The sequence below is a fragment of the Paenibacillus brevis genome (genome assembly GCF_018919145.1).
Lineage (GTDB): Bacteria > Bacillota > Bacilli > Paenibacillales > Paenibacillaceae > Fontibacillus > Fontibacillus brevis.
Map to the genome: position 1 here is coordinate 230,686 of NZ_JAHLQJ010000002.1, position 115,343 is coordinate 346,028.

General features: G+C 50.7%; 86 protein-coding genes and 1 riboswitch (1 of these 87 running past the window's edge). Of the genes, 73 read left to right on the forward strand and 13 right to left on the reverse strand.

The annotated features are described in order from the left end of the window. Window positions 1–44: 44 nt before the first annotated feature. The 14 genes from KQJ23_RS03225 (at window position 45) to KQJ23_RS03290 (ending at window position 19,981) form a co-directional block, all read left to right on the forward strand. A complete protein-coding gene (locus KQJ23_RS03225) occupies window positions 45–1,886 on the forward strand; it encodes an FAD-dependent oxidoreductase (protein ID WP_216477237.1) in 1,842 nt (613 codons plus the stop codon). 1,500 nt (window positions 1,887–3,386) lie between these two features. Continuing rightward, a complete protein-coding gene (locus tag KQJ23_RS03230; protein ID WP_216477364.1) occupies window positions 3,387–4,763 on the forward strand; it encodes an FAD-dependent oxidoreductase in 1,377 nt (458 codons plus the stop codon). Next, window positions 4,753–5,694: a carbohydrate ABC transporter permease gene (locus KQJ23_RS03235; protein WP_430522273.1), complete on the forward strand. Its 942-nt coding sequence runs from the start codon at window positions 4,753–4,755 to the stop codon at window positions 5,692–5,694. Before KQJ23_RS03230 ends, KQJ23_RS03235 begins: the two co-directional genes overlap by 11 nt. A gap of 48 nt (window positions 5,695–5,742) precedes the next feature. Then, entirely contained in the window at window positions 5,743–6,579 is an 837-nt protein-coding gene (locus KQJ23_RS03240; protein WP_216477238.1) for a carbohydrate ABC transporter permease, read from the forward strand. Between the two features lie 395 nt (window positions 6,580–6,974). Continuing rightward, window positions 6,975–8,324 (forward strand): ABC transporter substrate-binding protein, encoded by a 1,350-nt coding sequence (locus tag KQJ23_RS03245; protein WP_216477239.1) that lies wholly within the window; start codon window positions 6,975–6,977, stop codon window positions 8,322–8,324. Between the two features lie 84 nt (window positions 8,325–8,408). Then, window positions 8,409–10,160, forward strand: coding sequence for a sensor histidine kinase (locus KQJ23_RS03250; protein ID WP_216477240.1), 1,752 nt, complete (start codon window positions 8,409–8,411; stop codon window positions 10,158–10,160). Next, entirely contained in the window at window positions 10,135–11,742 is a 1,608-nt protein-coding gene (locus KQJ23_RS03255) for a response regulator transcription factor (protein WP_216477241.1), read from the forward strand. Before KQJ23_RS03250 ends, KQJ23_RS03255 begins: the two co-directional genes overlap by 26 nt. A gap of 55 nt (window positions 11,743–11,797) precedes the next feature. Continuing rightward, window positions 11,798–13,894, forward strand: coding sequence for a 3-keto-disaccharide hydrolase (locus KQJ23_RS03260; RefSeq protein WP_216477242.1), 2,097 nt, complete (start codon window positions 11,798–11,800; stop codon window positions 13,892–13,894). A 78-nt stretch (window positions 13,895–13,972) separates the two neighbouring features. Further along, complete coding sequence (locus KQJ23_RS03265; protein WP_216477243.1) at window positions 13,973–14,758, forward strand: hypothetical protein; 786 nt, start codon at window positions 13,973–13,975, stop codon at window positions 14,756–14,758. A 207-nt stretch (window positions 14,759–14,965) separates the two neighbouring features. After that, on the forward strand, window positions 14,966–15,820 hold the full coding sequence (locus KQJ23_RS03270; protein WP_216477244.1) for an ABC transporter ATP-binding protein: 855 nt from the start codon (window positions 14,966–14,968) through the stop codon (window positions 15,818–15,820). A 42-nt stretch (window positions 15,821–15,862) separates the two neighbouring features. Continuing rightward, the gene (locus tag KQJ23_RS03275; protein ID WP_216477245.1) at window positions 15,863–16,660 is read left to right on the forward strand and encodes a (2Fe-2S)-binding protein; all 798 of its coding nucleotides are present in this window, start codon (window positions 15,863–15,865) and stop codon (window positions 16,658–16,660) included. An 86-nt stretch (window positions 16,661–16,746) separates the two neighbouring features. Then, window positions 16,747–17,409, forward strand: coding sequence for a GDSL-type esterase/lipase family protein (locus KQJ23_RS03280; protein WP_216477246.1), 663 nt, complete (start codon window positions 16,747–16,749; stop codon window positions 17,407–17,409). Between the two features lie 223 nt (window positions 17,410–17,632). Beyond that, window positions 17,633–19,000, forward strand: a complete 1,368-nt coding sequence (locus KQJ23_RS03285) for an FAD-dependent oxidoreductase (protein ID WP_216477247.1) — start codon at window positions 17,633–17,635, stop codon at window positions 18,998–19,000. A 156-nt stretch (window positions 19,001–19,156) separates the two neighbouring features. After that, window positions 19,157–19,981 carry a formate/nitrite transporter family protein gene (locus KQJ23_RS03290; protein WP_216477248.1) on the forward strand — a complete coding sequence of 275 codons (825 nt, stop codon included), beginning with the start codon at window positions 19,157–19,159 and terminating at the stop codon, window positions 19,979–19,981. 97 nt (window positions 19,982–20,078) lie between these two features. Here KQJ23_RS03290 and KQJ23_RS03295 read toward each other — a convergent pair whose 3' ends face one another. Together KQJ23_RS03295 and KQJ23_RS03300 are read right to left on the reverse strand one after the other, a co-directional pair. Then, complete coding sequence (locus KQJ23_RS03295) at window positions 20,079–21,215, reverse strand: family 8 glycosyl hydrolase (protein WP_216477249.1); 1,137 nt, start codon at window positions 21,213–21,215, stop codon at window positions 20,079–20,081. Between the two features lie 114 nt (window positions 21,216–21,329). Beyond that, window positions 21,330–23,192, reverse strand: coding sequence for a sialate O-acetylesterase (locus KQJ23_RS03300; protein WP_216477250.1), 1,863 nt, complete (start codon window positions 23,190–23,192; stop codon window positions 21,330–21,332). A gap of 274 nt (window positions 23,193–23,466) precedes the next feature. Between KQJ23_RS03300 and KQJ23_RS03305 the strand changes: the two genes are divergently transcribed. The 8 genes from KQJ23_RS03305 (at window position 23,467) to KQJ23_RS03340 (ending at window position 36,029) form a co-directional block, all read left to right on the forward strand. Continuing rightward, a complete protein-coding gene (locus tag KQJ23_RS03305; protein WP_216477251.1) occupies window positions 23,467–25,011 on the forward strand; it encodes a response regulator transcription factor in 1,545 nt (514 codons plus the stop codon). A gap of 120 nt (window positions 25,012–25,131) precedes the next feature. Continuing rightward, window positions 25,132–26,943: a sensor histidine kinase gene (locus tag KQJ23_RS03310; RefSeq protein ID WP_216477252.1), complete on the forward strand. Its 1,812-nt coding sequence runs from the start codon at window positions 25,132–25,134 to the stop codon at window positions 26,941–26,943. Next, window positions 26,943–28,487, forward strand: coding sequence for a response regulator (locus tag KQJ23_RS03315; RefSeq protein ID WP_249529469.1), 1,545 nt, complete (start codon window positions 26,943–26,945; stop codon window positions 28,485–28,487). The genes KQJ23_RS03310 and KQJ23_RS03315 overlap by 1 nt, the downstream gene beginning before the upstream one ends. Before the next feature lie 123 nt (window positions 28,488–28,610). Continuing rightward, window positions 28,611–30,305, forward strand: coding sequence for a type 2 periplasmic-binding domain-containing protein (locus KQJ23_RS03320; RefSeq protein ID WP_216477254.1), 1,695 nt, complete (start codon window positions 28,611–28,613; stop codon window positions 30,303–30,305). An 84-nt stretch (window positions 30,306–30,389) separates the two neighbouring features. Beyond that, on the forward strand, window positions 30,390–31,349 hold the full coding sequence (locus KQJ23_RS03325) for an ABC transporter permease (RefSeq protein WP_216477255.1): 960 nt from the start codon (window positions 30,390–30,392) through the stop codon (window positions 31,347–31,349). A gap of 2 nt (window positions 31,350–31,351) precedes the next feature. Beyond that, window positions 31,352–32,311: a carbohydrate ABC transporter permease gene (locus KQJ23_RS03330; RefSeq protein WP_216477256.1), complete on the forward strand. Its 960-nt coding sequence runs from the start codon at window positions 31,352–31,354 to the stop codon at window positions 32,309–32,311. Window positions 32,312–32,314: 3 nt separating this feature from the next. Continuing rightward, window positions 32,315–33,871: a glycoside hydrolase family 43 protein gene (locus KQJ23_RS03335; protein ID WP_216477257.1), complete on the forward strand. Its 1,557-nt coding sequence runs from the start codon at window positions 32,315–32,317 to the stop codon at window positions 33,869–33,871. Window positions 33,872–33,956: 85 nt separating this feature from the next. Further along, window positions 33,957–36,029 carry an alpha-glucuronidase family glycosyl hydrolase gene (locus KQJ23_RS03340; protein WP_249529470.1) on the forward strand — a complete coding sequence of 691 codons (2,073 nt, stop codon included), beginning with the start codon at window positions 33,957–33,959 and terminating at the stop codon, window positions 36,027–36,029. Between the two features lie 103 nt (window positions 36,030–36,132). Here the strand turns inward: KQJ23_RS03340 and KQJ23_RS03345 are convergent, their stop codons facing one another. Then, complete coding sequence (locus KQJ23_RS03345; RefSeq protein WP_216477258.1) at window positions 36,133–37,641, reverse strand: extracellular solute-binding protein; 1,509 nt, start codon at window positions 37,639–37,641, stop codon at window positions 36,133–36,135. 162 nt (window positions 37,642–37,803) lie between these two features. Beyond that, on the reverse strand, window positions 37,804–40,065 hold the full coding sequence (locus KQJ23_RS03350) for an AraC family transcriptional regulator (RefSeq protein ID WP_216477259.1): 2,262 nt from the start codon (window positions 40,063–40,065) through the stop codon (window positions 37,804–37,806). 370 nt (window positions 40,066–40,435) lie between these two features. Between KQJ23_RS03350 and KQJ23_RS03355 the strand changes: the two genes are divergently transcribed. The 10 genes from KQJ23_RS03355 to KQJ23_RS03400 all read left to right on the forward strand — a co-directional run bounded on the left by KQJ23_RS03355 (window position 40,436) and on the right by KQJ23_RS03400 (window position 54,954). Beyond that, the gene (locus tag KQJ23_RS03355; RefSeq protein WP_044481115.1) at window positions 40,436–41,365 is read left to right on the forward strand and encodes an ABC transporter permease; all 930 of its coding nucleotides are present in this window, start codon (window positions 40,436–40,438) and stop codon (window positions 41,363–41,365) included. A gap of 27 nt (window positions 41,366–41,392) precedes the next feature. Then, window positions 41,393–42,268, forward strand: a complete 876-nt coding sequence (locus KQJ23_RS03360) for a carbohydrate ABC transporter permease (RefSeq protein ID WP_216477260.1) — start codon at window positions 41,393–41,395, stop codon at window positions 42,266–42,268. 101 nt (window positions 42,269–42,369) lie between these two features. Continuing rightward, window positions 42,370–43,734 carry an alpha-L-fucosidase gene (locus KQJ23_RS03365; RefSeq protein WP_216477261.1) on the forward strand — a complete coding sequence of 455 codons (1,365 nt, stop codon included), beginning with the start codon at window positions 42,370–42,372 and terminating at the stop codon, window positions 43,732–43,734. 35 nt (window positions 43,735–43,769) lie between these two features. Beyond that, entirely contained in the window at window positions 43,770–44,240 is a 471-nt protein-coding gene (locus tag KQJ23_RS03370) for a RidA family protein (RefSeq protein ID WP_216477262.1), read from the forward strand. Next, window positions 44,237–45,436: a M20 family metallopeptidase gene (locus KQJ23_RS03375; protein ID WP_249529471.1), complete on the forward strand. Its 1,200-nt coding sequence runs from the start codon at window positions 44,237–44,239 to the stop codon at window positions 45,434–45,436. The genes KQJ23_RS03370 and KQJ23_RS03375 overlap by 4 nt, the downstream gene beginning before the upstream one ends. Before the next feature lie 43 nt (window positions 45,437–45,479). Then, window positions 45,480–48,599 carry a beta-galactosidase gene (locus tag KQJ23_RS03380; RefSeq protein WP_216477263.1) on the forward strand — a complete coding sequence of 1,040 codons (3,120 nt, stop codon included), beginning with the start codon at window positions 45,480–45,482 and terminating at the stop codon, window positions 48,597–48,599. Window positions 48,600–48,623: 24 nt separating this feature from the next. Beyond that, window positions 48,624–50,918 (forward strand): glycoside hydrolase family 3 N-terminal domain-containing protein, encoded by a 2,295-nt coding sequence (locus KQJ23_RS03385; RefSeq protein WP_216477264.1) that lies wholly within the window; start codon window positions 48,624–48,626, stop codon window positions 50,916–50,918. 304 nt (window positions 50,919–51,222) lie between these two features. Next, complete coding sequence (locus tag KQJ23_RS03390; RefSeq protein WP_216477265.1) at window positions 51,223–52,440, forward strand: MFS transporter; 1,218 nt, start codon at window positions 51,223–51,225, stop codon at window positions 52,438–52,440. An 82-nt stretch (window positions 52,441–52,522) separates the two neighbouring features. After that, a complete protein-coding gene (locus KQJ23_RS03395) occupies window positions 52,523–53,017 on the forward strand; it encodes a GNAT family N-acetyltransferase (protein WP_216477266.1) in 495 nt (164 codons plus the stop codon). Between the two features lie 263 nt (window positions 53,018–53,280). Continuing rightward, window positions 53,281–54,954 (forward strand): glutamine--tRNA ligase/YqeY domain fusion protein, encoded by a 1,674-nt coding sequence (locus tag KQJ23_RS03400; protein ID WP_430522274.1) that lies wholly within the window; start codon window positions 53,281–53,283, stop codon window positions 54,952–54,954. Between the two features lie 61 nt (window positions 54,955–55,015). Here the strand turns inward: KQJ23_RS03400 and KQJ23_RS03405 are convergent, their stop codons facing one another. Then, window positions 55,016–56,266 (reverse strand): MFS transporter, encoded by a 1,251-nt coding sequence (locus tag KQJ23_RS03405; RefSeq protein WP_346779337.1) that lies wholly within the window; start codon window positions 56,264–56,266, stop codon window positions 55,016–55,018. A 494-nt stretch (window positions 56,267–56,760) separates the two neighbouring features. On the opposite strand from KQJ23_RS03405, the gene KQJ23_RS03410 reads away from it, so the two are divergent. After that, a complete protein-coding gene (locus KQJ23_RS03410; RefSeq protein ID WP_216477267.1) occupies window positions 56,761–57,450 on the forward strand; it encodes a TorD/DmsD family molecular chaperone in 690 nt (229 codons plus the stop codon). Window positions 57,451–57,692: 242 nt separating this feature from the next. On the opposite strand, the gene KQJ23_RS03415 is transcribed toward KQJ23_RS03410, so the two are convergent. Both KQJ23_RS03415 and KQJ23_RS03420 read right to left on the reverse strand, forming a co-directional pair. Next, window positions 57,693–60,914 carry an efflux RND transporter permease subunit gene (locus tag KQJ23_RS03415; protein WP_216477268.1) on the reverse strand — a complete coding sequence of 1,074 codons (3,222 nt, stop codon included), beginning with the start codon at window positions 60,912–60,914 and terminating at the stop codon, window positions 57,693–57,695. A 76-nt stretch (window positions 60,915–60,990) separates the two neighbouring features. Then, window positions 60,991–61,899 (reverse strand): TetR/AcrR family transcriptional regulator, encoded by a 909-nt coding sequence (locus KQJ23_RS03420; protein WP_216477269.1) that lies wholly within the window; start codon window positions 61,897–61,899, stop codon window positions 60,991–60,993. 162 nt (window positions 61,900–62,061) lie between these two features. Between KQJ23_RS03420 and cls the strand changes: the two genes are divergently transcribed. The 6 genes from cls to KQJ23_RS03450 all read left to right on the forward strand — a co-directional run bounded on the left by cls (window position 62,062) and on the right by KQJ23_RS03450 (window position 67,439). Beyond that, window positions 62,062–63,570 carry a cardiolipin synthase gene (cls, locus tag KQJ23_RS03425; RefSeq protein WP_216477270.1) on the forward strand — a complete coding sequence of 503 codons (1,509 nt, stop codon included), beginning with the start codon at window positions 62,062–62,064 and terminating at the stop codon, window positions 63,568–63,570. A gap of 35 nt (window positions 63,571–63,605) precedes the next feature. Next, the gene (gene fni / locus KQJ23_RS03430) at window positions 63,606–64,637 is read left to right on the forward strand and encodes a type 2 isopentenyl-diphosphate Delta-isomerase (protein WP_216477271.1); all 1,032 of its coding nucleotides are present in this window, start codon (window positions 63,606–63,608) and stop codon (window positions 64,635–64,637) included. 163 nt (window positions 64,638–64,800) lie between these two features. After that, window positions 64,801–65,283, forward strand: coding sequence for a GNAT family N-acetyltransferase (locus KQJ23_RS03435; protein ID WP_249529472.1), 483 nt, complete (start codon window positions 64,801–64,803; stop codon window positions 65,281–65,283). Window positions 65,284–65,369: 86 nt separating this feature from the next. Beyond that, a complete protein-coding gene (ychF, locus tag KQJ23_RS03440; protein WP_216477272.1) occupies window positions 65,370–66,470 on the forward strand; it encodes a redox-regulated ATPase YchF in 1,101 nt (366 codons plus the stop codon). Between the two features lie 202 nt (window positions 66,471–66,672). Next, window positions 66,673–67,005 (forward strand): TM2 domain-containing protein, encoded by a 333-nt coding sequence (locus KQJ23_RS03445; protein ID WP_430522275.1) that lies wholly within the window; start codon window positions 66,673–66,675, stop codon window positions 67,003–67,005. Next, window positions 67,005–67,439: an NINE protein gene (locus KQJ23_RS03450; RefSeq protein ID WP_216477273.1), complete on the forward strand. Its 435-nt coding sequence runs from the start codon at window positions 67,005–67,007 to the stop codon at window positions 67,437–67,439. The genes KQJ23_RS03445 and KQJ23_RS03450 overlap by 1 nt, the downstream gene beginning before the upstream one ends. Window positions 67,440–67,489: 50 nt before the next feature. Here KQJ23_RS03450 and KQJ23_RS03455 read toward each other — a convergent pair whose 3' ends face one another. The 6 genes from KQJ23_RS03455 to KQJ23_RS03480 form a co-directional block, all read right to left on the reverse strand. After that, window positions 67,490–68,767, reverse strand: coding sequence for an MFS transporter (locus KQJ23_RS03455; protein WP_216477274.1), 1,278 nt, complete (start codon window positions 68,765–68,767; stop codon window positions 67,490–67,492). A 97-nt stretch (window positions 68,768–68,864) separates the two neighbouring features. Beyond that, window positions 68,865–69,515, reverse strand: a complete 651-nt coding sequence (locus KQJ23_RS03460) for an isochorismatase family protein (protein WP_346779338.1) — start codon at window positions 69,513–69,515, stop codon at window positions 68,865–68,867. 220 nt (window positions 69,516–69,735) lie between these two features. Then, the gene (locus KQJ23_RS03465) at window positions 69,736–70,797 is read right to left on the reverse strand and encodes an ABC transporter substrate-binding protein (protein WP_216477276.1); all 1,062 of its coding nucleotides are present in this window, start codon (window positions 70,795–70,797) and stop codon (window positions 69,736–69,738) included. 39 nt (window positions 70,798–70,836) lie between these two features. Continuing rightward, window positions 70,837–71,703, reverse strand: coding sequence for an ABC transporter permease (locus KQJ23_RS03470; protein WP_216477277.1), 867 nt, complete (start codon window positions 71,701–71,703; stop codon window positions 70,837–70,839). A gap of 27 nt (window positions 71,704–71,730) precedes the next feature. After that, on the reverse strand, window positions 71,731–72,528 hold the full coding sequence (locus tag KQJ23_RS03475; protein WP_216477278.1) for an ABC transporter ATP-binding protein: 798 nt from the start codon (window positions 72,526–72,528) through the stop codon (window positions 71,731–71,733). Window positions 72,529–72,646: 118 nt separating this feature from the next. Beyond that, window positions 72,647–73,567, reverse strand: a complete 921-nt coding sequence (locus KQJ23_RS03480) for a LysR family transcriptional regulator (RefSeq protein ID WP_216477279.1) — start codon at window positions 73,565–73,567, stop codon at window positions 72,647–72,649. Between the two features lie 266 nt (window positions 73,568–73,833). Here KQJ23_RS03480 and prfA point away from each other — a divergent pair, with 266 nt between their 5' ends. The 34 genes from prfA to KQJ23_RS03650 form a co-directional block, all read left to right on the forward strand. Then, window positions 73,834–74,901, forward strand: coding sequence for a peptide chain release factor 1 (prfA, locus tag KQJ23_RS03485; RefSeq protein WP_216477280.1), 1,068 nt, complete (start codon window positions 73,834–73,836; stop codon window positions 74,899–74,901). Between the two features lie 9 nt (window positions 74,902–74,910). Further along, a complete protein-coding gene (gene prmC / locus KQJ23_RS03490) occupies window positions 74,911–75,825 on the forward strand; it encodes a peptide chain release factor N(5)-glutamine methyltransferase (RefSeq protein WP_216477281.1) in 915 nt (304 codons plus the stop codon). A 206-nt stretch (window positions 75,826–76,031) separates the two neighbouring features. Next, window positions 76,032–77,228, forward strand: a complete 1,197-nt coding sequence (locus KQJ23_RS03495; RefSeq protein WP_216477282.1) for an FtsW/RodA/SpoVE family cell cycle protein — start codon at window positions 76,032–76,034, stop codon at window positions 77,226–77,228. A 151-nt stretch (window positions 77,229–77,379) separates the two neighbouring features. Next, window positions 77,380–78,036: a stage II sporulation protein R gene (gene spoIIR / locus KQJ23_RS03500; protein ID WP_249529473.1), complete on the forward strand. Its 657-nt coding sequence runs from the start codon at window positions 77,380–77,382 to the stop codon at window positions 78,034–78,036. Between the two features lie 324 nt (window positions 78,037–78,360). Beyond that, window positions 78,361–79,527, forward strand: coding sequence for an L-threonylcarbamoyladenylate synthase (locus KQJ23_RS03505; protein ID WP_216477284.1), 1,167 nt, complete (start codon window positions 78,361–78,363; stop codon window positions 79,525–79,527). 25 nt (window positions 79,528–79,552) lie between these two features. Further along, complete coding sequence (locus tag KQJ23_RS03510; RefSeq protein ID WP_216477285.1) at window positions 79,553–80,398, forward strand: DUF72 domain-containing protein; 846 nt, start codon at window positions 79,553–79,555, stop codon at window positions 80,396–80,398. A gap of 36 nt (window positions 80,399–80,434) precedes the next feature. Beyond that, the gene (locus KQJ23_RS03515) at window positions 80,435–82,483 is read left to right on the forward strand and encodes a Na+/H+ antiporter (protein ID WP_216477286.1); all 2,049 of its coding nucleotides are present in this window, start codon (window positions 80,435–80,437) and stop codon (window positions 82,481–82,483) included. A gap of 97 nt (window positions 82,484–82,580) precedes the next feature. Further along, entirely contained in the window at window positions 82,581–83,141 is a 561-nt protein-coding gene (locus tag KQJ23_RS03520; RefSeq protein ID WP_044481071.1) for a manganese efflux pump MntP, read from the forward strand. Window positions 83,142–83,174: 33 nt separating this feature from the next. Then, on the forward strand, window positions 83,175–83,639 hold the full coding sequence (locus tag KQJ23_RS03525; protein WP_216477287.1) for a low molecular weight protein arginine phosphatase: 465 nt from the start codon (window positions 83,175–83,177) through the stop codon (window positions 83,637–83,639). 61 nt (window positions 83,640–83,700) lie between these two features. Next, a riboswitch (ZMP/ZTP riboswitch) is annotated at window positions 83,701–83,783 on the forward strand. Between the two features lie 105 nt (window positions 83,784–83,888). Next, a complete protein-coding gene (locus KQJ23_RS03530; RefSeq protein ID WP_212937721.1) occupies window positions 83,889–84,491 on the forward strand; it encodes a TIGR01440 family protein in 603 nt (200 codons plus the stop codon). A 29-nt stretch (window positions 84,492–84,520) separates the two neighbouring features. Beyond that, window positions 84,521–85,768 carry a serine hydroxymethyltransferase gene (locus KQJ23_RS03535; RefSeq protein ID WP_216477288.1) on the forward strand — a complete coding sequence of 416 codons (1,248 nt, stop codon included), beginning with the start codon at window positions 84,521–84,523 and terminating at the stop codon, window positions 85,766–85,768. Between the two features lie 268 nt (window positions 85,769–86,036). Next, entirely contained in the window at window positions 86,037–86,987 is a 951-nt protein-coding gene (locus KQJ23_RS03540) for a carbohydrate ABC transporter permease (protein ID WP_216477289.1), read from the forward strand. A 2-nt stretch (window positions 86,988–86,989) separates the two neighbouring features. Next, a complete protein-coding gene (locus KQJ23_RS03545; RefSeq protein WP_216477290.1) occupies window positions 86,990–87,802 on the forward strand; it encodes a carbohydrate ABC transporter permease in 813 nt (270 codons plus the stop codon). A gap of 29 nt (window positions 87,803–87,831) precedes the next feature. Further along, entirely contained in the window at window positions 87,832–90,192 is a 2,361-nt protein-coding gene (locus KQJ23_RS03550) for a glycoside hydrolase family 65 protein (protein ID WP_216477291.1), read from the forward strand. After that, window positions 90,185–90,865, forward strand: coding sequence for a beta-phosphoglucomutase (gene pgmB, locus KQJ23_RS03555; RefSeq protein WP_216477292.1), 681 nt, complete (start codon window positions 90,185–90,187; stop codon window positions 90,863–90,865). Before KQJ23_RS03550 ends, pgmB begins: the two co-directional genes overlap by 8 nt. 138 nt (window positions 90,866–91,003) lie before the next feature. After that, window positions 91,004–92,818: a sensor histidine kinase gene (locus KQJ23_RS03560; RefSeq protein WP_216477293.1), complete on the forward strand. Its 1,815-nt coding sequence runs from the start codon at window positions 91,004–91,006 to the stop codon at window positions 92,816–92,818. After that, window positions 92,796–94,394 (forward strand): response regulator, encoded by a 1,599-nt coding sequence (locus KQJ23_RS03565; protein WP_216477294.1) that lies wholly within the window; start codon window positions 92,796–92,798, stop codon window positions 94,392–94,394. The genes KQJ23_RS03560 and KQJ23_RS03565 overlap by 23 nt, the downstream gene beginning before the upstream one ends. A 156-nt stretch (window positions 94,395–94,550) precedes the next feature. Continuing rightward, window positions 94,551–95,783, forward strand: coding sequence for an ABC transporter substrate-binding protein (locus KQJ23_RS03570; RefSeq protein ID WP_249529493.1), 1,233 nt, complete (start codon window positions 94,551–94,553; stop codon window positions 95,781–95,783). Between the two features lie 73 nt (window positions 95,784–95,856). Then, complete coding sequence (locus tag KQJ23_RS03575) at window positions 95,857–101,010, forward strand: S-layer homology domain-containing protein (RefSeq protein ID WP_216477296.1); 5,154 nt, start codon at window positions 95,857–95,859, stop codon at window positions 101,008–101,010. A gap of 268 nt (window positions 101,011–101,278) precedes the next feature. Next, window positions 101,279–101,908 carry a uracil phosphoribosyltransferase gene (gene upp / locus KQJ23_RS03580; protein WP_216477297.1) on the forward strand — a complete coding sequence of 210 codons (630 nt, stop codon included), beginning with the start codon at window positions 101,279–101,281 and terminating at the stop codon, window positions 101,906–101,908. A 34-nt stretch (window positions 101,909–101,942) separates the two neighbouring features. Then, window positions 101,943–103,097 carry a non-hydrolyzing UDP-N-acetylglucosamine 2-epimerase gene (gene wecB / locus KQJ23_RS03585; RefSeq protein ID WP_283571147.1) on the forward strand — a complete coding sequence of 385 codons (1,155 nt, stop codon included), beginning with the start codon at window positions 101,943–101,945 and terminating at the stop codon, window positions 103,095–103,097. A gap of 379 nt (window positions 103,098–103,476) precedes the next feature. Next, entirely contained in the window at window positions 103,477–103,854 is a 378-nt protein-coding gene (locus tag KQJ23_RS03590; protein ID WP_216477299.1) for an ATP synthase subunit I, read from the forward strand. A gap of 34 nt (window positions 103,855–103,888) precedes the next feature. Further along, the gene (atpB, locus tag KQJ23_RS03595; RefSeq protein ID WP_216477300.1) at window positions 103,889–104,659 is read left to right on the forward strand and encodes a F0F1 ATP synthase subunit A; all 771 of its coding nucleotides are present in this window, start codon (window positions 103,889–103,891) and stop codon (window positions 104,657–104,659) included. A 92-nt stretch (window positions 104,660–104,751) separates the two neighbouring features. Then, window positions 104,752–104,964: a F0F1 ATP synthase subunit C gene (gene atpE / locus KQJ23_RS03600; protein WP_044481062.1), complete on the forward strand. Its 213-nt coding sequence runs from the start codon at window positions 104,752–104,754 to the stop codon at window positions 104,962–104,964. 146 nt (window positions 104,965–105,110) lie between these two features. Further along, window positions 105,111–105,602 carry a F0F1 ATP synthase subunit B gene (gene atpF, locus KQJ23_RS03605; protein ID WP_216477301.1) on the forward strand — a complete coding sequence of 164 codons (492 nt, stop codon included), beginning with the start codon at window positions 105,111–105,113 and terminating at the stop codon, window positions 105,600–105,602. After that, window positions 105,599–106,147, forward strand: coding sequence for a F0F1 ATP synthase subunit delta (locus KQJ23_RS03610; RefSeq protein WP_216477302.1), 549 nt, complete (start codon window positions 105,599–105,601; stop codon window positions 106,145–106,147). Before atpF ends, KQJ23_RS03610 begins: the two co-directional genes overlap by 4 nt. A gap of 15 nt (window positions 106,148–106,162) precedes the next feature. After that, window positions 106,163–107,677 (forward strand): F0F1 ATP synthase subunit alpha, encoded by a 1,515-nt coding sequence (gene atpA, locus KQJ23_RS03615; RefSeq protein ID WP_216477303.1) that lies wholly within the window; start codon window positions 106,163–106,165, stop codon window positions 107,675–107,677. 160 nt (window positions 107,678–107,837) lie between these two features. Next, a complete protein-coding gene (atpG, locus tag KQJ23_RS03620; protein ID WP_216477304.1) occupies window positions 107,838–108,698 on the forward strand; it encodes an ATP synthase F1 subunit gamma in 861 nt (286 codons plus the stop codon). Window positions 108,699–108,796: 98 nt separating this feature from the next. Next, on the forward strand, window positions 108,797–110,197 hold the full coding sequence (atpD, locus tag KQJ23_RS03625; RefSeq protein WP_212937705.1) for a F0F1 ATP synthase subunit beta: 1,401 nt from the start codon (window positions 108,797–108,799) through the stop codon (window positions 110,195–110,197). 49 nt (window positions 110,198–110,246) lie between these two features. Continuing rightward, on the forward strand, window positions 110,247–110,657 hold the full coding sequence (locus KQJ23_RS03630) for a F0F1 ATP synthase subunit epsilon (protein ID WP_216477305.1): 411 nt from the start codon (window positions 110,247–110,249) through the stop codon (window positions 110,655–110,657). Window positions 110,658–111,035: 378 nt separating this feature from the next. After that, window positions 111,036–111,287, forward strand: coding sequence for a DUF1146 family protein (locus tag KQJ23_RS03635; RefSeq protein ID WP_212937703.1), 252 nt, complete (start codon window positions 111,036–111,038; stop codon window positions 111,285–111,287). Window positions 111,288–111,544: 257 nt separating this feature from the next. Further along, complete coding sequence (gene murA / locus KQJ23_RS03640; RefSeq protein WP_216477306.1) at window positions 111,545–112,891, forward strand: UDP-N-acetylglucosamine 1-carboxyvinyltransferase; 1,347 nt, start codon at window positions 111,545–111,547, stop codon at window positions 112,889–112,891. 345 nt (window positions 112,892–113,236) lie between these two features. Then, window positions 113,237–114,694 (forward strand): stage II sporulation protein D, encoded by a 1,458-nt coding sequence (spoIID, locus tag KQJ23_RS03645; protein ID WP_249529475.1) that lies wholly within the window; start codon window positions 113,237–113,239, stop codon window positions 114,692–114,694. Between the two features lie 106 nt (window positions 114,695–114,800). Beyond that, window positions 114,801–115,343 carry the 5' portion of a M23 family metallopeptidase gene (locus KQJ23_RS03650; RefSeq protein WP_216477307.1) on the forward strand. 219 nt of this gene lie beyond the right edge of the window, so only the first 543 of its 762 coding nucleotides appear in the window; its start codon is at window positions 114,801–114,803; its stop codon lies off the right edge, out of view.

Below are 115,343 nucleotides of genomic sequence, written 5' to 3' on the forward strand. Positions count from 1 at the left end.
GCATTTTGTGCCTAGATCCGATTGCAGACAGGGGGTATTTTCTTTTGAAGACGGATAAAAAGAGCCTGGTTACACTGGAAAGCGATATTTTAGTGGCCGGGGGAGGCGTCTCGGGGGTAATGGCTGCCCTTGCGGCTGCCCGGAATGGAGCGAAGGTTATTCTGTGCCAGGATCGGCCTGTGCTTGGGGGCAACGCTTCTTCGGAGATACGGATGCACATTGTCGGTGCAGCCAACTCCAAACGGGGAAAAGAGCTCGAGACGGAGGCGCGGGAAGGCGGCATTCTGGAAGAGATTCTGCTGGAGAATGCCGTCCGCAATCCCCAGCGGAGTGCATCGATGTTCGATTTAATCCTTTACGAGAAATGCCGGGCCGAGCCGAATTTGACGCTGCTGCTGAATACTGCGGTTATTGAAGCGGAAACGGAGAACGGACATATCGTCTCTGTTCTGGCGGTTAGAGAGAGCACGGAGCACCGGTTCCGCATCATGGCGCAAGTGTATATGGACTGCACCGGCGACGGCCGGCTTGGCAAGGAAGCGGGCGCATTATATAAATCCGGGCGCGAGGCGGCCGGCGAGTATGGCGAGACACTTGCGAACGAACATGCGGATCCGTACCGGCAAGGCTCTTCGCTTTTATTTACCACCCGGGATATGGGGCGGCCGATGAGCTTTACGCCGCCCTCCTGGGCGCGCAAATTTACGGAAGAGGATTTGAAATTCCGTAGCCACTCCACCTGGGAGTATGGCTACTGGTGGGTCGAGTTCGGCGGGATGCTGGACACGATAGCCGATAATGAGGAGATCCGCGACGAACTGCTGGGGATTATGCTGGGCGTCTGGGATCATATCAAAAATAGCGGCCATCATCCCGAGTCGGAGAACTGGGCGTTAGATTGGTTCGGGTTTGTCCCGGGGAAAAGAGAGTCGCGCCGCTTTATCGGAAAATATCTGCTGACCCAGCGCGATCTGGAGCAGGCGACACATTTCGAAGACGTAATTGCGTATGGAGGATGGCCGATGGATACGCATCCGCCCCAGGGCATCGATGCCACCGAACTGAATCCGGCGCATCAGCCATTCAGCCGGTACGTGTACGGCATCCCGCTCAGGGCGCTGGTCAGCGTCAATGTCGATAACTTGATATTCGCCGGACGCAACATATCGGCAACGCATATCGCCTTCTCCAGCACGAGGGTGATGGGAACCTGCGCGGCCATGGGACAAGGCGCAGGCACGGCGGCTGCGCTCGCCGTTCAGGCCGGCTTGAAGCTGGAGGACGCCCTTCAAGATAAAGAGTTTATCCGGCAGGTGCAGCATCAGCTGTTAAAGCAGGATGCCTATTTGCCGGGGATCATACCGGCTAAGGACAATTTGGCGCTACGTGCGATTGTCAGCGCCTCTTCAGAACAGCCGGAAGGACCAGCAGTTGATGTAACCGATGGCCATACCCGGTCGATGTACGGAGCAGGCGGGGCCAGACCGGAGCTAACCATCCCCGGAACGCACCGTTGGATGTCGCAGCCGGGCGATCCCGCCCCCTGGATCGAGCTGGAGTGGACAACGCCGGTACCGATTGGTGATATCACGCTCGTATTTGACACGGGCATGCATCGCAGACTGACGCTGACCCATTCGAACGAAGTGTTGAGAATGATGGAATGGGGTCCCCAGCCAGAGACAGTGAAGGACTTTACGGTAACGGCCTATTTCCGTGATCCTGAAGAAGCGCCGCCCCGTCAGATCCTTTCCATCCGGGATAACTACCAACGTCAAATCGCCTGCCGGGTGAAGCTGGAGCATGTGGTGAAGCTGCGCGTGGACATCGAAGCCACCAACGGGCTGGACCATGCCCGAATATTTGAAATCCGCTGTTACGAATAAAAGTTGCGCCCTAAACACATTCCGTCGTCTGAGTACGGACTTGTCGGGCTATGAGATGACGGTAAATGAGCTGTCAGGCCGCTAGGTGGTCAAGCCGGAGTTGCTACAAACTCCCTGTGGAGCGAATCAAGGGCGCATTTGCAGGAAAGTGTGCAATAGCAGGAAGACAGTTAAACATTAGAGGGCGGATTAAGGGGCAACGTGTGAAGGGTTGCTACGATCGCTGTTGTTCGCGGATTTCCATGATTGGATTAGGTTCTAACAAAGGAGAAATCCGCTCACAAAGGCGACCGCTGACGCTCTATGCTTCCGAGGGAGCTTTCTTGCAGAAAGCTTTTACCTTCACACTTATGCCCTGGCTACTTCGCCTTTGCAGTTTAACTGTAATGCGATTTGCACATGGCTGAGCCATAAGCAGAATTGCAATGAGCTTGCCGCCTGCGGCATCATGCAATGAGGGGTATCACTCGCGCTAGAGTTGCGCCCCGACCTCATGTTGCTTCGGCCTTGCACCGAAACTTTTCCTGTCCTGCCAGTACTTAAGTTTTTCTCCAAACTTTACTTGTCCACTGGCATTCTAGGTCTTGCTCCGAACTTCAATCGCCCTACAAGACGATATGAGCACCTCATTCTTCTGCTCATGCTCATCCGGTCGCGATTTAATGAAATTACTTCCCTTAAAATCTTCATTCGACGCACGAACCCACATTTAGTGAAAAAACTTACCTTAGATCGCCAGTAACTAGCCAAACCCGTGTTTTAGTCAACTTTAAGTACAAAAATTTCACTATATCCGCATTTCTAGCATTTCCAATGAATTTAAGCTAACTTTTTTCACTGCATGCGTAAGATCCTATTTTCATGCGATCGACCGATCATCGTCATGCTGCGAAACACTGCGCCCTGGGAGCCGCGCTCGGTGCGAGGTGTACGGCATGCGTACTTGGTCGGTATATTCAGAATCTACTGGAATAACTCCTGGGGCGTGACCAGAATGAGGTTGGTCAAATAGTTGAGTGATTCAAGTGCTTTGCCACTGCATGTGAAAGGACCGTGTGAGAGCTGCTATCATGCATTCGGCACCTATAAAGCCGAACCAAAGCTCCTGCGTATAAGGGCATAAGTGTGAAGGGTGCTGAAGAAGCGGAGCGTTCGCCTTTGTGAGCGGATTTCTCCCTTATCATGGCTTAGTAAATCAAGAAATCCTCGAACAACAGCGATCGTAAGCACCGTTCACACGTTGCCCCAGCACGCAGAATCATTAATCGGTTTATAGTATTCCGTACTCATCTTGCAGCAGATTGCGCCGAATGGGGTCCCGGTGATGACCTGTGGGACACCCTCTGTTTTTGGCTTCATCGGACCGGACAGGTCAAAATATTGCACATGAACGAGTCGGAAGGCTATACCGTAATCCCGGAGGCCGCTTGCTACAATAAACCAATAGAAGATAGCAGGCAGACCTTCAAGGCTCGTCTGCCGGGAAAGAGAGGGCTCACCATGAACAGTTATACATTGAAGAGCAAGGCAATACCGTTGAATACGGATTATGATGTCATCGTTGTAGGCGGCGGCCCGGCGGGTTGTACCGCAGCGGCTGCAGCAGCCCGGGAAGGCGTGCGCACGTTATTGATCGAAGCTACCGGAAGTCTTGGCGGAATGGGAACCTCGGGTCTGGTTCCGGCCTGGTGCCCGTTCTCCGATAAACAGAAATTGATCTACCGCGGCCTTGCCGCCAAGGTATTCGAGACGCTGAAAGCGCAAATGCCGCATGTGCAGGCAGATGCGATGGACTGGGTTCCGATCGAGCCGGAGAAGCTGAAGCGGGTCTATGATGACCTGGTGACGGAAGCCGGAGCCAGCGTGCTGTTCCTGACGTCGCTTGCCGATGTGGAGCGCGATGAGGACGGGAATGTAACGGCGATTATAGTGCTGAACAAGGGCGGACTTCAGGCGTTTCGCGCCAAGGTATATGTGGACTGCACCGGGGACGGAGACGTTGCCGCATGGGCCGGGGCGGAATATCAGAAAGGGGATGCGGTTACCGGGGAGCTGCAGCCTGCTACGCATTGCTTTATTCTCGGCAATGTCGATGATTATGCGTATTTGACCGGACCGAACCTTCACGGCGATAACCCCAACAGTCCGATCCATGAAGTGTTCCAATCAGGCAATTATCCGGGAATCCCGGATACGCATATATGCAACAACTTGGTGGCCCCGCGTTCGGTTGGCTTCAATGCCGGCCATCTGTGGGACGTCGATAATACCGATACCTTCACTGTCTCGAATGCGATGATCGAGGGGCGCAAGATGGCGGCAGCGTACCGCGATATGCTGGCGGACGTTCAGCCGACCGCGTTCGGCAATGCCTTCGTGATGAGCACGGGTACGTTGATCGGCACCCGCGAATCGCGGCGGATCATCGGCGACTATATTCTGACAGCGGAAGATTATATGGAGCGCAAAAGCTTCGAGGATGAGATTTGCCGTAACAGCTATTTCCTGGATATCCATGGAACCAAGGAGGAGCAGCAGAGCGGTACAGGCTCCAGCCTCACGATCACACTGTACGGTCCGGGCGAATCGCACGGCATTCCATATCGCTGTCTGACCCCGCGGGGCTTGCGCAATGTGCTGGTGGCAGGTCGCAGCATTTCATGCGACCGCAGGGTGCACGGAAGCGTTCGGGTCATGCCGGTGTGCCTGGCGATGGGCGAGGCGGCTGGACTGGCAGCGGCGCTGGCTGCAAGCCAGGCGGAGCATGACGTCCATGCCGTGGACGTTGCCCATTTGCGCCAACGGCTGCAGGAGGAAGGCGCCTACTTGCCGGATATCGGCGCAGACGCCGTGGAGGTGAACACCGGTGAGCAGTGAGCAAACCGTTGTGCAGAAGAGAATGACGACACCGAAGAGAACGTACTGGACGCGTAAAAAAAGGGAGCAGTGGGCCGGGTGGCTTTTTATTGCGCCCGAGGTCATCGGTATGATTTTTCTATCCGTGTTCCCGCTGCTGTTCAGCCTCTTCCTGAGCTTCACGGAGTGGAATCTGGTCGGCGGGCTGTCGGCGATCCATTTTACCGGTCTGGACAACTTCATCAATCTGTTTAAGGACAATCACTTTATTCTGGCGCTGAAAAATAATGTGCTGTTTACAGCCGGTACGGTGCCGCTGACCATGGTGCTTGCCATCATTCTGTCGGCGATGATCCATAAGAAGCTGTACGGCAAGGCCTTTTTCAAGGTAGCGTTCTTTATCCCTTATATTTGCTCGACGGTAGCGATCGCTGCTGTGTGGCAGGCGTTGTATCATCCGTCCAAAGGACCGCTCAACCAGCTGTTGATGCAACTGAGCATTTCCGATCCTCCGCGTTGGCTGGTCGATACCAGCTACTCGCTGATTGCGATTATGATCATTTATATTTGGCAGATTCTCGGCTACCAAATGATTATCTTCCTCGCGGGCATGACGAATATTCCGGAAGAGCTGTATGAAGCGGCGACGATCGACGGAGCCACAGGCATCCAGCAGTTCCGGCGCATCACCGTGCCGCTGCTGGGCCCGACGACCTTTTTCCTGGCGATTACGAGTACGATTTCGTCCTTCAAAGTGTTTGACATGATCAAGTTCCTGACGAATGGCGGTCCGAACTACTCCAGTACGGTTATTGTGTATCAGATCTATGAAGAAGGGTTCGAGCGCTTTAAGATGGGGTACGCTTCGGCTATGTCGTGGGTGCTGTTCCTCATCATCATGCTGGTAACATCGATTACCTGGATTACACAAAGCCGGAAAGTTCATTATTAGAGGTTTTCGACTCCCGTTTTATAGTCTTAAGTGAAAGGAACCCATGCGATGTCACTCAAAAAAATAAAGACAAGTAATCTGATTCTGACCGTGCTCTTCGCCGTGCTCTCCGCCTTTTTCCTGCTGCCGCTCATCTGGATGCTGTCTGCGGCCGCAAAGACGGAACGGGATGTGTGGACGTTTCCGATTCAATGGATCCCGAAGGACTGGAATCTGGTCAGCAATTTTAAAGCAGTATGGATGGGCGACGTCTCCTTCGGCCTGTTCTATATGAACTCGATCAAGATCGCGGTGATCTCGACGCTGGCTACAGTAATCATCTCATCGATGGCCGGCTATGCCCTGTCCAAGCTGGAGTTCAAGGGCCGTGCCGCCGTGTTCAGCCTGATGCTGGCGTTCATGATGATTCCCGAGCAGGCCACGCTCGTCCCGCGCTATATTATGATTAAAGAGCTCGGCTTGTACGATTCGCACGCCGCCCTGATTCTAATGGGGATGTTCTCCAGTTATTTTGCCTTCCTGCTGCGGCAGTTCATGGCAAGCATTCATAACGATTTGCTGGAAGCAGCCGAGCTGGACGGCGCCGGATTTTTCCGCATCTTCTGGAGCGTGATGGTACCGCTTAGCCGGCCGATTCTGGCGACGGTAGGGATTATCAAATTCATCTGGACCTGGAATGATTACCAGGGTCCGCTGATCATGCTGAATACGACGAAGCTGTATACGATCCCGCTCGGCATGCAGTTCTTCCAGGAAGAGTTCGGTACGCGCATTTCAGTCATGATGATGGCTTCCGTTGCAGCGATCATTCCGCTGCTGGTGCTGTTCCTGGCACTGCAGAAGCAAGTCATTGAAGGGATTGCCATTGGAGGGGTCAAGGGTTGATTTGGCCTTGGCCGGTACTGCAAGGGATCGGCCAAGGTCAAAAATGTCTACGTGCATACCGCAATTCTGTACACGGTATAGGTGAAGATGAGATAGTATAATGTGCCTGCAGCAACTATTAGAAGAGGTTGTTTAAAAAGTCGACTTTTGATCACGAGGTAATTCGAGAAGCGGATTCGACATCGAATCTTGAATTCAGCCGGGCCAAGCCTATGCTTCCGAAGTATGTTTCCTGCGGAAACATTTCAGTTGCTCACGTAGGTTCGCCTACGCTCCGCTACTCAGTCCCTAGCTTCATCCAACTCAAGCGTTTTGTAAAAACGCACATCGAAAGCATAAGCTTCGGTGCTGAAAACCTGACTTTTTGAACACACACTTAAAAGGGGGAATTGATTTTGAAGAAAACATCATTATTGCTGACCTGTCTGTTCTTGATCCTCTCTATCACCGCATGTGGAAGCAATAGCGGCGGCAACGACAATAAGTCTGCAACGAACGCGCCTGCAGCCAATGAGAAGAAGGAGCAGCCTGCAGGGAAGGAGAAGATCAAATTCTACACCTTCAAGGCGAGTAAACCGGAGGAGCCGATCTATCAAGCGGTTCAAGCATACAATGAGTCTCAGGACAAGGTAGAAGTAGAGTATGTCTCCCTTGTGCAGAATAGCGACAGCACGGATTTCATGAAGAAGCTGGACATTCTTATCGGGAGCGGCGAAGTGGTCGACGTCTTTATGACCGGCAACGAAGAAGAACTGCTCGAACGTGCTTCGCGCGGAGTTGTGGAACCGCTTAACTCGTTCTTCGAGCAGGAAAATGTAAAGCCGGAAGATGAGTACAACAAAGTCGTCAAGCTGGACAGCAACATCTACGGATTGCTGACAAGCTCAACGCAATGGTTCACCGTATTCAACCGCGATCATCTGGAGAAGGCGGGTCTGGAGCTCCCGGAGATGGGGTGGACATGGGATGACTTCCGCGAATATGCGAAAAAGCTGACGATGGATGGACACTATGGAACCTACTTCCATACCTGGGGGGAATACGCCAATATAATCGCTTATACCGAACGTCCGAATCCGCAGCTCGATGCCAACCTGAATCCGATCTTCGATGATCCGTCCTTCAAGTATTTCTTCGAGCTCCGCCGGGTGATGGAGCAGGAAGACAAGAGCGTAGAACCGTATGCGGACGTGCTTGCCTCCAACTACCATGTACTGCAGCAGTTTTTTGCCGGAAATGCAAGCATGCTGGCCGTACCGAGCTATGCGGTAAGAGCCGGCCTGAATCTGGAGAAATTCCCGCATGACTTCCAAATGGTGTATGCGCCGGTACCGCGTTCCGTAGATTCGAACGATATCGGCATGACCAATATCTCCGGAGCCGGCGTGGCGATCGGAGCGAAATCCGAGCATAAGCAAGCTGCCTATGACTTCATTAGATGGGTGACCAAAGAGGCCTCCAAGTATTCTAAGGATATCCCTTCCTACAAGGGTGCCGACGGCGAAGCGCTGATCAAGGAATTTTTCAAAGATAATACGGATCTGATCGACACGGAATCGTTAGCCAACACCCTCTTTGACTCGCGCAACAAAATGCCTGACAGCTTCAGCGTGCCCTACGGCTCTGAACTGAAAACCATCGTGGAGAACGGAATGTCAAGCTATATGCTGGATAACCGCAGCTTCGATGAAGTGAAGGCAATGATGACCGAAGAAGTGAAGAAAGTCGTCGACGCTAACAAGTAGAAGATAATGTCAGGTAACAGCGGCGGTAAAGGGATTATAATGAAAATATAATTACGGATACTTCAGGACAAGGATGATTTCGTCATGGAATGGCTAAGAAGATTTTCTTTCCATCGCAAACTGCAAGTCTCATTCCTGATTCTTATTCTGTTTCCTTTTATCGCCGTAACCTTCTGGTCATACTCTTCCGTGAAGCAAAATGTGAGCGATAAACTGGTGCGCTCCAATGAGGAGACGCTTACGGTTATTGCGAATCAGATCGGGAAGACGATCGACAGCATCTCCTTTGCTTCCGTCTATTTCTCTCAAACCTACAACCCGGATATTCTGGAAAGCTTTCGGCATCTGAAGGATGCTGAGAGCTTTACAAATTTTGCGTCGTATGATTATTACTCCAGGCTAAAGTCCATGGCCGATATTTTGTCGGTGCAGTCGGCGGATGCCAACCTGAAAATGATGATCGTCAACAAACAGAACCGGATTATTATGGGAGACGGCTCTGTTCCGGTGTTTTCGGAGCTTTCGGAGCGGTTCCTGCGGGAGAGCGGCAAGCTTGACGAGAACGAAACAACGACGCTGCAATGGTTCCCCTCCGGCGAAGCCCACTCGGACCCAGACTACTATTATGCCGCACGTATCATTATCGACCCGCGCAATCATGAGAAGGTAGCAACACTGTTCATCGGAATTCCAAAATCTTATTTTCACAGTCTGCTTGAGACCGGTAATCCGGACATCTTCTTCTTGCTGAGCACCCGGTCGGGGGAGACCATTGCGGTTAAAGGCAAGAACGAGACTACGGCTTCCGGGGACATGCTGGTAAGCACAGTCTTGATTCCGAAGACCGGCTGGGTGCTTTCCTCCCAAATGCCCCGGGGGTTTATCGACGGTCAAATCAATCGGGAATTTATGGTAACCATCTCGGTTGTCGGATTGTTCTTTTTGGCCTTTTTGATCTTGTCCATGCTCTGGGCGGGTCATATCAACAGGCCGATTAGCCTGCTCCGTGCCAGTGTCAAGCAATATGTCGGGGGGAAGCGGGATATCCGGATTCCGGTGAAGGGCAAAGACGAGGTTGCCGTTCTCTCCTCCGCGTTCAACCAGATGCTGGACGATATCAACGGGCTTCTGCACCAGGTGGAGAGCGAGCAGGAGGAGAAGCGCCTGCTGGAGCTTCAAGCGCTGGCAGCGCAAATCCGGCCGCATTTTCTGCTGAACACGCTGAATTCGATCAAGGTCAGCTTGCTGCTGGCCGGAGATGAGCCGCACGGCACGATGGTGGATGCCTTGATGAAGCTGCTCCGCGCGTATGTTCATGTGGATCAGCCGCTTAAGCTGGCTGAGGAGTGCAAGGTGCTGGGAAGCTATGTTCAGGTCATGCAGATCCGCAACCGGCTGAGTATTGACTTCCATTACGAGCTGGGAGAAGGAACGGAATCGATTGAGCTGCCGAGGCTGCTGCTGCAGCCCATCGTGGAGAATGCGATCTATCACGGCTTTTCTTCCAGGCCGGAGAATCCAAGGATTGAGCTGCGGGCAGCGCTTCATAACCAGAGGCTTGAGATCGTGATCAGCGACAATGGCCGTGGCATGGCGGAAGAGACGGTTGCGCGGCTAAACCGGCGGCTGTCCGGCATGGAGGACGAGCTCTCCCGGCAGCAAGATAAAGGTGTGGGCCTGATTAATACGGCCCGAAGACTGCAGGTGCTGTTCGGGTACCAGGCACGTCTGACGGCGGAGACCCGCGAGGGCGGAGGCATGAGCTTCAGCCTGTTCATTCCGATAGCAAACAGCAAGGAGGCGGTTATTCATGATGACAATAATGCTGATCGATGATGATGTTCCGATGCTTGAGTACGTGGCGTACTTGCTGGAATCAATTGATCTGGGGCTGAAGCTTGTCGCTTCGGCTTCCAGCAGCGGTCAGGCGCTGGAAGACTTCCACGAAACGCTGCCGGATCTCGTAGTCATTGATATCGGACTGCCTGGAATGGACGGGCTTGAGCTGGCGGAGGCGTTTCGGATCACTAAACCGGAGGTCCGGCTTATTTTCCTGACCTGCTATGAAGATTTCCAATATTCCAAGCGGGCGTTCCAGCTCGAAGCCGACGATTATCTGATCAAGGATGAACTGTCGCCTGAGCAGCTTAAAGCCAGTCTGAGCAAGGCAGTAAGCCGCTTCCGTAGCCGGGAGGAGCTGCTGGAGCGCTATTCGTTCCGGCAGGCGATCGAACGCAATAAAGAGGTGCTGCGCCAGAGCTTTCTGAAGCAATTGCTGTCTCCGGGCAGCGATACGGATCAGATGCTCTTATTGGGCGAGCGGCTAGGCATCTCCTGGAAGCTGCCCTATTTCCGCCAGGGCTTCATTCATATCGACGCCGCTGCGCTGACTGAGCGCTACGGTTACGGAGACGTGCCGCTGATTCATTTTGCCGCAAACAATATTGCGATGGAATTATCCGAGGGACCGGCGGCGATTACGCCGATCCTGACCGAGGAGATGGGGATTTATCTCATCTGGAACGTATCCGCCCCGGACGCTTCGTACCAGCCTCTGCTTGATTTCATGGAATCGCTCTGCGAAAAGGCGGAGCAATATTTGAAGATTAAGGCGCGGGGATTCTATTCGACCCGGACTGTGTTGCTGCAGCAATTGGATACCGTGTATAAAACGCTTGGCGAATGCCGGGACGATGGCTTTTACGAGACAGACCGGGACACGGAAGCAGTTACGGCTGTAGAGCCCCGGGCCGATTTCCTGCAAACGACGGAACGGAGAGGGGATAAGGAAAGGGCCATGCTTTCGCTGGCGCTTGAGGAGGGAAATGCGGCATGGATCGATATGGCGGTTAATTCGTGGACCCAACATGCGGCATCAGAGCGGCTCCTGCCCCGGCAAGTGAAGGAAATCTGCGGTAACTTTGTCCGCCAGATGGCATTTGAGTCGAACGGGGTTATCGACAGCAGCTTTTTCCTCTGGCTCGGACAGGCCGTGCACATCGATGAGGCAGCCCGTTTGACCAAGCGGGAGCTGCGGAATCTGTGGAGACAGCATACGTTGGCGCCGGTGCCGGTCCAGGGAAAGGATATCCGTCTGCAGGCGATCGACCAATTTCTTGACGAGCATGCCGATCAGATGATTACCTCTTTGGATATGGCGGAGCATTTACATTTGAATGCCAGCTATTTCTCCAGATACTTCAAGAAGCTGGCCGGCGTGAACTTCACCGATTACGTCAACCAGTACAAAATTAATATGGCGATTGCGATGCTGAGCCGGCGGAACGAAACGGTAGAGAATGTGGCGTATACCCTTGGTTTCTCCGATAGGGCCTATTTTTCCAAGGTATTCAAGAAATACAGCGGAAAGAGCCCAAGTGAATATAAAATTTCCTTCTGCAATGAAGCGGAGGAATGAATCCCAGGCTTGCCTGCAAGCGGGCGGATTACAAATTACAACATATCAAGGAGTGATGGATGTGAAAAGAAGAAGCAAGGCGATCCTGCCCCTGGTCATTCTTATCAGCCTTCTGCTAACGAGTCTGGTGTCGGGCGCAGCAAGTCCGGCTGCAAGGGCAGCGGGCACTACGTATTACGTGGATTCCTCGCTGGGCAATGATAGTTCGGCGGGAACCAGCGAAGGGACGGCATGGAAAACGTTGGCCAAGGTAAACGCGATGACCTTTTCCCCCGGCGACCGTATTTTACTTAAGGCCGGAAGCGTGTGGAGCGATCAGTATCTGGACCTCAAGGGCTCGGGGGCAGAGGGAAGCCCGATTGTTGTAGATCAATATGGAAGCGGTTCCAAACCGCTGATTCACTTTGGAAATACGAGCGTGAACGGGGAAGGGTTCGGCGTTCGGCTTCGCAATGTATCCTACTGGGAAATCAACAACCTGGAGATTACGAGCGGCCAGCAGCCGACCGACATGAGAAGGCATGGCGTCCTTGTAGTAGGGGAAGGAACAGGTGCGGGAAGCTTCATGCATATTCACATCAAGAACCTGAGCATCCATGATATTTTTGGTACGGACCGCCGTACGGGGGGCATCAATTTCCATGCCAGAGGTACAAATACGGCTCTCGAGAGCACGTGGGACGGCATTCTGATTGAGAACAATACAATCATCAACGTGGCGGATACCGGAATTCAGACGATGACGGACGCGTTCTCGAACAGTGCATGGACACATAAATCCGATGCATTCAAAAACGTGGTGATCCGCGGCAACTATGTGGAGAAGATCCACCGTGACGGCATTTTGGTCCGGGCAGGCGTATCTCCGCTCATTGAGTACAATACGACCAATGCCATCGGCAATGCATGTGACGTAAATACCGGTGTCGTGAGCTATCTCGACCATATTGCCGTCGTTGCGGCGCAATGGGCGTACTATACGACGGGAGCGGTGTTCCAGTACAATGAAGCCTTCGATACCCGCAAGCTGGAAGGCGACGGTCAGCCTTGGGATTTTGACGTACAAGTCAAAGAAAGCGTGTATCAATATAACTACAGCCACAACAATCAAGGCGGAACGCTGCTCGTCATGAACGACACGGACGAGAACATCTTCCGTTACAATATCAGCCAGAATGATCTTGATGCAAACGGCGCGTTTCACTTGACCAGCGGTGGGGGCGATCTGTACATCTACAACAATATCATTTACCGCTCCGGCACGCAGAACCGGGCACTGACGCATGCCAGCAACACTGGAATGGCCTACTATAAGAACAATATCTTTTACAATGGTGCGAGCGGCCAGTACACCAACAGTCCCAGAATGGCCTATGATCATAACAGCTTCTACGGCTTGAACTCCAGCGTGGCAAACGATCCTTACAAAATCGTTGGCGATCCGAAGTTCGTCAATCCGAATACCGCAACCGGGCGGGCAACGGCAGACGGTTACAAGCTACTGCCTACATCGCCGCTAATTGATGCCGGTGTGACGGTTGCCGCAAACGGCGGCAAGGATTTCTTCGGCAATCCGTTGTACAACGGTGCGCCGGATATCGGGGCGTATGAGTATCAGGGTACGATTCCGCAGCCGGTGACGATCTTCTCCGATGACTTTGAGGACAACGACTTCAGCGATTGGACGGTCTCCGGCGGCTCCTGGAATTTGACGACGGACGGCAGTCTGACGTTGTCGCAAAATACAGCTTCCGGCGAAGCGATAGCTTATACCGGCAATGCGTCCTGGAACGATTATACGTATTCCGCCAGAATCAAGCTGCTCACGGCCTCCGGCAATGTGGGACTGCTGTTCCGGTACGTGGATAACTCTAATTATTATACGCTGCGCTTGAACGACAGCGGTGACAAGCTTGAATTGTACAAGAAAAGCGGCGGGACCATGACGCTGGTCAGCAGTACGGGCTATGCTGTAACCCCGGGCCAATGGGCGGCCATGAAGGTGTCTGTCAGCGGCAATGTAATTATCGGCTATGTCGATGGCGTCCAGCTTCTCCAATGGACTGACGCATCGCCTCTGCCTGCGGGCAAAATCGGAATCCGTATGCATACCAGTGCGGCCCGGATGGACGATGTGAAGGTCGTTCAGTAGTGAGAGTCGTTCAGTACATTCAGTAATCTTCCGTATGAAGCAGGGGCTGAGGGTGGCAGAAAGGAGGAGGGATGGACCATGATTCAAATTAATCGCAAAAAGACTTATCTGTTCTTCGCAGGCGTTATCCCTGTTCTGCTTATCCTTGTGCTGCTTGGTGTGCGATGGTTCGGGCAGCCGCCTGCTTCCGTTTCGGATGGGTTTCCGGTACAGACACAGGTTCCTCAGGATGGGGATGCGGTAGTGGCAACGGTAAACGGTGCGCCTGTGACGAAGAAGGAGTTCAAGACCCGCCTGCCGGAGCAGCGCGCCGGGATCATGACGTACTTTCAGCAAACCTATGGCTGCGATCCCGGCGGTACGGACTTTTGGAGCACACCCTGCGGCGGTGAAGCTCCGGTTGCGAGGCTGAAGGCAACGACACTTCGTCTTCTGGTAGAGGATCGGGTTCGCGAGCTGGCCGCGGATAGGGCGGGAATATCTGTGGCTATCGGTTATGATGCTTTTCTGAAGGAGTGGGAAGCGGAAAACCGGATCCGAGCCAACCAGCTCGCCGCCGGTCAAGTGATTTACGGTCCCCGCGAATACAGCGAACCGGCCTATTACCGGTATGTCGTCTCCAACACTATTCTTGGCCTGAAGCAATGGCTGCTGGAGCATGACGGACCGCCGACAGAGGAACAGCTTAGGCAAGCATATGCCGACAGCATCTCCGGCAAATCGGATCCGCCAGCTTTTGAAACGGTCCGGGATGCTTTGATTCAGCAGTGGAGCGAGGAACGCTACGAGAGCTGGTTCAAGTCCCAACTGGAGCAGGCCGAGGTAGAGGTAAACCAGCAGGTTTACGAGGGAATAATACTGTAAAATATACCTTACCAATTCATAGGGTCATGTTTGCATCTATTTTCTCATACATATGGGATGAATAAAGGGTTGACAAATGATAATGATTATCAGTATCTTTAAATTTAGGAAAAGTTATGATGAAGATTAAGTGAAGATTCGGCGGGATGACGCTAGCTTGTTGATTCAGGCCCCTTCTTCAAGCCATATATGGAAAGGAAGATCAACATGGCATCATTGAAAACTTCGCATCTGGATATCGCATATGAGGATCGTCTAATTGTTCAAGACTTGAATATTTCGATACCGCCAGGTATGATCACAGCACTTGTAGGGGCTAACGGTTCAGGAAAATCGACTATTTTGAAGACGATGGCCCGTATACTGCAGCCGAAGAACGGAAACGTATTGCTGGATGGGAGATCGATCCACAAGCAGTCTACGCGTGAAGTGGCGAAGCAGCTGGCTATTTTGCCGCAGAATCCGACCGCGCCGGAAGGCTTGACGGTATATGAGTTAATTTCTTATGGCCGCTTCCCGCACCAAAAGGGCTTCGGAGGTCTGAAGGCCGAGGATCGCAAGGTGATCGACTGGGCGATTGAAGCTACCCGGATGCAGGAATTCAGTGACCGTGCGCTTGAGCATCTGTCCGGAGGACAGCGCCAGCGTGCTTGGATCGCGATGGCTTTGGCGCAAGAGACCGATATTTTGTTCCTGGATGAGCCGACAACCTTTTTGGATATGGCTCACCAGCTTGAAGTGCTCCAGCTCTTGGAAGAGCTGAATGCGGAGTCGGGCCGGACGATTGTTATGGTCGTGCATGATTTGAACCATGCCGCGCGTTATGCTCATCATATGATTGCGATCAAGCAGGGGGAAGCTGTTGCTCAGGGCAAGCCGGAAGAGGTCGTAACGTCAGAGGTGCTCCGTGAGGTATTCGGCATCGAGGCTGATATTGTTACCGATCCCCGCAGCGGTGTTCCGCTCTGCCTGCCTTATGAGCTCTATCGGGCGGCTACCGAAGGGAAAGTGCGCAGTCAGAAGCAAAAGGACGGCACTATAAAGGTAGCCTCGAATCTGTAAATCTCACAACAGGTAGAACACCGGAGTAAGGAGAAGCTTCAGATGAATATAGATTATGGCCTGCTGAACCAGGCGCTGTATGTCGTGACGGAAAAAGACCCGGATGCCTTGCTTGCAATGCCGGTATCGCGGCTGGCTGCCTCTGAGGGCATGCAGACCTTTTTGAACGAATATATGCCGATGATTAAAGGCCGTGACCTTCAGGTTGCGGCTACTTATTTTGCGGCGAGCTGGCGGACGATGCTGACTGCCCATATGTATTTTATGACGGCTTGCGAAGGGAGTCCGGATGTATCGCTTCAGAACCTGACGCTGGAGATCAGAATGATGAATCAATATCCTTGCATCTTCTTTGTGATCGGCTGTCTTGAAGTTCATGCTTGGCCGGCTGTACGTGATGAAGCTTGGCGTCAGGAGACCGCTGGACACTGGCTGGAGACGACGCTCCGCCCGGTAATGGAGATGACCGCCGAGGTTACGGGGGTGCCTGTAGGGCAACTATGGGGGCAAATGCCGCTCGGTGTGGAATTCTATCTGGATTACTTGGGGAAAATGACCGGAGAGCCTGACCTGCATGAGAGAATGGCGGAGCAAAAGGAATTCCTGGCGAAGGAGTTGTCTGCTACCTGGTTCGGCTTATCCCGCAATCCCTTCGACCTGAAAGCGGTATGGCTGGATGATCCCTATCGTCCCGGACAAAAAACTCGCATGAAGCCTACCTGCTGCCTGGCTTATCGGACGGATACCGGACATGGCTATTGCTACGGCTGCCCCAAACTGACCAAAGCGGAGCGGGCAGCTAAATATGAGGAAATTGTCAAGGCTCAGGCTCTCCTGTAGCCTTGCTTCAGTTCGGGGTTGAATCCGCTTACGAGGTATGAAATGATGGAGAGGACAGATACCGAACTGAGGAGGAGCGGACAAATATGGCGGAAGATGCGAACACAATAGAAATATGGGATGAGAAGAAGGAGAAGCTTCGCAAATACCGATATCTGAATGCGTTAGCTCGTAAGGGTGAGACGGTTTTTGCCGGCTCATCGCTGATGGAATTTTTCCCGATTAACGAGTTCCAGCAGATTCTCGATCAGCGTTATTGTATTTACAACCGGGGGATCGCGGGCTATGTAACGGCAGAGCTGCTGGCATCGATGGAGACTTGTATTTTTGAGCTGGAGCCTTCAAAGCTCTTTATTAATATCGGGACGAATGATATCAGTGCGCCGGAATATACGCTGGAGGGTTTGATCTCCAATTATGATGAAATTCTCAGCCAGGTTGCCAAGCGTCTGCCGAATTGCCAGGTTTATGTGATGTCCTATTATCCGGTCAACGGGGTAGCGGAGTTCCCGCATGTGCCGAAGGAATCGATGGGGGACGTCTTTGAGCGCAGATCGAATGCGGCAATCCGAGAAGCGAATGAGGCGGTAGAACGGCTGGCAGGCAAATTCGGGTTTACGTACATTGACGTGAATGAGGGACTGAGTGATGAAGACGGTAATCTGAAAGCAGAATTCGGCACGGATGGAATACATATGCTTCCTAACGGCTACGCGGTAGTGCTCCGCAATATGCTGGAATACTTGTAGTTATAAGGGCCATTCAGGGCAAACTCCTGAATGGTCCTTTAAATTTATGGACAATGTACTATGTGCGGAGTGAGTTAATAAAAATTTTATTTTAAATTGTGAATAATTTGCGAAATGAGTTTAAAAAGGTTGCGATGTGAAAAATGTCACACTATAATATGATTATAGGTGAATAAATTCACAATTCGATGATTATTCCTAACACCCAGAGGAGGATTTAAATATGAAAATTGCAGTCATTGGATGTACTCACGCGGGAACGTCGGCTATTGTCAATATCGCAAAATGCTATCCAGAGGCAGAAATTACGGTTTACGAGAAGAATGATAATATTTCGTTTTTATCCTGCGGTATAGCACTTTATGTCGGCGGGATGGTTAGTGACGCCCAGGGCTTGTTCTATTCATCTCCTGAACAGCTCGCAGAGCTGGGTGTGACAACCAAAATGCGTCATGAGGTAACAAAGATCGAGACGGATGCGAAGAAGCTGCGGGCACGTAATCTGGAGACAGGCGAAGAGCTGGAGGATACCTTCGATAAACTGGTTATGACGACAGGCTCCTGGCCGATTGTACCGAAATTTGAGGGGATTGAGCTGGACAATATTTTGCTCTCTAAAAACTTTAACCATTCCAATACAATTATTGAAAAGTCCAAGCAGGCCAAGAACATCGTGGTCGTCGGCGCAGGTTACATCGGGGTCGAGCTGGTAGAGGCTTTCCAATTGAACGGGAAAAACGTAACGCTGATTGATGCGGAGCCTCGTATTCTAAGCAAGTATCTTGACGCGGAGTATACGGACCAGATCGAAGCTTCTCTGCGGAGCCGCAATATTGAGCTTGCTTTAAGGGAGAAAGTTACAAAATTCACAGGTGAAAATGGCAAGGTGAGCAAGGTTGTGACAGACCGTGGAGAATACTCGGCAGACTTGGTCATCCTGTGCATCGGCTTCCGTCCTAACACAGGGCTTCTTCGCGGACAAGTGGATATGCTCGATAACGGCGCTATTATCGTAGATGAATATATGCGTACAAGCAAGAGTGATGTCTACGCGGCCGGTGACAGCTGCGCCGTATTCTATAATCCGACCCAGACCCATGCTTACATTCCGCTGGCTACAAATGCGGTTCGGATGGGGACGCTGGTCGCTCGAAATTTAATGACCCCTACGGTGAAATATATGGGTACGCAAGGCACCTCGGGAATTAAGATTTACGAGGACCATATTGCCGCAACCGGGATGACGGAGGCCTCGGCCAAGGAGGCAGGCATTGATGCGGAAGCTGTGACCGTTAACGATCATTACCGGCCTGAATTTATGCCTACGCATGAGACTGTGATGCTGAAAGTGGTCTATGAAAAATCAACCCGGCGGATCCTCGGCGCACAGATGATGTCCAAGGTGGATTTGACTCAATCGGTCAACACTCTTTCGGTCTGCATCCAAAATGGCATGAAGATGGAAGAATTGGCTTTCGTGGACTTCTTCTTCCAGCCGCATTATAACAAGCCATGGAATTTCCTGAACAGTGCAGGACTTGGAGCGTTGCCCGAAGTTCCGCAATCCGCCCACGAGACGGGGCGTGTCTGAATTTTCTGCGATCTCCGTGATCTCAATTCTGTGAAGTTTTTCACTTCGGGGAAGGTATCGTGACTTATGTTACTTATTTGAGGCGCTTCGCACGGTACAATATAAAGCGGATTTTAAAGTAGCCGAATAGAACAAGTCACAAAGGAGATTGAAATCATGGCTTATAATAAACCGGATCAAATCGCGAAAGTCACGGTAGAGATGGGTGTCAAGAAGGCGCATAATCCGCTGTTGACCGTGTTGATTCTCGGATTTTTGGGCGGGGCGTTTATTGCGATGGGCTTCCTGCTGGATATTCGCGTTATTGCAGGAGCACCGGCTGAATGGGGCGGTATCTCCGGCTTTATCGGAGCAGCGGTGTTCCCGATTGGTCTGATCCTTGTATTGCTTGCCGGCGGTGAACTGCTGACAGGCAATATGATGGCTGTGCCGCTGGCGCGGATAGCGGGCAGGATTTCCACAGGCGAGATGATCAAGAACCTCCTGTTGATTACGATTACTAACTTTCTCGGCGCTCTGTTTGTCGCTTACTTCTTCGGGCATGTTGTGGGCCTGACCGGAAGCGGCGTGTATCTGGAGAAGCTGGTGGATATGGCTGGACACAAGCTGGACGATAGTTTCGTGCAAGCGTTCGTCTCGGGGATCGGCTGTAACTGGCTGGTAGCCCTGGCTGTATGGCTCTCTTATGGGGCCGACAATATGAGCGGTAAAATTCTCGGCATCTGGTTCCCGACGATGGCCTTCGTTGCAATCGGCTTTCAGCACGTGGTCGCCAACATGTTCTTGATTCCGGCAGCGATCTTCGAAGGGTACTACTCCTGGGGAGAATACCTGATTAACTTTGTACCGGTATGGCTGGGTAACTTGACCGGCGGAGCCTTGTTTGTAGCAGGAGCTTATTGGCTCGCCTATCTGAAGGATGGCAAGAAGGAAGCGGCTGCTCCAGCTCAGGAACTGGTGTCTGAGCGTCAGGCCGGGTAGTAGTAAGCCGATGGTAAGCAATTCCTAAGGGACATTAAAGAGGGCAGACGGTTGAATGAACCGGGTCTGCCCTTTCTTTTTTGAAATTCTATTGAAGTCAAGGCTTCCAGATCTGGTAATTTCCGCTTAAGGCCAGGAGTGAGAAGAAGTACAAGCAGTTATCGTAATAGCGCCGGTCGCCCGTCCGCAACGGCGTATTCCAGAACAACTCCACGCTCACCCGGGCGTGCTCCCCTTCTGCAGCCAGAGAGGCCATCGCATTAGTTGCCAGCAGCCCGACGGGATGCAGCGATTTTTCCTCAAACGGTTTGCCCTCGATCGTGTATCTGCGATAATCCTCCGGCCGCTTGTCGGTGAAGAATGCCTGAATTCTTTCCGCCACACCCCGTTCCCACGGGTCCGCCGCGAACCATTCCCAGTCCAGCCCCAAATTGGCGGCTACCCGATATGAATCGCTGAAGAAGTGTCCGAATCCTCGCTCATTATTCGGCGTACCGTCATAATAGGCGTATTCAGGAGCCAGACCGGTTTCGGGGTGGCAGGCGGATTTCAAGTACTCACGGCTGGCCGATGCCGCTTCCTTCCAGAACGGACGATCCTCGGGATAGGCCCACAGCGCAAACAATTCATAAAAATGCGGCAAATGGTAGGATGGGTCCGAGAATTCACAGTTCGGAATGAACTTGATCAGCTTGTTGCGCGGATCCCACATCGGATCGCCGATCCCGTCTTCCCCTTTATGAAGGCAGGTCCGGAGCAAATCGCGCGCCTGCGTCCCATAATTGAATGGTGCTTCCCGGTCGCCCCACCGGTGGGACGCAAAGAATAGCGCCAACGCAAAATACTCCTCCCCGTCAGGGGCCGGCCCATCCGACAGCCGTGAACCGTCCGGGGCACAGGACCAGGCGAAATATCCCGCATTTACTCCTTCGGTCATGTGCATATGCGCCACCGTCCATTTCCAAAGCCGATCAAACACCTCCTGCCGATCCATTTGCACGGCCATCATCATACCGTAGGACATTCCTTCGGTCCGCACATCCAGGTTGCCGGTGTCGAGCATATACCCCATATCATCGCCGGACTCATGATAGATTCGGGTATCCTCCCCGCCCTCGAACAATTCCCGCCAGGTCTCCTCCAGACGCTCGTGAATCTCCGCCTTCTCATACCCGAATTCCGCCAGCAAGTTTCTATATTCCCCTGTGAAAAATGCTCCCGCATGATTATTCATCGGTTCAAAAGCCTCCCTGTACCTTCATTTTCAAACCAATTTATTCATCTCCCATGTTATTATCTCCTTTAGTAAAGCGGTTTCAAAGATTCACTTTTAAAGGAATTACCTTGTTTATTTCAGATGTCCTGTGCTAAACGGCGAGGCCGGGAGGCCCTCCCGATTGTACAGATTTGCTTGCGCGGGATTGTTGGCCCAGGCATATCGAACATGAACAGGCTGCTTAATAAGGTCATGCATGACGAGGACGGTATCGCCGGAAATCACGGCTTGCGCTGGAACAAACACATCTTCCGGCCCGCAGACCGCGAACCCTTTAAGCACTCCGCCGCCCTTGGCGACCAGCCCGCTTCCGGTATGGTCGAACCGTAGGCGTACGCCATCTCCGGTAAGCTCCATCTCTTTGAACATCGGCCCGCTGAAGATCAGGTCATTTTCGCCATAAGCCAATCTGAGGGCGCCTAGCGCTAAACGCTGGCCGACGGTTTTCTTGTCCTGCGGGTGCAGATCGTTGTATTCGCCGATATCTATCGTAACGGCCATCGCCGTGCCCGGAATCTGCAGCCCTTTGCGTTGTTCCTCGCGAAGCTCGGCCCAATTGGTCTGCGGATCGCCCTCTTCGCCCAAGTTGGCGAGCTGCGTATAGATGAAGGGGAAGTCCCCGACCCCCCATTGGCCACGCCAATCCGCAACTAACACCTCGAACAGCTTGCTGTATCCGGCAGGGTGATCCGTATTGGACTCGCCTTGGTACCATAACGCCCCCTTGATCCGGTAATCGCGCAAGGGCGAGATCATGCCATTGTACACCCCGGAGGGTTTATAGTGAAAAAATGTCTGCTGCTGCATAGCCTCGGTAATGGCTCCGACCCGGTATTTCCAAACGCCGATGAGGTCCAATTCCTGTCCGCAGGCCAGCAGTCGATAAGGCATATCTTTCACAAATGCTCCTGTATTATGAGTACTGATGACGCGCACGGCGATTGTATTTTTTCCGGGCTTTAATAATCCGGCGGGAATGGAGTAGCGCCTTGGCGGATACCTGTAGCCGGTATTGCCGATACAAACGCCGTTAACATAAGTATCATCCGCATCAATGACCGTTCCCAGCTTTAAGCAGGCGTTGCCTTCGGTCATGGACTTGGGGAGGTCGATCTCCTTGCGGAACCAGACACTGCCCCGAACGTGCTCAAGCTCGCCGCCTGTCCATGATCCCGGAAGCTCGAAATCTTGCCAATCGGCGGTATTCCATGACTCGCTGTACCAGCCTTCTTTTAAACCAAGATCGGCGTTATTCAGGCGGACATACCAGGTATTGCCCCGCTCTTCGTCCGCCGCCTTGGCGGCAATGACATATTGGTCGTCTTTGCATTGCTCCAGGACGTCTTCATATCCGCCAATACGCCGAAGGGATCCTTCGCTGATCCATGCCTCAATCGGCGTTCCTCCTACCGCGGTTAAAATCAAGCCGATAGGGACCTGGTGTTTTTCATAGATTTCTTTGGCAAAAAAGAAACCGGCGGCGCTAAAGTTCAGCACATCCTCCGAGGTGGCGGCAATCCACCCGCCTCCCGGCAGCTCGCTTTGCGGAGCATGGAAATTATAGCTTATCGGCATGGAGAACTGGCGAATCCAAGGGAGTTGAACATCCTTCACCTCATCGGCCAACAAATCAAGGGTCCGGCGGACAGGCAGCTCCATATTGGACTGGCCGCCAAGCACCCACACGTCTCCGACGAGAATATTCCGGATGACGCTTGCCTCGCTGCCAGCCGAGATCACCATCTCGAACGGACCGCCCGGCTCCGTCTCGTCCAAATCAATTCGCCAGTCCCCGGCGGAATCGGCAAACGCATCGTATTTTTTTTCGTTAAAACGGATCTGTATGGCCTGCCCGGCCGCGGCTTTACCCCAGATGCCGACCTTTTCGTTTCGTTGCAAGACCATGCCGTCGCTCAGAATGCTGGATAAAATCATGGTTCTCCACCTTTCAGAAGGATCTCGTTGGATACTCATTCTACTGATGAGGGCTATTTCCTTCTGAGTATAAGCACATACAAATTACTGGCAAAAGAGAACTAAGATTTTCACGATAAGAGCTTAATTTTCGATATAGAGAATGTACGGGTTCTCATTTAGGTTGAGGGTAATAAGTTTTCCTGTTCTCAAACGACAAGGGTATGTTAGCATAATTAATGAGTACGCTTTCAAAAAGAGCAAACCAGTTCAACTTCAGGGGAGCGATATATCGATGATGAATGTGCTATTGGTGGATGACGAGCCTTGGGTAATCGAGGGGCTCCGCACGATGGTGAATTGGAAGGATTACGGGTTTCAAGTGTGCGGTGAGGCCTCCAATGGTCCTGATGCATTCAGGATGATTCAGGAGCTTGAGCCGGAGCTGGTTCTGACGGATATTAACATGCCGGTGATTAGCGGTTTGGAGTTGATTGAGCGATCGAACCGGGTGATGGCTAGACCTCCGAAGTTTATCATATTGAGCGGGTACGACAATTTTAATTATGCGCTTACCGCGATGCATCAGCGGGTTACGGAATATTTACTTAAACCGATCGACGAGGAAGAAATTGAAGCGGTGCTGTTCCGCCTGGGCGAGAGAATTGTGGAAGAGCTTGAAACGGAGCAAAGCCAAAGCCGCATGCATTTTTTGCTGGCGAACAATTTGCTGAACCGCTTGATTCAAGGAGAAGACAGTGAGCAACTGATGCATCAGACAGCACATGCCCTTCTGCTTCCGGAGGATGCCTTGCTGCGCTGCGTTCTGATTGAGGCTTCCGGGGACACTTCCGATTTGCGCAGCCGGGTGCGGAAGTATTTTGCGGAAACACCGGGGCGTATATTCGAGGATAGTGCGGGAAGGCTCGGCATAATTCTGCCTGATGATAAATTCCCTTTCTGCCGGGTACAGGAGCTCGCCGTACGACTTTACAATGAACTTACGGATGAGTCGAACGGGACGGTAATCGTAACGGTCAGCAGCGCTCTTCAAGGAATCGGTTCGGTTCGCGAACTGTATGTACAGGCGCTCGAGATTAATAAATGCAAGCGTTGTCAGGGAAGAGACGGTGTGTATAATTACAGGGATTTGCGGCAGGACGGAAATTCCGGCAATTACGCCAAGGAGAAATTCAAGCAGCTTCTCGAGCTTGTGATGACGGCCCAAACCGGTAAAATTCACTCCGCCGTGGAAGACGCGCTGGCTTCCATTACAGAAGGGCTGCCCGACCTGAAGCATGGCATGGCCCATGTGGCCGACCTCGAATTGAATCTTTGCAGACGGATCGGGGAAATGAACGGGGAACCGGATGCATTCATGAAGAAAGTCCAGGACGAATATGGTAATACCGGGAGCTTCGAGACCTACTCGTCCTTGAAAAAATATGTCCTTGAGCTTTGCCTGGAAGCGGCTAACGACCTTGCTAGGCTGGAGGAAAAGAACGAGAATAATACGATCTTCCATGTCATTCAATACGTGGACCGGGAATACCGCGGCAAGCTGCAATTACAGGACCTGGCTAAAATGTTTCATATGAATTCAACCTATCTCGGTCAGTTGTTTAAAAAAGAGACCGGTAAACCGTTCAACGATTACCTGAATGAAAAAAGAATCGAGGAAGCCAAGCGGCTGCTGAAACGAACTCAGATGAAAATTTCCGAAATCGCGCTTCAGGTCGGATACCCCAATACGGACTATTTTATCAGCAAATTCAAATGCAAGACGGGGATGCTGCCCTCTGTCTACAAACAGGAATCCAAGAGGAAAACCGCGGGTTGATTTTGCCCCTGTAGGGTCTGCCTACACTCCGTTCCTCCTTCTTCCGCTTCTCGGAACCTTCTCGGTGCTGGAAAGCTGACTTTTTGAATACGCGCTTGAAGGCAGGGTGGTGCATAAATCATGAAAAAACGCTTTAGATTCCGGACACTCATTAACGATATTCCGCTGAATTATAAATTTATACTGATCTACGTAATCGGCGTACTGCTGCCTATTATGGTGATTAACATCGTGTTTCTGGACGAGATGACCGGAATTATCAAGGAACGGGAGGAGCAAAACCTTGAAATCTCGCTCGAACGGGCCAGAAAAGATATTCACGATTATATCGACGGCGGGGTAGCGGTAGGCCATGCGCTTAGCACGGATAAGATGCTATATGAAACGCTGGACAGAAGTTACGAAGGTGCGATCGAGTTTTACGAAATGTTCAACGATCAGCTGCGGTATCGGGTCAAAAGTTATATACCGGTCAATAATCAAATTCAGAGGATCAGCATTTTTACGGATAATGACACAATTGTACCTGGCGGGGATTATCAAAAGCTCGATGACAATGTGAAGAATAGCGACTGGTATCGGCTGTGGCAGCAATCGACGCTCCCTGTACTGGTGGCGGCCTATCGGGCGACCGTAGCCAATAGCGCCACTGTGACAGGGCCTTATCTCAGCGTGATTGAGGACATGGATTACTTTGACACTTACAGTACATATGACAAGCTGCTTCGTATTGATATCGACTTGAGCAAAATTTACGATGTCATCGTACGGGAGCAGGCTTATTTAAACCTGTACCTGGTCAATGAGCGTAATGAGATCATTATGTCCGCAGACAGCGGCTACCAGCGGGGGGTTACCGATGCCTACCCGGTCTTTGAGCTTTCCGATAAAGAGAAGAACAAGGACGTTCGTGTCATCTCCATCGGAACGGCCAGTTACGTAAAGGGCTGGAAGCTGATTGGCGTGACGCAGGGGAACCGGTTATCCAGTGCTATGCTCGATATGCAGCTTTATGTGGGATTCATCGCGGCCATTATTACACTGTTTTCACTTATATTCATTTACATCATGCTCAGATCCTACAATTACCGGGTAAAACGCCTGTCCCGCCATATGCAAAAGGTTACCAACGAGAAATTCGACCTGATTCGGATCGATGAAGGGAACGATGAAATCGGCGGCTTGATCCAGAATTTCAATATCATGACGGCCCAGATCAACTCTTTAATCAACAACGTATACAAGCTTGAGATTCAGAAAAAGGATTTGGAGATGGAACAGGTAAGGGCGGAATTGAACTTTTTGCAAAGCCAAATGAATCCGCATTTTCTGTTTAACACCTTGAATGCCATTTTGGTCGTGTGCACCAAAAATAATTATTCTGATGTGACCGATATAATCAAAAGCTTGTCCAAACTGCTCCGGAGACTGCTTGGCTGGAAAGAGGACATCGTGACACTGGAAGAGGAAATTTTATTCATCGAAATGTATCTCAAAATTGAGAAATTCAGGTTCCGGGACAAGTTCGAATACGAACTGGATATTGACCCGGAGGCACTCCTTTATAAGATACCTAAGATGAGCATCCAGCCGCTGGTGGAAAATGCATGTAAACATGGGATCCAGGCGGTAGAGGGGGAGGGTATTGTCAAGATCGCAGCCTCCATATCGGACGACCGCCTCTGCATATCCGTACAGGACAACGGCAAAGGCATCGAGCCGGAAAAGCGCCGTGAGATGCTCATATCCATGCGCAGCGAGAGTACATCCGGCAACAGCATCGGTATCCGCAATGTATACCGGAGACTTGAACTGTATTATGACGATCTCGTCCGGTTCGATATCGACAGCAAACCGAATCAAGGAACGACAGTGTCCTTTGAAATTCCGATCAGGCTGCTGGACCATCAGGATTACCCGCAAGGAGAGTGATGGATGTGAGATTTAAAGTTCTTTTGATCGACGACGAGCCGGGCGCTCTGGAAGGCATGCAACTGTGGATCGATTGGGAAAAGCTTGGCTTTGAAGTTTGCGGTACTTGCTCCAACGGCGCCGAGGGGCTGAAAGTGATGGCGGAGCTTTCGCCGGATTTGGTCGTCACCGATGTCAATATGCCGCTGATGAGCGGCCTTGAGATGATTGAAGAATGGCAGAAGAACGGGAACAAGAAAATCAGCTTCGCAATTATTAGCGGATACAGTGAGTTCGAGTATGCAAGAAAAGCAATGCGCTATGGCATCACTCATTATTTGTTAAAACCGGTTGAGCCGGAAGAAGCCGCCGAAGAGCTGAGGAAGATTTACAGCGAACTACTGCATGAGGCAGAAGAACAACAATGGAGCGAGATTGCATCCTTGGAGGAGCAGGTCTTTTTGATCAGACAGTTGCTTGAGAATTGCCCGGGTTCGGAAAGGGAATATCCGGACAGTCTGAGTACGTTGTCCGCTAGCAGGGAGGCATGGAACATCTGTCTAATTCTGACTGAGCCGGCCATGTATGCTGAGCTTAGGGGAATCACGGCGGGTTTGATTGCACAGGAGCAGGCGATGTTTCTGATCGACCTGGAAATGAACCGCTTAGGCATCGTGTTCGGATATTCACCTGATCAGGGACAGGCGGACGGTATATGTCGGGTGCTCGCCGAATTTTCCGTGCGGTACAACGGACAGCGGGTAGTTGTGGCCATCGGTGCTCCCGAGGAATCGCTCTTGCATCTTGCAAACTGCTATAGAACCGCAGAAGAAGCGTTGAAATTCAAATTTTATGACCCCGATTACCCCGGGGTTATTTCTTATGCTTCAATTAAAAACAGGCATTTTCAATACCACTATGACCCGATACGGTTAGTGGATAACGCGATGGAGGCGCTAACTCTCTTGAATGCAGCCGGTTATCACGAAACGGTCACAGCTGAGGCAAACCTGTTTCGTGAATTGCCTCTCGCGCCCGAGATAGTCAAGAAGGCGCTCTTTCATTTAATGTACAAAATGAAAGAATACATGGAGGATTCCCTCGGCAAGAAGGCATCAGAAGCGCTGGTCAAATTGGACTTTTCCGCGTTGGATGCTTCGGTCATGGGCCTGAATGAATTTTTGAGTCTGTTGCTGAGCTTCGGTGACGAATGCATCGATTTGCTCAGCGAGGAACAAGAACTGAAATCACAGGGGATTGTGCAGGAGATCAACGAGTACATACGGGAGCATTACCGGGAAGGGCTGACAATCAAGAAGCTGGCGGAACGCTTTTATTTGCATCCGGTCTACTTGGGGCAATTGCTGATGAAGAAAAACGGGGTCGGATTCAATGAATGGGTGCATAACCTCCGGATCGAGGAGGCCTCCCGTCTGCTCCTGGAAAATAAGCATAAAAACAGTGAAATCGCGGAGCAGGTGGGCTATGTGAACTACAGCCAATTCCTGAAGCAGTTCGAAAAACGGATGGGAATGTCTCCGGGCGAATATAAAAGCAGGAACTAAAGTTTTGAAGGGTAATGCTTTAATTGTGTTATAGTTCGCTTTTGGCAGCGCTTTTACAATGAAGATGAGTCATTGAAAGGGCTTACAAACCCAAATGACTAAATCAATATGGAGGTGCTTTAAATGGGGGGCAAGAAAAAATCGGTATTCCGGTTGAGCCTGATATTGCTGCTCTCGCTCGGTCTGGTTTTGTCGGCTTGCAGCGGCAACAATAAGGAAGCCGCCAAGAGCGGAAATAACGGACAGGTATCCGGAGAGAATTCCGAAAACGGGGTGGAACCGTTTGAAATTTCGGTGTTTATCGGTGAAGCCGGCCAACAACCGACACCTGACAACAAGATCTACAAGTTGATAAAAGAGGAAACGGGAGCTTCCTTCAAATTTGAGTTCCTTGCAGGCGACATTGATCAAAAGCTCGGCGTTATGATCGCAGGCGGCGATTATCCGGACATGATGACGGACAATCAGAAATTGAAGGCCGCAGGCGCATTTATTCCGCTGGAAGACTTGATTGAAGAGCATGCTCCGAATTTGAAGAAGCATTACGAGAAGTACTGGAACATGATGAAAGATCCTAATGACAACCATATCTACACCCTTCCTAACTATGGTGTTTATAATGCTGACCCCGATACGACTTGGTATTCAGGACCTGCCTTCTGGATCCAAAAGGACGTTTTGGCGGAAGCCGGATATCCTCAAGTGAAAACGTTGGATCAATACTTTGATTTGATTAAGCAGTATAAGGAAAAACATCCGGATATCGACGGAACCCCGACGATCGGCTTTGAAATTCTGAACTATGACTGGAGAAACTGGGGGCTGTTCAATGCTCCGCAGCACTTGATCGGTCACCCGAATGACGGCGGCGTAGTTGTTAAAGATGGAGTAGCTGAAATTTTCGCGGATAAGGATTATGCGAAACAATACTACAAAAAGCTGAACGAGATGAATGCGGCCGGCGTCATCGACAAGGAGACATTTACTCAAAACTACGACCAGTATATGGCGAAAATTTCTAGCGGCGCAGTTCTAGGTATGTTTGATCAGCACTGGAACTTCCAAAGTGCAGAGGACGCGCTGACGACTCAGAAGAGATTTGAAAGACAATATGTTGGTCTTCCGCTTGTATATGATGAAAGCACAAGAGACCATTATAAGGATCGTCCGGCACTTAACCTGGACAACGGATTCGGGATTACAGTCAATGCATCCGAAGAACAAGCTATAAGAATCATCAAACTGTTGGATACGTTGATTCAGGAAGATTGGCAAAGAATCTTCACCTGGGGTATTGAAGGCGAAGATTACATTGTCAATGAAGAAGGCCGTTTCATGAAAACGCAAGAACAACGTGATGCTTTTACCGACGGAACCTGGAAGCTGGCTAACAAAGCCGATGCCTTCTATGGCAGAGCTCCAAAAATGCAAGGCAAATTCTCGGATGGGAATTCCACGGATGCTGCCGCTCAACCGGAAGAATATCAAGCTGGCTTAGAAGAATACGACAAGAACTTCCTCGCGCAATATGGCTTTAACAGCTATGTCGATTTCTTCAGTGAAGCGCCTGAGAATGAAGTGGCTTACCCTGCATGGTCTGTAGACTTGATAGATAGCTCCGAGGCAAAAATCGTCAACACGAAGCAAAACGAATTATCTACGAAGTACTTGCCGAAGGCCATTCTCGCAAAGCCGGATGAATTCGAAAGTGTATGGAATGAATACGTTGGCGAAATTGGCAAGCTCAACATCAAGGCTTACGAGGATCGAATCAATGAAGTGCTGCAATGGAGAAGAGATACCTGGACAGTGAAATAAGGCTTTGACTTTAAACGGAGAATGGAAGGCGTTCATCTGCCTTCCATTCTTTCGAAAATAACAGGTTTTGGGGAGAAAAAAACTATGGATCAGACCTTGAAAGAAGATCGAGCCGTCCAGAAGCCAAAAAAAGAAAAGAAGATTACCTGGTCCCTTATCAAAGATCAGAGTCAGTTGATATACATGTCCGTACCGTTACTGGCGTATATCATATTGTTCGCCTATGTTCCGATTTGGGGCTGGACCATGGCTTTTCAGGACTATAAGCCCGCTAGAGATTTTAGCGAGCAGAAATGGGTAGGCTTTAAGCATTTCGAGTTCCTTTTTAAAGACGACAGCTTCCTGCAGGTACTGCGAAATACACTGGCTATGAGTGTCATCAATCTGATTCTCGGCTTTACAACAGCCATTATACTGGCATTGTTGCTGAACGAAATCAAAAAAGTACTTTGGAAAAGAACCGTACAAACGATTTCCTATCTTCCGCATTTTCTGTCCTGGATTATAGTAACCGGGATTGTAGCGACAAGCTTGGCTTCGGACGGCATCATCAATGATCTCCTGATGAAGCTGAACCTGATCAACGAGCCGATCCAATGGCTCAGCGAAGGCAAGTATTTCTGGGGAATCGTCGGAGCGTCGCATGTTTGGAAGGAAGTCGGCTGGAATACGATTATATATTTGGCTGCGATGGCGTCGATCGACCCGGCACTTTATGAAGCTGCAGATATTGACGGAGCAAGCCGCTACCGGAAAATGTTCCATGTCACATTGCCGGGCATTAAACCTACGATTGTGATTCTGTTGATTATGCAGGTCGGCCACATTCTGGAGGCAGGCTTTGAAATCCAATATTTACTTGGCAACGGTCTTATTGTCGACTGGTCGCAAACGATCGACATCTTCGTACTGAAATACGGGCTCGCTCAAGGAAACTATTCATTAGCTACTGCTGCCGGTATATTTAAAACGGTCGTTAGCGTAACGTTGCTGTTGATTGCCAACGGAGTCGCCAAACGGCTAGGGGAAGAGAGGCTGTTATAGTTATGGCAAACCAAACCATCAGCCCTGGGCCAGCATCTGCTGCCGCAGTGACCAGACCTGTCGGAAAGAGAAGTATTGAGCCGATCCTGTTCAATACCTTTAATGCCCTATTCATGCTTTGTCTAGTTATAGTCACGTTATATCCGTTTCTGAATACGATCGTTGTTTCCTTCAATGCGGGGAACGATACGATCCGCGGCGGCATTTATCTCTGGCCGAGAGAATTTACTTGGCAGAATTACAAGGCGGTATTCGCCTCAGGGACGATCTACAATGCCTTCGGGATTTCGGTGGCAAGAACAGTGCTCTCAACCCTGCTGAATCTAGGGCTAACCACCATGCTGGCTTATACGCTGAGCCGCCGGGAATACGTATTCCGCAAACCGATCACTTTGGTTTTTATTCTGACGATGTATTTTAACGCCGGTTTAATTCCGGCATACTTCCTGATGAAGGATTTGCATTTGATTAATACATTCTGGGTATATGTCATTCCATCGATGATCAGCGCATTCAATATGATCGTTATTCGGACTTATATCGGAACGATCTCGGAAAGTTTGATCGAATCGGCAAGGATCGACGGGGCCGGGGATTTTAAAATCTTTGTGCGGATTATTTTCCCTCTTTGCAAGCCGGTATTGGCTACAATTGCCTTGTTCGTCGCCGTTGGAGCCTGGAACACATGGTTCGATGCATTTATCTACACCTCCTCGAGACAAGAACTCAGTACGATGCAATATGAACTGATGAAGCTGCTATCGTCCAGTATGAATGCCAACAACAACCCTTCGGTTGCTGCGGGAGCCGGAATGACGCAGGAGGCTGCTCAATCCATGGTAACGCCGATCTCGATCCGGGCTGCGGTTACCGTCGTTGCGTCCGTTCCGATTCTGCTGGTGTACCCATTCATGCAGAAGTACTTCGTCGTCGGTCTTAACGTAGGCAGCGTAAAGGAGTAAAACATGGGGATAAACTCGATAAGCTATTCAAACCCGGTCCTGCCGGGATTTTACCCCGACCCGAGCATCGCTCGGGCCGGGGATGACTTTTATATGATCTGCAGTACTTTTGAATATTTCCCGGCCGTACCGATCTTTCACAGCCGGAATCTGGTGCATTGGAAGCAAATCGGTCATGTCCTGGACCGGGGAAGCCAACTGGATCTTCGCAGCCGCCGCAGCTCGGACGGCATCTATGCGCCCACACTGAGATACCATGAAGGCATGTTCTATATGATTACGACGGATGTGCGCGGGATCGGTAATTTTTACGTAACGGCCTCGAATCCTGCCGGCCCTTGGTCAGATCCGATCATGGTGCCGTACGGCGGTATTGACCCGTCCCTGTTCTTCGACGATGACGGCAAGGTTTACGTGACGGCCCAGCAGGGCGCGGATTACGACTCTCATGCGATCCAGTACGAGATCGACATTGCCACGGGGAATGCGCTGTCGGAGCCGGTAGTCATTTGGAGGGGGGACGGCGGTCCTTGGACGGAAGGCCCGCACTTGTACAAAATAAAAGGCATGTACTATATTATGACGGCCTCGGGCGGTACAGCGAAGGACCACCGGGAAATCATTGGCAGGAGCGCGAATCCCTACGGGCCGTTCGAGCTGTATCCGCCTCCGATTCTGACACATCGGGGGATAGAGCATCCGATTCAGTATTTGGGCCACGCGGATCTGACCGTAGATTCAAAAGGTGACTGGTGGGCCGTATTTCTAGGTGTCCGGCTCGTCGATTCAGGATACAGCGTACTCGGCAGGGAGACTTTTCTCGCTCCCGTAACCTGGAATGATGAGGGATGGCCGATGATCGACAACAATGAAGGTACGGTAAACCTGGAAATGAGCGTGCCTCGGCTGCCGGGGGGAGCGGAGGAGTCGCTGTCCGCTCGGGCGGCAGTTTTTGAAGGCAAGGATGACTTCGAAGGACCGGAGCTTCCGTACGGCTGGACCTTTCTCCGCAACCCGGCGAAGGACAGCTGGTCTTTAAAGGAGCGGAGCAGTTGGCTGACCTTGCATGGCCAGTCCGCCGGGCTGAACGATGTCGGCCAGATTACCTTTATCGGAAGACGACAGCAGCATTTGCAATCGGAATGGAGCACTTTGCTTGAATATGGCACGATCGGTGACGGCGAAGAGGCCGGGCTCTGCGCCAGAAGAGATGAAGACGCCCACTATGAAATCTTCCTGAGGCAAGAGGGCGGCAAGAAGTTTGTTGGCGCCAGACTGACTGAAAGAGGCGTATCAAGAATGGCGGCCGAGGTTCCTGTTGATACAGAAAGGGTGTTTTTTAAACTTCGGACGAGTGTCACCGATTATTCGCTGCTGTACTCTCTGGACGGGCAGGAGTGGGTTCTGCTCGGCGGAGGATCCGCAAGGGGGCTATCCCCGGAAGACTTCGTGAACAAAATGTGCTTTACCGGTGTGGTGATCGGGGTGTATGCCAGCGGGAACGGCAAGCCCTCTTCCGGAGCGGCTCAGTTTGACTGGTTCGAGACCTGGAACGGATAAAGGGGAGGCAGAGATATGAATTCATGCCTAACCGAGTGGCCGCTCTCGCCAGGAAGTAAATAGGAAATAGCAGGGGGAGCCTGAAATGGAGACGGAAAGCACATTATATAAAGCTTGGCTGCAGTATAGTGAACCAAACCCATCTGAACTTTGCAATCTGTACAAGGGGATGCTGGAACGGATCGTGGTCGAAGGAGGAATATCGAGGATTTCTCCGGCCGCCGTTCGGGAGCTTTCAGCAGGCGCGAATGCGATGCTGGGCGTAACTCCTGAGTTTATGGACCAAATCTCCACGAGCGGTGATGGGCCTTATCTATGGATTCGGCTTCATTCAGACGAGAAATGTCGCGGCGCTGACCGGCGGAGATGGGAAACCGGGCGGGATGCTTATTCGCTCAAATACGTATTATCTGCAAACGAGGAAAGGCTTGAGCTCACTGCGGCTTCAGAAGCAGGAATGATCTACGGTATTTTTCACCTGCTTCGAGGAATCTCCCTCGGCTTCAGGCCTGCACAATGGGCGATAGAGGAGCAGCCGGTCAATCAACTGCGAATGGTCAATCAATGGGACAATGCGGACGGTTCGATTGAACGGGGATATTCGGGAAGGTCTATCTTTTATAAGGACGGGGAGATTCTCAAGGATTTGGAGCGTGTCCGCGATTATGCGCGGCTCCTTGCTTCTGTGGGGATCAATGCGATCTCCATCAACAATGTGAATGTTCATGAGGTTGAAACCGGGTTTATTACCGAGGCTGGGCTCCATGAAGTGGCCCGGGTGGCAGCAGTGTTCCGGGATTACGGAATCGCACTGTTCCTCAGTATCAATTTCGCGGCTCCGATTGCGGTGGGAGGACTTGATACCGCGGATCCGCTTGACGAGGGGGTCCGGGAATGGTGGAAAGAGACGAGCGAGCGGATTTACCGGCATATCCCTGACTTTGGCGGCTTCGTTGTAAAGGCGGATTCGGAACACCGCCCCGGTCCGTTCGCTTATGGGCGGGATCATGCCGACGGGGCCAATATGCTGGCGGATTCGCTTGAACCGTATGGCGGGCTCGTAGTCTGGCGCTGCTTCGTTTACAATTGCATGCAGGACTGGCGGGACAGATCCACGGACCGGGCACGGGCCGCTTATGACCATTTCAAGCCGCTGGATGGCAAGTTCAAGGACAATGTGCTGCTGCAGATCAAGAACGGACCGATGGATTTTCAGGTGCGGGAGCCGGTATCGCCGTTGTTCGGAACGATGAGCGCTACCAACCAGGTCATCGAGTTTCAGATTGCACAGGAATACACCGGGCAGCAAAGGCATCTATGCTATTTGGTTCCACAGTGGAAGCAGGTGCTGGATTTCGACACGCATGCAGGCGAAGAAGGCAAGGAGCTGGTGAATCGGATCGTGTCCGGCTCGCTGTCCGGCATGAAATACAGCGGCGTGGCCGCAGTATCCAATATCGGGGACGATGAATGCTGGACCGGTCACCCGTTGGCGCAGGCGAACTTGTACGGCTACGGGCGTCTGATCTGGAATCCAGGCCTTTCTGCCGGGGAAATTGCGCGGGAGTGGGCGCAGCTTACGTTTGGAAGCGATCGGGAGGTCATCGGCAAAGTGACGGAAATGCTCATGACTTCCTGGCCGATTTACGAGAGCTATACAGCACCTTTAGGGGTGGGGTGGATGGTTGTGCCGCATTACCATTATGGCCCTGACGTGGACGGTTATGAGTATTCCCGCTGGGGGACTTACCATTTCGCGGACCGTAGCGGGATCGGCGTAGATCGGACGATGGCAACGGGTACGGGGTACTCTGGACAATATTTCAGCCCGAATCGCGAGTTATACGAGTCGCTGGAAGACTGCCCGGACGAATTGCTCCTTTTCTTCCATCATGTTCCTTACGGACATGTGCTGCATTCCGGTAAAACCGTTATCCAGCATATCTACGATACGCATTTCAGCGGGGCAGAATCGGCGAATGGTTTACGGGAAATTTGGGATTCGCTCCAAGGCCGCGTGGACGCCGTCCGTCATAAGGCCGCTGCAGACCGGTTCGCGGAGCAGGCTGAACACGCCAAGCATTGGCGTGATGTTATCAACACATACTTCTACCGTAAATCCGGGGTGCCAGATGAGCACGGAAGAACAATCCATTAATATGAAATCCGGCGGCTAAGCCGGTGATTGTGCCTGTAAAATGGGGGCTGCCCAGAAATCAGCTTTCGCTGATACCTCTGAACAGCCCCTCTGTCATGCCCGGCTATTGCTTACTGCGCCATTCCTGAAATTGCTTGTTATACTCTTCTACCACGTAATCCATCCCCGCTGCCTTCATGTTCTGAAGAGCGGTAGGGAAAAAGGATTCATAATCGACTACACCATACATCAGCGGATAGATGCTGGTTTTTAATTCGGCGATGCTGTTGGCGTAGGCGCTCGCAACATTTGAGGGATCGAAATTGAAGCCGATGGTGACACTGTTGATTGCATCCTCGGCAATGGTAGTACGGCGCTGCAAACGGCCATCTTCAATATTGCTTGGATATCGGTTGAACTCTACATGCCCGAGCAGCCAGTTGGCCAGCTCATATACAGGTGCTCCATTGTCTGTTGTGGCCAGGATGTCTTTCTTATGATCGCCGGTGTTTTTCCAATGCACGCCCTCGATACCGCTTTGAACCAGGTCGAAGTTTGCTTGATCGCTGAACACCCAGTTCAAGAACTGAATACCTGCTTCGGGGTGAGGAGACGTAGCCGATACACCGTTGGAATTACGAAGCGCATTCGCTCTGAACTTGATGCTGTCGTTCATATAGAAAGCGTCGTTGCGAGCTCCCGGGAACGTTTCTCGTACGGCGTCGTTAATGCCTACATCGCCCGGGCGGAACAGATAGCGTCCTGCCAACTCTTCCTGATTGATCACTTCAGCCGGAGCCGTCAATACATCTTTCATGATCAGGCCACGCTTGTAGGCCTCATTCATAAACTGAATGTCCTTCTTGAATTCATCGGTTTCCAGCCAAGGCTTGACGTTGCCTTCCTGATCGACATAAATCAGCGTATCGATCACGGTGAACGGATAAGTTTCATATGTTGTATGCAGGTGGTTAGCCGGCTCCGTCAACACCTTGATGTATACGTCTTTGTTATCCTGCGGCCAATTCTTCTGGAACACTTCAGCCACATTCAACAGCTCGTCTGTTGTAGTTGGCGGCTGTAGGCCGTATTCCTCCAGCATGTCCACCCGGAACGTAATCATGCCTTCGTTCATTGCCACGTCAATCCAGAAGTTGGGAACGGTTACAATTTTGCCGTCGGTCTTCACAGACTCCCAAGCCCAATCTGGCAGCTTTTCCTTCAGTACTGGACCGTACTCATCCAACAAGTCATTAATCGGAATGATGCCCCCGTTTCCGGCCAGAACGTTAGGGCCCTTGGTATCATGCATAATGGCAATCAATTCGAACTCTTCACCCGTGGACATCATCAGGTTTGTTTTCTGGTCCCAGGCATCCCAAGCGATATAGGTCGGCTGGTAAACCAGATTGAGTCCGTCCGCTTCCAGCTTCGCATTAATTGCATCTACTACCTCACTCAGGCCCTGAGGCTCATTGCCGGGAAGCAAATAACGAACCGGCAATTTCTCGGCGGTTGTTCCGCTTTCTTCTCCCCCGCTGTTTCCTTGCGCGTTCTTATTCCCTCCCGAGCAACCTGCGAGAATCAAAGTGAGAATCAGGATTGGTGCAAGCCATCGTTTCCAGTGCTTCATTGTGTAGCATCCCCTTCCGTGTATGTGGTTTGAGTGTTGCTAGGCCTAATATAAAGGAGGGGAAAGCGGCGCGTATACTTCAATAATAAGGATTTCTTCTTTTTATAAACAAGAAAGCGATTTCAATTTGGGGATTGCCCGATTTTGAAACCCGATATTTAGTTATTGAACCGCACCGGTGCTTACATTTTCTTGTTGGCGGAATTGAGCCGGAGACATTTTGTAATGCTTCTTGAACAAGGTGTAAAAGTAAGTCGTGTTGTATACGCCAACCTGTTCGCTGACAAGCTGTACAGGCATATCGCTAGAGATCAGCAGCTCCCTCGCTTTGGTCAGCCTAACCTCATTCAAATAATCATTGAAGGAAATCTGACAATGGGCTTTGAACAATTTACCTACATAGCTTCGTGATAAACTGACTTCACTGGCAACCATCTCTAAGGAAAGATCAGGGCGCATATAATGCTTTTCCACAAACATTCTGATATCTGTCACGATTTTCTTGTAGCGCGTATTGCTGGCCTCTTCCATCTCGTCGCACAGGCGATGGGCTAATTCCTTCAGGGAATCACCGATTTCCTCCAGCGTCTCATAGACATCGATGTGGTGAATGAACTGAGAGAAGGAGGCCGATACAGTATGATCACGCAGTGTCTTTGCATGGAATTGCCGATACAAGCTTCCAACCAGTTGATTCATATAAAATAACGCTTCATGATACTCGCAATCCCTGATGCCAAGAAGCCACTGTTCGATCTCTCGATTCAGACGAAAACGCTGCTGCGATTTAATCGCATCAATGATGCTGGTTTCATATTTATACGGATATCCCTTGCTTTCCGTGGATACATCCTCGTCCAGTCCATAAAAATGGATTTGGCCTGCTCCATGCAGGAAGCGCTGCTGCACACAGGTACAGGCTTTCTCGAAGGAGGCGCACAGATCATCATATTCATGAGCCGAAGAGCCGATGCCGATGGTGACGGACACTCCCAGCTGCTCGTAAATCCGGCTTTGCAATTCCATAAATGCACTGCCCGGCTGCGTCGGGTTAGGCCCGTCTGAAGCCTTGATTACGCCTGCAATCATACCTTCCTCGGCGATAGCCAGCCGGGCTTCATTGTCTCCAAGTATCTCTTCGGCCATTTTATAGATCGAAGCATAGGCGAAGGATCTGGTCTCGGCATCCCGGTTATTGCGGAAGGTGCTGAGCTTGTCCACTAGAATGACCATCACTGAGTACCGCTTTGCCGGGAACTGCTGCTTGAACCGCTCATATTGAAGCGGGTTTCCTCCCTTGAGCATCTGCACCAGCTCCGCTTGCTGCCCCCTGCTGGCTGCTGACTCCATAGCAGATAGACGTTCCTTTAATTGCGAATAGCTGTCATCCAGCAACGCAAATTCGTTAAGCCGCATATTGCCCATTTTCGTCTTGCCGGCAGGAAGCATCTTATCGAGCAAATGGCGAAGCGGATTGTAAGCATGATTTGTGAGCCATAGAGAGACGCCAAGACTAAGAGCAAATATGAGGATGGCCAGACCTAGTGCGGACCATTTGAGCAAATTCATATTAAACAATAAATTTTTATAATCGCTGACGCTGACGAACATCCAGTCCAAATCGGGCGACTTCACAAAAGTAACAAGCTGATGCTTGCCGTCCGTGAAATAACCGCTTTCCTGCTCCGTTTCCAGGATGTGTTGAATGTTGGCGTCTTCGGACATATCGGTCAGAAAGCGTTCCGACTCGGAATGCGTCAATACCTGGCCTTTCGCATTGACCACGAACAGTTCATCAGCAGCTCCATTCTTGTATCCGCCAATCAGCGATTGAATATACTCCGAGTCAATATTGATCAGAATCGCCCCTTGATCCGGCATCAGTGAATAATAGCTGGGAAGAAGAACGAACGTCAGTACCTGCCGGTCCGTTGAGGAGCCTGGGACGGTCACTTTTCTGGGAAATAAGTTGAAATACGAGCTGTTTTTCTGCACGATTTGCTGCAGCAGCGGCCGTTCCTGATCATGAGAAATGCCCGTCGTATTCATATATGAATCCGTCAAGCCGTTATACAGTCCGATGGATTGTATATAAGGATAAGTCGATTGCATCCGCCGCAGGGTGAACATCGCATGATAGCGTTTTAATTGATCATTATTGCTATCAAATAAAGCCGAGACCACCTGCTGGTCAGCCAGCAGCGAATTCCCGATATTATACACTTCATCTTTGATCACGCTTGATACCGCGCTGTTCTGCTTGAGCATGGATTCGGATATATTACCGACCTCGCGCGCGGTACTCCAGGAAAACAGGGCAAATAATACTACGGTCACCAGGGCGATAATTCCTGCCGTCAACAGCACAAAACTTAGAAACATGTTGCGGTATACAGAATAACGTACCAGTCTTTGTCTAATCATCTGTCATCTCCCCCTTTATTCCGCTTTAAAACATGATGCCAGCCAGAAGTAAGCGCTTTAATTATTGTTGTTTCTTATTTTAAGTCCTTATTGAAATAGTTCAATAGCCAGCTCTCTCTCCAGAATTACCCATATAACGAAGCATTGCCGGGAAAAAGCCTGACAAATCAAGGTTTTTCGCCAATTGCCAACTCCTTCTTCGATTCAGGGCATTGCTCAAACTTGAAGCTGATGCCCAATTTTGAAGCTGAATTTACCCCATTCAAACCCGATATCATCCACTATTCAAAGTTTACCGGCGGTTAAGCCCCTTTTACACTTGAATCAGATCAGCAACTACAACCGAGGGAAAGGACGTGAATCATTTATTATGCACACCAAAAGAAATAGAGGCTTTCTTCATGAAATAAGACAGAATGGCTCCGCTTACTTGCTTGTCATACCGGCTGCCATCTACACCCTTATTTTTGGCTACTTTACCTTGCCGTATATGTTAATCGCTTTCCAAAAGTTCAACTTCAAGACGGGACTGTTCAACTCCAAGTGGATCGGACTTGAGAACTTCGAGTTTTTCTTCCGGTCGCCCAGAGCCTGGGAGGTAACCTTCAACACCCTTAAGCTCAATTTTTTATTTATTGTGGTCGGTACGGTTGTTGCAATGGCGCTTGCCATTCTCTTCAATGAATTGCGCAGCAAGCTGTTTTCCAGAATTACGCAATCTACAATTTTGTTTCCGCATTTCCTGTCATGGGTTATCGTCAGCTACGTTATCTACAGTCTCTTTTCGACCGATTACGGCGTCATTAACAAAATTATTGGCTGGGTAGGTCTTGATCCCATCAACTGGTATTCGACTCCAAAATATTGGACTACGATTTTAGTAAGCGCTGCCGTCTGGAAGGATGTCGGCATGAATCTGGTAATATATTTGGCGGCAATTGTCGGGATTGATGACACGTATTATGAGGCAGGCCGCATCGACGGAGCCAGTCGTTGGCAGCTGATCTGGCGAATTACAATACCGCTTATGATGCCAACCATCATCATTCTCTCTTTGCTCGCGCTTGGCAAGATCATGTATGGCAGCTTCGATATGATCTACGCGATTATCAAGGACAACGGGGTGCTCTATCCGGCGGTCGATGTCATTGACACATATGTGTTCCGTTCCCTGCGCACCATCGGCAACCCTGCTCAAGCCATGGCTGTCGGTCTCTATCAGTCCGTAGTCGGATTTATCCTCGTATGGGGCAGCAACAAAATAGTACGCAAAATCAACCCGGATCATGCTTTATTCTAATCGACGAAAGGAGAGGGGCGTACCGATATGAAAAAGCCTAAATTGTTCGATCTCGCCAACTATACCTTTATTGCCTTGTTCTCCATCCTTTGTATCCTGCCGATGCTGCTGGTGCTGATGGTGTCCTTTACGGACGAAGCCAGTATCAAGCAATTCGGTTATCAGTTAATTCCGGATAAGCTGTCCTTCGACGCTTATAAGCTGCTGCTGTTTGGCAACACACCGCTCTATCGCAGCTATATGATCTCTATCTTCATTACCACGGTAGGTACAACCGCGGCAGTCCTGATGACAGGAATGGCAGGCTATACCCTGTCCGCCAAGCACGTCAAATACCGTAACCATTTGGCGATATTCTTCTTCATTACCATGGTCTTCAACACCGGCCTGGTGCCCTGGTATCTGATCAATCTGCAATTGGGACTAAAAAATACGATTTTTGCCCTTATTATACCATCTTTGATTTTTAACCCGTTCAACCTATTTCTAGTAAGAAACTACATGTCTCAAATCCCGGTGTCTCTTACCGAGGCAGCCAAAATAGACGGGGCAACCGACTTTTACATTGCATTTCGCATATTCTTTCCGCTGTGCATGCCCGTACTGGCGACGATTACGCTGTTCTATGGCATAGGCTACTGGAATAACTGGTTTAACGCCATCATGCTTGTAGACAATCAGCAATTGTATCCGCTTCAATACCTGCTGTTCAAGCTGAATTCCGAGATCAATATGATTCAGCAGATGCAGAGCAGCGGCGTACTGTCCGGCACTGGCACGATGCCGCAGGAATCGGTCAAAATGGCCACGGCTATTCTGACTATCGGTCCGGTGGTGCTGTTCTATCCTTTCTTGCAGCGCTACTTCATCAAAGGCCTCTTGATCGGTTCTGTTAAAGGATAATGATCCGGTAGATGTGTCTTCTCCGGACAATCAAATTTATAGTAGGCGGAATCGCAGTGAATGGAAGCGCCCGCGATACGGGAAGAAAGGATTGAGGCAGAGTGAGAAAAGCTTTTGTTGTACCTGATAAGTGGAAATGGTTTACAGAAAGTCGCTACGGTTTGTTCATTCATTGGGGTCCTTATGCGCAATGGGGACGGGGCGAGCAGGTGCTGTTTCGCGAGCATTTAAATCATGAGGAATATGCGAAGCAGGCGTGTGCCTGGAACCCGGAGCATTTCGATCCAGAATTGTGGGCATATACCGCAAAGAAGGCGGGATTTAAATACGCCTGTCTCACCACTCGCCATCATGACGGGTTCTGTCTTTGGGATAGTGCCTATACCGATTACAGCAGCGCCAAGCAAGCCGCCGACCGCGACTTTGTGAAGGAATATACCGAGGCTTTCCGCAAAGCGGGACTACGCGTGGGCTTGTATTATTCCTGGATCGATTGGCGCCTGCCTGCTTACTTTGACGGTCCGCAGAAGGATCCCGAGGGCTGGGAGAGAGTCAGAACGTATCTGCACAACCAGGTTAAGGAATTGCTCACTAACTATGGGCAAATCGACCATTTCTTTTTTGACGGGGTATGGCCGCGCAATGCGGATGACCTGCAAAGTGTAGAGCTGCTGGAGGAAATGCGTAAGCTTCAGCCCAATATTATTATTAACAACAGACTAGGTTATTCCAATAAAATCGAAGGCCATCGGGCGGATGGCGGCATTGGTGCAGGGGATTCGGATACGCTGGGTGACTTCGGCACACCTGAACACGCTATCGCTTCGGAAGCGACCCGTCTGTGGGAATCTTGCCAGGTAACGACTTGGCGATTATGGAGTCATGTGATTGGCGAACGCTGGCGCAATACAGATGTCCTGCTCGATATGCTGTGCGAATGTGCGGAAAAGGGTGGCAAACACGGAGGCAATCTGCTCCTTAATGTGGGTCCAACCGCCGATGGGCAGCTTCCACCCGAATTTGTGGAACGTGCGCTTGAAATCGGCCGCTGGCTGGATGTACATGGCGAGGCCATTTATGGCACGGATGGCGGTTCGCTGACGGAATTCATTACCCGAGGACGCCAGACGATGAAGGACAACAAACTGTACCTGATTATACGTTTCTGGGATGGACGACCTGAGCTTAGACTGGCGGATCTGACAAGCCGTGTGCTTGACGTGGAATTGCTGACGACAGGGCAATCGTTGCCGTTCGAGCAGGATGGCGACACCCTGATCATTAACGGATTGCCACGGGAAGCGCCAACACGTTTGTTCCCGGTCATTCGTATCACCTGTGACGGCAAACCCACCACGAATGATTGGGGAGAGTACCGCCTGTGGGAAGGGGATCCCGAACGCGTGGCGGCCTGGGCTCGGGAGCGCCGTGGAGGATCTGTATATGTCGATGGACGTGAGCGGTAGCATCAATAAATCCTTTTTCTGAGGAGGAAGCAGTTATGAGCATGGTAGAAGAACGATTGGCGGCAGCAGGGATCGTATTGGGCGAGGTTCCGCCTGCCGTAGCCAATTATGTGCCAGCCAAGCAGACAGGCAACCTGGTATATACCTCCGGTAATGACTGCCGGGTGAACGGCGTCTTGATGTATACGGGCAAGGTAGGCACTCAACTCACGGTACAGCAGGGGTATGAAGCAGCCCGTCAAGTGGCAATCAACCTGCTGACGGTGCTGAAGGCTGAGCTGGGAGATTTGGACCGCGTCAAGCAGGTAGTCAAGATGCTGGCTTTCGTCAACTCCGCTCCCGGCTTTGTGGAGCAACCGTTCGTGATTAATGGAGCTTCGGATTTGCTGGTAGAAGCATTTGGCGATGCTGGCAAGCATGCGCGTTCCGCGTTATCAGCGAACGAGCTGCCCTTTGATACCCCGGTTGAGATTGAATTGATTGTGGAAGTAGATGGGGAGAAATGAGTGGCCTGAGTAAAGGTGACAGCGGGCAGATGGTGCCCGACATCAACGGTAGTCGTGTTGCGGAAATTTTGCAGCAGTTGGTCCGTATCCCGAGTGTGAATCCGGCGTTTCCCGGCGGGACAGGAGAAGCTGAATTGGGGCGCTACGTGGAGGAATTCCTGCATCGCCTGCATTTACCTGCTGAACGTCAGCTAGTGGCCGAAGGGCGCTTTAATGTGCTGGGCACACTGCCCGGCCGCAGTAGACGCAAGCTGCTGCTGGAAGCCCATATGGATACGGTTCAGACCGTCGGCATGACCATTCCTCCCTTCGACGGCACGATACAGGAGGGTAAATTGTACGGGCGGGGAGCCTGTGATACTAAGGCTTCACTGGCCGCTATGTTGGCCACAATTGAAGTGCTGGCGCTGGCTGGCATCCGTCCGGAAGTGACGATTGAACTTGCGGCGGTTGTCGATGAGGAAACGACCTATATCGGGGTATCCGCTCTTGCGGAACGGATTCGGGCAAACGCTGCCGAGTATATTGGTGCCGTGGTGGGCGAGCCGACAGGTCTTGATATCATTTCGGCGCATAAGGGTTGTTGCCGCTTTTACGTCGATGTCAACGGCGTAGCCTGCCATAGCTCCAATCCGGCACAAGGGGTTAATGCGATTGACCAGACGAGTAAGGTGCTGTCATTTCTGAGCGAGCTACATGAGCGGCGTTATCCGAAAAGCGCTCACCCGTTGACGGGTCCGCCGACGGTATGCGTAACCGGTATCCAGGGCGGCATCGCCCCCAACACGGTGCCTGGGCATTGCCGAATCACGGTCGACCGGCGTACCGTTCCCGGCGAAGAGCCGTTTGGGGTCTACGAGGAAATGAAACGCGATTTGGAACAGTTGGCAGATGCCGAAGGCTTGGAGTTAACCTTGAGCGAGCCGTTTGTAATCGATTATGCCATGGAGACGAATCAAAATGAGCCGATCGTTCGCTATTTATTGACGGCAACGCAGACGTATGAACCGCAAGCGAGCATCCAGGGGGCGCCCTATTGCAGCGATGCCAGCAAGCTGGTCAGAGCAGCTGTGCCATCCGTGGTGTTCGGCCCTGGCCATATTTCGGAAGCGCATACGCAGGACGAATGGGTCGAGCTGTCTCAAGTAGAGCAGGCGGCTTGCGCCCTTCGCGATTTGATATTGAGTGTTAAATAATCTATTCAGTCCTAAAAGTTATAAACCGGAAGGCGGGTCCGCATTGAACATATTGCTATTTTACGATCAATCCTTTCCTTTTGAAGGCAAGAGACCGGAGGCCTCATTTCTGACGGCGGTGTCCACCTGGGCCGAGGTGGTTGATGCCGAAGGGCTGGCATCCAGGCTGCAAGCGAAGAAGTGGGACACCCTTGTCTGGCTGCATGGTGCACATTTCCCCAAGGAGGCTTGGACGGCTGTACGTGCTCATCTCCAGTCCGGTGGCGGCCTGCTGTATACGGGCGGGGCTCCATTCCGCCGGCCGGCGGTACAGACGGACACAGGAGACTGGCGCATAGAACGTGAGCAGGTAGGCTACCATCAAATGCTGGATATCCATGATGCCTTGCCTGTTGATGTCTCTCACGTTCGAACCCAAAAAGCCGGGGAGGAGTTCCCCGTTCTAAGCGGTAAAGAAAGCTGGTTTGGCATTGAGCCGACTTGGGGACTCACCTTGCATCCGAGCAAAACAAGCGACATTCCCGCTGAGATGGGATCATGTGGACCGATGGACTCGGTCATTATACCGCTGCTGATCGGCGTGGATGCTACCGGGCGCGAGCGCGCTGCATCCGTTGTACTTATGGAGCAGAACAAAGGTATTTACGCCGGCGGACGCTGGGTGCTCGTGAATCAGGAGATTCCGGCCATTGTTGGCTGTGCCGAGGGGGCAGATGTGCTTCGGGAGCTGGCATTGTTCGCAGGCTACGGCGTGACAGAAATCTGGCTCAAGCCTAATTACGCTTGCTACGAGCTTGGAGAACAGCCGCTGCTCACCTTGCAATTGCAAGCCCTTTCTCGCACGGAAGCCGGAGCGAAGAACCGTTGGAGCTTTGAATTGGAGGTCCGTAAGGACGGGGAGAATGAGCCCGTTTGGACAGCCAGCCTGGAATTTGAAGCAGGGAGAGCTGTTCCAGATTTGCAACCTGTTCGCCTTCCGGTGAAGCTGGCCGCCGAGCCGGGATTGTACCGGGTCATAGCCTCTGCTTTATCGGCCAAGGGAGAGCGCCGGGTGCTTAACCAAGCCTTCTGGGGCATGAACCGGGAGCTCCTGCAAAGCGGGGAGCCGCTAAAGGCGGGCCGGGATTACTTCGAACGGGCCGGCAAGCCCGTACCAATTGTAGGTATGACTTATATGACCTCTGATGTTTCGCGTAAATTTCTGCAATTGCCGAACGTAGAGCGCTGGGAACGGGATATGGGCGAAATGAGCCGGGCCGGCATCAACCTGATCCGCACAGGCATTTGGACGGGCTACCGCCAGATTATGTTTGCCGACGGCCACGCTGTTGAAGATGCGCTACGCGCGATAGATGCCTTTATTTTAACGGCCAAACGGTTTGAGCTAGAAGTGACGTTCACCTTCTTTTCCTTTGCTCCTGAAAGCTGGGAAGGCGTTAATCCATACCTGGACCCTCGTTCGCTTGAAGCGCAGAAACGTTTTATTGCGGCCATTGTGTCTCGTCAGCAAGGGACGACCAATGTGCATTGGGATTTGATCAACGAGCCGAGTCTGTTCGATCCGGCCCGTATCTTCGAGGGTCCCGTTACCGCACGTGACATTTATGAGCAGCAAGCTTGGTCAGAATGGCTGAATCAGCGTTACGGGGGCGATCTGGCGGCTCTGCAGGAGCGCTGGAATATGACGCCTGAGCAATTGCCCGATTTTGCTTCCGCTCAAGCGCCGGACCCGGATGACAAGGTATTTCGCAGCGTGGTGCAGCCGAAGAAATGGGCGCGTTGGCTGGACTTTACGTTGTTTACGATGGACATGCACAATCGCTGGGCTTCCGAACTGATCGGTACTTTAAGACGCATTAATCCGGAGCATCTGGCGACGGTCGGACAGGATGAAGGGATCTGCTCACAGCGCCCTTCTCCGTCGTTCTACGCCCAGGAGGTTGACTATACGACGGTGCATTCCTGGTGGCAAAACGATCATCTGGCCTGGGACGGCCTGTTCACAAAGACGCCGGGCAAGCCCAATCTGGTGCAGGAAACGGGCATTATGCATATCCAGCATCCGGATGGACGCGCTAAGCGGACGGAAGCCGAGCTGCGCAACATCCTTGAGCGCAAATATGCGTATGCCTTCTCGACCGGAGGGGCTGGTGCCGTGCAATGGATTTGGAATATCAATTACTACATGAATAATGCCAACGAATCCAACATAGGGGCTTTGCGCGCCGATGGAACGCAGAAGCCGGAAGCTGATGTATCTTATGATTTTGGCAGCTTTATGGGCGAGATTGGACATAGGTTCAGGGGTCGGAAGCTGGAGGAGGTAGCGGTGGTCTATCCGTACTCCAATGACTTCTCCAATCAACCGCTGGCTTATGGAGCAACGACCAAGGCGATCCGCACCCTTGCGCATGTGATGAACGTGCATCCACGTGGCATCGGAGAATATCACTTATCTGAACTGCGCAAGCAGCCAGCCAAGCTGATCATCGTGCCAAGTGCGCATAACTTTGACGATGAGGCTTTTGCCGACCTGATCGCGCTGGCGGAGCAGGGTGCTACCATCCTGTGGAATGGTCCGATTCGTCTTGATGCCCATTGGGGAGAGACCGCAGATCGCTTGCGAGAGGAACTGGGCGAGTTGCACCAAGGCAATGTGCTGAGGGAAGAGACGCTGGAACTGGATGGAGCTGCGCACCGGGTAGCCTTCGGAGAACGCAAGATTAATACGCTGGTCGTAGAGCGTCCAGCCACGTACGACAGCAAGCCGGGAAGTGCGTTGTCGCCAGTCGTAGTAAGCCTGGGCGCTGGCAAGCTGATTTACAACCCGCTGCCGCTGGAATTGAATGAACGGGATGAGCCGATCATTGCCGCCTACCGGCATGCTTTAGCTGAGAGTGGCGTGGCCAGTGAGCTGGAATGGCTTAAGGGCGGGGAACTGCCTGGCATTTATGGACGCAAGTTAAGCTTCGAACAGGCCAACCTTTATATTTTTGTCTCGGAGTTTGGAGCAGATGCGGAGATTGCGGTTCGAGATCCCGAGGTGCAGTCGGCTTACCGGTTTATTGTAGAACGCGAGCGGACCGTTATGTTCGCTACAGACAAGCAAGGGGAACTACTGGCTGTGTATCGACCGGATCAGGTTCATATCGAGCGAGTTTAACTAGACTAAAGGAGATGTTGACGAATGAGTTATCGTAATGCCTCACTTCCCGTGAAGGAACGCGTGCAGGATTTGTTATCCAAGATGACCAGGGCCGAGAAAATCGGGCAACTCGTTCAGCCTTTTGGCTGGAAGTGCTACCGCAAGCTGGAGGATGGAACCGTAGAGGTGACGGAGGCCTTTAAGGAGCAGTTGAAAGCAGGCGGCGTAGGATCATTGTACGGGGCTTTGCGAGCTGACCCATGGACAGGCGTCACGCTGGAAACCGGGTTGTCCCCGGAGCAGGGGGCAGAGGCTGTCAATACGATTCAGCGATATGCAATCGAGCAGACACGGCTAGGCATTCCGATTCTGTTCGGCGAGGAATGCTCCCATGGACATATGGCCATCGGGGCGACCGTATTCCCGGTTCCGCTGACGATTGGCAGCACATGGAATCCGGCCCTGTTCAAGGAGATGTGCCAAGCCGTAGCTGCGGAGACAAGGGCACAGGGCGGGGCGACCACCTATTCCCCGGTCCTCGATGTAGTGCGGGACCCGCGCTGGGGACGGACAGAGGAGAACTTCGGGGAAGACCCCGTGCTGGTGGCCGAAATGGGCGTTGCCGCAGTGGAAGGGCTTCAGGGCGACGATCTGGCAGCGAAGAATAGTGTCATGGCTACCCTGAAGCATTATACGGCCTACGGCAGCTCCGAAGGGGGACGCAACGGGGCGCCGGCCCATATTGGCTTGCGTGAGCTGCATGAGATTGACCTATATCCATTCCGTAAGGCTGTGGAGGCGGGGGCTGGTTCGGTTATGCCTGCGTACAATGAAATTGACGGTGTCCCTTGTACGTCCAACCGCTATTTGCTGCATGATGTACTTCGCGAGCAATGGGGCTTTGACGGCTTTGTCATTACCGATTGCGGGGCCATCAACATGCTGGTCAATGGGCATAACACGGCGGCAACAGGAGAAGAAGCAGTAGCGGCTTCCCTTAAAGCCGGGGTGGAGATGGAAATGTCGGGCGAAATGCTGAACAAATACGCAGATTCAGCTATAGAACAAGGTTGGATGGATGAAGCCGACCTGGATTTGGCCGTCGGCCGCGTGCTGGAAATGAAATTCAGATTGGGGTTGTTCGAGCGGCCTTATGCGGACTCCGAGCGAGCCAAGGCCGTGATTGGGCGAACTGAGCACAAGCAGCTGGCCCGCCGTGTTGCTGCTGAAGGCATCGTGCTGTTAAAGAATGAGCAGGGCACATTGCCGTTCTCGCGCAAGCTCAGCAAGTTGGCTGTTATTGGCCCGAATGCTCACGCTCCATACCATCAATTGGGCGATTATACGTCGCCGCAGCGCAGAGAGCAGATTGTTACTGTGCTGGACGGATTGCGTGAGAAGCTTTCAGCAGAGCAGACGGAAATTCTGTATGCGCCTGGCTGCCGGGTGAGAGGCGATGACCGCGATGGCTTCCCGCTGGCGATGGAGCAGGCGATCAAGGCAGATGCTATAGTCGTTGTAGTCGGAGGCTCAAGTGCCCGTGATTTTGGCGAAGGGTCGATCGATCTGCGGACAGGAGCGTCCAATGTCACGGACAATAGCTGGAACGATATGGAGTGCGGCGAAGGTATTGACCGTACAACCCTTCATCTGACGGGAGTGCAACTGGAACTGGTGCAGGAGCTGCGCAAGCTCGGTAAACCGCTTGTTGTAGTGTATATCAATGGACGGCCGATTACGGAGCCTTGGATTGATGAGCATGCAGATGCCATTCTGGAAGCTTGGTATCCCGGCCAGGAAGGAGGACATGCCGTTGCCGATATTTTATTCGGAGATGTCAATCCTTCCGGTAAGCTGTCAGTCAGCATTCCGAAGGAAGTGGGCCAGCTTCCGGTCTACTACCATTCCCGGCGTACGCGCGGCAAGCGCTATTTGGAGACCGATCTCGCTCCCCGTTATCCATTTGGTTATGGCCTAAGCTACACCACCTTTGAATACCGGGATTTGCGGATTGAGCCTGCTGTGATCGACGACGCTGGCGAAGCTACGGTCAGGGTTCAGGTGGCGAATACCGGAACAGTAGCAGGAGCGGAAATCGTACAATTGTACGTATCTGATCTGGCCGCTTCCGTGACGCGTCCGGAGAAGGCACTCAAGCGGTTTGAGAAGATCGAGATTGAACCTGGCGAGACCCGGGAAGTCAGCTTTGTCATTAACCGTGAGCAGCTTGAATTGGTTGGACTTGATTTGCAGCCTGTTGTTGAACCCGGCGCTTTCGATATTATCGTCGGCCCGAGCAGTGTAGAGGGATTAGTCGGACGATTGACGGTTGAATGACCAGAATATGCGGTGCCGCGGCAGTAGCCGTTGGCACCGTTTGTTTGTCTTTATTAGGCTTGGCTTATTGCAACTTCCCTTCAATCTTTTATTCAAAATGCAGCTTCACTAATATTCAATTTAAAGCGTCAATAAATGTACTTGCGCAGTTCTGCGCTTTTGAGCGATACTAGGATAATCCGGGTTAAAATAGCTTTTATTCACTGTTACGAGCAAGCGACAGGTTAAGAGGCCGAATAGGCCTCTTTTTTAGAGATTTCATATACGGATTTTGATAACCTGACGGATAGAGGGGGAACATACTTTGAAATGGCTGCAGTCATATCCGCGTGAAGTGAAAATATTTCTAGTCGCCAGTCTGATCAGTTCTATGGGCGGATCCTTGATGTGGCCGTTGGTCACGATGTATGTATTCAAGATTCTGGGCCGGACCGTAACAGATGCCGGGCTGGTGTTATTGGTTATGTCATTAGGAGGTATTGCCGGACAAGTACTGGGCGGATCGCTGTATCATAAGCTGGGCGTCAAGAAGCTGATTGTCGGGGGAACCCTGCTGAACGCGGTATTTCTGGTATTGCTTCCGGTGGGAAGCGGCAATTGGCATCTGTTCATTGCCCTAATGGGGATGGTGGGCTTCTTTAATGCGATGTCTATGCCGGCAATCCAGGCCTTTATTGGGTTCCGGTTTGCCGAGAGACGCGCTGAACTATTCAACATTATTTATGTTGCCAATAATATCGGTGTGGCGCTTGGAACGGCGCTGAGCGGGTTTTTGGCGCAGATTTCTTATCATATGAGCTTTATTTTGAACGGAACTACATCAGCGGCATTTGCTGTTTTTTTCTGGATTTATTTGAACAGAGTTCAAAAAGACGAGGGGCCTCTGCATTTGCAAAAACGCAAGCAGGCGCCAGAGGGGCTTGGAACAAAACTGCTGCTAGGCAATATGTCGATCTATCTGTTCATCGGAATCGGTTCCTTCTTCCTGTGGTTTGGTAACTGTATCTGGAATAACGGGGTATCCCCTTATACGATAAGTAAAGGAATGCCGGAGTGGAATTATAGTATATTATGGACGCTCAATGGACTGTTAATCTTCGTTGGCCAACCGTTCATCCTGTGGATTAAGCGGACCTTTGCCGGTTCCCCGGAGTCACAGCTGACGGCCAGTGCGATCTTCTATTTTCTCGGCTATGTCACGATTCTGACCCTGCACAATTATCCGGGCATGGTGCTGGCAATGATCCTTACGACCTTTGGCGAAATGCTGATTTCTCCAGCAATCCCGGCATTTATTTCGGATCGTTCCGGTAAGGCGGCACCGTTCTATTTGGGCGTGGTCGGCGGGATGGGCGTTGCAGGCAAAGTCGTTGGCCCTTACGCGATGGGTATGCTGTTCGACTGGAACGGACTTATTCCGGTGGCATGGCTGGCGATGGGCACCGCTGTATTGTCGGTCGTCTTCTTCCTGGTGCATGCAAGATTGAACCGTGATGCGAGGCTGTCTCTTGACGTTGATTAAAGGATGCCTTTTTGAACAACCTCCATAAGCTTGACCGGTTCAGGTATAATCTGAAGTAAGACTATGGAAGGGGGGTGATGGAATGGCGAATTCAGTGTGGGTTCGTCTGTCGCAGATGAAGGATGCATCAGAGTTGATGGAGCTGGATCATCTCGTGTGGCAAAGAAATAATACGCCATCCGTCGTCCGGTGGAACAACCGGGAGGAGTTCATGCGGAAATGCCCCCCCGGAAGTCAGCTCGTTGCAGGTATGGATGACAAAATCTGCGGATACCTGGGATTTGACCACCCGACCCCGCTTGAGAGCAACAAACATGTGCTTGAAATTAATATTGCCGTTCATCCAGGCTGTCAGCGGATGGGCATTGGCCAAAAGCTGATGGAGGCCGTGAAGGAATTGGCTGCAGCAAAGGGAGTTCGCAAGCTGAGTCTCCGGGTGCTCTCCAGCAATCCTGATGCGGTAGCCTTTTACCGGAAATGCGGCTTTCAAGAGCAAGGCAGACTGGTCGAGGAATTTCATTTGGACGGACAGTATGTTGATGATATTCTCATGTGGAGTCCGGTTGAACAAACCTAGGGATATCGTTATATTTAAAAGAAGAAAAAATGTAAGCCTCTACTATAAGTGCGGGTTCAATAAAACGGCTTTTCAGCACCGAGAAGGTTGTGAGAACCTGAAGAAGGAGGAACGGAGTGTAGGCAAAACCTACATGAGTACCGGACTTCAAGGGTGAACACAAGATTCGATGTCGAATCACCTCTTGAATGACTTCGTGATCAAAAGCCGGCTTTTTGAACAACCTCTATAAAGGAACTCCTTAAAGGAAAGGAAAGATCAACGTGGAGAACAACAGCTTCACTCCTCCTAACTTCATTAAAAATATTATTACAGAGGACTTAAAGAGCGGGAAGGTAAACAAGGTCGTTACCCGGTTCCCCCCAGAGCCTAACGGCTATTTGCATATCGGCCATGCCAAAGCGATCTGGATTAACTTTTCGCTGGCAGACGAGTTCGGCGGACGGACACATCTGCGCTTTGATGACACGAATCCGGTCAAAGAAGACGTCGAATACGTTAAATCTATCCAAGAGGATGTCAAGTGGCTGGGCTTTGAATGGGAAGAGCTGCACTACGCCTCCGACTATTTCGAAGAAATGTATGAACGCGCATTGGTTCTGATCCGCAAGGGCAAGGCTTACGTAGACGATCTTAGCGCGGATCAAATCCGTGAAACCCGCGGAACGCTTACAGAACCAGGACAGAACAGTCCCTTCCGCGACCGCAGTGTCGAGGAGAACCTGGAACTGTTCAACCGGATGCGGGCCGGCGAATTCAAGGATGGGGAGAGAGTGCTTCGGGCGAAGATCGATATGGCTTCGCCGAACATCAACCTCCGTGACCCGGTCATTTACCGAATCGTTCATGCAACCCATCACAATACAGGCGACAAATGGTGCATCTACCCGATGTACACGTATGCGCACCCGCTAGAAGATGCCATCGAAGGGGTAACCCACTCCCTCTGTTCGACAGAGTTCGAGGATCAGCGCCCATTCTATGATTGGGTTATTGCGGAGACCGAAATGCCTTGCGAGCCGCACCAATATGAATTCGGACGATTGAATCTGGAAGGAGCCGTTACCAGTAAGCGTAAGCTGAAACAACTGGTCGATGAAGGCTTCGTAGACGGCTGGGATGACCCGCGTCTGCCAACCATTTCCGGTCTTCGCCGCCGCGGCTTCACGCCGGAAGCGATCAAGGCATTTATCTATGAGACGGGAATCTCCAAGGCATTCGGGCATATTGATATAAGAATGCTGGAGCATTTCATCCGGGAAGACTTGAAGCTTAAGGCGCCGCGTACAATGGCGGTTGTTGATCCGCTCAAGGTAGTCATCACGAATTACCCAGAGGGGCAAACAGAGCTCCTGGAAGCTGAAAATAATAGTGAAAACGAGGAAATGGGCAGCCGTCAAATTCCATTCTCCCGTGAAATTTACATTGAGCGCGAAGACTTCATGGAGGATCCGCCAAGCAAATACTTCCGCCTGTTCCCGGGGAATGAGGTTCGCCTCAAACATGCTTATTTCATCAAATGCAATGACGTAATCAAGGATGAAAGCGGCAAGGTAATCGAGCTTCATTGCACCTATGATCCTGAGACTAAGAGCGGCAGCGGCTTTACTGGACGCAAGGTGAAGGGAACGATTCATTGGGTGGAAGCTTCCCAAGCGGTTCCTGCAGAGTTCCGGCTGTACGAGCCTTTGATTCTAGATAATGAACCGGAAGAAGAGGGCGAGGAAGAGAAGCCATTCCTCGAGCGGGTTAACCCGAATTCATTGACCGTGGTACAAGGCTTTGTAGAACCCGGAATGAAGGATGCGGCACCACAGGATAAATTCCAGTTCTTCCGCCACGGGTACTTCAATGTCGATCCGAAGTATTCGAAGCCAGGGCATCCGGTCTTTAACTTGATCGTGTCGCTCAAGAGCTCATTCCAATTGCCTAAGTAAGCATTAAAAAAACTCCAGGCTCGCCCGCAGGCGGTGCTTGGAGTTTTTCTGTCTATCGTGCTTATAACTCGTCAGGTGGTGTGTGTGCCATAGCTGGCGTATACCCGTTCACGCGCAGGATCTGCCACATAAACGCGAAGCCAATTGTTCCAAGCAGGGTCATGATCACGCCGAGTTTATACATAGCAACCGGACCAAAGTTCTGGAACAGCCAGCCGCCAAGGAACCCCGCGATAACACCAGCCGCACCGCTAAGTGCAAAGGTATAAACCGCCTGGCCTGCAGAACGCAGCGGCTTTGGCAGGAATAGGCCGGTCAATCTTGTCCCGACGTAGAAGAAGCCCCCAAAGGTAATGGCGTGCAATACCTGAATCAATATGATTTGAACCGGATTGGTAGCCTCGCCCATAAGGTCCCAACGAATGGCGAATAACAGACTGACTACGGTAAGACAGCCCATGAGATATGTAATTTTTGTTTTGACATAACGCTGCAGAAGAACGAATACCACGATCTCGAATAGTGTGGACAGGAAGATGGCTCCGCCAACCTCAAGCTTGGAGCCCCCCAGATCATTCATAAACAGCGGCATGAAAATTCCGTTAATTGCATTTGGAATCGACACCAAGGCCCCAAAACCGACAAAGGCGAGAAAATATTTGTTCTGCAGAGTAAGCCGCATTTCCCGTCCCGTAATCCAGGGCGTATTAGTTGTCATCTGAGATCGGGGAAGCAGCAGTGCCGAGCCGATAGACAGCATGAGCATCAGGCTGAATAAGAACGAGGTGCCGTTCTGCCCGACCGCATCAATAATAGGACCGGCTGTCAGCGCGATGAAGGTCCACCCCAGCGAACCCCATAATCGAAACGTCCCGAACCGGCGATCCGTATTTTCGATCATTCCCAGTGTCAGGCTGTTGGTTTGAGCGAGCAGCGGGCTCTGAAAGAAGAAGAGCAGCAGCATCGTTAAATAGAGCATCGAATAGGTATTAGCCTTGAAAACAAGATGACCGATAATCAAAAGCCCGACTAGCATGGCAAGCAGGATGAGCCTGACATTGCGTGACCGGTCGCTGAAATATCTCCAGAGCGGGTGGGCGAACAAGGAGACCAGTGGACCGATCGCCATCAGACTTCCAATTTCGAGCATGTTCATGCCGATTTCCTTTAGATATAGCTGGAAAAATGCAGCGAAAATGACTAATGTTCCATATACGAAGAAATTCAACAGGCCTAAAGGCAAGTAAGAGTTGGATAAAGAACGCGTATCGTCTTGCAAATGCGCCATTCCTTTCTCTTCAGATCGATTCACTGAACATAATTCTAGATGACAAGGAGGACCACGCTCTCACTGTATCACACTGATGAAAGGGGATACAAACCAAGTTCTTTTTGTTTTTCCAGTATTTGATACAAGAAAGTGAATTGTGAACAAGCTCACGCATAATTTTATCCAGCCTGTGACAAATTCTGTATTCTGTCAAAAACATCACATAAAGCGCTTTCAAAAGGAGTTATAATAGAGACAAGGATACGTGATACCCCTTAATCATGTGTCGGTAGTTCTTAAGAGGATGATTTCCGACATATCTTGGAGGTCATCTTTTTTTTAGTAGGGAATAACTATAAGTGAAAGTTCAAAAAGTCAGGTTTTTAGCACCGAGAAGGTTGAATGAAGCCAGGGACCGAGTAGCAGGGCTGAACTCAAGATTCGATGTCGATTCTGCTCCATGTACTGCTTCGCGATCAAAAGATGACTTTTTGAACTACCTTTTAGAATATATAACTTTCAGGGAGTTGACCTTTATGACAATGCTATCCAGGGAGTCTGTGAATGTTCCGGAAGAGCAAGCCCGCTGGATGGAGGTTAGAGGCTGGGTATACCAATTGCTGGTTGATTTTTTGGGACGGCCTCCCCGCATGTCACAAATTGCCCAGTGGCGGAGACGCCTTGAGCATAAGCAGATTATTCCTGTATGTCAGGGCGGTAAGAGGTTGCAGGAGTATCTTGAGCGTATTCCGGAGGATACCCTTCGCCAGGTATGTGCAGAAGAGTCCGAGGAATTCAAGCGGTTATTCGCAGGCCATGATGCCAAAGTGCAGACCTGCGAGAGCTTGTATCGTGCCAGAACAGAAGGGGTGAACGGCTTTGCCTGTCTGACGGAAGTCCGGGATATGTACATGGACCGGGGTGTCGTCTTTAATAAAATTTCCGGCGAACGGGATGATAGCATTGCAATGGAGCTGGAGTTTATGGCTGTCTTGAGTGAAAAAATGCTGACCAAGGTTCATCTGCAGGAAAGCTTCAAAAGGCAAATAAATGCGCAGATCAATTTCCTTGAGAACCATTTGCTGAAATGGGTGCCAGCCTTTTCGGCCGATCTTAGAGCTGCCACCTCAAGTTCACTATACGTGGGGCTGGTAGAACTGTTAAATGAGTTCCTGGCGATGGATTTGGAGCAATTGCATAGATGGCGGGAAAGAATGGCGGAGTGATAGCAATCTAACTCCAACAAAGTTAAATACATGAAACGAGGGTGTCCCAAAGTTTACATTCGGGACACCCTCGTTGATTGTTGTTTAGAATTATGCTTGATGGGTGGAGTTGCAAGCAATGCACGTAGGCAGCAGTGCAAACATCCAATGCGGTACATTAGAGGAGAGTCAAGCATCATTCCGAAAAAAAGGGCAGGAAGTCTGAAAACTTCCTGCCCACTTTAGCATGAGTATTGTTCAAATTAATCGAGATCGTTCACGGCGGTGCCACGACGGAATTTCATCAGGAATTCGTAGACGACAGGCACAATGACCAAGGTAAGGAGCGTCGAACTGACAAGCCCCCCGATTACGGTAATTCCGAGACCGCGCGAGATGATACCTGCGCTGTTCTCCCAGCCCATCACGAGCGGAATCAGCGCACCGATTGTAGCCAGGGCTGTCATCAGAATCGGACGCAGCCTTGTTGCGCCTGCTTCAAGCAAGGCCTCGCGTGTCGACAGGCCTTCGCGTTCCTTATGGATAACGCGGTCGATCAGGACAATGGCGTTAGTCACGACAATACCGATCAGCATCAGTACACCCATTAACGCGGATACGTTCAAGGTTTCCCCGCCCAATACCAGGCCAACCATTGCACCAATTACGATGAATGGCAGCGAGAACAGGATCGTGAACGGTGCAAGCCCGCCCCCGAACGTTACGACAAGAACAAAGTAGACGATGGCTATAGCCGCAGCCATAGCGAGCCCAAGCTGACCGAAGGTATCATTGATTTGCTCGGTTACGCCGCCGAATTCGACGGTTACCCCATCCGGCAGCTCCATATCGTTAATCTTATCCTGCAAGCCGCTGGAAGCCTTCTGCACATTGGAACTAAGGATATTAGCGCTGACCTCTACGGACATCTTGCCGTTCACACGCATGATGGAATCCGGAGATTGGCCTTCTTCAACAGCAGCCACTTCCTTTAACGGGATTTCCATGCCGAGCGGGGAGGTCAGGGTTTGATTTTCAATTTCAGTAATGCTTGAGAAGGTATTCTCTTCTGTCTTAATGTAGACTTTGTAATCCTTCCCGTCGATCTGAATCTCAGTCAACACCGGACGCTGGCTGACCGGAGCCAGCTTCATTGCAAGCTGCCCCGGCGTTAAGCCCAGAGAGCTGAGCTTCTGCTGATCGGCAACAAGCGTGTATTGATCATAGGCTTCGGAGAGACTGGTCTTCCCCTTCTCGAAGGTTTTGGTATCCTCCTGAATCCAGGTCAGAATCTGATCGGCCACCGGCTTGATTTGTTCGAGGCTGTCGCCATACACGTTCAGGCTCAACGAACCGCCGCCCAGACCGCCGGTCATAAGCGCGGACATATCTCCCCACTCACCGTCCGGTACCTCTTCCTGCAAGCCTTGCAGCAGATTCTCCTTCACCTGGCTGAAGTTAGGAGTATCACTGGCATATTCCGCATAGAACAGTCCGGAGTTGGAAGAGCCCATGCCAAGCGGGTTGCTGCCGCCGATCGAATATTGCATCTTCTCCAGATGATCCTGGGCAAGAATGTACTTCTCGGCGCGCTCCAGTTTCTCCTGGACATCCTCAAGCCGATCGCCGGGTGCCGGAGAATAAGTGATCATCACATACTTGTCTTCTTGCTCCGGCAAGAAGCTGACACCGACGAGCGGATACAGGAACAGACTGCCGACGAGCAGGACGACCGCTGCACCGAAGGTGATCAGCTTGTGATTCAGTGTCCATTTGAGGAGGCGCTGATATCCGCGTGCCATTCCCTTCGGATTACTGTCGTGATTATGAGTTTTCTTAAGTCCCTTCCGGAACAGGGTATGAGCCAATGCAGGAACAAGGGTAACCGCCACGACCAGCGAGGCCAGCAACGAGAATATCATCGTTAAAGCAAACGGCATGAACAGCTCGCCAACCATTCCGCTAACAAAGGCTAACGGCAGGAAGACCGCAATGGTAACAATCGTCGAGGACATGATCGGTACGAACATTTCACGTGTTGCCGCGACAATGAGCTTGCCGCCCTTCAGCTTCTCTCCGGTGAGAGACATGCGGCGGTAAATGTTCTCGATGACGACGATAGAGTCGTCGACGACCCGGCCGATAGCCACGGTCATGGCACCAAGCGTCATCATATTCAGTGTGATGTCCATTTGATGGAGCAAGACAACGGCAATAAGCAGCGACAATGGAATCGAAATGATCGAAATGATTGTCGAGCGGATATTCCGCAGGAACAGCAGAATAATAATGACGGCGAACAGAGCCCCAAATACGGCCTTCATCAGCATTGTATTTACGGAATCAGTGATGGGCTTGCCTTGATCCAGCATCACCGTGAGTTCTAGATGGCTGTACTGTTTGCCAAGATCCTTCGCGGCATCCTTGACCAGATTAGCTACGTCTACCGTGTTGGCGTCATTATCTTTGACGATTTGGATCCCGATCGATTCCAGTCCATTGGTACGCGAGATGGACTGCGCTTCTCCGACGACCTCGATGGAGGCGATATCGCTCAGTTTAACTGTAGGGATACTAATGGAAATTCCGGCAGGCATTCCGGTCATATCGGAAGCGGAGGCCGCTCCGGCTCCTTGGCCTGCCGCGGCACCGCCGCCTGCCTCTGCACTAATGTCGGTGCCTGCGCCGGCACCAGTTCCGGCACCGGCTGCATTGCCAGCAGCTCCGGATGCTGCCGAAGGGATGACAGGAATCGCAAGGTTCTTAAGATCCTCTACCGTTGTGATGTTTCCATCGACGACTACGGCTTTTTGGGAGCCGTCGAGCTCATACAAGCCCAGCGGCACGCGCAAGGCCGAAGCCTGCACGATTCCTTTCACAGTATCTTTCGTCAGGCCAAGCTGGGCCATTTTAGCCTCATCGAATTGAAGCTGTACTTCCTTGACATATTGTCCCGATACCTGCACGGAGGCTACGCCATTCAGATCCTCAAGGGCAGGCTGGATGTTGCTCTGAACGATGCGAGTCAAATTCTCGAGATCCCCGGATTCTTTATCCGAGATGCTCAGAGAAATCACCGGCATAGAGCTCAGGCTGAACCGGGTAATTTGCGGCTTTTGCACATCGTCCGGAAGGCTAACATCATTGAGCGCCTCGCGAACCGCCGCGGTCGCATTATCCAGATTAGTGCCATAATCGAATTCCAGGAATAAGGATGCGGCATTTTCCATCGAGGTGGAGGTAATCGTCTTGATTCCGTCCACATTATGGAGCCTTGTCTCCAATGGCTTGGTGACATCCTGGACCACGCCTTCCGGTGCAGCACCCGGATAAACTGCAACAACACTTAAATAGGGTACATTAATATTAGGAATCGTCTCCTGCTTCATCGTTAGTCCGCTGTACAAGCCGACAACCGTGACGATGATCGTCAGGAGCCATACAGCAAATTTATTGCGGATGGAAAATTGAATTAGACTTTTCATCAGTGTGGTTTCTTCTCCTCTCTGTAAAAAACAGATAAATGTTTTGTGTTGCGTTTTACTTTTTGAACAGCCGCTTCTACTTCAAATAAGGCTTCAAAAGCCGCTCCAGTTCCTTGGTCTGCTTCTCCATCACAGAGAATTCAAGTACATTGGACAGCATTCCCCGGATAACGACTCTGCGAGGCATAGGCTCCAGAATTTCGCTCTCCAGCACCTGAAGAGAATCCAGCATATCCTCACGTTGTATAGAGGTCAGCTTGATACCCTTTCCTCCCAGCGCTTCCTTCATCTCCTTGATGACCAGCAAGGGATGGCGCTCCGCAGGCTTAATGCAGCTTCCCTCTGAGCTCCACCGCTGCAGCTCGGCTTCCGAGATCAGCGGCTCCGGGCCGTGCTCAAGCAGCCGTTCCACCATGGCATCGAGCAAGTCAACGAGGTAAACCGCCATTCTCCGGTTGCTATCGGCCATGTGAGGCTCGAAGAGCAGGCGGATAAATACGCCGAGAATGCCCTGGGCGACCATAACAAGATCGGCAGAGTAGGGAATAATCCTTTCGCCGAAGGCGGATACAAGCGCTTTTTGGGTAAAGTGCAGGAGGGTAATATTGTTCTCCCGGAATGAATCGGGCTCCCGGTAGAGCTTGCCGTATTTGATCCAATCCTGAAACTGCATCACAAGAAACTCACGCAGCTCCTGCACCAGATTAAGCAGCACCTCGATTTGGCGGATCAAGCGCTCCTTCGGCCCTAAATGCTGCTCCAGCTCAACCTGCACCAAATGATCCTGGAGCATCTGAAAGCAATAGTTGAACAAGCTTTGCTCCAGTTCATCCTTGGACTTGAAATGGAGGTACAGGCTGCCCTTGGACATCCCGCACATTTCAGCGATTTCCTGCATGGAGGTAGCTGAAGGTCCCTTCGTGGAAAAGAGCTGCATAGCGCTTCGTAAGATCAGTGTTTTCTTATCAGCAGATTTTAAGGACAATCCTGGACTCCCCTCCTTTATGACCGATGAGTTCTTGAACTGACTTCTAAGTCAAAAATGATTATATTATAAAACTATCTTTGAAACAAATATTAGGAAGAAGTCTTTGAATCATGTAGAATAGAGGCATAGTTCAGGTCAAACAGAAGGAGTACATACAAGATGAGACGCGGAATTCAAGTTTTATTTATTGCAGCAATCTTAGTTGCATTTTACTATTTTGGATTTGGGCTCCTGGGCAGCTTCGGCGGGACTTTGATTAGTATCTTCCAGACACTTACAGTTATTACGATCGGATTGGCTATTTTTATGGAGAACCGCAATCCTTCCAGCACGATGGCCTGGATGCTGGTTCTTGCGCTGCTGCCGGTTGTCGGGCTGGTGCTGTATTTTTTGCTGGGTCAAAATTATTTCAAGCGCCGTAAATTCGATAAGAAGGCCGAAGAGGATCGCAAGAGCTTCGAGCGGATTGACCATAACGGGAACCTGCAGCCGCGCGATTTATCGCAATTCTCGCCCGGCCAGCAGCGCTTGCTGCAAATGTCCCAACGGCTGGCAAGGACGCCGTTCTCCATGGCAACCCGCACCCGGGTGCTGACGAATGGAGAAGAAACCTTCTCTACACTGCTAAAAGAGCTGAAGAAGGCCAGACATCACATTCATATGGAATATTATATATACCGCGCCGACGAGATCGGCCGGGAAATTCAGAAGACCCTGATTGAACGGGCCAAAGCAGGCGTCGAAGTCCGGTTCATGTATGATGCTGTGGGAAGCTTGGGGCTGCCGAAATCCTTTATCAATGAGCTTCGCGCTGCCGGTGTGAAAGTGGGCGTATATGGTGAGGTGCGTTTCCATGCGTTTTCTAGCCGTGTGAACTACCGCAATCACCGGAAAATTGTCGTGATCGATGGCAATACCGGCTTTATCGGCGGCCTGAACGTAGGCGATGAGTACTTGAGCCGAAGCAAGACATACGGGTTTTGGCGTGACACGCATATTCTTGTTAAAGGTGAGGCTGTCCGCTCAATGCAGGTGATTTTCCTGCAGGACTGGCAGTATGTAACGGGCGAGAAAATTATGGATCTGGAATACTTGTCGCCGCAGATGGAGCAAGGCTGTAGCGGTGCGGTGCAGGTTATAGCGAGCGGGCCGGATAATGAAGACAAGGTGCTGAAGAGTGTCTTTTTCGCAATGATTACCTCGGCCAAAAAGTCAATCTGGCTGGCAACGCCCTATTTTATACCGGATGAAGATATTTTAACGGCCCTGCGGGTTGCGGCGTTATCGGGCATTGACGTGCGGATTCTATTCCCGGCCAAACCGGATAAGCGGCTGCCATTCCTGGCTTCTCACTCTTATTTTCCTGCCTTGCTTGAGGCGGGCGTCAAGATTTACGAATACGAAAAGGGCTTTCTCCATTCCAAGCTGCTGATCGCGGATGGGGAGGTAGCGACGGTCGGAACCGCTAATATGGATATGAGAAGCTTCCATTTAAACTTTGAGGTCAATCTGCTGCTCGTCCAAACGGATAGTGTGCGGAAGGTCGTCAGAGACTTTGAGCGTGACCTGTTGTCCACCAAGCGCATTGTACTAACCGAATTCATGAAGAAAAAGGTCGTGCTCCGCTTTATGGAATCGGCGGCAAGATTGTTATCGCCGCTGTTATAACAGGGGGCAAGGCGAGATGAGGGAGGAGTCAGAGGATGAGTGATACGTCGGGACGCAAGACCGAGCATATCCGGTTATGTCTGGAGGAACAAGTAAGCGGGGCCGGGATAACCACTGGATTTGAAAAATACCGTTTCCGCCACAACGCGCTGCCGGAGCTTGATTTTGATGAGATCAGCTTGCAGACAGACTTTCTGGGCGCAGGGCTGCGGACCCCTCTGCTTATCAGTTCGATGACCGGCGGAAGTGAATTGGCCTGGCGCATCAATGAGCGTCTGGCGGAAGCGGCTGAACGCCGGGGCTGGACGATGGGCGTAGGCTCTGTGCGGGCTGCCGTAGAAAAAGAGGAGCTGGCGCGGACGTTCCAGGTTCGCCGCCACGCGCCGAGCATCCCGATCATTGCCAATTTAGGCGCAGTTCAGCTTAATTACGGCTATGGAGTGGAGGAATGCAAGCGGGCGGTTACGATTGCCGGAGCGGACATGCTGGTGCTGCATCTGAACAGCCTGCAGGAAGTATTTCAGCCTGAAGGAGACACCCGCTTCGGCGGATTGCTGTCCAGTATCGGCAAGTTGTGCCGCGAACTGGACGTGCCTGTCGGGGTCAAGGAAGTCGGCTGGGGCATTGACGGTCAGACGGCACGCCGGCTTCGGGAGTCGGGCGTGGCTTTCATTGATGTAGCTGGCGCCGGAGGAACCTCCTGGAGCCAGGTCGAGAAGTTCCGCAGCGCCGACCCTGTACGGCGTGCGGCAGCGGATGCCTTCGCGGGTTGGGGAATCCCTACCGCGGAGTGCATCCGCGAAGTGAGGGCGGCGGTGCCCGAAGCGGCCCTGATCGGCAGCGGTGGCCTGAACACCGGCGTGGATGCCGCCAAGGCGCTTGCGCTTGGGGCGGATCTGGCCGGGTTCGGCCGTGCGCTGCTCGGACCGGCGGTGCAGTCCGAGGAACAGCTCGACGCATTGCTTGCGCGCGTGGAGCTGGAGCTTCGCACCGCCATGTTCGGGATCGGCGCCGGCAATGTATCGGCGCTGAGAGATACGCCGCGGCTTGTCCGGATCGAGAGCTAGCTCTCGGTCTGAGGCTGGCGGCGATTATGGAGGTTGCTTCGGCTAAGTGGAAGGTGTTTGCAGCAGGATTTGTTCGTAGGATCCAAGTATCCAAGTATCCTTTACATAGATTGAAGCTGATACAAATATTAGGTTGATACAAGTTCAAAGGGATGTGTGGGACATGACTGGAAAAGTCACGCTGAAAGCGATGAAGCAAGAGGAGTATCGAGCATTCCGGAAGCGGTTGGTGGCAGATTACGCCAGGGAAAAGGTGGCTGCGGGAACATGGTCCGAAGAAGAGGCGCAGCAGTTGTCAGAGCAGGCGGTAGTCTCCTTGCTGCCGGAAGGGTTAAACACGAAGGATCACTCGCTGTTCTCGATCTATGAGGAGCAAACCGGAGCTCAGCTAGGAGAGCTGTGGGTCCATTACCGTACGGGAAGCCGCGGTCGCGAGGCTTTCATTTATGAAATCATTATTTTTGAGGAGTATCAGGGGAAAGGCTATGGCAAGGCAACGATGCAGGCGCTGGATGAGGAAGCGCGCAGGCAAGGAGCCGTGAGTATCGGGCTGCATGTATTCGCACACAATGAAAGAGCGCATCAGCTTTACCTGAAATCCGGGTATATCGCAACCGATATCACGATGAAGAAAAAATTAGAATAATCTCCATCCTTGAAATCTATTCACATGATAGGTAGTATGTACTTTGGGAAGTTATGCACATTAAATATTGAGGAGTTGTCATAGATATGGCTTTAAAGGCTGGGATCGTGGGCCTTCCGAATGTTGGAAAATCCACGTTGTTTAACGCGATTACCCAAGCGGGTGCAGAATCCGCTAACTATCCGTTTTGTACGATTGATCCGAACGTCGGTGTTGTTGAGGTGCCGGATGAGCGTCTGAACAAGCTGACAGAGCTGGTTGTTCCGAACCGGACCGTTCCAACCGCATTTGAATTTGTTGATATTGCCGGCCTTGTACGCGGTGCAAGCAAGGGCGAAGGACTTGGAAATAAATTTTTGGCTCATATCCGTGAAGTGGATGCGATTGTGCATGTTGTGCGCTGCTTCGAGGATGAGAACATCACTCATGTCGATGGGAAGATTAATCCGATCAGCGACATCCAGACGATTAATCTGGAGTTGATTCTGGCGGATTTGGATAGCGTGGAGAAGCGGATCGAACGGTCGCGCAAAAATATGAAGGGCGGCAACAAACAGTACGCCCAGGAAGTTGAAGTGCTGGAGCGGGTGAAAGAAGCGCTCTATAATGATCAGCCTGCACGGAGTATCGAACTGTCCGATGAGGAGAAACTGATCGTCCGCGATCTGCATTTGCTTACCTTGAAGCCGGTACTGTATGCGGCCAACGTAGCTGAAGATGGCGTAACGGATGCTGGCAACAATCCTTATGTGCAGCAAGTACGGGAATTTGCGGCGGCTGAGCAGGCTGAGGTTGTACCGATCAGCGCCAAGGTTGAAGCTGAGATTGCCGAGCTGGAGGGCGAGGATAAGGCGATGTTCCTGGAGGAGCTGGGATTATCGGCATCCGGACTGGATCGCTTGATCCAAGCTGCTTATCGTCTGCTGGGTCTTTACACGTATTTTACAGCGGGCGTGCAGGAGGTTCGTGCCTGGACAATCCGGAAAGGAACCAAGGCGCCGGCAGCAGCGGGCGTGATTCATACAGACTTCGAGCGCGGATTTATTCGTGCTGAAGTAGTATCCTACGATGACCTGGTAGCGGCTGGATCCATGAACGTCGCCCGGGAACGAGGTCAACTCCGTCTTGAGGGAAAAGAGTACGTGGTGCAGGATGGAGATGTTATGCATTTCCGTTTTAATGTGTAATTCATTGCAATCCTGAACCGCTAAGAAACAAGCCTTCTGTAGAGAGCGTTTGGCTCTATACGCAAGGCTTTTTTCCTCTCTGCACAAAATTGGACGAATGTAATTATTTGTATTGAGGATGCATATTTCTATAGGTATAATTGATGAGAAAGATTTTTAACATTCTTGAAGGAGGAGTTATATTTTGTACATGGATCAAACGATGGCACGTAAGGCCCAACTGGATACACGCGAATTGCTGCTGCTTGAATCCGAGGTGAAGAACCAGGGCAAAAACATGGTAGTAGCATACGTCCTGTGGTACTTCCTGGGTCTCTTCGGCGGTCATCGCTTCTATATGGGGCGTACCGGCTCGGCAGTTGCACAGCTCATTCTTTCGCTTACGGTGATTGGTATGCTGGTAACCTGGATCTGGTGGGTTGTTGATGCATTCCTCGTGCACACATGGGTGAAGGAACACAACACCATGGTTGAGCACCGTACAATGGACCGCATTTTCCATGACCGCGGCAGATCTGCGGAGTATCCGATCTAATGCAGTTCTCGAAGCGTGATTTAACGACCACCGAGATGCTGATTCTGAACTCGGAAATGAATAAGCGGGAGAAATCACTGGCTCTTGCCTATTTAATGCTTCTGGCCGGGCATTTGGGAGTTCATCGCTTTTATCTGAAGCGAATCGTCTCCGGGGTCATTCAGTTAGTGCTGTTCCTGCTGACTTTTGTCTTCTACTTCGCCTTTGGCATTTCCGCTGGACTTGAATCAGAGGCTTCTCCGGAAACCTTTTATTCGTTATTATTTCTAATTCCGTTACTCTTAGCAGGTTTAGGGCTGACGATTTGGGTTATCGTCGATGCCTGCATGCTGCCTGGCATGGTTCGCAGCTGGAACGAGCGATTGGAACAACAGTTGGTGGCACAGCTCATATCTCATCGGACAGGGCCGGACAATAATTACAATCATTTTTAACCGATTTGTGTGAAAGCTATAAAGGGTAGAGGATGCCGCGGGCTTCAACATTATGTTGAAGCCCGCGGCTTTTTGTCATGGTAAGGCTCGGGCGGACGAGGGACTCGTTCTGCAGAGAGATGAAGCTGTATCGTGAACACGCAGCAGGCGAGCAATAAGGCGCCGACTAGCAGGAAGGAGGCCTGGAGACTCACAAAGGCGGTGAAGAAGCCAAACAGCAGAGGGTCCATCAGTTGGGCTGCCCGGTTGGACATCAGCCGCAGGCCAATGCCGAGACCCCGTTCCTCCGGTGCGGTAGAATGAGCGATCATCGATAGGGTTAACGGCTGGTTAATGCCCAGAGCGAGCCCGGTGATGAACACTAGTGCTGCAATACCGTAGAAGTTTGTTAGGAGCGGAGTGACGAACAACAGCAGCAATGAGACGGCATAGGTCAAGATCAGCATCCAGCCAAAGCTGAGCCTGGCCATGAGTCGTGGATAGATGGGACGGACAAACAAGGCGGACACCGCACCGATGGATACAAGCAAGCCAACCTTGGTGTTGGAGATGCCCTGGGACTCCAGGTGCAGCGGCAGGTAGGCTGTGCGAACATCGACGATGAACAGGGAGATGAAGGTCGTTAATAAAATAACAGCGAAGCTGGGGTTTCGCAGCAGGCCGAGACACTGGCCAAGCCAGCGGCGGATCTTGTCGAATGTGCTCCTCAGCAGCAAGTGAGAGGTCCCCTCGCCTTCTTCGGAAGGCAGAGCCGAAGGGGCTTCATCCCGGCATTGCCAGGACGTAAAGATGAGCAGCGCGCTGCTCAGGATGTACCCGGCGAACACCATTTTATAGCCGTAATGGTCGGCCAAATAGCCGGAGAGAATCGGTGCGAGCATCTGCCCGATCGCCATGTACAAAGAGAAGGTGGCGAAGCGGCCTTCATTGCCTTGGGCCGGGCCTTCCGTAATTAATACCTGCACGGCCAGCCAGACGGCCATCTGACCAAGCCCGGCCAGAAGTTGAGCTAGAGCGAGTGTCCAAGGGCCGCCTGAGATCCAGTACAACAGCCCGCTGAAGAGCATCATGATTGAACCGGCGCGCAAAACGGTGGATCTGCCGAAGCGGTCGGCAATGAATCCGCCGGGAATGGCTGCGAGCATAGGCAACAGGGCATAGACGGCAAGCACGATGCCGATGGATAATCCCTGTAAGCCCAGCGAGGCGGCGTACAAGGTGATGATGGGTCTGGTCAGCGAGAAGGCGAACCAGTATAAACCGCAGGATATGGATACCCAGATAAAGTTGCGGTGATTAGCGGGAATGGGCAGTGTTGGTTGCAGCATAGGAGCAGCCCCCTTGGCGAATTGACGTTTTGGAAAAGCAAAAGCGGAGTTCCCAGGGGCTCTGGGCTCCGCCTTTGCTTCATTCCTTGGGCTCGAGTTATACAGTGGCGTTGGACTGGCTGGCTGGGAAGTCAATCTTGCTGTCGTGCAATCCTTTTTCCGTTTGCTTCAGATAATTCACAGCTTCCTCGGTGCTGACCACATCGGCATACTTGGCGTTCATGTCGAAGAGGTTAATAGCGTGTGAGGCTTCGCCGCGGTCAAAGGTGCACTCTTCAACGACGCCGACATAGTAGTTATAAGAGAAGGCATCGATAACTCCGGCCCGGACGCATCCGCCGGTTGTCGTGCCGCAGATGAGCAAGGTGTCGATACCCAGATCGGTCAGATACCCAACCAGCGGTGTGCCATGGAAAGGGGAGGGCTTCAGCTTCTCGATCACGATGTCTTCCGGCTGAGGCGCAATCTCACGTACGATTTCATTGCTGCCGTATCCGGCAATGGTCTCGATTTCGGCGGAGCGGGTATTCTTCCGCCGCCAGCCCCCGGCATCAAATCCGTCGGGACGGCGGTCAACGCCGGTGGTATAGAAAATCGGAATGCGTTGGTCCCGGGCGGCTTGCAGGAGCTTCTGGATGTAAGGAATAGCCTCCCAGGCGGCTTCGCCGCAGCTATTACGCCAATGCTTGACCGAATCCAGGATCGGTTCCCTCTCATGTCCACAGAACCCGTAGCTGACATCAATCACCAGCAGGGCAGGGCGCTGGCCAAAACCAGCCTTGGCGTCATAACCGGCACTACCAAATACTTGCTTATCACGATCCGTTAAAAAGCGGTCCCATACTTTCATATTGATACAGCCTCCTTAGTATTGTGTATTGTGTGTGGTGAACAACTAGAAGCCTATGGCCGGTAGGGGCTTCCGTCTGATGTCCATACCGGCTCTCCGGCAACTTGTCAACAAGCTTTTAGTCAACAAATTGGGTGTCTACAATGTCGCTATAACCGATGTTCTCATCCTTCAGCAGGCCGGCAGCCCGGACAACCGATAGGCCGGTGGCGACAGACTCTTCGGTAATTTGGCCGGAATACTCCCACATTTCATCCGCATAAGAACGATCGATGGTGGCCTCCAGCAGTTCCTCGGACATCGTAGGGAATTCCAGTTTGGCAATCTCCATGCTTTCTTCCTTGTTGTCGCGGATGAATTCCAGTCCCTTATGGATGCCTTCCACAAATTTCTTGACGGTGCCGGGATCATTGGTGATGTTGTCGAGCTTAATGTTAATTGTGGAGTAGGCATACGGACCGAGCTCCTGAGGAACATTGTAGAACGGCTCTCCCCAGATGCCTTCCTCGATGCCTTGCGTGAGCAGCGGTTCAGTCACGACGGCCACATCCGCCTGACTCTGTTGCAATACAGCCGGGATCGCTCCGTTATCGACTTCCTTCAGCATGAGGTCCTTGTTCAACTCCAATCCCCACTCACCGGCCAAGTAACGGATGATCGAGTTGGGCGTTCCCCCGTATTGGGATACCGCTACGGTCTTGCCCTTCATGAAGGCGGAGATATCTGTGCCGGGATCCAGATCAGATCTAGCTACCAGGTAAACATTGCCCCGGTTCACGATGTTGACGATGGCCCGGAGCTCGGCCCCCTTGGCTTTGGCAAAGGCATTATGCTCAGGGCCGCCGATGAAGCCGAAGGCCTGGTCGGTTAAAACGGCATTGGTATGCGCGCTTCCCCCTGAAAGGGTCACAGCCTTAACGCTCAGTCCTTCGAACAGATTTTTGCGAATGGCGATGTATAGCGGTAAATAACCGGTGCTGTGAACGGGCTCGGCAATGATCAATTCCATAATAGAAGTTGAGCCGCCTTCATTGCCGGCCTCTGTGCCCGAGGCAGAAGCATTTGCTGGAGCAGGTGCCGGACGTTGTGCGGCATTACTGCCGCAACCGGCAATGAGTGTGATGATCAGCGCGATGGCAAGCAGCCAGGCGTAACGAGCAAATGACGAGCGTTGATTCATAATAGTTCCCCCTCCATATCCCATGATTCTCTTTATGATTTATTTATGGGTGAAGCCCTTGAGTAAATACCCTTCCAGCTTGCCGACCAGAATGTACAGCAGCATGGACAGGATGGACAGGTTAAAGATATTGGCCCAGATGAGGCTGATCTCGTAGGTTTGTCCCGCATAGAAGATCATTCGGCCCAGACCTTGCTCGGACCCGATATATTCGCCGACGATAGCTCCTGTGAGTGCCAATCCGATATTAATGCGCAGGGCGGAGATCATCGCCGGAATAGCCGTTGGAACGATGACCTTACTGAATACTTGCAGTCTGGAGGCACCCAGAGAATAGACCATGCGAACCAGATCTTTGTCGACGCTTCGCACCCCGTTGTAAGTGGTCAGGGTAGTAATGACGACAGTGATGGCGAAGCCCATGGCTACCTTGGAGCCCATCCCGATCCCGAACACCAACACGATGATGGGGGCGAGGGCCAGCTTGGGCATGGCTTCAAACATAATGATGAACGGTTCGAAGATACGGGCGTAATATTTGGACCACCAGAAGGATAATCCCAGTAGTGTGCCGCCTGCCGTTCCCAGCAGAAATCCGTACACGGTGGAGCGAAAGGTGTAGAAGGTATCCTGCCAGACGGATCCCGTCTGTACCCCGATCCACCAGGTGCTGGCAATCTCCGATGGCTGGCTCCAGAAGAAGGAGTTGACCAATCCGATACCGGCTCCTAGCTCCCACAGCAGCAGGACCGCGAGGAATAATGAGAGGCGTCCAATATTGACCAACCAGGGCTTGGGGGCGGACATTTCGTACTTTAAGGCGTTGGTTCTTGTGCGGGGAGGAGGGGTATTTCTTAACTTGCCCAGGCTTCCCTTGCGTTCTATAACATCTCCTTCACTTGGCATCGTTGCTCACTCCTTTCGGTTTTGGCATTAACCGGCAGCTTCCTGCTGATATGCCTTGAGGGTTTCTTCGGAAAGCGTACGCAGCGCTTCTTCCTTCAGTTGGGTAAATTCCGGTGAGGTGATGATCTGGGGCTTCCGCGGCCGTGGCAGATCGATTAACAGATGCCGCTTGATCGTGCCTGGGCGGGAGGTCATAATGTATACCTCGTCAGAGAGGTAGATCGCCTCTTCCATGTCGTGGGTGACGAAGAGAATTGTTTTTTGAAAGTCGTCCCAGAGGTCGAGCAGCCACTCTTGCATCATGGCACGGGTCTGGGCATCCAGAGCGCCGAAGGGCTCATCCAGCAAAATAACGTCCCGATCATACAGAATGGTGCGAAGCAGTGCCGCCCTCTGTCTCATACCTCCGGAGAGCTGGGCGGGGTAATGATCCTCAAACCCCTTAAGGCCATATTTGTGCAGCAGGGGCAGGGCCTTGGCTTTCGCTTCTCGTTTGGAGGTTCCCTGAATTTCCAAGCCCAGAATCACGTTGTCCAGAATCGTCCTCCAGGGAAGCAGCAAATCCTTCTGCAGCATATAACCGGTGATACCGGTTAATCCATCGACACGGCTGCCATTGACATAAATGGCTCCTTCCGTATTGTCGAGCAGCCCGGAGATGATGTTAAACAATGTGGACTTTCCGCAGCCACTGGGACCGACTATGCTGACAAAGCGGTGGTTGGGAATCCGCAGGTCGATCGGACCTAGCGCTTGAACCAGAGTACCGTCCCCGGACGGATAGGTTTTACTGATGTTCTCAAGCTCCATTTTGTAAGGGTTCATCTTCATCGCCACCTCCTTTGTGTTAAATATATAGTAGTATATATAACACGACATAGGTGATAAGAGATTATTATGTTAGATAATATAACATATACTTAACACAAAAAAGAGGGTAGGATTATTCGTTGTTGTCATTACGGAATTGGTCTACCTGAGCGATAATGCCGGCTTGTAGATTGGGAAGCAAATTGAGGATTTGATCGGATGCGGACTGCGAATATACACAATAGAAGCTTTGTTGCAGGCGTATTTCGGGCAAGGAGATTTTTTCAATGGCGGCGTCACGGCCGGAGGGCCATAAAGAGGATACGGGCAAAAAGGAGCAGCCAGTTCCTTGTTCGACCATTTGGCGAATGACGTGTGAGGTGTCCACCTCGATCAGCTTTTGGGGATACATGCGCAGGGGGGCGAACAACTGATGCTCCAGCAACTCCCGCAAAGGCATGTGTCTTTTAAGCAGAATAAAAGGGACTTCCTCCAGATAGGTGGACAGACTGCGGTAACGAGGGAAAGCCGTTTGCTTCGGCCCAACGAAGGCCAGAGGCTCTTCGAAGAGCTTGATGCTGTTAAGCTGGGGGAGCGGCGAAAAGCTTTGGTTGATGAAGGAGATATCGAGTTCTCCGGAAGCGGTTCGGAGGGCCAGATCCAGAGACTGGCCGGTGCTGATCTTCCACTCGATCAGGGATGCCTGCTCCTTCATGGATTGCATAATGGAGGGGAGCATAACATGAGTTAGCGATTCTACAATGCCGATGCGCAGTTTCTTCTCCGTGGGCAGAGCCGTCAGCATGCGGAGGGATTCCTGTCCGGCTTCCAATGCGCTTAGCGCATATTGGGCGTAAAAGTAAAACTTGCGTCCGGCTTCTGTCAAGAAAGCGCCGGAGCGTGTGCGATGAAACAGGGAAGCATCCAGCTCGGTTTCCAGCCTTGCAATACGAATGCTGACGGCAGGCTGTGTCAAAGCGACGAAGTGGGCCGCTTTGCTCATGCTCTCCGTTTCGGCTACGGCAATAAATACTTTCAGGTCCAACATGTCCATGGGTGGTGCCTCCTCGCTTCCGTCAAACATCCGGTTCAATAGTGTGAGAATATTTTACATGAAAACAGCGGACGTGGCACTGGTTAAAATTCCCTTGAGACTGCGACCGGAGAATGGAATGCACCGGAAAACAACTATTCATTTCCTGTAATTTATGCTATAATAAAAAGTCGTTTACTCCGATTTTGTCTGTTTCAAATCATGTAAATTATGAGTTCAACGTATATAAAATGAAATATTGTTAATGCGAAGAGAGGTGACTTCCCTTGTTGGACCGACTACAATCGCTGGCTGACCGTTATGAGAAGCTGAGCGAGCTGCTCTGCGATCCCGACGTGGCTAGTGATACGAAAAAGCTGCGTGATTATTCAAAAGAACAATCGGATTTACAGCCGGCTTATGAGGCGTTTACTGAATATAAGCAGGTGATCGAGGAACTGGATGCCGCTAAGGTGATGCAGGCCGAGAAGCTGGATGATGAAATGCGTGAAATGGTAAAGATGGAAATTGAGGAACTGACAGCGCGTCAACAAGTGCTCGAGGAGACGATTCGGGTGCTGTTGTTGCCTAAGGATCCGAATGACGATAAGAATGTTATTGTGGAAATTCGCGGTGCGGCCGGGGGAGATGAAGCGGCCTTGTTTGCTGCTGATCTGTACCGGATGTATTCCCGTTATGCGGATACCCAGGGCTGGAAGGTTGACATCATGGACGTGAACGAGAGCGATCTCGGCGGGTTCAAGGAAATTATCTTCATGATTAACGGCCGCGGGGCTTATAGTAAAATGAAATTCGAGAGCGGTGCTCACCGGGTGCAGCGTATTCCTTCCACGGAATCCGGCGGCCGGATTCACACATCGACCTCAACCGTAGCCGTCATGCCTGAAGCGGAAGAAGTCGATATCGAAATTCTTGACAAGGATATTCGCGTTGATACGTTCTGCTCCAGTGGTGCGGGCGGCCAGTCCGTCAATACGACAAAATCGGCTGTGCGCGTCACGCATATTCCGACGGGTATCGTTGCGACCTGTCAGGACGGCAAATCGCAGAACTCCAATAAGGAGAAGGCGCTGCAGGTGCTGCGCGCCCGGATCTCCGATATGATGCGACAAGAGGAAGAAGCGAAATATGCCGGAGAACGGAAAAGTAAGGTTGGCACCGGTGACCGCAGTGAGCGGATCCGGACGTACAACTTCCCGCAAAGCCGGGTGACGGATCACCGGATCGGACTGACGATTCATAAGCTGGACCAGGTGATGAACGGGGAGATCGAGGAAATCGTATCCGCGTTAACGATTGCCGAGCAGGCTGACATTATGGAAAAGGGAGAATAACCCTCGGACATGAACAAACACAAGTTTCGGTTATCCGAAGGGATGACGATTATAGAAGCCCGTAAAGAGGCTTCTTCTTTTTTAGCGTCGCATGGTGTAGCTGAGCCGGAATCGAATGCTGAGCTTCTTCTGAAGCATGTGTTGGAGCTGAAGAATGGGGCCGCTTATTTACTGGCCCTGCGCACCCCTTTTCCCGCCGACCGGAAGGAAGCATGGGAGGAAGCAATCTCCCGCAAAGCGGCGGGCGAGCCTGCGCAGTATATCATCGGGGAACAGGAATTCTACGGCTTGACCTTCCGGGTCACGCCGGAGGTCCTGATTCCGCGCCCGGAAACGGAGCTGCTCGTGGAGGCGATCGTGCGCGAAGCTGATCGCCTGTGGCCAGCCGGCGGCAACCTGCCTGCGGGCTCCGGCCCGCTTGTTGCCGATATCGGCACAGGCAGCGGGGCGATTGCCGCTGCCCTGGCCAGCCTGCGCCCGTCATGGCGCATCACGGCGAGCGATATCTCGCCGGGTGCGCTCGCTGTAGCGGGCGCCAATGTCCGGCGGCTGGGCCTGGCCGTGGAATTCAAGCAGGGGAACCTGCTTGAGCCCTTTGCGGACATGGCGCTGGACATCGTGGTCAGTAATCCGCCGTATATTCCGGCGGAGACAATTCCGCACCTGCAGCCGGAGGTGCGGGACTACGAGCCGCGCGGCGCGCTCGACGGCGGTCCGGACGGGCTGGTCCCGTACCGGATCATGCTCGCCCAGCTGCCGCTGCTGCCTGCCCCGCCGCGCCTGATCGGCTTCGAGCTGGGCATGGGCCAGGCCGGCGAGGTCGCTGAGCTGCTCCGCCAAGCGGGGCACTGGGATCGGATTCTGACGATCCCCGACTTGGCCGGTATTGACCGGCATGTGCTGGGCGCGAAAACGGTGCATTAGCTGCGTAATAACCGAGTTATAACCACCGGCAATTTGCGGCTGATTGTATTGATCAAGAGAACGGGTCCGCTTGCAGAAGCGGACTTTTTTTATGAACAAGGGCAGGCCAAAGGGCCTTTTTAGTGTAAGCAGGTTTCGCAGTTTGTCAGGATTTAAAGTATACTAAATGAAGGAAGGGGCGCAAGGCCCGGAAAGTGAGGAACGGCATGCTGAAGAGACTGAAACGAATCGATGTAACCATCATCATCATCCTGCTGCTTCTCATGGCGATCAGTATCGTGGTGCTCTATAGTGCGACTGTGAATACGAAGTACGAGGGCTACCATTTACGGATGCTCATCTATTATGCGCTGGGGTTTGCAGTCTTTTTCGGGATGGCGATAATTGACTTCAAGCTGCTTGTGAAATATGCCCCGTTTATTTATCTGATTGGGCTTGGGCTGCTCGTTGTCGTGCTGTTCATCGGAAATGAATATTACAGCGCAACAGGCTGGTTAACACTTCCCGGAGGGGTGAGCTTTCAGCCTGCGGAGTTTTTCAAGCTGCTGTTAATTCTGTTTCTGGCCTTCATGCTGCTGAAGAAGCGTAAGCCGAAGCTTGGGTTCTGGAAGGATGTCCTGCCGATTATGGTGCTGACGTTCATTCCGTTCCTGCTCGTAATGGCGCAAAATGACCTGGGAAATGCGCTTAGCTATCTGGTCATTCTGGCGGGCATGCTCTGGATTGGAAACATTAAATATATTCAGGCCTTTATCGCTCTGGCCCTGTTTGCGGGGGCGGCGTTTGGCGGCATTACCGCTTATAAGGTATATCACGACGAGGTGTATACGTTCTTCGAGGACATTGGACGCGCGCACTGGATTGAACGGATCGATCCCTGGCTTGTGCCGGAAAAGGCAACGGATAAAGCGATTTATCATACGCGGAATGCCAAGCTCGCGATAGCTTCGGGCGGTATGACGGGAGAGGGCTATTTGAAAGGAGAGACCGTCCAATCGGAGCGGGTTCCTCTTACTTATTCCGATTCGATCTTTGTCGTGATCGCTGAAGAGTTCGGATTTATAGGCAGCTCGGTCGTGCTGCTGTTGTATTTCGTGCTGATCCACCGGCTCATTCTTGTTTCGTTGGAATGTAAGGACAGGAGCGGACCTTATATCATCGTTGGGATCGTCGCTATGTTCCTGTATCAAATTTTTGAAAATATCGGCATGTTTATCGGGCTGATGCCGCTGACAGGCATTACGCTGCCCTTCATCAGTTATGGCGGAACCTCACTGCTAATTAATATGGCATGCGTTGGGATCGCGATGAGTATCCGGATGTACGGGCAGGATGAAGCGGATGAGACGTCAGAAGCGGTCGCCCGCTATAAGCCGAAGCGAGCCATCATTACTGAGGAATAGGCGTGTACGGGTAGAAAATAATAGATTAATAGATTTGCCAGGTTTAAAACTCTCTTAACCGGACAGAATGGTAGACATCAGAGATTCGGTTGGAGAGTGAAGCCAAATGAGAGAGAACCGTCGGAAGTCGATTGCACTTATATGTTTTAGTATGTTGATCCTGCTGATGTCCTGGGAAGGACAAAAGGCGGACACGGCGGCAGCCGAAGGCTTGATCCCGCAAGAATCGATTCGATTGCGAATTTTGGCTAATTCCGATAGCTTGGGTGATCAAGCGGTGAAACGGCTGGTCAGAGATGCGGTCGTGGAGCAAATGAACGGGTGGGTAGCCGAGCTGGCTCAGCCCGAAAGCCTGGAGGAAGCCCGGACTATGGTTCAGGGCAAACTGCCCGACATTGAGCAGCGCGTAGGAGAAACGCTTAAGGCAAACGGCAAAAGCTACAGCTATGAGGTTGTACTGGGCGAGGTGCCGTTCCCGACGAAGATCTATGGGGGAGCTGTGTATCCGGCCGGGGAATATGAAGCGGTGCGGGTAACCCTTGGCGCCGGTGCAGGCAAGAACTGGTGGTGCGTATTGTTCCCTCCTCTCTGCTTCGTGGACGCAGGCAGCGGAGATGCCTTGCAGAAGTCCGCAAGTGCAAAGTCCAGCGAGAAGGATGGTATTGCGGCAGCAAAAGGTAGCGTCGATGCGGATGCCGGGGCCGATACAGCCATGGTTCAAGTTGATCCTGAAGAGGTGGAAGTCCGGTTTTTCCTATGGGATATGCTGGTGAACTTCTGGAACTGGATTACGGGATTATTCGCGTAATGCTTCCTTTCCCGCAAAATAAATAAAAGTGAAAAAGAACCGTACAGGACAGTTAAACCCTGTGCGGTTTTCTGCGTTGTCGACATGAGCTATAATAAATAAGCGCTAGTTCAAAAGGTTAGCTTTCAGCACCGAGAAGAGAAGGATGCGGGAAGCGATAAGGAGGAACAGAGTGTAGGCAGACTCTGCATGAGTACCGGACTTCGAGGATGAGCGCAAGATTCGATGTCGAGATGCCATTTAGGACACTTCGTGATCAAAAGATGACTTTTTGAACAGCCTCTAAAAGTTATCTTAAATTACAACAGTCTGGAAGGATGAACTATGGACGAAGAGCTCAAGCCATCCGCTAATCTTGTCGCCCTCGAAAAGGAGACAAGCTTTTGGGATGTGAAGCTGCTGTCGGAAGAGACGACAGGCAGCTCTGATCATAAAATTACGAATCAAGCTCAGCTTGATGAAATAGAGCGTAGATTGTACGAAGCGGGAGAGATGCTGGCGGCAGGCGGAACCGTGGCCTTTCCGACCGAGACCGTATATGGTCTTGGCGCGGATGCCCGCAACAGCAAGGCGGTGGAAGCGATCTTTGCCGCCAAGGGAAGACCCTCGGATAATCCGCTTATCGTTCATATCGCCGCTATGCATCAACTTGAGGGATTAGTGACGGGCATAAACGACACGGCTGCTCAATTGATGGAGGCCTTCTGGCCGGGGCCGTTAACGATTGTGCTGCCCGTCTTGGAGGGCGCCGTCTCGCCGCGTGTAACGGCGGGACTCGATACCGTGGCCGTGCGGATGCCGGACCACGAGGTAGCGCTGCGGCTGATCGCCGCAGCGGGCTGCCCGTTGGCGGCACCCAGCGCCAACCGCTCCGGGCGGCCGAGCCCGACGCTGGCGGACCATGTCCGCGAGGATCTGGGCGGCCGCATTGACGGTATCGTCGACGGCGGAGCCACCGGCGTCGGCGTCGAGTCCACCGTCGTCCTCGCCGGGGACGACGGCATCGTGACCGTGCTCCGCCCTGGCGGGGTCACGGTCGAGGAGCTCGCCCCCTATGCCAAAGGGGGCGTAGAGCTGGACCCTGCGCTGCGCGGCGCAGGGCTGCCCGGCCCGGTGGCAGCGCCTCGCTCGCCGGGCATGAAATACACGCACTACGCCCCGAAGGGCGAGCTGCGTGTTGTGGCCGGGTCCGCCCCGCAGGTGGCGGACCGGATCCAGGCCGAGCTGGACGCGGCCAAGGCGCGGGGAGAGATCACGGGTGTGCTCGCGTTTGACGAGCACCTCCCGTTCTACCGCGCCGACTGCGTGCTTTCGCTCGGCAGCCTGACGCGGCTTGAGACGGCTGCGCACCGTCTCTACGCCGCCCTGCGCCGCTTCGACGATAGCGGCGTCACGGTCATGCTGGCCGAGGCTTGTCCCGAAGACGGCCTCGGCGCCGCCGTGATGAACCGCCTGCTGAAAGCGGCGGGTCACCGGATCATCTTCGTCTGAATCAACCGCCGAAGGAGGATATCTCATGATCATGATTGGTCTGACAGGCTGGGGGGATCACCCGAAGCTGTATCCTCCGGGTACCCCTGCCAGAGAAAAACTCGCCAGGTATGCTGACTACTTCCCGCTTGTTGAGGTAGACAGCTCCTTTTATGCCGTACTGGGAGAGGCAACGTACCGCAAGTGGCTGGAGGAAGCGCCGCAGCTTATCTTTATCCTGAAGGCCTATCGTGGAATGACCGGCCATCTTCGGGGCAAGAACCCTTACCCGGACGCGGATGCGATGTACCGTGCTTACCTTGATTCTATTGCTCCTATGGTGGAATCCGGGAGGCTAAAGGCAGTGATGTTCCAATTTCCGCCCTGGTTCGATTGTACGGCAGAGCATGTACGACAACTGCGGGCAATCAAACAACGGATGCAGGGCTTGCCGCTTGCAATTGAATTCCGGCATCGCAGCTGGTATGCGGAGGATGTGCTGGAGGAGACGCTTGGCTTCCTTCGGCTTGAGGGCTGGATTCATATCATATGTGACGAGCCCCAGATTGGTGAAGGGTCGGTTCCGGTTGTACTGGAGCCTACCCATCCTGAGCTGACTCTGGTTCGTCTGCATGGCCGCAATACAGGCGGCTGGCTGCAGAGCGGCTCGCCGGATTGGCGGGAGACCCGGAATTTATACTGCTATTCCTCCGAAGAATTGCATGAATGGGGATGCCGACTGGATACATTACTGGAAAAAGGCGCGCGTGAAGTCGGAATGATATTTAATAATAATTCCGGAGGGGACGCCGCTCCCAATGCGCTTGAGATGATGAAGCTTCGCGGCATGACTGCGGGAGAACTGCCTCCGCAGCAGCTTGATTTATTTTAGAATTATGTATCAGATAATTGGCTGGAGGTGTTGGCCTTGGAAATGTTTGAACTTGTTCTGCTTATGCTGGTGCTTATCGGTGTCTCCAACGTGCTGAACCGATTTATCCCGACGGTACCGGTACCGCTCTTTCAAATTATATTAGGGGCGCTGGTTGCAATTATGCCGCTAGGCCTGCACCTGCCCTTGAACTCGGAGTTGTTCCTGCTGCTGTTCATTGCTCCGCTGCTTTATAATGACGGCAAAAAAACACCCAGAGAAGAACTGTGGAACCTGCGCTCTCCCATCCTTCTGCTTGCGCTGGGCCTGGTGTTTGTAACGGTATTCGCCGGGGGGTATTTCATCCACTGGCTGATCCCAAGTATCCCTTTGCCTGCCGCCTTTGCGCTTGCAGCCATCCTGTCTCCAACGGATGCGGTGGCTGTAAGCTCACTTGCCGGCAGGATTCACCTTCCGAAGGGGATTTTGCGCCTTCTGGAAGGCGAATCTTTGATGAACGATGCTTCCGGGCTCGTTGCCTTTAAATTTGCAGTAGCTGCTACCGTCACAGGCGTCTTTTCCCTTGCGGATGCTACCGTAAGCTTCCTGTGGATCGCGCTGGGAGGACTTCTTTGCGGTGCGGTGCTTGCCTTCCTGATCGTGTGGGTCAGAATGTTCATTCGCCGGCTCGGGATGGAGGATGTGACAGTTCACATGCTGATCCAGATTCTGACGCCGTTCCTCATTTATTTGATTACGGAGAAGTTTGGCTTGTCAGGCATCCTGGCCGTTGTAGCCGGAGGGATCGTGCATGCCATTGAGCGGGATCGGAATGAATCGGTGCAGGCTGAGCTGCGCGTGGTGTCGCAAAATACGTGGACCGTCATTCTATACATATTAAACGGTCTGGTCTTCGTGATACTGGGCTTGGAAATTCCGAGTGCAACCCAGACGATTTTTCACAATCCCGAATATAGCAATCTACAGGTCCTAGGATTTATAGGCTTAATCTATCTAGGCTTGCTCCTTCTCCGCTTCATCTGGGTGTTTGTCTTCTGGAGAGGTTCTTGGCTGATGGGCAGCGGAGAGGATCTGGAGCGGCCGAAGCTGATGTCCTCGCTGCTGATCTCGTTATCCGGAGTTCGGGGCGCGGTCACGCTTGCTGCAGCCTTCTCTATCCCTTTCTTATTGCAAGACGGCAGTACCTTTCCGGAAAGAGACCTGATCATCTTCTTGGCTGCAGGTGTCATTCTTTGCTCCTTGGTCGTGGCGAGTGTTCTATTGCCTTTGCTTTCTCGCGAACAGGGAGATCCTGTTGACCATTCGGCGGAGCGCGAGCATGAAGCCAGACTTCGCATGCTCAAGGCGGGGATTCGTGCGGTAGAGGGCGCGATTAATGAAGAGAACAACCGGGCTGCTAGGGAGGTCATCAATAACTACCGACGCCAGATGTTTCATCTGCAGCAGCAGAATCAGAACTCGGATGATTGGTCTGACCGCTCCCGTAATGAGTCCATCATGAAGATTCGATTTGCCGCCATACAGGCAGAGCGTCAAGCGCTCCAGAAGATGCTGGAGGATGGGGAAGTATCCGGAGAACTGGCGGATCAGATTCAGGAAGTCATGAGTCAGATGGAGATCGTATTATCCAGTGGCTTTAAGATGAAGGCAATGGTTACTCTGTTCCGTCTTCGCCGTTTATTTAAGGGACAATTATCCGCCAAGAAGAGGGAGCCGATTCCGATGGATACGAAGGAGAAATTTGCTTCGATTAGGCTTCGGACGGCCAGTGCGGCGCTTGCGGCAGTGAAATCTCAAATGAACGATACTAATCGTCAAGCGGTCATGATCGTCGCATCCCAATATCAGGACATGGTGGATCGTCTTCGCTCAGGTGCGAAAGGCGGTCAGCATATGGATGATACGAACGAGGATATGTTTGACCAATTTAAAAATGAGCTGCAGATCAAGGCGATCCAGGCGGAGCGTGATGAAGTGCAGCTGATATTTGAGGAAGGCGGAATCACACGGGCCACAGCCAACAAGCTCCGGCAATATATCAATTATACGGAAGCCGGAATTCTCGAGCCGGGAGAAGAGCACTAGTCTAGCCAACGTTATAATTTCATAGGCATTCTTGTCATGAATGCCGTCTTGTCCGCATAAGGTTGTACAGGTGTAAATTCGGACAGGGGGCGGCTAAATGACACAGGCCATATCAGAACTGGGTGAACTCGTAACCATTGTGCTCATGGCGATTGCACTGGGGATGGATGCCTTTTCCCTGGGAGTTGGCATCGGTATGAAGGGAGTGCGGCGGATTGACGCTCTTCGGATCGGTACGATGGTGGCCTTGTTCCATGTGCTAATGCCGCTGGTAGGGATTTTTGCCGGTCAGTATGTAGGCGCATTGCTTGGAGATTTGGCCCGATATGCCTCAGGAGGACTTCTTCTATTGCTGGGCCTGCATATGATTCTCAGCTCATGGAAGGGAGGCGGCTTCCATTCCATTAATCATCGCTCTTTATGGGGATCGCTCTTGTTCTCGCTCAGTGTCAGCATCGATTCTTTTTCGGTGGGGGTCTCTTTGGGGATGTTCCACAGCAACCTGATTCTGACGGTTCTTTCCTTCGGCTTCTTTGGTGGTCTGATGTCGCTAATGGGGCTTGGGCTGGGCAGACAGATGGGCAAGCAGTTCGGTGATTATGGAGAGGCTGCTGGTGGAGCAATCCTGTTTGCGTTTGGTCTTCTGTTTATCTTTTGATACAATAAGCTGTAAACATAGGGGGTGACAGGAGTGCGAGTTCTATTCGTCTGTACGGGAAATACTTGCCGTAGTCCGATGGCAGAAGGGATTATGCGCAAGCTGGTCGCGGATCGCGGACTTCGGATTGAAGTAAGATCTGCTGGTGTAGCTGCCTCTACGGGTGCCTCCATGTCGCGGCATGCAGAAGCGGTATTGAGGGATAAAGGGATCGCTGACGAATTCACTTCAACTCAGCTTCACTCGGAACAGGTAGAGTGGGCTGATCTTATATTGACGCTGACAGAGAGCCACAAGCGGCATATACAATTCGCTTTTCCAACATCCTTGGATAAGGTCTATACCTTGAAGGAATATGTCAGCGATGGGAGCAGCTCGGCTGAGAGTTACGATATTTCCGATCCTTACGGGGGTTCCCGTGATGACTACGAGCGAACAGCTGAGGAAATTGCTGCCGCGCTGGACAAGCTTGCTGATAAGCTTGACGGACAAGCCTGAATTTTGCTTTTTTCAAGAGGTTGCTTTTACGGGCATAATGCTTTATTCTAAAGCAAATGAGAGATTCCGATGTGACTGGCGACGGAAGTGGATCAAACCACGATGGAGCATCGGAACATACGGCCGGTCGCCTGGGCAAAGAGCACGACGCAAGCTTGCAGCGTCATGCTCTTTTTTGCATATTGAAGCGTGTCTTGTCTGGTGTTTCAGGTATAATAAGGGGAAGTACCCTGAAAGGAAGGCCTGAATATGGGAGAAGCAAACAACGTTATCGATCGGGAAGGCTTGTCGGAGCAGATGGCTGAAGTGGTAGAAGAGCTGTGTGTGCATGCCAGGCTGGGACCGGGCAAACTGCTCGTCATTGGTGCAAGCACCAGCGAAGTTGCCGGAGCCAGAATCGGAACCGGAGGCGCTGAGCATGTCGCTGAATCTTTGCATCGCGGGATAGAGACGGTAAGGGTGAAATATGGGTTTGATGTAGCTTATCAGTGCTGCGAGCATCTGAATCGGGCGCTTGTGGTGGAACGGAAGGTCTTGGATCGTCTTCGGCTTACGGAGGTAGCGGCGGTCCCGGTTCCTAAAGCAGGCGGTTCCATGGCTGCGATCGCTTATCGTCACTGCTCTGAGCCTTGTCTGGCCGATACCATCGAAGCGGATGCCGGCATTGATATTGGAGAGACGCTGATCGGTATGCATTTGCGGCGAGTTGCTGTTCCATATCGGCCGACCCGAAGACTCGTGGGGCAGGCCCGAGTAACGGCTGCCTGGACAAGACCGAGGCTGATCGGCGGAGAACGTGCGGTATATGCATTGCCTCAGATCGAATCTGGGGATATCGGGACGTGTGAATGAATTATTTAAAATACAGGAGGATTTAGAAGATGGATCAATTGAGAAAGCAAGACCCTGCAGTTCTGGAAGCGATGAATCTGGAGCTGAAGCGCCAGCGGAATAACATTGAGCTGATCGCCTCCGAGAATATTGTTAGTGAAGCGGTTATTGAAGCAATGGGTTCTGTCCTGACAAACAAATATGCTGAAGGCTATCCGGGCAAGAGATACTACGGCGGCTGCGAGCATGTCGATATCGTTGAGGATATCGCCCGCGATCGGGCCAAGCAGCTCTTTGGCGCTGAGCATGTAAATGTTCAGCCTCATTCCGGGGCCCAAGCGAATATGGCGGTATATCTGGCTGCACTTAAACCGGGAGATACCGTCCTGGGGATGAATCTGGCTCATGGCGGGCATTTGACTCATGGAAGCCCGGTTAATGCTTCCGGCCTGCTCTATAACTTTGTTGCGTATGGCGTACAGGAAGACTCCTTCCTGATCGATTACGAAGAAGTTCGCAAGGCTGCCTTTAAGCATCGTCCCCGCCTGATTGTTGCAGGCGCGAGTGCTTATCCTCGGATTATCGATTTCGAGAAGCTTGGACAAATCGCTAATGAGGTTGGTGCGCTCTTTATGGTGGATATGGCGCATATTGCCGGACTCGTAGCGGCCGGACTTCACCCAAGCCCGGTGCCGCACGCGCACTTCGTGACGACGACCACACACAAGACCTTGCGCGGACCTCGCGGAGGAATGATTCTGTGCCGCCAACCATGGGCCGCAGCTATTGATAAGGCTGTATTCCCTGGTACGCAAGGGGGGCCTCTGATGCATGTTATCGCCTCCAAAGCGGTTGCGCTGGGTGAGGCATTGCAGCCTTCATTCAAAACCTATGCAGAGAATGTGGTTAAGAATGCGAAGGTGCTGGCAGAGACGCTTCTTGGTGAAGGCCTGAATCTGGTCTCTGGCGGAACCGACAATCATCTGATGCTCATTGATACGCGCAACCTGAATATCACAGGTAAGGAAGCCGAGCATGTGCTTGATTCCATTGGCATTACAGTTAATAAGAATGCTATTCCATTTGACCCGACAAGTCCGTTTGTAACGAGCGGTATCCGGATTGGTACACCTGCCGCTACCTCCCGCGGCATGGATGAGGCAGCGATGCAGGAGATTGGCCAAATCATTGCCACGGTCCTGAAGGCGCCTAAAGATGGGACGGTATTGGATAAAGCGCGCATTCGCGTGACTCAATTGACGGATCGTTTCCCGCTCTATTCAGAGCTGAAGTATTAATAATAGGATAAGTTGGAGCTTTAGAATAGAACAGGGCCATCGCAGTAAACTATCTTTTTGGTAGTTTTCTGGGATGGTTTTTTCTATTTTCAGATCAGTAGTTCGTGACGCACAATGTAAAAATCCTCGGATTCTTGTAAATATCCTCTGTTTTACGAAACAGTTCCTCTTTTTATGATGAAGTAGAAGCTTCGATTTCTCTGATCTGAACTCGAAATCAAACTACATTATACGAACGAGGGGTTCGTAGAGCGGAAGGAGTAACACCATGACGCCGAATTTAGATACAAAGCATTACTTGAACCGGCCTAATCGGAAGTTTAAATCAAAAGTTGCCGGGTTAGGAAACTCATCGACGTTTGTAGGTTATTTGTTTGTGGCCCCAATCCTGACTTTGATGGGGATATGGTTCTATTACCCATTAATACAATCCTTTTTTTACAGTCTGCAGGATATCAGTTTCTTGAACCCGGATGCGGCTCGGTTTGTCGGACTTAGTAATTATATGGAGATTGTGAAGGACCCGGACTTTTGGACCGCATTTGTCCATTCCATGACTTTAACTATTGTAGCAGTACCGTTGCAGGCGATTATAGCCTTAGTGATTGCAGTGAACTTGAACAAGGTACTACATCTGAAAGGTTTGTTTCGTACATTGTATTACATGCCGTATATTACTTCGACAATTGCAGTGACGACGGTATTTATGTATTTGTTCATGCAGCATGAAGGGATCGCAACTCGGATGCTGGCATGGTTTGGATTCCCCGATGTTTCGTGGTACGCCAATGTAACCTATGCTTTGCCTTTTCTGATGATCTTAACAATTTGGACTTACGTGGGCTTCTATATGGTGGTGTATTTGGGAGGGTTGCAAACCATCCCAAATGATATCTATGAAGCAGGCCGTGTGGATGGTGCCAATGGCTGGCAGCAGTTCTGGAGACTTACGGTGCCTATGCTCAAGCCGGTGACTTTCCTGGTCATTATGTCGGGTATTATCAATGTGATGCAATTATTCGACCAGCCCTATGCCTTGGCGAGAAATGGATCGCTTGGAAGTCCGGCAGGGGCGACCAGTACGATTGTAACCTATTTTTACAGCCAAGCGTTCAGCTTCAACCGTTCCGGTTACGGGAGCGCCGCGGCATTTATCATTTTTGCAATCATTATTGTGCTGTCCATGCTGCAAAAACGCTTTGTTAAGGAGGAAATATAACTATGGATAGCTTGAAAGCAAAATTCTTTCGTTATTTGCTGCTGTGCGTGTTCTCCATTTTCTTCATTGTTCCTTTCGGATATGCAATCTACACCTCTCTTTTATCGAAGGCGGATATTGGCAATCTGGTTCTTCCGGGGCGGTGGACGTTTGAAAACTATCGGGATATTTTCGTGAATTCGGATGTATTGATTTGGTATAAAAACTCGATTCTTGTTACCCTGGGCATTCTGGTCGGCAATCTGATTGTTAACACTATGGCCGCCTATTCCCTGGCTCGCCTGAACTATCGGGGCAGGGGCGTGGTATTCTTCCTAGTCATTGGGATGATGATGGTTCCGTACCAGGTTATGATCATTCCGGTCTTTTCTATGATTGTAGATTTAAAATGGCTGAACAGCTATCAGGGGCTAATCGTTCCCTTCCTGTTCCAAGGTTTTCTGGTTTTTCTGATGCGCCAATTTTTTATTACGGTTCCAAGAGAGCTGGAAGAAGCAGCGGAAGTTGATGGCTTGAACAAAATCGGCATATTCACTCGCGTTATTTTGCCCCTGTCCAAGGGAGCAATTGGCACGCAGATTATATTCAGTTTTACCGGAACATGGAACTCCTTTGTCTGGCCGGTCACGCTGGTCAATGACAGTCGCTGGTATGTTTTGACGGTAGGACTTAATACGTTGAAAAATCGATATTTTGAGTGGCCCAACCTGACCATGACTGGAGTGGTGCTGCTAACCGTGCCAATCATCATTGTGTTCCTGCTCTTCCAGCGTCATATGGTACAGGGGATTGCCACTACAGGGCTTAAAGGGTAAGCAAATCATAGGGGAAAGGAGGAGTCGACATGATTGAATATAAAGGGAAGGACCCTGACACTGACGGCTGGATCATCGCGGAAAATAATTTTGATCCTAGATGCCTCGCAAAATTCGAGTCGATCATGTGTCAAGGGAATGGTTATCTGGGGCTAAGAGCCGTTACAGAGGAATGTTATTCCGGTGAGAAACGGAATTTATTCGTTGCAGGCACCTTTAATCGTTGTGCCAATCAGGAGGTCACGGAGCTGCCAAACGCTGCTGATATGGTACAGTTGGACCTTACGCTGAACGGCGTCCCGTTTCATTTGGAGAAAGGAACGATTCATCGTTATCGCCGTGAGCTGAATCTGCGGCAAGGCGAACTTCGGCGTGAAATTTTGTGGGAAGACGAAGCTGGCGGCATGTATGAACTATGTTTTCGACGTTTTGTTTCGATGGAGGATCTCCATCTGATCGGAATGAGAATGGAGATCACTCCCCTAAATCAGGATACCATTATTACGATCCGTTCCGGAATTAACGGACAAATGACCAACTCGGGCGCACAGCACTTCTTGGAAGGGGAACGGCGAATCTTTGATGGGGAGCTGCTTCAGCTTTCGGCCACTACGACAGAGTCCGGGATTAACTTTGTGCATACATGTCATCACCGCTTGCATCAGGATGGAGTACGCCTGAATTCATTGCCGATTCCGTCCATGGAACGCAGAAAAGTAATGCTGACCTATAAAATTGAGGCGGAGTCCGGAAAATGCATTGTTCTAGATAAAGTATCGACTGTTCATACGAGTATCGATACGGAGTGGGTTTATCAACAGGGCAATCTTCAAGGCTTGCAGGAGGCTGCCCGCATTCATCTGGGACTGACGGCGGATAAGGGCTTTGAACAGCTGTTCGTTGAGAGTGAACAGGCCTGGGCGGAGCAATGGATGAATGCGCGAATTGAGATTCAGAGCGAAGATCCCTTTGATCAGTTGGCGCTCCGTTTTGCACAGTATCATCTGCTTCTGATGACACCGGGTCATGATAGCAGGTTCTCCGTGGGAGCCAAGGGGTTAACGGGAGAGGGATATAAGGGACATGTATTTTGGGATACTGAAATCTTCATCCTTCCCTATTTTATATATACCGGCCCGAGGGTTGCCCGCCATTTGGCAGAGTACCGTTACCATATGTTAAATGGAGCCAGAAAAAAGGCAGAGGAAAATGGATATCGTGGGGCAATGTACCCTTGGGAATCCGCCGCAACCGGTGAGGAAGAGACACCCGAATGGGGTCCTGTCGATGTGGTTACCGGTACACCGACCTATATTTGGACGGGGAAAATCGAGCAGCATATTACGGCGGATGTAGCCTACGGTGTTTGGCATTATTATCAGGCTACCGGCGACCAGGACTATATGGACCGTTACGGGTATGAGATTATTCTGGAAACAGCGTCTTTCTGGGCAAGTCGGCTAGAGTGGAATAAGGAGGAGCAGAAGTATCATATTTGTGACGTAATAGGCCCGGATGAATACAAGGAGCATGTCAACAATAATGCATACACTAATTATTTGGCCTACTGGAATATCACAAAGGGAATAGAATGTACTCGAAAGTTAATTCAAGTGCAAGGCGATGTTTATTTTAAGCTGGACAGCCAGCTTAATTTGAACGGGAGACTGAAAGAGTGGGAGCATATCGTAAAATTCATATATTTGCCCCAGCCGGATAAGGATACATTAATCATTCCACAGGACGATACTTACCTGCAGAAGCGGATTATCGATTTGGAGAAATATCGAAAACAGGAGCAGGTCGCTACAATCCTATCCGATTATAGCATGACCCAGCTCAGTGACTTTCAAGTATCCAAGCAGGCTGATCTTTTAGTACTGTTTTACTTGCTGGAGGATTGGTTCTCCAAAGAAACGAAGGCGGCGAATTGGCATTATTACGAGCCGAAAACACTACATGATTCTTCGCTAAGCTTGTCCACGCACAGTATGTTGGCCTGTGATGTCAATGATCTTGAGTTGGCTTATCAGATGTTTGGCAAAGCTGCCAGGATCGACCTTGGACCAAACATGCACAGTTGCGACGAAGGGATCCATGCTGCCTCGATCGGGGGGATTTGGAAATCTGTTGTTATGGGGTTTGGCGGAGTACGCTCCTGGGAGGGAATGCTGCGGTTGAATCCAAAGTTACCAAGAGCCTGGAGGTCATTGGCTTTTCCGCTTGTTTGGCGAGGAGAACGCCTCCAAGTGACGGTAACCCCCGATAAGCTGCTGATTAAACGGCTGACAACAGGGCTGAGGCCTTTGAATCTGTCCATACATGGTCAGTCCTATATATTGAAAGACTCCATCATTGTGAATTTACTTGAGGTGATTCCAAATGAATAAAGAACATAAGGAAATTCGGGCTATGATCTTTGATCTCGACGGTGTAATTACGGATACGGCGAAATATCACTATGAGGCCTGGAAGCTGCTTGCCGATGAGCTGGGCCTTCCATTTGACAGAGAATTTAACGAGCAATTAAAGGGGATTGACCGCATAGCGTCTTTGGAGAAAATACTAAGTCAATCCCCCGATGGGGGACAATTTGTTACGAGGGAGCAGAAGCAAGAATGGGCCGATCGCAAAAATGCAAACTATCAACTTCTGATAGAGCGAGTAGACGAATCGGAATTATTGCCGGGTATCATGGACCTGTTTGAAGATCTCCTAGCGGCAGGAATCCCCATCGGGCTTGCTTCTGCAAGTCGCAATGCGAGAACCTTGCTTCAACAGTTGAAGTTGGTCTCTCGCTTTGATGTGATCGTAGATCCGTCCAGCGTAGCTCAGGGTAAACCGGCCCCGGATATCTTTTTGAAAGCCGCTGAAGAGTTAGGAGTAGCTCCCCATTATTGCGTAGGGGTAGAAGATGCAGAGGCAGGAATTCAGGCGATCAAAAGAGCAGGAATGTTTGCCGTAGGGGTGGGGGATGCCGACATTTTATCGACTGCTGACTATATTGTCTCGGAGACAAGACAGCTTTCGCTTGAAAGGATAAATAGTCACTTTTTTAAATAATAGAATTGAACCCGTGCAAGTTGAACAAGCTTAATGCATGAATGTTCAGCTTGCCTCCATAACTCATTGAATTGTAAAAATAGAAGGCATATGATAGAGGTCAAATACGACAAAATTCTACATGTAGGAGATCGATTCATGTTAAGATGGAAGCGGTTTCAAGACCGTAGTATCCGGCAGAAGCTTTTTTTGACCTATTCGATGCTGATGATTGTCCCTCTAGTGGTAATAAGTATTTACTTTTACACATACGCCATGTCCATATTTGAGTCGCGAATCGTGAAGTCTTTTCAGGAGACGAATCAGCAGATGGTGTCCACGGCGGATTCCTTCGTCGGTAATATGATCAAATCCTCCGAGCAGCCATTTTATGATCAAACGCTAATGGAGATTCTATCAAAGGATTATTCTACCGTACCTTATGAGACATTCGAAAAGAGTATGGATTATCGCTATATTAGTGACACAGTGTTCAAGAATCTGATGACCTTTAATCCAAGCATTGATTCCATTTTAATCTATCCCTTAAATAGTCCATTGATCTACCGGAGGGGCTATGAGACTACCTTTAACTATAAATATAGTCCGGTGAATGAACTGTGGTACCAGAAAATATTGAACAATGCGGAGAAGCCGGTCTTAATCGGCATGCATGAGGAGAAGCAGATGTATGCCAAGCCTCGTTCCGTATTGTCTGTGGGCAGGGTGCTTGTGGACGTGAACTCCTATCAGAAACTAGGGGTGCTTCTGGTGAACTTCCGGGTGGAGCAGCTTGAGAAACTGTTTAGCGGGCTTATGGACAAACAGGATGTTAATCAGTTCATTGTCGATGAAGCAGGAACTGTGGTGTTCAGCGCGACGCCGGGGATGATAGGTGCGGATCTCCAACAGCTTATGACAGAGATTGAACAAGGAAATAGAAATTACTATGTTGTTCACCATGTATCCCGTGTGTCGGGATGGGAGTTTTATAGTATTATTCATCGCGATAAGCTGTTTGCCGAGATTAATCAGATTCGGGACTTTGCCGTGTTGCTGGTAGCACTACTTGTTGTAATCGGTTTTGTCACGGCATTCTTTGTATCCGGCAGTATTTCAAATCCTATTCGCAGATTGGACCGCTTAATGCGTAAGGTTGAAAAGGGAGATTTCAATGTGGTTTCCCGACAGGACACTCTGGACGAAGTGGGGCATTTATCCCGTTCATTTAACAGGATGACTGCGGAAATCAAGGAACTAATCAAGCAAACCAAGCTGGAAGAAAAGAAAAAAAGAAGCGCCGAGATGAATGCCCTTCAAAATCAAATTAATCCCCATTTCATTTACAATACGCTTTCGGTCATTAAATGGATGGCGCAGGCACAGATGGCGGATAACATCACAGATGCGATTGATGATATGATCCATATCCTGTCCTTTTCCACACGCAATACCCAGGAATACGTCTCGATTGAGGAAGAAATGACCTTTATTCATAGTTATCTCGAACTGCTTCAGCTCCGCTACTATAATGTATTCGACTTTGAGGTTGATATAGAGCCGAATGTTATGCAATATAGAACGCTGAAGTTCTTGGTACAGCCATTTGTAGAAAATGCTGTGTTTCACGCGTTTGCCGGCGATGACCGGCAACACATTTTGAATATCCGTGTGGAGAACGTGAGCGGAGATATCCAATTCACGATTTCCGACAATGGGCGAGGTATAGAGCAAGAACGACTGAATGAGCTTTTGCAGCAGGAAATTTCTAATGAACAGACTATGAATTCCATTGGGATCGGAAATGTATCCCGAAGATTGAAGCTTCATTTTGGCCAGAAGTATGGAGTATTCATTGATAGCCAAAAAGGAGAGGGGACTACGGTGCGAATTCTAATCCCCATGATCGTGTACCATTCGGAACACAATCAAGTACGAAAAGAGGATCTATATGAAAATCATGATCGTGGATGACGAGTCTTTTATCCGGTTGAACTTTAAGACATTTTTGAACTGGAAGCAGCATGGTTATTATCTGGTCGGAGAGGCTTCGAATGGGCGGGAGGCGCTGGAGAAAATAGAGGAGCTTCGACCGGATGTGATCTTCTTAGATATCCGAATGCCCATCATGGATGGACTTGAGGTTCTGAAGGAAATGCAGCAGAAAAAATATTCCTGCAAAGCAATTATCCTTAGTAGTCATAACGAATTTGAATACGCTAGGGAGGCAATGCGGCTTGGTGCCTGCGATTATATACATAAACCCAATCTGACCCAAGCCGCTGTGTTCGATGCTCTCGCCCGTGTTCAAAAGTTGCTCCATCAACAGCCAAAGGAAGACCGCATGGCTCCTCTTCAACAAAACATGGAGAAGAACCGGAGTGAACTAAAAACGCTATTTTTACGTGATCTGGTGGTAGGGGCGGTTCGTCATGAGTGGGAGATCGAAGAAAAGAAAAGGCTATATGACCTGAAGCTGCAACAGCCAAATGTATGCTGCATTTTAATGTTCGTCGATCAGTATGACAAGGTAAAGGAACGCTACAAGAAGGGGATGGAGCATTTGCTTGCCTTTTCTATCCTTAACATTTTGCATGAAGTGCTGAACCGTTACAATGAGCTGGAATTGTTTCAAATGGGGCCGAAAGAAATCGTAATCTTGAAATCCAATTCGGGGACTAGAAGTATGAACGACATATTTGAAGAGCGCTGGGGATTGATTCGCAAAATTGAAAAAACATTAAAGCAGTTTCTGAATATCCAAGTAAGTTTCAGCATCAGTGGTCTTCACCCCTATCTGCTTGAAATACCCAAGGCGTATCATGAAGCGCAAGAAGCGTCAGAGACGCTGTTTTTTGAGGATCGGGGCAATGTTGTGGCTTACGAACCCGGCTGCATAAAACATAGTCATTCCAAGGGCCTGTCCACGTGGGCTGAGCAGTGCATCAAGAAAGCCATGACCGAAAAAAACATTGCGGAGGCTATCTCCATCGTTCATGCAATGTTTGCGGAAATCAAGGAAAAGCGTAGTGTCGGACGCCGTGAAACCTTGGAGCTGTGCGTAACCCTGCATTATTTGATTCAATCCTTCCTGAAGGAAGAAAGCGGGGAAGAGGATCTTGCCGGAATAAGGGAGATTATGGCTGCGGAGCGGGTAGAAGAGCTTCGCCTTCTTTTGGTTAGGAAGCTGGAGGCTATTCAGGAGAGCCGCACCGACGAGGCCTCTACCAACTACAAAATTAAGCGGGTAATTAACTATATTCATCAATACTATGACCATGATCTGACTCTGGATGAATTAGCAAGTTACGTCGGTCTGAATAATAGCTACCTGAGTCGTATTTTTAAGGAAGAGACTGGGTCGATGCTAATACCTTATATCAATCGCTATCGGGTGAAGAAATCGCTGGACTACTTGAGAGACGGAAAATTAAAGACCTATGAGATTGCAGAAAGGGTAGGATTCAATAGCATCGATAACTATAATATCAGTTTTAAGAAGCTTTACGGATTGCCGCCGAATGAGTACAGAAAAACATATATGGAATAGTAAAAAATCACGGAGATATGTAAATATCCTCTGTTTGCCCCGATATCCTGCATAGCTAAGATGAAGGTAACACCGCTTCAGGTGAAATAACTTTAATCAAAGGGGTAGTGACAGATGAGGAAGAAAGTAGTCCTGTTATTATGCTCCCTATTGCTGATGCTTACCGCAGCAGGGTGCGGATCAAACAACAATGCAAACAGCACAGCCAACAGCGCTTCGGGCAACGTTGGAGGAGCAAGCGAGGAAAAGAAGGAAACTGTTGAGGTGACGATGGCCTATTGGGCCAATGCATCCGAGCAAAAAAACTTTGAGTTCATGGTGGACGGCCTTGAAAAAGAATATCCCAACATTAAAGTTAAGATGCAAATGTATCCAACCAGTGATGAATTTTGGAAAGCGGTTCCATCTGCAATTGCCGCAGGGGTAGGTCCTGATATCATCGCCATGTCTGATGAAGGAAACTATGAATATATCAAAAAAGGCGTTCTGGCTCCACTGGATGAACTGATAGACCAAGTCGGGTTCGAGAAAGACCGGATTACCGGCTCACTGTACAAAGGCTGGACGGACGACAATAAACTGTATGGCATTCCTTACGATTCTTCTACTTCCATGTTGGCCATTAACAAAGCGATGTTTGATAAATCGGGAATCACAAAACATCCGGAAACGATGGATGAGGTGGTCGAGTTAGCAAAAGCCATGACTTCCGAGGATGTTAAGGGGATTATCGGCAGCATTGATCCCTTCCATATCACACAATATGTCCATGCCTTCGGTGGAGACTGGGGTTTTGGCAAAACTATTAATTCAAAAGAAAACGTGGCCGGGGTTCAATTTTTTGTAGACTTGTTCCTGAAAAATCAGGTTGCGATTGCTCCGATTGAAGTAGGGGCTCCTTGGGATGGTGAGGTATTCAGTCAAGAAAAAGGCGCGATGTCTACGGCAGGCCCATGGTATGTCGGTCACTTGAAAGAAGCCAATCCGGGTATGGAAATGATTGCGTTGCCCATGCCTAAAGGCACGGTAGAAGCGCAAAGCGCTTATTCTCATGGCTTGTCCATCTTAGCGGGCAGTAAGCATAAAGAAGAGGCGATGTCGGTCATTAAATATGCGCTTAGGGATGAGGCACAAATTAACGCGATCGATGTAGTTGGGTACTCACCAGCTGTGTCTGCATTGCTTCCGAAATATTTGGAGCAAAATCCGGAGTTGAAACCGGTATTTGACAACATGGAAAAATCGGGTATGCCGTTTGCTTATCCAGAACAAACCAAAGCATTCCATGCCGCACTGTTGAAAGGTGTAGAGGAGATCATCTTTAAGAAAGACGGATTGACGGTGGAACAACTTCTGAGTGAGCTGCAAACCACATACGGAGAAAATTAATTTTCTGGGCTGGACTTTGGCAGAGCCGAAGTCCAGCTATATTTTAACAATCGAAAAGGAGGAAAGAAGGACGATGAAAAAAACGTTTACCAAATTAACATCGATGGTTATGTTAATGTGTTTGGTAGTCACGTCGATGGGCCCGTTTCAATCCGCTCATGCTTCACAGGCATTGAAGGTTACTGAGGGTCAGGTTCAGGGTGAGTATGCGCTTGATCTATCCAAGGTAGGTAATGTGGACTGGTTGCATCTTAAAGGAGACAATCAGCAAAATGTCATTCAAATAAAAAAAGCGGGTGGCAGCTCAGTCACTTTTGACGTATATGGAGATACGGGAACCGAAGGGAAGATCGACCGGGGCGGAGATGGCAATTACTTGTCTTACTCCTGGACAGATGGCATGACTGGATACGAGCAAGGCGACAAAGACACCGGGTTTGGTATCTTTTTTCCAAGCTTAAGCCGGAATCCGGGTGACTTCAACAATGTAGGCTGGAACTTTACGGTAGCACCGCAGCCACAGGAGTCAACGGTCGTATTCGCAATAGGGTTATGGCAAGCCGATGCGGATATCCACATTTATGGCGACGATGTTTTGTTCGATACACGAAAAATTGGTGCGGGCGGTACCTCGCAGATCTATAAATATCAGATCTCGATACCTGCCAATGTAAGCTTGAAAGTGGAAGGGAGAATGACAAAGGCAAGAATAAGAGACGGGAACATGACGTTTTCCGGTTTGGCCTTAAGCAGTGCTGACGTTGTCGATAAAATCGCATTGCACAATGAATATAGAAATGTAAAGGATATGACCCAGGGACTGTTCTCGGAGGCTTCGTGGCAATCCTTCGTAACAGCAAGGGAAGAGGCTAAGGTAATTCTTGATCAGCTTGATGCAACACAGCAGGAAGTCGATAACGCTCTCCAAACGTTGATAGCCGCACAGGCTGCTCTTGTAAAGAGAGACACCAATATTATGATTGACTTCATGGGAAGCGGATCGAAAGAATTTACTTTCGGCGCTAAGGGCGACCAGCAAGACAGATACCAGACGTTTACTGCTAAAGAAAACTTTGAAATGGAATTTGTACAGGTTGTTGTAAATAAAGCAAATGAGCCAGTCAGTGATATGCTGGTTAAGTTGTATGCGACGGATAGCCAAGGCCTGCCGACAGGGGCGGCATTGACCGAAACGTCCATGGCACAGAATAAGGTGGTGAGCGGCGCAATAACGACGATACCGCTCCAGTATCAGCTCGTTCAAAATACGCGGTATGCGGTTGTTTTATCACAGCAAATTCTTGGTTCTGGTGAATACCGCTGGCAGGTCATGAACAAAAGCTTCGAATCGCAAAACGAGTTTTTTGGCAAAACGGTGACCGGAACCTTCAAGTCTGAAGCGGGCCTTGGCACGGGAATGCTGCGGGTTGTTGAGAAGAGTAATGTGGATCGCAGCAATCTGTTATCACTCATGAATGAAGTTGAACAGTATAACAACAAGCTATTCAATAGAGTGAGTTGGTCCCAAGTTGAGGTAGCCTTGACACAAGCCGAGGATGTTATGAATGATATGGATGTTAAACAGGACACCCTCAATTTGGCATTCAATCAGTTAGGCTCGGCTATCAGCAATTTGGTGCTGAACGTTGGGCTGGATGAAGTTGCGGAACAGATTATCTCTATTAGAGATGCAGTTGTGACCGGTTATACGGCGAATTCGGTGGCTGCATTGAATACGGCCATTCAAGAAGCGATGGCCCTTGCTGCAGGTGCTTCGGAACAAGAGCGGATCATGGCTTATTCAAAAGTGTTAAACTCACTTGAATCTTTGCGTGGAGAAGGCAAATATCAATATGAAGTTCATCCGAACATGACAGCTGCATTTGGATATGAGGGAGACAAAAATGCTTCGCTGGCTTTTCTTGATGGTTCGTATCAAATCGGAGGATATCGTCATTATCAGCATGGACCTGTAGCTCCGAAACAGATGGTTACTTTTGGTGTGACGGATACTTCGGATATCAAGTGGTACAATGCAGAAGGTTACCTACCGGCGTTCATCAATGAATTTACTAAGCATGAGATGGAAAATAAAATGGAGTCCTTCGCCAATAAACATACTGTTGAAGGAAAAGGTTATGTGATCAACTATTCCAGAATGACCGTCACGAATCATTCCCGGGAGACCAGATTGCTGCCTGTCGTATCGAGCAATTTGATTCCTATAAATGAGGCGGCCAATCAAGTGTATACGATAGCTCCTGGTGAAACCGTGACTCGCGATTATGCGATAGAAAGTGATAAATATGAATATTTTGACGAAGGTAAAACGGTCTTTACTTCTTTAACCAGAGAGCAAGTAGCTGCACAAGGTAATTTTGACGACAACTACAATGATATGAAGTTGTACTGGGATAATAGGCTTTCATTTATTGTTGACCTTGACCTGCCTAACAAAGAACTGGTTAATGCCTATAAGGCGGGCTATATCTACACCTTGATTATTAAAGATGATACCTATCTGCATGTTGGGGAGAACGGGTATGCAAGACTATTTTCCCACGACACCATCGGAATCCTGGTTCAATTAATTGAAAGCGGAGATTTTGCTTATGCTGAGGATTATTTGAACAGTATCCCTTTGACTGGTGGAATCAATATCGAGACCGGTGAAGTGGATCCAGACCAGTATTGGGATGCCAACTGGAAGCTTCCTTGGGCGTATGCCGTATATTTAAGCAAAACGGGCGATGCATCCATTTTTGATAAAATGATGACAGGAAATGACGGTTTGCAAGGAACTGTATTTGACAAGAGAATCAAGATCGGAGCAAGAAGTATTGAATCCGATCGCATGGGCGACAGTGGAATTATGAAAAAGACCTATGCCATCGATGATGAAGGATTTTGGACGATTGACAATTATTCCGCTCTGATGGGGCTGGTATCCTATGAGTACATTACCCGTGAGCTTTATCGGATCAAAGGGGATGCTGGTTACCTGGCAGAAGCAGATTGGGCCGAGGCTCAACATGCCGATTTGCTGGCGAAATTCACGGAGAAATTGCAAAAGACAATTACCGATAACGGCCTCAATTATATACCGGCATCTGTCGTGGAAAGTAACGACAAGAACCGGATGAGAGATTCCAGAGACGGTAACTGGGCTTCTATGTATCTGTTCGGAAGATGGCTGTGGGACGGGTATCGTTATGGTGCCGATCAGCCAGAGGATAATATCAACTTGACGATGATGGATGATACTTATACGTATGGTATCGACAGACGAACCAGGGAGAACACGACGGATTCGCCATATAACTTTGGCGGTTATCCGCATGGTTTCTATTCCAGCGCTTACAATGCCGGTTACGGTAGCTCCGCGCTTCGCGGCGAAGAGTATAGAGATATGGGAATCAAAGCATACGAATTCATGATCGAGAAGAGCATGAGTGGACCGTTCAGTTGGTGGGAAGGTATTGCCTATCCTAACGCATCCAGTCCGTGGGTGGCTACGAATGAGCAGCTCGGGCTCCAAAATACGCCTGGAGGCGGTGGATCAGCCCAGCATATGTGGGGGCAGGCGGTCAACTCCAAGGTGTTGATAGACTCATTAATTGCTGAGAGAATTTATGATCAGAATCAGAAATACGAGATTATCATCGGCCGTGGAATCCCTAAGGAATGGGTTCAGAACGCGGCATTAAATAATAATGTAGTGGCTGATGTCCAGAATTATCCAGCCTTCCAAGGTGGCAGAGTAGGCTACAAAATTGAAAAGCAAGCTAACAAGCTTGTTGTTACATTAACAAGCCATTTGGAGCAGGCGAAAGTGGGTAAAGATAACGCCAGCTTCAGCATCCAGCTGCCTAGCATGGTGAACAATATCCTGAAAGTTTCCGATGGTGTCGTTGATCAGGGGAAAGGGATCGTTACAGTTCCGCTAAACACGGATTCGGTTACGATCGTATTAGCTGATCTGCCTGCTCCTACAGATATTGAGCTGGATAAGGAGGCGCTGGAGATCGGTTTTGCTGCGGGAGATTCGGAAACGCTCGTAACCCGTAACGTAAATTTACCAACTGTCGGGGTACATGGAAGTGTGATTACTTGGTCTTCCAGCGAACCGGGTATTATTTCTGAGACGGGCATAGTTAAACGCCCTTCTACAACTACCCAAGTGACTTTGACGGCTACTCTAGAAAAAGATGGGGTACAAGTGCAGAAGGCTTTCGTTCTGACGGTCCCAATGGTATCGGTCAGCCAACCTGTTTGGCCGGCAGGTAGTCAATTAATGGCAAGCCGAATTACTCAAAACAGTGTTGTCCTGAACTGGACGCCTGCAGAGAGTCAAACCGATCTTATATATTACAAGATAACTTGGGGAACTCAATCCATGCTAGTGAACGGAAATAGGCTTTCTGTTGAACTTAATGGGCTTCATGCAGACACTACCTATACCTTCCGCGTTGAAGCGGAAGATAAGGATGGGTTATGGAGCAATGACGGACCGGTGGTCACCGTGAAGACAAAGGCTGACGGAAATTCCGGGAATCCTGGAAATAGCGGTAGCGGCAACAGCAGCAATAACGGTAATAACGGCAATGGTAACAACAGTAACGGAAATAGTAACAGCGGCAACAATGGAAGTAATAATAACGGCAATATAGGAACTACAACTAAGCCGAAGTTTACGGATATTGCAAACCATTGGGCAAGTGAAGCTATTGCATCAGCGGTGGAATTAGGAATGATCAAAGGCTACGAAGACGGGACCCTCCGTCCGAATGGCGCGGTGACGCGCAGCGAATTAATGGTTATGCTGGGACGCATGCTTGGCCTTCAGCAGGAGGACGCAGCTCTTTCATTTAAGGATGCGGCTGATATTCCAGCATGGGCGAATCCATATATTGTAAGCGTGGTCAAATCTGGATTTGCGAACGGGTACGAAGATGGTACTTTCCGTCCTGGCGGAAAAATAACCCGTATGGAGTTAATGGCCATAGTCGCACGCGCCTTGAATTTGAAAGCCGAAACAAATATTTCTCTCTCTTTCACGGATTCGAATCAAGTTCCTTCATGGGGAGCGGCTTATGTTGCGGCTCTGTATGAAGTTGGCCTGATTGAAGGTAAAGATAATAACCGTTTAGCTCCAAACGACCAAGTAACGCGGGCGGAAGCAGTAACTCTGCTTCTCAGAATGGATAATTATCAAGCTGGGAATTAATCACTTGGCTGCTGATTCTTGGAGGATACCTAATTAATTCAGCTATGAATTGACTGCTCGAGAAGAGGGTTGCGTTAACTGCAACACCTCTTCTTTCTTTTCGCTTCTATTATTATACCGCCTGAGGAGAAACGACATAATTATGTATGATGACTCTGTTCGTGGAATTGTGAAATAGACAGTGATATAATAAACAGGATTTGTGGAACACTCGAGAATGAGCGAAAGCCCGCAAGTGAACAATGAGCTTATACCGGAGGGATTTTACATGGGAAAATTGGTGATATGTGATCACCCATTGATTCAACACAAACTGACTTTTATTCGCGACATGCGAACCAACACGAAGGACTTTCGTGAGCTAGTGGATGAAGTAGCAACCTTGATGGCATATGAGATTACAAGGGAAATTCCGCTTGAATCCATTAAAGTGCAGACGCCGGTTGCTGAAGCCGAATCGAAGGTGATTTCCGGGCGTATGCTGGGTCTGATTCCGATTCTGCGGGCGGGATTGGGAATGCTTGATGGCGTCCTCAAGCTGCTTCCTGCGGCAAAGGTTGGCCATGTTGGATTGTTCCGCGATCCGGAGACGCTTCAGCCGGTGGAATACTACATTAAGCTTCCGACCGATGTGCAGGAACGTGAGTTGATCGTGATCGATCCAATGCTGGCTACAGGGGGGTCTGCGATCGCTGCAATTACGGCATTAAAGAACCGTGGCTGTACCCAGATCAAGATGATGAATCTGATCGCTGCTCCTGAGGGAGTGAAGGCGGTACACGACGTTCATCCGGACGTGGATATTTATGTTGCGGCACTGGATGATCATTTGAATGAACACGGATATATCATTCCTGGTCTTGGCGATGCGGGGGACCGCTTGTATGGAACCAAGTAACAGACAGATAAGCTGATTAAAGGAGGGGATCATGTTGTCCAAGATTAAGGTGATGACGATCTTCGGTGTTCGCCCTGAAGCGATTAAGATGGCTCCGTTGATTCTTGAGCTGCAGAAGCATCCGGAGCATATTGAATCTGTGGTATGCGTTACTGCGCAGCACCGCGAGATGCTGGATCAGGTGCTTGAAGTGTTCAAGCTGGTGCCGGATTATGATCTGGATGTCATGAAGCCGAATCAGACCTTGAATGAGATTACCCTGCGGGTGCTTGAAGGCTTGGAGAAGGTACTGCGTGAAGCCAAGCCGGATATTGTGCTTGTGCACGGAGATACATTGACTACATTTCTCGCAAGCTACGCAGCCTTCCTGCAGCAAATCAAGGTCGGCCATGTAGAGGCGGGCTTGCGCACCTGGAATAAAATGTCCCCTTATCCCGAAGAGATGAACCGACAATTGACCGGGATTCTTGCGGATATCCATTTTGCGCCGACAGATTGGTCTGCAGGGAATTTGAGAAGAGAGAATAAGCAGGAGTCAAGTATTTTTATCACAGGCAATACAGTTACAGATGTGTTTCAATATACTGTAAAGCCGAATTATAGCAATTCTGTGTTAGAATGGGCCGCGGGTAAGCGACTTATTCTCATGACAGCACACCGGCGGGAGTCGCAGGGAGAGCCGCATATGAATATTTTCCGTGCCGTTAAGCGGATTGCGGATGAATTTGATGATGTGGCCATTTGCTATCCTGTTCATCTAAGCCCTGCTGTCAGAGAGCCGGCTTATGAAACCTTGGGCAGTCATCCCCGTATTAAATTGATTGAGCCTTTAGATGTGGTGGATTTGCACAATTTTTATCCGCATACTCACCTCATTCTTACGGATTCCGGCGGTTTACAAGAAGAAGCGCCGTCTTTTGGCGTTCCCGTGCTGGTGCTTCGTGACACAACGGAACGGCCGGAGGGGATCGAAGCGGGGACACTGGAGCTCGTGGGCACAGATGAGGAGATGGTTTATGATCGGACTAAGGCGTTGCTTGAAGACAATGAGTTGTATAATTCTATGAGTCGGGCCGCTAACCCGTACGGTGATGGAAAGGCTTCCGAGAGAATTGTCAATGCGCTTTTTCACCATTTCGGAATTATAAACGAACGTCCGGAAAGTTTTCACAGAAAGTTCACAAATTAATAAGAACAATAAATTGTGTTTCAGTCCCGCTTAGCATACAGTTATACTGTACGGTTTAGCGCTTTCTTCGTTTTATTGCAAGGAGATTTCCAACATGAGTCTTCATTGACAAAAAGTCGTCACATTCAGTAAAATAAGTTGGGATTGCATGAAATGAGAAAATCTGATAAGGAAGTTCAACCCTGGGTGATTGCCTCTTACATAAGTGGGGCTGGTATACTTCTAGTAATCTACATTATGTCGGGTTTTTGGGTCTCAAAATGGATAGTGGCACACTTTGAAGTGTCAAGGGCTTGGATTGCTGTTGGGACAAGCGCCGGATTAGTCTTTGGCGTGGTTAATATTATTGTTCTAATTTACAGGTTGATGGGGGACCGTAATGGATGAATTGAGTTCCATCGTCACGGCCGTAACCCGCGTGACATTGCTGATATTATCGGCCATGCTGATCGGGTGGGCCTTTCTCCCGATGTATAGGCTGATTTTTGGCGGCCTCATCTTGGGTCTTACCTTTGGTTTGGTGTATGTCCGTTTCCTGTCTGCAAAGGTGCGAGGCTTGGTGAATCTTGTCGTCAGCGAGCAGCAGAAGCGATACAGTTTCGGATTTCTTACTAGAGTGTGCCTGGTACTGGTAGCGGTAATGTTTGCGGTGCGATTCGAGCATTTCTCGATTGTGTCTACAATTATAGGGTTGTTTACGCCGCTTATACTAACCTTGCCTGCAGGAATAGTAATCGGACTCCGCAACAAGTCTTGATAGCTGAAGAGAGGAAAGGGGTGAATATTGACATATGCATGACGCGCCCATTATTAAACTTGGCGGATTCAATCTGGATCTCTCCGCAGTTTTGATGTTATTTGTAAGTGGAGCCATTGTGTTTCTGCTATGCGTAATAGCAACAAGAAGATTGTCTGTAGAAAATCCAGGAAAGCTTCAGAATTTCATGGAATGGGTTGTGGAATTTGTTCAAGGAATCATTGGAAGCACAATGGATATGAAAAAAGGGAAACCATACGTATCTCTTGGATTAACGTTGATTTTATTCATATTAGTGTCTAACCTGCTCGGTCTGCCGATGGGGATTATTACAGAAGCTCATCAGCCTGAGACAATTTTCGGACATATAATTGAAGCAACGAGAACGCTGGGGCATGGAGATCATGCTGAAATTCTCTGGTGGAAGTCTCCGACGGCTGATGTTTCTGTTACAGCTGGACTTGCACTCGTTGTGTTTATCCTGATGAACTTCCTTGGGTTAAAGAATAACCGCAAGCATTACCTTAAACACTACGTTGAGCCTTTTCCTATTTTGCTTCCGCTAAACATCATTGAAAATCTGGCGAAGCCAATTGCACTTGCGATCCGGCTGTACGCCAACATTTTTGCCGGTGAAGTGCTAATTACTGTAATTTTGAAGTTAGGTTTTGCTGGGATACCTTTTATGGCGGCATGGCAGGGCTTTAGTATTTTTGTAGGTGCCTTGCAGGCATACATCTTTACGATTCTAACGATGGTCTATATCGGACAGATGACGATTCACGAAGAAGGCGAGAGTCATTGATAACACTCAAGAAGCGGCCATTGTATGGTCAATCTTCAAGAGGTCTATTATATCAAAAATAATGAAGAACATACCTTAAGGAGGAAATTAGAATGACATTTATGGCAGCAGCTTTGGCAGTAGGTTTGGGTGCGCTTGGCGCGGCAATTGGTAACGGTATGATTGTAAAGAGTACAGTTGAATCTATCGCACGTCAGCCGGAAGCGGCAAGCAAGCTTCAAACCACGATGTTTGTCGGCGTAGGTATCGTCGAAGTCGTTCCGTTGGCAGCAACAGTTATTGCGTTCCTGATTATGTTCTCTTAATAAATTCGAATTTTGTTTGGCGGGGAGGGCCGATGCCATCCGCGCCTTCGTTTTTAAAGTTATAGAATGATCATGATCGAATGGAATCGCAGTCATTCTATGTATAAGGAATGCAATGTTGCAGCTATCGGAAAGGAGTGACATCGGTGACTATCCTGTGGGAGAATATTTTAATTACCATTCTTGCATTTGGGGTTTTATACTGGCTGCTGAATAAGTTCGCTTTCGGCAAATTGTTTGCAGTAATGGAGAAACGCCGTGAGCTGGTGCAGAATCAGTTGGAAGAAGCGAAGCAGACCAGAGAACAGGCTACAGTGTATGTTGAAGAACAGAAGGAAGCTCTGAAGCAGGCTCGCCAAGATGCCTTTGAAATCATCGAGCTGGCAAAGTCGAATAGCAGTAAGCAAGCACATGATTTGCTCGATCAAGCTAAGCAGGATGCTACAAGGCTTAAAGAAGAAGCAGTACGGGATATTGAGAGTGAAAGAACGAAAGCCGTCGAAGCCCTCCGTGGCGAGATTGGCGCATTCTCGGTAAACATTGCTTCCAAGCTGATTGAACGCGAGGTTGAGAGCAATCCAGCCGAGCAAGAGAAGCTGATTGGGCAATATCTTAAAGAAGTAGGTAGCAGATCATGAGTCGGGAGACGGTAGTTGCCGGAAGATATGCGAAGGCGCTATATGAAATTGCCGACCAGGATCAACGCACGCTCGAAATGGAGCAAGAGCTTCAGGCTCTTGTGCATATCTTGCATGAGGATCTTGAAATTGAGCAATTCATCCTTAGTCCGAAGATCTCTTCGAAAGTTAAATGGGATGTCATTCGCAGTGGACTGGAAGGCAGATTGTCCCAGACAGTCATTTCGCTCGCCAAATTGCTCATTGACCGTGGCAGAATTGAGATTTTGCCGGAGCTATTGTTCAGCTATACCAAGATCGCCGGAGAGAAGCTGGGGCAAGTGAATGCACTTGTAACCAGTGTCTATCCGCTTAGTGAGCAAGAGCAGGCGACGGTGGCTTCCGAATTTGGACAATTGGTTAATAAGAAGGTTCGAATTCAAAACATCGTCGATAAAAGCCTGCTTGGCGGCATCAAGGTAAGAATTGGCGATACGCTGTATGATGGAAGTTTGTCCGGCAAGCTTGAACGGCTTGAAAAGTCTTTTCGAAGACAAGCACTGTAGATAGGGGTGAAACACTTGAGTATCAAACCTGAAGAGATCAGTACACTGATTAAAAGTCAGATCGAACAGTATAAATCCGAAATTGAAGTGGCCGAAGTCGGCACCGTTATCCACGTTGGTGACGGGATTGCCCGTGTCCACGGACTTGAAAACGCCATGGCAAACGAGCTTCTTGAGTTTGATAATGGCGTGTTTGGCCTTGCGTTGAACCTGGAAGAAAGTAATGTAGGTGTCGTTATCTTGGGCCCATACAGCGGAATCCGTGAAGGTGACCAAGTGAAACGTACGGGGCAAATTATGCAGGTTCCCGTAGGTGAAGCCCTGCTCGGCCGCGTTGTTAATCCATTGGGTCAACCGGTGGATGGCAAAGGCCCGATTGCAACAACTGAATTCCGTCCTGTAGAGAATAATGCTCCTGGCGTTATCGAACGTAAATCGGTTCATGAGCCGATGCAGACCGGGATCAAAGCGATTGACTCGATGGTTCCGATTGGCCGCGGCCAACGCGAGCTCATTATCGGTGACCGTCAAACCGGTAAAACTGCAATTGCAATCGATACAATCATCAACCAAAAAGGCAATGGCGTAAAATGTATTTATGTCGCAATCGGACAAAAACAATCCACCGTTGTTAACGTAGTAGAGACATTGCGTCGTCATGGCGCGCTCGATTACACGATTGTCGTGACGGCTGCCGCATCGGAGCCTTCGCCGCTCTTGTACATCGCTCCTTACGCCGGCGTAGCTATGGCCGAATACTTTATGTATAAAGGCGAGCATGTCCTCATCATTTATGATGACTTGACCAAGCAAGCTGCTGCATATCGGGAATTGTCCCTGCTGCTCCGTCGTCCTCCGGGCCGTGAAGCATACCCGGGCGACGTATTCTATCTGCATTCCCGTTTGCTGGAACGTGCAGCGAAGCTTAGTGATGAATTGGGCGGCGGCTCGATCACCGCGCTTCCATTTATCGAAACCCAGGCTTCGGACGTCTCGGCCTATATCCCAACGAACGTAATCTCGATCACGGACGGACAAATCTTCCTGGAGTCCGATCTCTTCTATTCCGGTCAACGTCCGGCGGTCAACGTCGGTATTTCCGTATCCCGGGTAGGCGGCTCCGCTCAGATTAAGGCAATGAAGAAGGTTGCCGGTACGCTCCGTCTTGATCTTGCCCAATATCGTGAGCTTCAAGCGTTCTCTCAATTCGGTTCCGACCTCGATAAGTCGACGCAAGCCCGTCTGACCCGCGGCTCCCGGATGATGGAAATCCTGAAGCAAGGCGTCAACCAGCCGCTGGCTGTCGAAGAGCAGGTTGTGAGCTTGTACACGGCAGTTAAGGGCTATCTTGATGATATCGCGCTGAAAGACGTGCGCCGTTTTGAAGCCGAGTTCCTCACCTTCGTGAAGAATCAACATGATGAAGTTCTCCAATCGATCCGTGATACCAAGGATTTGACTGCGGATAATGAAGCGAAGCTGAAGGAAGTTATTGAAAAATTCAAAAAAGGCTTTGCAGCCTCTGTATAATACAGGCTTAACCGGCTCTGGCTCTTGTGCCGGAGGCCGGTTTACAGCCGTATTCAGTTTTCTATGTTCTAATGCTTTCGAAGTAACTTTGGCTCGCCAAAGTTAGGCTTATGCTTACGAAGTAGTTTTGGCCCTGCCAAAACTTGAAGGTGGTGAAATCATGGCAAAAGGGATCCGCGAAATAAAACGCCAAATCAAGAGTGTACAGAACACCCGGCAGATCACAAAAGCGATGGAGATGGTTGCTTCAGCCAAGCTGAGAAAAGCGCAAGAGAAAGCGCAGGCCTCCCGTCCTTACAAAGAGAAGCTGAAGGAAGTGGTGTCGAGCATTGCGTCAGGAAGCAGTGAGATTTCCCATCCGATGCTGGTATCGCGTCCGGTGAAGCGCACGGCGTATATCGTCATTACATCCGATGGCGGATTGGTGGGCGGATACAATGCCAACTTGCTCCGCACAGTCATGGATACAATCAAGGAGAAGCATGCTTCCGCCGAGGAGTACGGGCTGTTCGTGATCGGGCGCAAGGGCCGGGACTATCTGAACCGGCGCAACCAACCGGTTGTGCAGGCCGTCACCGACTTATCAGATTCTCCGAAATTTTCCGATATTAAGTCCTTGGCGTATAACGCTGTACAGGGATTTGAGATCGGTGAATATGACGAGGTGTTCATCTGCTACAGCAAATTCATTAACGCTATTTCGCAAAAACCGACGGTCGACCGTCTGCTTCCTTTTGACAAAGTTGAGTCTGAGGGTGCGACAGCGGAATACGAATACGAACCATCGCCGGAACGCGTATTAGAGATGCTGCTGCCGAAATATGCCGAGACGCTGATCTTTAGTGCTTTGCTGGAAGGTAAAGCAAGTGAGCTTGGCGCGAAAATGACCGCAATGGGCAGCGCAACGAAAAATGCATCGGAAATGATCAATCAACTCACTCTGACATTTAACCGGGCGCGTCAAGCGGCTATTACCCAGGAAATCACGGAAATTGTCGCAGGCGCAAACGCACAGAGCTGAGGATGAAAGTTTGCGGAGGTGCAGGACCGGCGAAGTTCGATTCGCTAATGTACCAGCATGATTGAAATGTCCGCAAAACTATTAGGAGGGAACATTAGATGAACAAGGGACGCGTTGTTAGCGTAATGGGTCCGGTTGTTGACGTGGAATTTGACCGTGGTCAATTGCCGGAAATTTTCAACGCCATTAGAATTGTGAAGCAGAACGCGCAGGATGACTCGGGCGACCTGATTTTGGAAGCGTCCAATCATCTTGGCGATAACCTCGTCCGCTGTATTGCTATGTCCTCTACAGACGGACTTGTACGCGGGACTGAGGCGGAGGATCTTGGTGCTCCAATCTCTGTTCCTGTAGGTGAAGTTACACTGAGCCGCGTATTTAACGTGCTTGGTGAGGCAATCGACAATAAGGGACAAGTGGAAGGCGCGCTCCGTAATCCGATTCACCGTGAGCCTCCTAAATTTGAAGATCTGTCCACTCAGGCAGAAATTCTTGAGACGGGGATTAAGGTTATTGACTTGCTGGCCCCTTATGCCAAGGGCGGTAAAATCGGTCTCTTCGGCGGTGCCGGTGTAGGTAAAACCGTAACGATTCAGGAATTGATTCATAACATTGCCCAAGAACATGGCGGTATCTCCGTATTCGCCGGGGTAGGCGAGCGTACCCGTGAGGGGAACGACTTGTACATGGAAATGACTGAATCCGGCGTTATTGCCAAGACGGCAATGGTGTTCGGGCAGATGAACGAGCCTCCGGGTGCGCGTCTTCGCGTTGCCCTGACGGGTCTGACGATGGCGGAATATTTCCGTGATCAAGAAGGCCGTGACGTGCTTCTGTTTATCGACAACATTTTCCGCTTTACCCAAGCTGGTTCCGAGGTTTCCGCTTTGCTCGGCCGGATGCCTTCCGCGGTAGGTTATCAGCCTACGCTGGCAACGGAAATGGGCCAACTTCAGGAACGGATCACATCCACCAAGAAGGGGTCGGTTACTTCCATCCAGGCCATCTACGTGCCTGCCGATGACTATACTGACCCGGCGCCTGCAACCACATTTGCTCACTTGGATGCAACCACAAACCTGGAGCGTAAAATTTCCGAGAAGGGGATTTTCCCTGCGGTGGATCCGTTGGCATCCAGCTCCCGGATTTTGACGCCGGAAATTGTGGGCGAGGAGCATTACAATGTAGCTCAAGGCGTTAAGCAACTTCTGGCCCGCTATAAAGAGCTCCAGGATATTATCGCGATTCTCGGTATGGATGAATTGTCTGAAGACGACAAGATTCTCGTGGCCCGTGCCCGGAAGATTGAACGCTTCCTGTCGCAACCGTTCAACGTTGCGGAACAGTTCACCGGAATCAAGGGTAAATATGTACCGATTTCTGAAACGGTTCGCAGCTTCAAGGAAATTCTGGACGGCAAGCACGACAACCTTCCGGAAGCGGCCTTCCTCTTCGTAGGCACCATTGAAGAAGCTGTTGAAAAGGCGAAATCGCTGTAAGTAGACGGATGCTTCAGTAATGAACGTCCCACGAACAGGAGGGATGAAGATGAGCACCTTTTTATTGGAAATTGTTACGCCTGAGCATGTCGTGTTCTCTGAGCAGGTGAGCAGCCTGAGCGTACGCGGCATCGAGGGGGAGCTCGGCATCCTGCCGGGACATATTCCATTTGTAACGCCTTTGCAGGTTGCGCCGATCACGATCCGGATGGAAGGGAAAACCTTGGCGGTGGCTGTTCATGGCGGATTTGTCGAGGTTCAGGGCAACAAGGTGATCGTGCTTGCAGAAAGCGCTGAAATGCCGCAGGAAATCGACATTGATCGAGCTCTTGCTGCACGTGAACGCGCAGAACGCAGACTCAATGCAGGGGCACGTGATCGTATTGATCATCGCCGTGCAGAGCTTTCGCTGCAAAGAGCCATTACACGGATCAACGTATCAAGCCGTTCAAAGGAATAGTGCGACAACCATGCCTTTGAATCGGCAGGAATCCTTCAAAAGCCGGACGCCTTCATCGGTGTCCGGTTTTTTGTATTTTCTCAGGCAGGAATCACCAAGCTTCATAACGAACATATTAAGAACGATCTTGATGCATCCTTTAGAAGTGATTATTTCCACTTTATTACCTTTCCGAGTAGTTCCAAAGCATCAACATATGCAATAGTTGAAATTGGAAGCCTTTGCAAGTGAAAGAAACACTGGATTATTATCACGTTGCCAAGTATGATATATAAGGTCTATATTTTACCTGCAATAATTCCGATATATTTTAAATGCGTTATATTAACCGATTGGGTGTCAGCGGCATAGATATAACGTGACAGGGAGGAAATTCATGTGAGTCCGGTCGATGCTGTTCCTGCGTCTGTTGGGGTGAGCGGTCTTACAGCTATACTCGTATCGCTGGTATGCGTGGCAATCGCCTGGTGGTCGCTTCAGGGCTTGAAGCTGGATCTTGTAATCCGGCATCCCAAAGGACCGCAAGGAAAGCTGCTTCAATTACTGCTGGCGGTAGCGCTGGGGCGCTTTGTGGCCTCCTTTGTTCTGGATTACCTTGGATATACGCAGATGCTGCGGTATCTGTTTTAATGGATGGCTGTTTGGTTAAAGGTGGTGTAGACCACTTGCACGGACGAGGGAAATGTCGAATAACATCAAAGCATTGTGTCAACAATGGTGTTAAAGGAACATTAGTACGATGAACAAATCCTGGGCTCGAAGCAACGAATATTTCCTCGGAAATTGTTGCTTTTGGACAGGTGCAGAGCCTTGTGCGCCTCAAATGACCGATGTTATGATGGAGTTTAAGGGGAAATGGTGAAAATGAACGCGCGGAGGGAACCAAGATGAGCAAATTTATCGTCCGCGGTGGCAATGTTTTGGCCGGGAACGTAAAAGTGAGCGGAGCAAAAAATTCAGTGCTGCCAATTATTGCAGCTTCCTTGCTGGGAGAAGAAGGCGTTAGTATCATTCGTGATGCTCCTCCCCTGGATGATGTAATGACCATTAATAAAGTATTAGAATCGCTGGGGGCAGATGTTACATATGATCGGGAAGTGATTACGGTCAATGCACAGACGATCTCCTCATGCGAAGCGCCGTATGAATGGGTACGGAAAATGCGGGCGTCATTTCTTGTCATGGGCCCCTTGTTAACCCGGATGGGGTATACACGGATTTCGCTGCCTGGAGGCTGTGCTATTGGTACAAGACCAATTGATCAGCATCTTAAAGGCTTTGAAGCAATGGGTGCAGAGATTACATTGGGGCAGGGTTTTATCGAAGCGCGGTCACATGGACGTCTGCGTGGAGCGAAGATTTATCTGGATGTAGCTAGTGTAGGCGCAACCGAGAATATTATGATGGCAGCTTCCCTGGCGGAAGGCACGACTGTCATTGAAAATGCGGCAAAAGAGCCGGAAATTGTCGATTTAGCCAATTATTTGAACGGAATGGGAGCCATCGTCCGCGGAGCCGGTACAGGTATCATTCGGATTGAAGGCGTAGATAAGCTCCATGGAGTGGAGCATACGGTTATTCCGGATCGGATTGAAGCAGGAACATTTATGATCGCTGCGGCCATGACCAAAGGAAATGTATTTGTAGAAGGCGCGATTGCGGATCATTTGGGTCCGGTCATTGCCAAGCTGGAAGAGATGGGCGTAGAGGTTGAGGTGCAGGAGAATGGTGTCCGGGTTATCGCCGACAAGCCGCTTAAAGCTGTGGACGTTAAGACGCTTCCTTATCCAGGCTTCCCAACGGATATGCAATCTCAAATGATGGCGTTGCTTCTGGCGTCGGAAGGCACCAGTGTTGTTACGGAGACGGTATTTGAGAACCGCTTTATGCATGTCGATCAGTTCCGGCTGATGAATGCAGGTATCAAGGTGGAAGGCCGCAGTGCTATTGTCACAGGCGGATCCAAGCTGAGCGGGGCCAAGGTATGCGCAACCGATTTGCGCGCAGGCGCAGCGTTGATTATTGCCGGCCTTGCTGCTAACGGAACAACGGAAGTAAGCGGGACACATCATATTGATCGTGGATATGTTCATTTGGCGGAGAAGCTCTCCGGGCTAGGTGCAGACATTTGGCGCATCGGTGAGGAGAAAGAGCCTGCTGCTGAAGCAGCTAAAGCTCCGGCAAAGCGTCAGGATGAAATCCCGGTGCTTAAAATCCAGCCGACTTGGGCTTAACCAATCACAACGTCATTCATTCCTATCGAAATCACAAGCCATGCCTTAAAAGGTATGGCTTTTTTTGCGCTTTTTGAACTGCCTCTTTGAAGGAGCCTGCTGCATTAAATGGTATGTTCCGGCCGGAGCAGGTATGTATACTGCTTGCCGGAAAATGTGACAGACTTGTAGAGTCTCAAGGATCTCCCGGCGGAAACCCACTTCGGGTTCTATCAGATTGGTAAAACTCATATCTATAAGTATAGTGCGCATTAGATATAACGCATCGAAACAATAGGATAAGACCGTTTCGTTCGCAAGGTCAATCTGGCCGCAGCACGAATGGGGATGGAGGGAAATCCAGACATGAAGGATGCAAGCGAAACCTACTCGCAGAGCCGTAATGATCGGAGAATTACCGTAAAAATTGGGGCGGCCAACGGATATGCCAAAGAAATCGGGCAGAAGGACGGACGAGGGCAGGCGTCATCAAGTAGGCATGAACAGGGACGGATCGCTGCTGGGAATTCTTTATTAAGAGGAAATCAAGCCTTTGGTGAGAGGCGCGACTACCAGCAGGGACAGGGAGGACAGAGGAGACCTGAACCTGCGCAAATGGGCCGCGGGGGCACCGCCCGCGTGCCGGTGGCCGCGCGCCGCCGCGGCCCAAGCGGCCCGGCTGCGTTGCTGGCCGGGCTTGCAGCGCTCGCGGCGCTGGCGCTGCTGTTGCCTGCGCTGCTGGCAAGCCGCGCAGGCGAAACCCCGGCGCCGCCCGACCAGGGCTCGGCGGCGGTCCAGGCGCCAATGCGGCCCGGCTCCGCAGCAGGGGCCGCATTGGCGCAGCAGCCCGAGGCGTCCGCTCCCGGCGGAGCGCCGGACGCCCCGGGCGTTGCCGCCGCTGCCGGTACGGCGGCAACGGAGCCCACGGTGCGCGTGTACCTTAAGCGCACTGGGCTGATCGAGACGCTGCCGCTGGAGCAGTACGTCACCGGCGTGCTGGCGGCCGAGATGCCGGCCGACTTTGAGCTGGCCGCACTTAAGGCCCAGGCGATCGCGGCCCGCACCTTCATCGTCCGCAGACTCGCCGCCCAAGATACAAGCGGCGTGCCGGGCGGCAAGGCCGATGTGCTGGATACTGTCGATCATCAGGCCTATTTGTCTACCAAGACGCTTGGAAAATGGGAGAAGCAAGGAAAGTCCGCAGAGCTGGCGAAGCTGAAACGGGCCGTATCGGAGACAAGAGGAATTGTAATGACTTATCAGGGAAAGCCGATTACGGCAGCCTTCTTCTCGGCAAGCGGGGGATATACCGAGAACTCGGAGGAATACTGGTCTTTAAAGATCCCTTATCTTAGAAGTGTACCCAGTCCATGGGATGCACAGGTGAACTCGAATAATCAGGAGACGCTTACCGTCTCCGTAGATGAAATATATCGGAAGCTGGGACAGGCTCCGCCTGCCAAGACGGCATCCTCACAGACAAGCTCAGGCTCATTGAAAGCCTCCTCCTCGGGGAAGGCATCTGCCACACAATTGACAATCCTGTCCCATACTACCGGAGGTCGTGTGAAGGAAATTAAAGTAGGAGAGCAACGCTATTCCGGCAGAGAGTTTCGGGAGAAGCTAGGCTTGCGGTCCAGTCAGTTCACGATCAAGCTGGATGGAGCTGATGCACAGATTACGACTTACGGCTATGGGCACGGCGTGGGGATGAGCCAATGGGGAGCAAACGGCATGGCCAAGCAAGGGTACACCACGACACAAATTCTCAGACACTACTATACGGGAATCGTATTTCAGCAGGCGGACGCACTGCTTGAATAGACTAGCAGCCAAGTTTGAGTAGTCTTTCATGCCTATGAAAAAAAATATGATAGCGAAGTATAAAAGCGAAAGCCGCGGTAACACTGGTTACTGAGGTGATGAGCTAATGAATGAACAAAACAACAAAAAGAAGCCCCATGAGGAATCTCCTAAAATTGCAATGGGAGAGCCGGTAGTTCAGGTATCCGCATGGAAAAAACTATTGTCCAAGAGATGGGTCTACCCGGCAGCGTACATGGCAGCAGCGGCAATTATACTAACCTTAGTGTGGGTCTATCAAGATGCCAGCCAAAAGCCGCTGGATTCCACACCTGCCAGTGTAAGTGAGAACGGAGTCGTCGGTACCCAGGATTTGATGGCCGAAGATAACGTTAACGAGGGTCTTGGTGAAGATCCGACAGCCCAAACGGTGGCTGTTGCCGAGGATTTGGCTTGGCCGGTAGCCAACATGGCTGATGTATCGGTAGTGAAGCCGTTCTATGACAGTGAAGGCAGCGCGGAGGATCATGAAGCGGCGCTAGTCCAGTACAATGATACCTTTATTGCGAATACAGGGATCGATCTGGCGCGCAGCGACAATGAATCCTTTGAAGTTACCGCCGCTATGGGCGGCAAGGTAACCCGGGTGGAGGAAGTGCCGCTTTACGGC

Excerpts from the sequence above, each read along its gene's own strand:
- KQJ23_RS03230 (WP_216477364.1), top strand. The coding sequence starts at position 3,387 with ATGAACAGTTATACATTGAAGAGCAAGGCAATACCGTTGAATACGGAT.
- KQJ23_RS03240 (WP_216477238.1), top strand. The coding sequence starts at position 5,743 with ATGTCACTCAAAAAAATAAAGACAAGTAATCTGATTCTGACCGTGCTC.
- KQJ23_RS03250 (WP_216477240.1), top strand. The coding sequence starts at position 8,409 with ATGGAATGGCTAAGAAGATTTTCTTTCCATCGCAAACTGCAAGTCTCA.
- KQJ23_RS03255 (WP_216477241.1), top strand. The coding sequence starts at position 10,135 with ATGATGACAATAATGCTGATCGATGATGATGTTCCGATGCTTGAGTAC.
- KQJ23_RS03260 (WP_216477242.1), top strand. The coding sequence starts at position 11,798 with ATGGATGTGAAAAGAAGAAGCAAGGCGATCCTGCCCCTGGTCATTCTT.
- KQJ23_RS03265 (WP_216477243.1), top strand. The coding sequence starts at position 13,973 with ATGATTCAAATTAATCGCAAAAAGACTTATCTGTTCTTCGCAGGCGTT.
- KQJ23_RS03270 (WP_216477244.1), top strand. The coding sequence starts at position 14,966 with ATGGCATCATTGAAAACTTCGCATCTGGATATCGCATATGAGGATCGT.
- KQJ23_RS03275 (WP_216477245.1), top strand. The coding sequence starts at position 15,863 with ATGAATATAGATTATGGCCTGCTGAACCAGGCGCTGTATGTCGTGACG.
- KQJ23_RS03280 (WP_216477246.1), top strand. The coding sequence starts at position 16,747 with ATGGCGGAAGATGCGAACACAATAGAAATATGGGATGAGAAGAAGGAG.
- KQJ23_RS03285 (WP_216477247.1), top strand. The coding sequence starts at position 17,633 with ATGAAAATTGCAGTCATTGGATGTACTCACGCGGGAACGTCGGCTATT.
- KQJ23_RS03290 (WP_216477248.1), top strand. The coding sequence starts at position 19,157 with ATGGCTTATAATAAACCGGATCAAATCGCGAAAGTCACGGTAGAGATG.
- KQJ23_RS03295 (WP_216477249.1), bottom strand. The coding sequence starts at position 21,215 with ATGAATAATCATGCGGGAGCATTTTTCACAGGGGAATATAGAAACTTG.
- KQJ23_RS03300 (WP_216477250.1), bottom strand. The coding sequence starts at position 23,192 with ATGATTTTATCCAGCATTCTGAGCGACGGCATGGTCTTGCAACGAAAC.
- KQJ23_RS03305 (WP_216477251.1), top strand. The coding sequence starts at position 23,467 with ATGATGAATGTGCTATTGGTGGATGACGAGCCTTGGGTAATCGAGGGG.
- KQJ23_RS03310 (WP_216477252.1), top strand. The coding sequence starts at position 25,132 with ATGAAAAAACGCTTTAGATTCCGGACACTCATTAACGATATTCCGCTG.
- KQJ23_RS03315 (WP_249529469.1), top strand. The coding sequence starts at position 26,943 with ATGGATGTGAGATTTAAAGTTCTTTTGATCGACGACGAGCCGGGCGCT.
- KQJ23_RS03320 (WP_216477254.1), top strand. The coding sequence starts at position 28,611 with ATGGGGGGCAAGAAAAAATCGGTATTCCGGTTGAGCCTGATATTGCTG.
- KQJ23_RS03325 (WP_216477255.1), top strand. The coding sequence starts at position 30,390 with ATGGATCAGACCTTGAAAGAAGATCGAGCCGTCCAGAAGCCAAAAAAA.
- KQJ23_RS03330 (WP_216477256.1), top strand. The coding sequence starts at position 31,352 with ATGGCAAACCAAACCATCAGCCCTGGGCCAGCATCTGCTGCCGCAGTG.
- KQJ23_RS03335 (WP_216477257.1), top strand. The coding sequence starts at position 32,315 with ATGGGGATAAACTCGATAAGCTATTCAAACCCGGTCCTGCCGGGATTT.
- KQJ23_RS03340 (WP_249529470.1), top strand. The coding sequence starts at position 33,957 with ATGGAGACGGAAAGCACATTATATAAAGCTTGGCTGCAGTATAGTGAA.
- KQJ23_RS03345 (WP_216477258.1), bottom strand. The coding sequence starts at position 37,641 with ATGAAGCACTGGAAACGATGGCTTGCACCAATCCTGATTCTCACTTTG.
- KQJ23_RS03350 (WP_216477259.1), bottom strand. The coding sequence starts at position 40,065 with ATGATTAGACAAAGACTGGTACGTTATTCTGTATACCGCAACATGTTT.
- KQJ23_RS03355 (WP_044481115.1), top strand. The coding sequence starts at position 40,436 with ATGCACACCAAAAGAAATAGAGGCTTTCTTCATGAAATAAGACAGAAT.
- KQJ23_RS03360 (WP_216477260.1), top strand. The coding sequence starts at position 41,393 with ATGAAAAAGCCTAAATTGTTCGATCTCGCCAACTATACCTTTATTGCC.
- KQJ23_RS03370 (WP_216477262.1), top strand. The coding sequence starts at position 43,770 with ATGAGCATGGTAGAAGAACGATTGGCGGCAGCAGGGATCGTATTGGGC.
- KQJ23_RS03375 (WP_249529471.1), top strand. The coding sequence starts at position 44,237 with ATGAGTGGCCTGAGTAAAGGTGACAGCGGGCAGATGGTGCCCGACATC.
- KQJ23_RS03385 (WP_216477264.1), top strand. The coding sequence starts at position 48,624 with ATGAGTTATCGTAATGCCTCACTTCCCGTGAAGGAACGCGTGCAGGAT.
- KQJ23_RS03395 (WP_216477266.1), top strand. The coding sequence starts at position 52,523 with ATGGCGAATTCAGTGTGGGTTCGTCTGTCGCAGATGAAGGATGCATCA.
- KQJ23_RS03410 (WP_216477267.1), top strand. The coding sequence starts at position 56,761 with ATGACAATGCTATCCAGGGAGTCTGTGAATGTTCCGGAAGAGCAAGCC.
- KQJ23_RS03415 (WP_216477268.1), bottom strand. The coding sequence starts at position 60,914 with ATGAAAAGTCTAATTCAATTTTCCATCCGCAATAAATTTGCTGTATGG.
- cls (WP_216477270.1), top strand. The coding sequence starts at position 62,062 with ATGAGACGCGGAATTCAAGTTTTATTTATTGCAGCAATCTTAGTTGCA.
- fni (WP_216477271.1), top strand. The coding sequence starts at position 63,606 with ATGAGTGATACGTCGGGACGCAAGACCGAGCATATCCGGTTATGTCTG.
- KQJ23_RS03435 (WP_249529472.1), top strand. The coding sequence starts at position 64,801 with ATGACTGGAAAAGTCACGCTGAAAGCGATGAAGCAAGAGGAGTATCGA.
- ychF (WP_216477272.1), top strand. The coding sequence starts at position 65,370 with ATGGCTTTAAAGGCTGGGATCGTGGGCCTTCCGAATGTTGGAAAATCC.
- KQJ23_RS03445 (WP_430522275.1), top strand. The coding sequence starts at position 66,673 with ATGGCACGTAAGGCCCAACTGGATACACGCGAATTGCTGCTGCTTGAA.
- KQJ23_RS03450 (WP_216477273.1), top strand. The coding sequence starts at position 67,005 with ATGCAGTTCTCGAAGCGTGATTTAACGACCACCGAGATGCTGATTCTG.
- KQJ23_RS03455 (WP_216477274.1), bottom strand. The coding sequence starts at position 68,767 with ATGCTGCAACCAACACTGCCCATTCCCGCTAATCACCGCAACTTTATC.
- KQJ23_RS03465 (WP_216477276.1), bottom strand. The coding sequence starts at position 70,797 with ATGAATCAACGCTCGTCATTTGCTCGTTACGCCTGGCTGCTTGCCATC.
- KQJ23_RS03470 (WP_216477277.1), bottom strand. The coding sequence starts at position 71,703 with ATGCCAAGTGAAGGAGATGTTATAGAACGCAAGGGAAGCCTGGGCAAG.
- KQJ23_RS03475 (WP_216477278.1), bottom strand. The coding sequence starts at position 72,528 with ATGAACCCTTACAAAATGGAGCTTGAGAACATCAGTAAAACCTATCCG.
- KQJ23_RS03480 (WP_216477279.1), bottom strand. The coding sequence starts at position 73,567 with ATGGACATGTTGGACCTGAAAGTATTTATTGCCGTAGCCGAAACGGAG.
- prmC (WP_216477281.1), top strand. The coding sequence starts at position 74,911 with ATGAACAAACACAAGTTTCGGTTATCCGAAGGGATGACGATTATAGAA.
- KQJ23_RS03495 (WP_216477282.1), top strand. The coding sequence starts at position 76,032 with ATGCTGAAGAGACTGAAACGAATCGATGTAACCATCATCATCATCCTG.
- spoIIR (WP_249529473.1), top strand. The coding sequence starts at position 77,380 with ATGTTGATCCTGCTGATGTCCTGGGAAGGACAAAAGGCGGACACGGCG.
- KQJ23_RS03505 (WP_216477284.1), top strand. The coding sequence starts at position 78,361 with ATGGACGAAGAGCTCAAGCCATCCGCTAATCTTGTCGCCCTCGAAAAG.
- KQJ23_RS03510 (WP_216477285.1), top strand. The coding sequence starts at position 79,553 with ATGATCATGATTGGTCTGACAGGCTGGGGGGATCACCCGAAGCTGTAT.
- KQJ23_RS03520 (WP_044481071.1), top strand. The coding sequence starts at position 82,581 with ATGACACAGGCCATATCAGAACTGGGTGAACTCGTAACCATTGTGCTC.
- KQJ23_RS03530 (WP_212937721.1), top strand. The coding sequence starts at position 83,889 with ATGGGAGAAGCAAACAACGTTATCGATCGGGAAGGCTTGTCGGAGCAG.
- KQJ23_RS03535 (WP_216477288.1), top strand. The coding sequence starts at position 84,521 with ATGGATCAATTGAGAAAGCAAGACCCTGCAGTTCTGGAAGCGATGAAT.
- KQJ23_RS03540 (WP_216477289.1), top strand. The coding sequence starts at position 86,037 with ATGACGCCGAATTTAGATACAAAGCATTACTTGAACCGGCCTAATCGG.
- KQJ23_RS03545 (WP_216477290.1), top strand. The coding sequence starts at position 86,990 with ATGGATAGCTTGAAAGCAAAATTCTTTCGTTATTTGCTGCTGTGCGTG.
- KQJ23_RS03550 (WP_216477291.1), top strand. The coding sequence starts at position 87,832 with ATGATTGAATATAAAGGGAAGGACCCTGACACTGACGGCTGGATCATC.
- pgmB (WP_216477292.1), top strand. The coding sequence starts at position 90,185 with ATGAATAAAGAACATAAGGAAATTCGGGCTATGATCTTTGATCTCGAC.
- KQJ23_RS03560 (WP_216477293.1), top strand. The coding sequence starts at position 91,004 with ATGTTAAGATGGAAGCGGTTTCAAGACCGTAGTATCCGGCAGAAGCTT.
- KQJ23_RS03565 (WP_216477294.1), top strand. The coding sequence starts at position 92,796 with ATGAAAATCATGATCGTGGATGACGAGTCTTTTATCCGGTTGAACTTT.
- KQJ23_RS03570 (WP_249529493.1), top strand. The coding sequence starts at position 94,551 with ATGCTTACCGCAGCAGGGTGCGGATCAAACAACAATGCAAACAGCACA.
- KQJ23_RS03575 (WP_216477296.1), top strand. The coding sequence starts at position 95,857 with ATGAAAAAAACGTTTACCAAATTAACATCGATGGTTATGTTAATGTGT.
- upp (WP_216477297.1), top strand. The coding sequence starts at position 101,279 with ATGGGAAAATTGGTGATATGTGATCACCCATTGATTCAACACAAACTG.
- KQJ23_RS03590 (WP_216477299.1), top strand. The coding sequence starts at position 103,477 with ATGGATGAATTGAGTTCCATCGTCACGGCCGTAACCCGCGTGACATTG.
- atpB (WP_216477300.1), top strand. The coding sequence starts at position 103,889 with ATGCATGACGCGCCCATTATTAAACTTGGCGGATTCAATCTGGATCTC.
- atpE (WP_044481062.1), top strand. The coding sequence starts at position 104,752 with ATGACATTTATGGCAGCAGCTTTGGCAGTAGGTTTGGGTGCGCTTGGC.
- KQJ23_RS03610 (WP_216477302.1), top strand. The coding sequence starts at position 105,599 with ATGAGTCGGGAGACGGTAGTTGCCGGAAGATATGCGAAGGCGCTATAT.
- atpG (WP_216477304.1), top strand. The coding sequence starts at position 107,838 with ATGGCAAAAGGGATCCGCGAAATAAAACGCCAAATCAAGAGTGTACAG.
- atpD (WP_212937705.1), top strand. The coding sequence starts at position 108,797 with ATGAACAAGGGACGCGTTGTTAGCGTAATGGGTCCGGTTGTTGACGTG.
- KQJ23_RS03630 (WP_216477305.1), top strand. The coding sequence starts at position 110,247 with ATGAGCACCTTTTTATTGGAAATTGTTACGCCTGAGCATGTCGTGTTC.
- murA (WP_216477306.1), top strand. The coding sequence starts at position 111,545 with ATGAGCAAATTTATCGTCCGCGGTGGCAATGTTTTGGCCGGGAACGTA.
- spoIID (WP_249529475.1), top strand. The coding sequence starts at position 113,237 with ATGAAGGATGCAAGCGAAACCTACTCGCAGAGCCGTAATGATCGGAGA.